A 115,343-nucleotide genomic window follows, 5' to 3' on the forward strand; every position below is an offset into this window, starting at 1 on the left:
ATTTCATCGCAAAGGGTTTCAACGCGCCCTGCATAGCGGTCAATTCCGCCAGTTAGCCAGTTGTAAAAAACAACCGCAGGAATTGCGGCAAACAAACCCATTGCAGTTGCAAACAATGCCTCGGCAATGCCGGGCGCAACTACTGCAAGGTTGGTGTCGTGTGACGCGGCGATTGAACGGAAAGAGTTCATAATGCCCCATACCGTTCCAAAAAGACCAACAAATGTTGCCGCCGAACCAATGGTGGCAAGTATTCCAAGACCTTTATCGGCACGCGCTAATTCGCGTCCGGTTTGTGCCTGCATGATTCTTTGCATGCGTTCAATAGTAAGTGAAATTAGGCCATCGCTAAGGTTGCCACCTTTTTTGGCAATGCGTGCTTCTTGCAATCCAATTGCCATAATGCGCGCAGTTGCATCACCAGAGCGGGCGGCATCTTCGATAATTGCATCCGAACGGGCATCACCCAGTGCCTGTTCGACAAATCTGGCACCTTTCTCAAGTTTTTTAAGTTGGAAAAATTTGTCGATGGTAACTGCCCATGACAAAACCGAAGTCAAGCCAAGACCAATCATCACGATTTTAACGATAATATCCGCCTTTAAGAACAATTCTACAAAAGAGAATTGATTTATTGCTTCTTGAACCTCCATGCCAATGCCTCATATATTTAAAATTTTGCGCACTTTAAAATCTGAATTTGGCGCGTTTGTGGCAAGCATGGTTAATATTCGGTTTCCATATGGTTAATTTTCGTTGCAAATTAAGAATTAATTGCATTAATCTTATTTTATATTGCGGTTAAATATCACTTTTTTACCTTGCGCGGAAAAATAATTGTGCTTAACCTCAATTATAAGAAAAATTTTCCAAAAACCTTAATTGGGGATTATGATAAATATGCAAATTACAAGACGTGATGCTTTGGCGGGTGCTTCGACACTTGCGTTTTCAACAGTTTTTGGGGCATCGGCATTTGCCGCAACTGCGGGTTATAAAACAATCAATGCACTTACCGATAAAATTGCCAATGATATGTTGCGCGATTCACCGGAAACCTGCACATCTTTTGCGCTTGATCCCAAATTGGTTGGTGGGCCATATGTTGGCAAAGTAAGTGATTTATCAATGGCGGCCGGTAAAAAACGCAATCAAATGGTTGCTGGCTGGATAAAAGAATTAAAGTCTTTCCCGAGCAAAGGGCTTTCTGAAAATGATAAATTAACCCGTGAAATTGCGCTTTCTGCGGCTAATTATGCTTATGCTGCATCAAAGTTTGGTTATGGTGATGCGGGTTATGGTTCGCCAAATCCTTATACTGTTTCACAGCTTACTGGGGCATATGTTGGTTTCCCTGATTTTATGGCATCTCAACATGCGATTAAAAACAAAGAAGATGCAGATGGCTGGATTTCACGCCTTAATGGCTTTGCCACCCAATTAAAAGATAATATCGCAACCGTAAAAGCGGATTCTGCCAAGGGCGTTATCCCGCCTGATTTCATTATTGATACCGCATTGGTACAATTAAAATCTTTTACCGATATTGCACCAAATAAATCAGTTCTTGTGACTTCGTTGGTTGAAAAAGCCAATGGCGCCAAGCTTGATGGCATGACATATGGTATGACTGCGACAGAAATTGTAAAAGAAAAAATCTATCCGCAATATGCGGCGTTAATTGCGCTCTTTACTGATTTACGCAAAAAAGCGACCCATGACGCAGGTGTTTGGAAATTGCCAAAAGGTGATGATTATTACAAAGTCGCACTTGCATATTGGACGACAACCAACAAATCACCTGATGAAGTTCATGAAACCGGCAAAAAATTGGTGATTGAACTACAAAAGCAAATGGATGCTTCATTCAAGGAAATCGGCTATACTGACGGTACAATCGCCGAGCGTATGCAAAAATTATACAAAGATCCGCAATATCTTTATCCAAATGATGATCCGGGTCGTGCAAAATTATTGTCCGACATTAATGGCATGGTAAAGGCAATTTATGATAAATTACCGCTTGCATTCGCAACCCTCCCAAAAGCTGGTTTAGAGGTTAAACGCGTTCCACCATATACCGAAGCCGGCGCACCAGGTGGTTATTATAACTCACCCGCACCAGATGGTTCACGCCCTGGCGCATATTATATCAATCTGCGTGATACTGCGGCATATCCACGTTGGACATTGCCAACACTAACTTATCACGAGGGTGTCCCTGGTCACCACTTACAAATCTCATTGGCACAAGAAGCAAAAGGCCTTCCATTCTTGCGCTCTAAAATGCTGTGGTTTGGTGCATATGGTGAAGGTTGGGCACTTTATTCCGAAACCCTTGCCGATGAATTGGGCATGTATAAAAATGACCCTGCGGGAAGAATTGGTTATTTGCAATCAATGGCATTCCGCGCATCACGCCTTGTTTGCGATACCGGTATGCACGCGAAAAAATGGTCAAAAGAACAGGCGATTGATTATATGCATCAGGCAACTGGCGATACAATCGAATCTATAACCACCGAGATTGAGCGTTATTGCGTATGGCCGGGTCAGGCATGTTGCTATATGGTTGGTCGTATTAAAATTATGGAATTGCGTGAAAAAGCCAAAGCGCAATTGGGTGATAAATTTGACCTTAAAGCCTTCCATGACAAAGTCTTGCTTGAGGGGCCAATGCCATTAGACGTTCTTGAACGTGTGATTGATGATTGGATTAAATCAGTAAAAGCATAATTTAATACCCCGCCTGTTTATTGGAAAATGAATGGGCGGGTTTATATTATTTTTTCACTTTCTTCTTGTGCCGCTTTCCAACCGATTGCGGCATTATTTATTAGCTGCTTACCGTTTTCAGTTAGCGTAAGGATACGCTTTCTTGCGTCTTCTTCATCGCTTTGTGAAAGTAATAGACCATCACGCACCAATGGGTTAAGGCCACGTGATAATGCAGACTGATTAAGGTCAAGAAAATCTGCAAGTTCTTGTACCGATATTTCTTTTTTAACAAAGATTGTGGTCATTATACCAAATTGAGTTACAGTTAAGCCATATTCGCTTAATTTATCGTCATAAATTCGGGTTATTTGCCGTGCTTTTTTTCTTATTGCCAGACAATGGCAAGAGCCAGTCATTGCCTCTTTCAGCTCTTTATTAATTTGTATTCTATGCTCTTTGTCCGCACTGCTCATGACGAAATATATACATGTAATTTAAATGTTGACAATATAGTCATATGCATACAATATCCATGCATATGACTATAAAGGAAAAAATATGGAGCAATATCAATTTCCGGTGGGGCTAACCGAGCATTCGCAGCGCTTGTCCATGACGGGTATGGAATTTGTTGGGGCAATGGGAAATAAAACCTTGCCAATGCCACCAATGGCAGAGTCTTTGCCGGTTATTCCACATTCTTTCGAACTTGGAATTGTGGAGTTTAGGGCAACTTCAGAAGATCGTTTTGCAAATCCAATGCACACGACACATGGCGGTTGGGCATTATCAATGATTGATACGGCGACCGCAATGGCGGCCTATACAACACTAAAAAGAGGTGAAAGCCTTGTGACACTCGATACTTCGGGAAAGTTTATAAGGCCAATAACCCCTAAACTCGGTGAATTGCGTATAATTGGCAAGGTGATTAGCCGTGGCAGGACAATAATAACTATTGAGGGTCGCATAGAAGATTTGAACGGCAAAATTTATGTCTATGGCAATTCAACTTGCCAAATAATTTCCTGATTAAAACCTAAGTTCAGATAAAAGTTCTTGATTTGTTCATAATTTAGCGCCATGATTGCGCCATGAGTTTTGGGCGCGCAATTACAATTATCGGCATTGACCCCGGTCTTAACCACACCGGCTGGGGCATTGTGAAAAGTGTGAATAATAAAATCTCTTGGGTGGCGCATGGCGTTATTTCCCCACCATCAAAGGCACCACTAGCCAGTCGTTTGGGAACAATCGGCAATGCGATTAATGAAATAATTGATGCCTATAACCCTGATGAAGCGGCGGTTGAGGAAACCTTTGTTGCCAATTCCAACAAATCTTCGCTTTTGCTTGGCCATGCGCGTGGTGCGGCAATTGCCGCCCTTGCCATGCGTAATCTTGATGTTGCCGAATATGCAACCCGCCTTGTTAAAAAGGCGGTTGTCGGTACGGGTACGGCGGAAAAGGAGCAGGTGGTTTTCATGGTAAAACGCCTTTTGCCAAATGCGGTTTCGGAAAATAAAGAAAAAATGGATTCTTATGACGCATTGGCGGTGGCTATTTGTCATTCTTCGATGCGTAATAATTTACGATTAATAGGTGCAAAATGATTGGTTCGCTAAAGGGCATTGTTGCCGGTCTTTATGATGATCGCGCAATTATTGAGGTTAATGGCGTTGGCTATCTTGTATTTTTGGGAACTGCATCATTGGCGCGCCTAAAAAATGGGGATGCGGTGCAATTATTTATTGAAACCTATGTCCGCGAAGATGCGTTAAAGCTCTTTGGTTTTTTTAGCGATGTTGAACGCGCATGGTTTGTAAGGTTGCAAGAAGTTTCGGGTGTGGGTGCAAAGGTTGCGCTTGCGATACTAGATATTTTATCACCATCACAAATTATTCAAGCGGTCGAAATTGGTGATAAAGGTATGGTTGGGCGTGCTTCTGGTGTTGGGCCAAAATTGGCGCAACGTATCGTTACCGAATTAAAAGGGCGTCCAATGCCGGCAACTCTTTATGGCGCAAAGTCTGACGTTATAACAAGTGCTTATACCCCACCATCCGAGGATGTTCAGACCGAAGAAATAAGGCGTGATGCATTGGGCGATATGACACTTAGGAATAGTGCAATTTCCGCTTTGCAAAATTTGGGAATTGGGCAATCTGATGCCATGAATGCGGTGGCGCATGCCTATCAAAAATTCGAAACAGACCCTGAACTTAACGCACTCGTCAAACAGGCACTAAAAGAGCTTAAATCGTGACAGAATATGATAACAGACTTTTAAATTCTGAACGCGCAACCGGCGAAGGGCATGACCGCGCTTTGCGCCCAAGTGGTTTTGACGAATTTGTTGGGCAAAAAGATTTAAAAGAAAATTTGAAAGTTTTTGTAAAAGCGGCATCATCGCGCAAAGATGCGCTTGATCACCTTTTGCTTTTTGGTCCACCCGGTCTTGGTAAAACTACCTTGGCGCAAATTGTGGCGCGCGAAATGGGGGTTGGCTTTAAATCAACCTCTGGGCCGGTGATTGCCAAGGCGGGGGATTTGGCGGCACTTTTGACCAATCTTGAACCAAATGATGTTTTGTTCATTGATGAAATTCACCGTTTGCCAGCGAATGTTGAGGAAATTTTATATCCCGCCATGGAGGATTACGCCCTTGATTTAGTTATCGGCGAAGGGCCTTCGGCGCGGTCAATCCGTATTGATTTATCGCCCTTTACCCTTGTGGGGGCAACCACGCGCTCGGGGCTTTTATCAAGCCCGCTACGTGATAGATTTGGCATTGTTTCACGCCTGGATTTTTATAATGTCGCCGAATTAATGGTTATTTTGCAACGTGCTGCACAAAAACTCGGTGCAAATTTAACCAAAGACGGTGCCGAAGAAATCGCAAAACGTTCACGTGGAACCCCGCGTATTGCCATGCGGCTTTTGCGGCGCGTGCGTGATTTTGCCGATGCGGCGGGAACCGCACTTGATGCCGCCGTTGCAGCACATGGTCTAAGTCGGCTTGATATTGACCCCGATGGTCTTGATATGCTTGATCGCCGTTATTTGAGGGCGTTGGTCGAAACCTATGGCGGTGGTCCGGTTGGGGTTGAAACCTTGGCGGCAGCATTAGCAGAGGCAAAAGACGGTGTCGAAGATGTTATCGAGCCTTATTTGCTTCAACAAGGGTTTATAATGCGCACCCCACGTGGGCGTATGGCGGCGGCGCGGGCCTATGAATTATTTGGTTTACCCCAACCAAAAATCAAAGGCAGCGATTTATTTGACGAAAATTAATGCGCGCGTGCTTTGGCGGCGGCGATTAATTCCTCCATTGAACCCACGGTTTTGATATTATATTTGGCCGCAACTGCATCGACATTACCCTTGCGCCAAAAACCATCGGGGCAATAGATTATTAATTTATCGGTGCGGGCATAAAGGCCAAGTTCCAAAAGGCTAATTGGGCTTTGGGTATTGGGTGCAAGATACATTATAATTGTGTCGGCATCTTCTAATGCGGATAATTCCCACTCGACTTGTTGTTTAAAATGTGGGTCGGAAAGTTCGGGCTTCCAATCCTTGTTCCAATCACTACGGCGCGGGTTATAAACAACGGTATTTGTGTCTTTTAAGGCATTGATAACATCGGCTTGCCAATCTGTTGCCTTGCCCATTTCAATTGAGCCGGCAAGAAATATTTTATGTTCCTTTGAATTGGTTGCAATTGGTGCGGGCGATGTAACCACCGTAAAGCCATGCGGCACGGTTGCGCAACCTGCAATAGATGCGGCATTTAACATCAAAAACAATGTTGCAAGCCGCCGCAAATAAGTTTTATAAAGAGCCAAAGAACCATCCCCCGTTTTTACACACCCTCCCATATCTGATGGTTTCTTTCAACATAGGCGATGATTTATGACTGATATTGACAATGCATATAGCGGACGTTTTGCCGAAGATGGCAAAACCCACATCCTTCCAGTTCGGATTTATTATAAAGATACGGATATGTCGGGCATTGTTTATCACGGCAATTATGTTTCGTATTTTGAGCGTGGTCGCACCGATCATATGCGCCAAATTGGCATTACACACACCGATATTGGTAAACGTGAAAAGCCACTTGCCTTTGCGGTGATTGCAATGGATCTACGCTTTAAAAAGGCGGCGCGCATTGATGATAATCTATTGGTTCATACCAAATATGTGGCGCTTAATGGTGCAAAGGTTCACATCAAACAATGGATTACCCGCAAAAATGACAAAGGCGGCGAAGACATGATTTGCACCAATGACATCACCGCAGTTACCATTGATATGAACGGTATGCCCCAACGTCCACAACCCGATATTGTTGAGGCTTTCAAGCCTTATCTGGCGGAAGAGTAGTTATCCCAAATAATCCGCGTGAAAGCGCAAATGTTCTTCTATAAATGTGCTTATGAAATAATATGAATGGTCATAGCCGTCTTGGATGCGTACATTTGCCTTTTGCCCCGAATTTTCCAATGCCTCATTGAAAAGCTGGGTTTTTAATTGCCTCTCAAGGAAGTTATCGGCACTGCCTTGATCAATAAGGCATGGGATTAATTCCGCACCATCTTCGAGTAATGCGCAGGCATCATATTCACGCCAAAAAATTTGATTTTCACCCAAATAGCCCGACAATGCTTTTTGTCCCCATGGGCAATTAATGGGCGACACAATCGGTGCAAATGCCGAAACCGATTTGAATTTATCGGGATTACGCAGTGCAATGGTCAATGCCCCATGCCCGCCCATTGAATGTCCGGTAATCGAAACCCGACCCATATCGGCGGGAAGGTTTTCACCAATTACGCCCAATAATTCTTCTTCGATATAGGTTTTCATGCGGTAATTTTCCGCCCAAGGTTCTTGTGTGGCATCAACATAAAACCCCGCACCCAAACCAAAATCATATGCCGCATCGGCATCATCAGGCACATTTTCGCCGCGTGGGCTGGTATCGGGGGCAATAAAAATTAAGCCCAATTCTGATGCAATGCGCTGTGCACCCGCTTTAACGGTTACATTCTCTTCGGTGCAAGTAAGACCAGAAAGATAAATTACCACTGGTAACTTTGTGCCCGCTTCATGCGGTGGGACATATGCGGCAAAGCGCATTTTGGTTTTGGTTTCAATGCTTTCATGGGCATAAATAAATTGCGTACCACCGAAAGCTTTATTTTGCGAAATTATTTCAAGTGTCATATTATCCCCATTTGCCAATACATAAAACTAATAATTGGTCCCATCATAAGCGATGTATGCTATAAGATTATAAATACCCGAACGAACAACCATTATCCCGCTTGTTCATATGCCATACGAATGACGTTTATAAAATTATCATCAATTTCATCTGGCTTAGAAATATGGGCGCAATATTGGCACATTCCGCCTGGCTTTTGGGCGATGAATCTTTCATCTGTAATTACACCTTTGTAGTTTAAGCCCAACTCAAATTTTTCATTATTCTTGGGACCCAATGTTGCAAATTGCTTTTTACGACGCAATGAAACATAACCCTTTTTAGGTGAAGTCTCATATTCGCCAAACAAATTTATTGCTGCAACCAATTTTTCGTGTACTGGCCGCAAATGCGCTTTCTTTGCTTGATAGATTTCACTTAAAATATCACCATTATCCGTTTCTGGCTTTGCGAATGTCCCGCCATTTTTTGCAAAATGCGCCAAAGTGTTAGCATCACCATGCCCAAGGCCAAATTCTTGCTTGAGCCACGAAACAATTTCACCATGCTTAGATTTGCCACTTGCATTGACCAATTCAACCATTTGCTCTTTCGATTTTTCGAGCTTTTTTGAAATATTTGAAATTTGGGTTTCAAGTGCTTTTTCAACCTTATCCATAACAAAATTTCCTTAGAAAGTGACAACTGATCTTATAGACTTTCCTTCATGCATCAAATCAAATGCGTCATTGATTTTTTCCAATGGCATTACGTGGGTGATAAGGTCGTCAATATTAATTTTGCCTTCCATATACCAATCCACGATTTTTGGCACATCGGTGCGCCCGCGTGCGCCACCAAAGGCCGAACCTTTCCATACGCGCCCTGTTACAAGTTGGAATGGGCGGGTAGAGATTTCTTTGCCTGCTTCGGCAACGCCGATAACAATGCTTTCGCCCCAACCACGGTGGCAGCATTCAAGCGCTTGACGCATAACATCAGTGTTTCCGGTTGCATCAAAGCTAAAATCTGCACCACCACCGGTTAAATCAACAATTGCCTGCACCACCTTGTCATTACCAATTTCTTTGGGGTTGATAAAATGTGTCATGCCGAATTTCTTCGCCATTTCCTGCTTGGCGGGGTTGATATCAACGCCGATAATTTTATCCGCGCCAACCATGCGCGCCCCTTGGATAACATTCAAACCAATGCCGCCAAGACCAAAGACAACGACATTCGCACCCGGCCAAACCTTGGCAGTGTAAATAACTGCGCCAATGCCGGTGGTAACGCCACAGCCAATATAACAAATCTTGTCAAATGGTGCGTCTTCACGAACTTTGGCAACCGCAATTTCTGGCAAAACCGTAAAATTTGAAAAGGTTGAACAGCCCATATAATGGAAAATATCTTTGCCACCCATTGAAAAACGACTTGTGCCATCGGGCATTAATCCTTGCCCTTGGGTCGCACGAATAGAGGTGCAAAGGTTTGATCTTTGCGATAAACATGTTTTGCAACCACGGCATTCAGGTGTGTAAAGCGGTATAACGTGGTCGCCCTCTTTAACACTGGTAACGCCTTTGCCGACCGCGCGCACAATGCCCGCGCCCTCATGCCCCAAAATCGCGGGGAATTTCCCCTCCGAATCTAGGCCAGAAAGTGTATAGGCATCGGTATGACAAATTCCGGTTGCCATGATTTCAACCAAAACCTCACCATCTTTTGGACCATCAAGCTTAACGGTTTCGATTGTTAATGGTTTTTTGGCTTCCCATGCGACTGCGGCGCGTGTTTCCATTTTCGTGCTCCCTGAAAATGAGTATGATTTTTAAAATGATTGTTATTTTTTGAAAATAATTAGTGAAACGGTTTTTTTATTTTTGCAAGGTTGCTATAAGAATATTTATGAGATTTGGACCGCTTATTTTTGGTGCGACTTTGTTATTTGCAACCGCGTTTGCAAATGCCAATATCCCTGTAAAACAGGAAATGTCATCCCATGCTGACAAGATTTTTAGCCAATATTCATTTGAAATTTGGCGTGGCCAAAGCACTGAAAATCGTGAAAATTTTAAAAGATTCGAGAAGTTTCTCAAGGATAGGCAGGTTCTAAATGTTATCCCAACCTATCAATTATTGCGTACGGCATCGGATGCCGGAATGTGCCGTGAAAGCGCATTTGAGGTTCCACCAATGAAGTTTTGGGACAATATTGTTACCACCCTTGTTTATATTCGTGATTATGTAAAACCCGAACTTGGCGCCTTGGAGGCAATGTCGGGGTATCGCAATCCAACGTTAAATGCCTGTGCCAGTGGTGCGCCGCGTTCGGCACATACTGAATATTATGCGCTTGATTTAGTTCCAGTTCACGATATGCCGCGCAAAGAGTTGTTTTATAAAATCTGCCGCGCCCATGAAAAGCATGGTGAAGAATATCATATTGGGCTTGGTTTTTATTCTGGTCTGCGGTTTCATGTGGATTCGCGCTCTTATAGGCGTTGGGGATTTAATGGGCGGGGAATAACGTCGCCTTGTGTTTATTATGATTTACCAAAAGATGAGAATGAAACAGCAAATGCAACCAACGCGACACAATAGAGACTTGTCTTTTTATTTGTAATAGACTTAAAATCAACATAGATATAAGCCGTTAATATAGGCAAGAAAATATTTGTAAAATCCGGCAGGGAATTTGAAAATGTCAAACATAGATAATAATGACGAAAACATTGCATCAACAGAAGCAAATGTAGAGCCAAAAAAAGTTGAAGAAATTAAAAAAGAAATACCGGATTATAAACCTTCTGCTGCGGCATCTAATACGCCTGAAACCAAAACCATTATTCAAAAGCGTGGTGGTGTTGGCTTTATGACGGCGACCTTCTTGTCATGCTGTGCTGCACTTGGTGGTGCATATTTGGCATTATTTATTCAGGCGCGTCCAGATATTGCCCAAACCCTAAAAATTACGCCATTCTTACCAAAAAGCCAAAACTTAGCCGAGCTTGATAAATTACAAAAAGATATTGCCGATTTGCAAAAATCGGTTGCGGCGGTTTCCCAGCCAATGGTTAATGTAACTGCCCCTGCTGCAGCTCCTGCACAGCCTGCTGCGGCACCAAATGCCGCACAACCTGCACAAACTGCTGATGCGAATGCGCCAAAAATTCCGCTACAAAATACCCAAGTGCCACAAGCACAGGTTCAAGCAGCACAACAGGCAATTACATTAGAACCACTTCGGGCCGACATTGCGGGTCTATCGGGTCGCCTAACGGCGATTGAAACCCGCCTTGCCGCACTTGATCCAACCGGAACTGGCGGTGCAATTATTGCGTCATTGCAAACCGAAATTGCGACCCTTAAGGTAACGGTTGCTAACTTGCAGCAGCAGGTCGCACAAACCCCATCACCGGCAACCACCTTTGCAATTATGTCATTGGCGGAGGCAGCGGGTAGAAATGGTTCATTCATGCCGGAATTTGAGGCGGTTCGTTCTGCATTGCCATATTTGCCAGAAGTTTCAGCACTAGAACCATTGGCAAAAACTGGTGCGCCGACACGTGGTCTTTTGCGTGAAGAATTTATGGATCTAAGTGCAGAAGTTAACAAAGCCCAACAACAGGCGCAAAAACAAGAAAAAGGTCTAACCGGATTTTTCCATAATCTTTTTGCCAATGCCTTCAAGGTTGAGGTTAAACAAAACAATCAAAACAATCCATCTGAAATATTGGCACGTGCCAAAACCAAACTGGATTTAGATGATCTTCAAGGTGCCATTGCTGAATTGCAAACCCTTCCAAATGCCCCGCAAAGTGTTGGTAAATGGATTGAAGAAGCAAAACGGCGCCAAGACCTCGAGGTTAAAATTTCTACCCTTCGTGCCGCAATTGAGCGCAATATGTATGCGCAAATTCAACAACCGCAATTGCAGCAACAAAACGCAAATGCACAAGCGCCAATTGGCACTATTGCACCGCCGCCAGCAAATAATAATGCAATGGTAAATGGTCAAAATGCTAATCAGGGGGCAGCAGGCAAATGAAATTAATAAGACTTATTCTGATTATTCTTTTGGTTCTGGCACTCGTTGCTGGATTTGGGTATTTGGCACTGCAAACCGGAACAATTACTTATAGTGACGGCGCGCGAACCATTACCACAAGCCCATTAATCGCGGTTGCCAGTCTTTTATTGGCGGTAATAATTTTAATGGTTGTGATTGGCTTTTTGGGTTGGCTTATTGCCTTGCCTGCAAAAATTAGCCGCGCAAATCTTGAAAACAATCGTAAGAAATCAATTGAATATATGGGCAGTGCTTTTGCGGCATTTGAAAGCGGTGATTATCTTGAAAGCCGTCGTGTTGCGCAAAAGGCATATAGCCTATTTCCGAAAAGCCCAACTTTGCAGCTTATGAATGCACGTTTTAGCTTTGCCGCAGAAGATTACGCGGCGGCAGAAAAACTATTCGGCGAATTAACCCAAGTTGCGGGTTATGAGGTTGCGGCACGTAAAGGTCTTGCTGAAATTGCGCAAAAAAATTCAAACTTTGCGGCGGCGATTTCCCATGCCGATGCGGCACTACAAGTTTCTAAGAAGGCAACTTGGCCAATTGAAATGATTTTCAAAGAACGCGTTAATAATGGTGATTGGGAAGGGGCGTTGACCACGCTTGATAATGCCGAAAAACGTGGACTTATTGGCAAGCAGACATTGGCAAGACGTCGTGCTGTGGTTTTGACTGCGGCGGCGCACCGTGCAGAAAAAGCCGGCGAATTATCTAAGGCTCTTGAATATTCAACCCGTGCGGTAAAATTATCTTCATCCTTTGCCCCGGCGGCGGTAATGGCAGCCAGATTGCAAAATATGTCTGGTAAAACTTGGGCGGCGGCATCAACAATTGAACAGGCGTGGGAACGCGAACCACACCCTGCTTTAGCGATTGCTTACCGCGACCTTAAATCAGACGAATCCAAAGAAGCCGTCGCACGCTGGGCGGAGGCATTGGTTCGCCTGAAGCCAGAACACCGCGAAAGCAAAATCCTTCAGGTTGAGGATGCGATTGCCGCCGGTGATGCAGCAACTGCGGGGGCAATTCTTGATAGATTATTGCAAGATCGGGCAACTTCACGCCTTTGGGCATTAAAGGCACAAGTGGCACAATTGCTTAAAGATGGTGTGAAATTCGATGAATTCATGCACAAAGCCGCCGCCGCACCACGCGAACCAGATTGGTCAGATCTTGACCCCGATGGCAATGCCTTTGCCTATGAGGATGAAGATTGGGCAAGAATGGTTGAATCATATGGCGACAAGGGGCAGCTTATTCACCCGCGTCTTGAGCGGTTGCAGCCATCAAAGGCCCTAAAATCGGTTGCCGAAGATGTTCCGCCGGCAATTATAACCGCACCCGATGCCGAAGTTACGCCGCCTGCAGTCGATGGTGTGGAGGCATTCAGCCATTTGGGTGAAGATATCGAAGACAGCAAAAAGAAAAACTGGCTTGGAATATAGTCATTATTGCTTGAAGATTTAAATATTACAAAAAGACCCCGCAATTTTGTGGGGTCTTTTACGTATCTGATAATTTATTTTCCTTGATATTCCTGCAATGGATGCACCATAAGAGTGGGGTCGAGCTGACGTCCGTGCCATTTCAATGACCAATGAAGGTGTGGGCCATTTGAACGACCAGTCGAGCCAACTTCACCAACCTTATCACCTTGTTTTAGGCGTTGCCCTGCGGTCACGCTAACTTTGCTCATATGCATTGAATATGAAATTAGACCCTGACCATGATCTATGCCAACAAGCCCGCCCTCGTAGAATAAATCGGGTTCGGCAATAACCACAATGCCTGATGCGGGTGCATAAATTGGGGTTCCGGTTGGTGCGCCAACATCAACCCCATAATGCGGGGTTTGCAGAGTGCCATTTAGTTTGCGTACCGCACCCCATGGTGATGTGATACGAATTTTATCAATTGGCCAACGGAAAGTTTCGAGAAAACCATGTTCATAAGGATCAAGAGAGGCCCATGCACGGGTTTTAATTTCTTTATCGGCGGCTATCTTTGCCATTGCCGAATCCGGCGGGTTTACTTTGGCCGGTGGAAGACCATTAACTTCGGTCACTTTATAGGTGCGGGTCCATATATTAAGGGTTTTTGAAATTGTCTTTCCATTAAGTGTGATTTTAAGTTCGGCAGTATTTGCGGCATCCCTATCAAGACCCAAAACAAAATTACCATCTTTATCAGCATTAAAAATCACAGGTTCTTTGCCAGGCTCACCAAAGCTAATGTTTGCAAATGGTGCGGTTTTTCCGATAATAACACCCGATTGCATAAAGTTTCCCTTCATGCTTAGCGGGATTTGCACGTCTTTATTAGCAATATTTTGGGTTGACGCCATCGCAACCGATTGATGCGACATGTAAAAAACGCCGCCCAATGCAACGCTTGATATAAGTGCGACTTTACCAAAAGTGAAAATACTTTTTACTAATTCTTGTTTCATTTTCACTTCCCCCTGTAAAATCTATTTTGAATTAATCTGCTTGAATTTCCTGTTGTTTGCCGACCATTTCCATGGGGTCAAGTTGCCGCCCGCGCCAACGCATACGCCAGCAAAGGTGTGGCCCTGTTGCCCGACCTTCTTTGCCAATTTCGCCAATCTTCTCGCCCTTTTTAACCATTTGCCCAACTTGAACCATGATTTTCTTTTGGTGCAAATACATGGAAATAAGCCCCTGACCATGATCAATTGCAACCATGCCGCCTTCTATTAGCATTCCTGATTGGGCGATTACTATTTTTCCATCCGCAGGGGCATAAATTGGCGTTCCCGCAGGCGCGGCAAGGTCAACACCATAATGAGGTTGCAGCGGGTTTCCATTAAGGCTTCTTTGTGCGCCCCATGGCGATGAAATCACATAGTTTTTAACTGGAACTTCAAATTGCTGCAAATAGCCACGAATGCCATCATCGCGCGAACTTAAACCCTCTTGCTTGACGGCTTGATCTTTATCAATTTTATCAAGCAGGTTTTGCGGTGGGTTCACTGTCGCAGGGGGCAAGCCATAAATGGCAACAACTTTGTATTTTTTTTTGGCGACGTTAAAGGTGCGCGACTTTGTATGACCATCAGGTGTTGTTATGGTTATGGTTGCGGTTTTAGGCGCATCGCGGTCAAAGCCAAAAACAAAATATCCATCACTATCGGCAGTAGCCTTTATGCCTGCGGCATCAATATTTGAATATGGCGTAGTTTTACCAATAATTGTGCCTGCTTGCTCGATTTTACCCCATAATTCGAGTGGGGCTTCAGCCTGTGGCGCATCTTCGCTATTAACAAAACCCCGCAAATTGTCTGCCTTGGCCCAATCGCAAGACGATAAAAATGGTGTGGTCATCAATAATAATGATGCGCCCAAAGCTTTATTGAAAAAACAAAAAAATGCGGGTTTATTCAAGCTACAACCATTTTATCATTATAAAGTCGAATCAAAACAAAATGTAACCTTATAGTTAATTTATTATTTCTAAATCATAATGCTTAATTATTTTCCAGCACTTTTTTAGAATAAATTACCTTGTTCAGGTTTTTGCGGCTTGATTTGTGCAATTATGCCACTATCGGCAAATATAATATTTAGTTCATGGGCTTTTTTTGCGGCTTCTGCGCTTTTGATAATTTGGTTGTTTTTATCTTGCACTAGGGCAAAGCCGCGTTTTAATACATTTTTATAGTCAAGGATATTTAAACGGTTGCCAAGACTGTCAAGTTTTACTGTTAGACTATTTGTATTTTGCTTGAATGCCAATGATAAACGACCAAAAACTTGGGTGGCGGCGTCTTTTTGCCGTTCGATTTTTATAATTTCATGGCGAAGTGTACTTTTAACCCCTTGGGCTAAGCGGTTTTCAAGGGCAGAGAGATTTTGTTTTTTAAGCCGTAAATCTTGCCCTAATAAATGCGTGCCAAATTTAGTTCCGGTTTTGGCAAATAAATTATTTGCTTTTGATATTTGGCTTTGCAGTGCCGGCAAAAGCCGCAGTTCGATATTATCAAGCTGTTGCGCCTGATAGGCAAACAAATCCTGCCCCTTCGGGAAATTGCTTTGGATGGCGTTTAATTCCAATTTTGCATTATTTAATCTGCGCAAAAGTGCTGATTTTAAACGCCCTTCAACACTACTTAAATATGCATCAAGTTCGGCACGAACCGGAACCGCCTTTTCCGCAGCGCCAGTAGGGGTTGGGGCGCGCAAATCTGCGGCATAGTCGATTAATGTCGTATCGGTCTCATGCCCGACCGCAGAAATAATCGGTATTTCAGATGCAGCAACGGCACGCACTACGCTTTCTTCGTTAAAACACCATAAATCTTCAATAGATCCGCCACCCCGTGCCACAATTAGTAAATCTGGCCGTGGGGTTTCACCATTTGGTGATAGCGCATTAAACCCCTCAACGGCATGAACTATTTGGGCGGCTGCTTTGTCGCCCTGCACCAATACCCCCCAAAGCAGGATATGTGATGGGAAACGTTCGGTAATACGGTGTAAAATATCGCGAATTACTGCACCGGTTGGCGAAGTAATGACCCCAATGGTTTTTGGTAAATAGGGGATGGCTTTTTTGCGGGTCTCATCAAAAAGACCCTCGGCGGCAAGTTTTTTGCGGCGTTCCTCAAGTTGGGCCAAGATAGCACCCATGCCTGCGGGTTCAATGGTGTCGATAATTATTTGATAGCGTGATTGCCCTTCAAAAGTGGTGATGCGTCCGGTTGCGATAACCTCCAAACCTTCTTCAGGTTTGGTTTTAAGGTTACGCGCCGTGCCCGCCCAAATAATTGCATTAATGACCGCTTTGTCGTCTTTTAAATCAAAATAAATATGCCCAGATTTGGCAATTGTAACCCGCCCACATTCGGCACGAACCCGAACTTGTGAAAAACCATTTTCCAAAGTCTTCTTAATTGCGCCCGATAGTTCGGACACAGAAAATTCAGGGATGTTGGATGGTGTTTGGTTTAAAACTGGCATTGGCGATAAGAATTACCAATATCAAATTGATTATGCAAATAGAAAGTTTAGGCTTATGAAATTATGGCTTGGTTTTGCCTGAATTTGACTGGCGGAAAATTATAAAAACTATTCCAAACACGCCGAAAATGACGGGTAGAAGAAAATCCGCATTTTTGGGCAACACTTTCCATGTCTATTTGCGATGATGCAATAAATTCTCTGGCAAGGGCAACACGGATATTATTTATATACTCATTTACGCTCATGCCAGTATGTTCTTTGAAAATGCGTGATAAATTTCGGCTGCTGGTCATTGCAATTTTAGCAACCGTATCAATATCCCAATTATTAGCTGGATTTTTAATAATCATATCCTGTGCGCGATGTATCGCGGGGTGGATGTGGTTGCGCCCGTCAAGCCAAGGCGATATTTGCGGGTCGCCACCACCACGACGCATATAAACAACCATGTTACGAGCAACTTTTATTGCAACATCGTGGGAAGTTTCTTTTGCAACCATATAAAGTGATAAATCAATTCCTGCGGTTACGCCAGCGCTGGTTAGTATTTTATCATCCTCAACAAAAAGTCGGTTATCATAAACTTTTGCCGTGGGTGCAATTTGTCTTAATTGTTCGATTTCGGCATAATGGGTTGTACATTCTACATTATCCAACAACCCTGCTTTTGCCGCCAATAATGCGCCCGAACAAATTGAAACAAGCTGTGTGTCTTTTTTTATATTGGTTTTAAGCCATTCTATAATAGAGGTTTCATGCGCTGCATCATCCTTGGTATTTTGCGCATTTTTATTAAATGGCTTGTTGGTATTGCCTGAGATTATAATTGTTGAACTTTGTGCCAATTTTTCAGGTAATGGCTCAATATTTCCAATAACGAGTCCAACAGAGGAAGCGACCATATTTTTAGGGCCTGCATAATGCAGGTTAAATAAAACCTCATTCTGTTCATTATTGGCAATACGGAAAACCTCCGCTGGCCCTGCAATATCAAGCAGCAGGGCGCGGGGTGGGATTAAGATGAAAACATCAATTATTTTCATATATTTTCTAATGCCTGTTCAACATTTACAATTTTGGCAAATCTTTGCGAAAGCACAAGTTCGGTTTTTTCTTTAATTTCTTCTGGGGAAAAGATTTTGCCATTCTTTGCTTCCATTGCGAATGTTAATGTTGCTTCGGTTACATAATCAATATCATAGCCCAAATCAGAACCGTGACGCGTTGTGGTTTCACAGCATTGTTCTGAGCGAATACCAGAAATGATTAGTTTTTTTATCCCTTTTTGGGTAAGCCAAATTGTAAGCGGGGTTCCTATAAAGGCACTATGGCGCATTTTGTGAATTATTAAATCTGGTTTGATTTGTAATTCTTCGAGCGTTTTCACATGCCCCGAAGCAATTGAAAATACGCCTTCTTCTTCAACATGGAAAATTTGAATTATTGGGATGTTTTTTAAAGTAGCACCATCAATCAGCATTTGTTGGTTTTTTATGTAATCTGCAAAATGGGTTTTAGAAAAATATGGGCGATGCTTGAATGATTCTTGGGCATCAATAACAATTAGTGCGGTACTTGCGGACATTTTTGAACTCCTTTTAAAAAGTGTTCAAATTTATAAATGCTGATAAATAATGCGAAATACCAATGTCGGACTTTTACAGGACATTTTACGCCAAATAAAAAGCCCCGCCAAAAGACGGGGCTTTGAAACTTTGGAAATCCAAAATTTATTAAGATGCGTAGTATTCCACAACCAAGTTTGGTTCCATTTGCGCGCCATAAGGAACGTCAGCAAGTTCAGGAACGCGAAGGAAAGTTGCTTTCATGTGCGGTGCGTCAAGCTCGATATAATCAGGAACATCACGTTCAGCAGATTCAAGAGCTTCAAGAACCAATGCCATTGTGCGTGAACGTTCACGAACTTCAACAACATCACCAACTTTTAAACGGTAAGAAGGAATATTTACTTTTTTGCCGTTAACCAAAACGTGACCGTGGTTTACAAACTGACGAGCAGCGAAAACAGTCGGAACGAATTTTGCACGGTAAACAACCGCGTCAAGGCGTTGCTCAAGAAGACCGATAAGGTTTTCCGCAGTGTTGCCTTTAATACGGTCAGCTTCTTCATAAAGACCAGCGAAATGTTTTTCAGAAATAGAGCCGTAATAGCCTTTAAGTTTCTGTTTTGCGCGAAGCTGTAAACCAAAGTCAGAAAGTTTGCCGCTGCGGCCGGTTGGACCGTGTTGACCAGGTTTATAAGAACGTTTGTTTACAGGAGATTTCGCACGACCCCAAATGTTTTCACCCATACGGCGGTCGATTTTGTACTTAGCATTATGACGTTTAGACATAGATAATCCTATTTGGCGGTTCGGGTGTTACCCATGCAACACTTTAAAATGGCCGAATTCGCCTGCCCATTAATGGGATAAATCCCATAAGAATTGGCGCATAGACAATCTTTGCCCGCAAATGTCAAGGGGAAAAAGCAATTATTTCCCATATGGGTTAATGGCTTTAGCCAATATGCTCTAATTCCAGATATTCATGGGAACGCATTTCATAAAGGCGTGATGCTGTGCGCTCAAATTCAAAGCTTTGGGTGCCATCAGTATATAATTTGTCGGCCTCGACTTCTGCTGTGATGATGGTTTTGCATTTATTTTCGTATAATGCGTCAATCAAATTGCGGAAGCGGGTGGCCTCATTGGCCTGATCGCGCCCAAGTTTTGGTATGTTTTCAATCATTACCGTATGATAAATGCGTGCAATTTGCAGATAGTCGCGCACACCAAGAGGGCTGGTGGATGTACCAAAATTTCCGCAAATATCCATAAATTCAAAGCGCGCACAGCCGGCGGCAACCTGTGGAATCGGAATTTCGCGCCCATCATTAATAATAATGGTTGATTGCGGTTTTGCCCCAAATGTAAGGCGTTCCCATGCGCGGTCCATGAAGCTTTTGGCACCATTATCAAGCGGGGAATAATAAACCGGCTCTGCCTCAAGCCGTTTTAGGCGATAGTCACGCTCGGAATCAAGTGAATGAATTTCCAACTCTTTGGCAAGGCGTTCAAGAAATGGCACAACCAATTGCCGATTTAGGCCGTTTTTATATAATTCTGATGGGTGGCGGTTGGAGGTTGCAACTACAACCACTTGCCTATCCCATAATGCATTAAAGAGGCGGCCCAAAACCATTGCATCGGCAATATCGGTAATTTGAAACTCGTCAAAGCAAATCAGGCTGGCTTCGTTAAAAATCTTTTGTGCAATTGGTGGAATGGGGTCGTCACCTGCACCTTTTACATAATGGGGCGCGGCGCGTCTTTGTTTTTCATCCAATTTACGCCAAGTGTTAATGTCGTCATGAACCTTTGCCATGAATTCATGAAAATGGATGCGTTTTTTTGATGCATAATTTGTGTTTTCATAAAACAAATCCATCAACATAGATTTTCCGCGCCCGACCTTGCCGTAAATATAAATGCCTTTTGGCATTGGCTCAGGCTTACCAAAAAGGAATTTAACGCGATTTGGCTTGAAATTTTTTAAACGATTTTCAAGAACAGATAAATATTCCGCTGCTTCAGCTTGTGCTGGGTCAAATTCAATAAGGCCAGCGGCGGCTTTTTCGCGATATGCGGTGATTAAGGTCATACCAATGCCTTAAAAATTAAATAGCCTCCAAGGGCAAATGCAACGCCCGCTATGAAGAAAAATAGCAATGGGTTTTTGAATGACGCGTGTTTCATGCCCTTTAAATATGAAATATAAATCAATTTGCAAATGATAATTGTGCTTATTTTTAGTGACAAAGTGATTTTTTTTCGCTATTGCCCGCACCGCCTAGTTATTAGGCGAACTTTGACAACAACAAAAATGCGAAAAAATTAAAACTCGTTTTTAATTTTACCCGTGCAAAGGACTAAAAATGACAAATATTATCGACACTCTTAACAAAGAAGAGATTGCCCGCGTTTCAGAAGGCAAAAACATCCCTGAATTTTCTCCTGGTGATACTTTACGCGTAAACGTAAAAATCAAAGAGGGTGAACGCGAACGTGTTCAGGCTTATGAAGGTGTTTGTATCGCCCGTTCTGGTGGCGGTCTTTCTGCAAACTTCACTGTTCGTAAAATTTCATTCGGCGAAGGCGTGGAACGTGTATTCCCACTTTACTCACCAAATGTTGAATCAATTCAATTGGTTCGTAAAGGTAAAGTTCGTCGTGCGAAACTTTACTATCTTCGTGAACGTCGTGGTAAATCTGCACGTATCGCAGAGCGTACAACAGGTCGTACATACGAATAATTGGCGAATAATTCCCAAATTATTTCAAAACCAAAAAGCCCGAACAAAGTTTCGGGCTTTTTTGTTGTTTAAAATTTCGGTTGGGTATGCGTATCGGCAGCGGTGCGGTAAATTTGCGCCATTTGTAGTGCAATTGCGCGACCTTGTTTGGCATATGATGCTTCACGCGTGTCTTTGTCGGATGGGCATGGGTTCTGCCCTTGGCCTAATGATTCAAAGCCAGAATTAAAGGCAACGATTAACGGGTCGCGAATATATTCGGCACTTGGTGCCTCGAGGTCAAGCATAGTCGCCATTTTGGATCGATAGGTTTGATCACCTGCACCCATACAGGAAACCCGCAAAGCATGTAATGCCCCCATAATACGTGATAGTTCCATGAGTTTTGTTTTTTTTGCCGGCTCTATCTCACGTTTGCGGTGTGGTGTGGCGGCAATAATTTGCTGATCTTCGGGGCTGTTTTGCCAATAAACTTCGCCATCATACGAACCATCGTAGCCAGCATCCTTCAAGGTTTGTTTTTTGACCTGTGGCACGGGCGGGGTGTCGTCTGGCGGTAGGTCGGGGGCAAATTCATCAGGAATTTGTGCATCCGGAGCGGCATTTTCAGTGTTGGTTTGGTTTTGTTGTGGTGTGGTGACAACTTCTGGGTTTGGTGGCAGATTGTCGGTGCTATGGGTTTCTTGGGCAATTGCGGCGGCAACGCCCAATGCACAAACCATAACTATCGAAGAAAGCAGTATTTTGCCACTCATCATAAACCTCTAATGCTGATTTTGGGCTAATTTGACCGTTTTCGTCAATATGGTAATGTAAATAATTATGTTTTTGTGGGGTTGGAATGTGCGGTCGTTTTGCATTGGCAAAGTTTTTGGAAAAACTCGCAGAAATATTTGCCGCTTCTTATGCCGGAAAATATGAGGCAAATTTCAACATTGCCCCAACCAATGATATTTTAATGGTTGCAATTGGCAAAGACGGCGGGCGAAAAATTGTAAATGCAAGATGGGGGCTGGTTCCCGATTGGATGGATATAGACGGTAATAGCGTGCTTTATAATGCACGTTCCGAAACTTTGCTTGAAAAGCCATCTTTTAAAAATGCATTTTTAAAACGCCGTTGTATAATCCCTGCCGATGGTTTTTATGAATGGGCCCGCGAAGGAAAAAACCGTATCCCATATTATATTGAACGGAATGATGAAATGCCGCTTGCCTTTGCGGGGCTTTGGGAAATGAAAAAACTTGGTGACGAAATCTTGCTTTCGGCAAGTATTATAACCACCCAAGCAAGCGAAAAGTTTTCCGAGATTCATCACCGGTTTCCAGTTACGCTTGAGCAAAAGGACTGGAACATATGGCTTGATAAAGATGCCGATGTTTCGCAATTACAATGCTTGTTCAAGGCCCCTGATGATGGCATATTAAATGTCAATAAAGTGTCATCAGAAATAAATAAGATAAAAAATAATTATGCGGCGTTGAAAGATCCCGTTTTATAGGCAGGCGGATGGAAAATAATAATGGGGCAATAACACAATCGCCAAAAATATGGCTATATTTAATAAGTATCGGCATAGCCTATATGGCAAGCCGTTATGATTTTCAGCTTTCGACACTTACTTTACCGCAATATCAGGTGTCATTAGGACTTTCAGAAAGCCTTGCGCAGAAAATCACTGCTTTCGTAAAACTTGGTGCGCTTCCTGCAATATTAATTGTGTTTTTTGCCGACAAAATCGGTCGTAAGCCTGTGTTCATCTGGTCCTTTATTGGCTTTTGTTTGTCAGCAATATTGGTTGCCAGTGCGCAAAATGCCCTAATGCTTTTGGCGGGATTATTTTCAACCCGTTTGTTTACGATGGTTGGTGAATTATTGGCGGTGGTATTGCTTGCTGAGGCAGTTGGTGCGGATCGTCGTGGCTATTTCCTTGGGCTTTTGGCGCTATTTGGAACCGCAGGTGATGCACTTGCATTAATATTATATGGTATTTTTGGTGAAGAGCATGAGGTATGGCGCAGCCTTTATTTCCTTGGCGCAAGTCCAATATTCATGGTGATATGGTGGCATTTTTCATTACGTGAATCACAGGCGTTTATTGCGGCAAAATCAAATCATGGTGCGGTAATAAACCCATTAAAAGAAATAAGGCCATATCTTAAAACGCTTGGGGTCATTTCAATATTTTTGTTTTTATTTTGGATACCGGTTTCACCAGCGCTTAGTCTTTTATCACAATATTTGCAAACTCATTTAGGGTGGAAACCATCGCAAATTACAATGCTTTATATGATTGCCGGATTACTTGGCATGCTTGGCAATATTTACGGCGGAAAACTATCCGACATTTTCGGTCGTAAGATTATAATTTATATCTCAACAATAATGGTTGGAATTGGTCTTTCGATATTATATCTAAGTGATAACAAGATTATAATTGGTATTTCATATTCGATTGGCCTTATTGGTTGGTTTGGCTTTTTAACCGCAACCCGCACCCTTATTACCGAGAGCGTTAATACAGAAGCGCGCGCCACCGCAATATCGGGAACCGACATTTTCTCAACCCTAGGATCATTTATCGGTAATTATGCTGTGGGGCATATGGTTATGATGAATATCAAAACCGATACCGCGATGATTTATCTTATGCCGGCAATGTTTATTGGGCTTTTGTTATTGTTAAAGATTGATGAGACCAAGCCCAAATTAAATTCAACTAAATAAATTCCTTGAATTAAGAATATTTTGCGGGTCTATCACTGCCTTTAACGCCTTCATTAATTCAAGGTGGGCCTTGGGTTCGCGGGCACAAAATTCGTCTTTGCGCGCAATTCCTATTCCATGTTCCGCAGATATTGAACCGCCCAAAGACACCACCACATCATTAACCGCATGGTTGATATCTTTGATAAAGTTCTGGAATTCGTCATCTGGCATATTTTCAGGGCGGGCAACATCATAATGAATGTTGCCATCACTAATATGGCCAAAGGCAACAATTCGTGCGCCATTCACTATATTTTTTGCCGCTGCTTCGGCTTGGTCAAGGAATGATGGAATTTTAGATATTGGCACAGAGACATCGTGCTTTGCTGCACGCCCTTCGGGTTTTTGTGCCGCGCTCATTCCTTCGCGTAAGTGCCAGAATGAATTCGCCTGTGCCTCATTTTGGGCGATTGTTGCATCGTTAATTTTTCCGGCTTCGATAAGTGTTGAAAGTGCGTCTTCAATATGCTCTGGAAGGTCGGGAAACGCCCCTTCAAACTCCACTAAGGCGGTGAAATTATGCAATTCTGTTAAAGGATTGCGCGCACCAAGGTTTTTAATACCGAATTGCAATGCTTGCTTATTCATAATTTCAAATGCGGTAATTGCGGCGGTCTGTTCTTCTAGTGCATGTAAACATTCAACCGCCATTTGGGCATTTTCAAGCCCCAGCATGGCATTAACACTATATTTCGGGCGCGCCGATATTTTCAAACTTGCCGCAGTAATAACCCCAAGCGTGCCTTCAGCGCCGATAAATAGCTGTTTTAAGTCATAACCAGTATTATCTTTGCGCAATGCTGAAAGTTCTGAATAAATTTCGCCATTTGGCAAAACCACCTCAAGACCCAAAACCAACTGCCGCATCATGCCGAATTTACGCACATGTACACCGCCAGCATTAGTAGAGATTAGTCCGCCAATTGTTGCCGATCCTTGAGATGCAAGCATAAGCGGGAAGCGGCGATTATTTTGCGCCGCCGCGTTTTGTAAATTCTCCAAAATCACGCCAGCTTCGGCAATTATGCAATCATCAAGCGGGTTAATCTCACGAATTTTATTTAGGCGGTGAAGTGATAATAAGATTTCGCCCATTGGGATTTGCCCACCAACTAGGCCGGTATTTCCACCTTGTGACACCAATTTTAGGTGATTTTGCGCGCAAAATTTAACAATCTTTTGAACTTGTTCGGTTGAATTGGGTGCAAGCATGAAAGGCGTATTGCCAAAATATCTATCACGCCATTCCTTTAGGTGCGGCGCGATTAAATCAACATCTGTGATTATACCTTCATCACCGAGAAAATTACGAAAATGTTGCAGCAATCCTATTTCCATTCGCTTAGCAATTCGGAAACATTTGGTCTTTCACGTTCGGTTGGTGGATTTTTTGGTTTACCAATGAAGAAAAAGCCGATGATTTTTTCACTTTCAGTCATGTTGAATAGTGGCTTGATGTCATCATCAAATGCAACCCATTCAGTAAGCCAAGTTGCTGCATAACCAAATGCATTGGCCGCCAAATTTATGGCAAATCCAAGTCCACCTGCGCTCATTAATTGTTCAAATTCTGGTGCTTTGGGGTGTGGAATTGGGCTGGAAATTAATAAAAGAATTGTATGCGCACGTTCAAAACGTGCCGATTCCATTGCATAATGGTTTTCATCCATTTCAGGGTGTTTGGCTTTGTATATATCCGCCATTTTAACGCCAAGTTTGCGGCGTGCTTCACCGCTAAATTTCACAAAGCGCCAAGGGTTAATTTTGCCATGATCCGGCACACGACTTGCCACTTTTAAAATATCCAATAATTCATCATCAGATGGTCCATTATTGGGATCGATATCTTTTACCATTGTTGAGCGGCGATTTAAAAGGGCATCAACCAATGCTTGGTTGGGTGCGGGCATTGGCAAAGTGGCGTTTAATTCCGGAAGGTTTATTTTCATGACATTTTCCTTGAGATCAATTAAACATTTATATTAGAAATTTGGAATTTTTCAAAGCGTAATTCAAGTATGAAAGGATTAATCTTCTAATGCTGCAAGTGATTTTCTAAGATTGCCATTAGATGCCTCAAGCGATTTTGAAACCTGTTCAAAATCACCCATTCCCAGCGCAATTAAAATTGCCGCTTTAAGATTACCATGTGAATCCTTGATTGCGTTTTGGGCAACATTATCATCGCAATGGGTAAGGGATTTAATAATCCGTACCGCACGATTTCTAAGCTTTTGGTTGGTGGCAATCATGCCAACCATAAGCCCTTTATAAACACCACCAAGCGCAATCATTAATGCGGTGGAAAAAATATTTAGCGCAACTTTTTGCGATGTTCCCGCCTTCATGCGGGTTGATCCCGCCACCGGTTCAGAACCAGTATCAAGGAATATTGAACAATGTGGCTCTAGGATTAATGGGGTTCCATTATTGTTGGCAAAACCAATTGTAAGTGCGCCGCGCTGTTTTCCTTCTTCAACTGCACCAAGTGTGAATGGTGTTCGGCCCGATGCAGCAACCGCGATAATTACATCATCTTTGCCAACATTATATTCAGCCATCGTCTGACGACCACTATCAAAATCATCTTCGGCATTTTCAACAGCACGCATCAATGCCTCTTCGCCGCCCGCCATGGCAAAAACCAATCTTTCCCATGGCCAGCCATAGGTTGGAACGAGTTCAACCCCATCTTGCACTGCAACACGGCCCGATGTTCCCGCGCCAACATAAACAATGCGTCCTTGTGTGCCATCAAGTCGTTCACGGGCTTTTTCAACCGCATATGCGATTTGCTCTTTGGCGTTTTGAACCGCAGAAACCGCAGTAAACTGCCCCTCTGCCATTGCGTTTACGGCATCAAGTGCCGACCATTTGTCAATGTCGATAAAACGGGAATCTGGTGTTTCTGTTGTCATGTTTGAGATACCGATTTTGAATAAAATAGAAAAGTGCAAATGACTTTAACCAATAAAGCCGCCCTAAGCCAAGGCAAAATAGCATGGTTTAAGTTAAATAACAGAAAATGCTGCGCATTTATTGCGCAGCATTACAGGGCTTTAAAACGCTCTTATTCTTCCAATGCACCCGCATGAACGTGGGCAATTAGTTCGGGGGCAAGATTTAATTTTTTTGCCAAATCTGCCAAATATGCCTTTTCTGCTACACCATCAGGATTAATGGCAACCAATGAAGCCGCGTAAAGCTCCAGTGCAATTTCCTGTGTCGTTGCTGCTGCTACTAATGCTTCTGTATCAATTGGTTTTTCAAGTTCGTCTAACAGAAATGCTTTTTCTTCATCGCTTAGAGCAGCTTTTTGAAGTTTATTATAAAGGCGTGCGCGTTCGGAATCATCAATTTTGCCATCGGCCTTCATTGCGTTGATAATGGCTTTTAGGGTTGCTTTACCGATTGTTGCGCGTGCGGCGCTATCGGTTGGAAGGAATTTACCCTCATCACCATCGCCTTTATGTTTTTGCCATGCTTGATAAGCAAGTGTGCCAAGCGCAGCAAGCCCGCCATAGGTTGCCATTTTGCGCCCAAATTTGCCCATAACCCCGCTTAAAAGCACCGCACCCAAAGCGCCGGCTGCTGCGGCACCCATTGCGGTATTTTTGCTATTATCATCACTTTTGACCTTATCGATCAAGGCGCCGCCTTCGGTTTTTATTGCCTCTAATCCTTTTGGTAATTCGCGCTGTAAAGCGGCAATAATTTTATCGGGGTCAAACATCTATTCCTCCTTCAAAAAAGAATAATAGATATTTAATCCCTATCTTTGTGATTTCAATGTCAAAAGAATATTTTGTATAAAAGCCGCCCCGGTGTTAGGGTAAAGGCAAGGGCAATTATTAAGCCCCCAGCATAAAGGCCAAGCATAAAGGCACGATGCAGCATAATATTACCACGCTTTATTGCCCAAATGCCGAGTGGCAGGCCAATTACAAGCCAAACCGTTAGCGTGGTGGTAAGAATATAGGTTGATTGATGGCGTTCTGGTAAAAATACTGCCGTAATGGCAACTATCGTCATTAAAACAACCCAAAACCAACCACGATAAAAGTGGAATTTTGTTCCTTTTTTACTTATCAATTGCGTAGCGCCAACAATTACCGCGACAACCGCCGTCGCGATATGAACTTTTAATATCATTGGTGCATTTAATAATGGTTCAATATTCATAGCTATTTCAAAGACTAAGTGGCCGATATTTATTAACTGCGCAAGATGGCAATATTTTGCGAAAATTAGAAAAAAAGAACTTTACAACCGTCACTATTTTCAATTTATTGAATTGGAATATTATCAATATATCCAGAAATTCAGTAATTAATGACCCTTTTATTGCCAAATGGCCCGCCTATTATTGCGCTAACTCCTCGCGAAAAAAATGCTGCGCACAATGGCGTTATGAGACTAAATGTCGCACAAATAAAAGCTGCTGAACATTCATTAATCGAGCTTAACCCCAATTTTTCGGCGCGCTTTGGTGCGGGGCGTGTAATGGCAAGCCTAGTTTTACTCACCACCCTTGTTGCGATTATTGGGGTTATTATGGGCTGGGGGCGGCAGGTATCATACATTATGATTGCGCTAAATTTGCCGTTGTTAATCATTCGCATTTTAACATTGTTCGATTTTAATAGCGAGGCAAAGGGATTCGATGGCGGCAAATATCGTGAAGAACTTGACGATTTACCAATCTATTCATTGCTAATTGCGGTTTATAATGAAAAAGACGTGATTAGTAATTTGATTACGGCATTATCAAAATTAATTTGGGCGAAAAACAAATTAGACATAATTTTTCTATGTGAAGAAGATGACATAAAAACTTATGAAGAAATTCAAAAACATAAATCACTCTTAAAATTCAGGACGCTTATTTTGCCCAAGGGTGAAATTAAAACTAAACCAAGGGCGTTGCAGGCTGGGTTTGAATATGTTCGTGGAAAATATGTTGCGGTTTTTGATGCCGAAGACCGACCCCACCCAGAACAATTATTGGAGGCATATGACGCATTTTTGCGCGGTGATGAAAAACTTGCTGTTGTACAAGCGCCATTAGTGCCGTGGAATTTCCGTGAAAATATTATCGCGGCATTATTTGCGGTTGATTATGCAACTTGGTACCGCGTTATAATTCCATTTTATGCGCGGTTTTTCAAGGTTTTCCCATTGGGTGGGACATCAAATCATTTTAAAGTAGAGACATTAAAGGCCGTCGGTGGCTGGGATCCCGCTAATCTTACCGAAGATGCGGATTTGGGAATGCGTTTTGCGCTTTTCGGCTATATGGCGGGTAATATTTATTTACCAACCGAAGAAGAAGCGCCACCGCGTTTAAGTGTGTGGCTACGGCAACGTACACGTTGGATACAGGGGCATTTACAGACACTTGATGTTGCAGGGCGCAATTTCAAGATTGGTTTAAAAAAGCAAAGTCGGTTTGAGTATCTTTCAATTATTTTTGCGCTGGCCAGTGGTCCTTTTTACGGTGCGTTGCGCCTACCGATGTTGATATTGTTGTTTTTAAATCCTTTTGACCAAGGATTAATTTGGATATTTCCGCTTCTTGAAACTTTGATTGCGACCAAAGCGGTTATAAGAGATGGTCGTTATATTTTATTATTACAAAATTTTTTATTGCCGTTTTACTGGTTAATACAAACCATTGCCTTGTATCGCGCAATTTATAGGGTTTTTACAAAACCTCTGATTTGGGAAAAAACTATGCATGGAAAAGGTGCGCGATTACAGCGGCTACGGTTTAAATGCTTTAATTGAAACCTATATAAAATTAGATTTTATTGAATTTATATGGGCTGGTGATGGATTTAAAAACAACCGCAATTGTTATGGTGATTGTTATCGCGTTATATGGGATAAGTTTATGGCAATCAAAACGCCCTGTGATTTTGGGTAAGATTCGCTATGTTCCTTGGCCGCAAATTTCATTTATATCATTGCTTGCAGCATTGTTTTTATTGGTTCATTTTCTAACATTATTAAAACAATATCTTGGTGGTTATTGATTGCTGGTTTGATTATTTAATTGGCTTAATGTGACTATAAATAATACACTTTTTTAAAGATAGACTTGTTGAAAGTCTGAAACACTTATAATAAAGCTTGTTTTAACTATTCAGGTTCTTTTAATCTTTAGTGATTTATTTAGTGCCATAATAGATTTTTGAACAAATTTTTTTGATTGTAGCTTTTGATATATGTCTTTGCCAATAAATATATTGCTGGTTGATGATAATCAACATATGCGTAAACTCTTACGAGAAATGCTTAAGGCAATTGGGATTGATTCAGTGCGTGAGGCATCGGATCCCGTTGAGGCATTAGAAAGTATGAGTACGTCTCATTATGATCTTCTAATTGTGGATTTATCAATGCCAATGATTGATGGCATCGAGTTCATAAAAATGATACGTACTGGCGCCGATAGCCAGAATCCATTCCTTCCAATCCTTATGGTTACTGGTCACTCTGAAAGGTCAAAGGTAATTGGTGCACGCGATGCCGGCGTAAACGAATTTATGGTAAAGCCAGTCACCGCGAAAAACCTTTTGCTTCGTATTCAATCAATTATTGACAATCCACGTCCTTTTATCCGCACTTCCTCATATTTTGGCCCGGATAGACGACGTGTGCAAAAAGCAAATTATGAGGGGCCTTGGCGCAGAAAAGACGATACAGTGGCATAAACTGCCTAATATCGTCTCAAATCTCATATTGTGACATCATTTTGCTTGTATAGTCATAATCATCGTTATATTTGTCGGTTATTGGGTTCGGAACTAATCAATTAGTTCTGATACTTTATGCATAGTTTTAAAATGGGAAAAAATATGAAAACGCCTGTATCCTCATTGCTGCCAAATACTTTTGATTTTGAGAACACACCACTTGTTAAGCCAACTGGTTTTCGCGAATATGATGCACGTTGGTGGTTTGGTATTATAGGCAACGATAAGGTTCCTGAACTTAACCTTTTGGGTGTTGAGGCATTGGGTCTTGGTCTTGGCACATTGTTGCACGAATATGGCGCAACAAAAGTTGTGGTTGGGCATGATTTCCGTTTTTATTCTTTGACTATTAAAAAGTCGCTTACTATTGGGCTTATGCGCGCTGGCTGCGAGGTTTTGGATATTGGCTTGGCCCTTTCTCCAGTTGCTTATTATGCACAGTTTGCGCTTGATGCCCCTGCGGTTGCTATGGTTACTGCAAGCCATAATGAAAATGGCTGGACGGGTGTTAAAATGGGTGCAAAGCGCCCGCTTACTTTTGGTCCTGATGAAATGGGTCGCCTAAAAGAAATTGTTCTTGAGGGTAAGTTTGCCCCGCGTGCTGGTGGTTCTTTAACCTATGTTGAAGGCATGAAAGAGCGCTATATCAAGGCGCTTGTTGGTGATTTTAAACTTAAAAAACCTATCAAAGTTATTGCGGCGTGCGGCAATGGCGCGGCGGGTGCATATGCACCAGAGGCATTGCGGATGATGGGTGCCGACGTAATCGAGATGGATTGTAATCTTGATTATACTTTCCCGAAATATAACCCAAACCCTGAAGATGTTGAAATGCTTCATTCAATGGCGGAACAAGTGCGCGAAACCGGTGCAGAAGTTGCCTTTGGTTTTGATGGTGATGGCGATCGTTGTGGCGTGGTTGATGACAAAGGTGAAGAGATTTTTGCCGATAAAATTGGTCTTTTGGTGGCGCGCGATATTTCAAAAACCCACAAAGGTGCAACTTTTGTTGTCGATGTAAAATCGACCGGCGCATATGAAATTGACCCTGTATTAAAAGAAAATAATGTGACGGTTGATTATTATAAAACTGGGCACTCATACATCAAACGCCGCACTACCGAACTTAACGCCATTGCTGGTTTTGAAAAATCGGGCCACTTCTTTTTCCGTGCACCATATGGCCTTGGTTATGATGATGGTATTGTTGCCGCCAAAGCAGTTTTACAAATGCTTGATAATGCCAATGGCGCAAAACTTTCTGAATTAAAACAAGATTTACCAAAGACATGGACTTCTATTACAATGTCTTGCCATTGCGATGACGAAATTAAATATGGCATCGTTGATAAAATTGTTGCTGGTTTTGAAAAACTTGCTGCTGATGGCGGTAAGATTTTGGGAACTGATATTAAAAACGTCAACACAATTAATGGCGCCCGTGTTAATCTTGTAAATGGTTCATTTGTTTTAGTTCGTGCATCTTCAAACAAACCTGAATTGGTTGTAGTTGTTGAAAGCACAATTTCAGAACAAGATATGAAAGATTTGTTCCATAAGGGCGTTAAACCATTACTTGACACCTATCCAGAAATTGGTGGATTTAACCAAACTGTATAAGGCAATATATGCAAAAAGCCGATTATATTGCACTTTTAATATTTGCTGTTTGTTGGTTTGGCTATGAACCATTATTGCGTACTATTGGAACGCATGCCGGGTTAATAGCCAAACATATTAGTGTGCTACGTCAACAATGGATGCGTAATTTCATTACACGTGAAGTGAAATTATTTGATTCCAATCTATTGGGGCATTCGGTAAATTCTGCCAGCTTTTTTGCATCTGCTAACCTTATTTTGATTGCGGCAATTGCCGGTGCAATTTTTGAAGGGCAGGTTCCCAAAAGCATCGTAAATTCATTAGGTATCGAGGCGTCAAGCCGCATTGTTTTAGACATAAAATTTGCGATTATATTATTATGCTTGGCGCGCGGCTTCTTTAATTTTACTTGGGCAATTCGGCAAATGAATTATTGCGCCGCAGCTATGGGCGCGGTTCCACATGATTTAACCCGCGAAGAAGCGGAAGAAACATCTCTGGCCTTGGCGCAAATTGTCGAACCTGCCATGAGCCATTTTTCACAAGGCGTTCGTGGTTATTATTTCTCTATCGCGGCGGCGATGTGGCTGTATGGTCCGTGGTTTTTTATTTTGGGAACAATGGGTGCGGTCGGGCTTTTGTTATGGCGGCAATCAGCATCAAGTTCTGCGGGTGGTCTAAAGTCTTTACGTATTATACTAGAGAAATATCAAAGCCGAAAAAATGATGAGCAAGGTTAATAAGGTGTATTTGGTATATTAAAGTAATAATTTCCTAAGCCTTTTATGATACCAAGTATTTATGATTGGACACTTTGCGATTGATTATACCAATATTGCTGGCCTTGCCGCAGGTGCGCTTTTTTGTGTGTTCCTTATTGTTGCCGCCGTTGGCGATATAAAGAGTTTCACAATTACCAACAGTTTTAACATGCTGTTCTTTTCTAGCTTTTTTATTGTTGCCCCAATTTTAGGTCTCGGACTAGACGATATTTTCTATCATCTAATGGTTGCAGCGGCTGCTTTTATGATTTGTTTTGCATTATTTGCATTGGGTCTTTTTGGCGGCGGTGATGTAAAGCTTGTGGGCGCAACTGCTATTTGGTTGGGATCGGCCCCAATGATGGTTTATGCCTTTTATACTGCCATCTTTGGCGGGGTGTTGGCATTAATACTTTTAACTGCAAGATTTATAAGTAGTAAAGCCGGTTTGCCAAGAAATCCAAAATGGTTGCGTCAATTATTAAGGAAGCATTCGGCAATTCCATATGGTGTTGCATTATGTATTGGCGGCATCTGTGCTTTGCCACAAGTAACTTGGCTTCACTAGCTTACGAAACTATAAATAATTTCTCTTTAGTCATTTCCTAATTATTAAAAAACAAAGTTAATTTTGTTAACCACTTTTTAGACCTTCTTATCCTAAGGTTATAAAAATTTCATCCAAACTGATTCGATTCAGTCTGTTTTTTGAGCAAAAATCTATTCAAAAACAACTGTTTTCAAGGGAAACGAACGGTTTGTGGAGGCTAAGAAGTGAACGTTAAACAAATTGCGATTATTGGCGTAGCATTGGTTGTCGCGGGTGGGGCATTCGTTTTCACCCAAAATCAACAACCGAAACAGATTGCACAAGCCGTCACCGCGCCGGCGATTAACACTGTTAAAGTGTTGGTATCCAATCAAGATTTAGCGGTGGGTACGCGAATTACCAAAGATTCTTTAATTTGGCGCGATTGGCCAAGCGATGCGGTTGGCCCAACATTCATCACCCAAGGAAAAGATCCAAAAGCGCTTGAGCATTTTGTAGGTTCGGTCGTAAAAGTACAATTAGCAATCGGTGAGCCAATTGTGGGCGGAAAACTCGTTATTGCTGACCCTAAAAATGGCATCTTGGCGGCACTTTTAACACCTGGGATGCGTGCAGTAACAATTAACGTTAAAACCAATACTTCTGTGGCAGGTTTCATCCTTCCTGAAAACCGCGTTGATGTCATTCTAACAAGAACCATTGCTTTCCCTAATGGCTCTCAGACTGTTAACCGCACGGTTTCTTCAACAATTCTTGAAAATGTTCGTGTCTTGGCAATCGACCAAAGAGTGATGCAGGAAAAGGGGCAACAGGCGATGACGGGTTCTTCTGCAACCTTGGAATTATCGCCAGCAGATTCCGAAAGATTATCACAGGCCGACAGCCTTGGTGAAATTTCATTGGCATTGCGCTCTTATGCTGATGCAAATGGGCCAACTGTTGCCAGACCAAATGCTTTGGCGCTTTCTCAACCTGCACCGCCAACACAAAAAAATGGCACACAAATGAATCCTGAGGGCGTACCAAACACAACTCCTTCGCCAATGGCACAAGCGGAAAGTGGCGTAAAAGTTTACCGAGGTGGTCAATGATAACCAATAAATCCAAACTTATATATTTGTCATCTGCTGCATTTGCGTGCTTGGCTATTGTCGCGCCAACATCATTTGCAAATGCGCAGTCCACAGGTAATATCGCAATCACCGCGCAGGCGGGTTCACAACGACTTATTTTGCCAAAAGGTAAATCCGCAATTATCGACCTTCCGGTTGAGGCGCGTGATGTTGTGGTGGCTGACCCCAAAGTAGCTGATGCGGTTATGCGAACTTCAAAACGTGGGTTTATTCTTGGCAATGACCTTGGTGAGACCAATGTTTATTTCCTTGATGCCCAAGGTCGTCAAATCCTTACATTAGAGGTTCGGGTTGCACGTGATACCTCTGAACTTGATGCCTTGGTACAAAAGCTTGTTCCTGATGCACGTGTAACATTTGATGCGGTTGGTGAAAGTATAATTATCAATGGCAATGTTCCAAATGCAGGTGTTGCCGACAAAGTTTATCAGATTTCAAAACAATATGCCGGCGGTGACGAGAAAAAAGTCGTCAATATGATGAATATCATGTCCTCTGATCAAGTGATGCTTCAGGTGCGTATTATCGAGATGCAACGTAGTGTCCTTAAACAGCTTGGTATAAACCTCGCGGCTACTAACTTGCTTAACAAAATGCTTCCAGATGATTGGGGCCTGAATTTCGCAACTACTAACGGTTTTTCTGTGAACGGTTCATTCCTTGGCGGTACGGCGCTTGGTTCTAGTTGGGCGAAAAATCTTGTTGTGCCAAATAGTGTGACCTTTAACTCTGCGACTGCGGGAACAATGCCGGTTGCTACTGCGGGTGTTGGTGGTTATTCACGGACCTATGATCCAGACACTGGTCTTTTCACCACAACATATGGTGCGGGTACTGTTGTTCAGGATCAAAGCGCAAATTCAAATATTCAGGCAATGGAACGTGTTGGCCTTGCCCGCACTTTGGCCGAACCTAATTTGATTGCTACAACCGGGGAATCGTCAAAATTCCTTGCGGGTGGTGAGTTTCCGGTTCCGGTAGCACAGGATGGAAACAAAATTTCGGTTTCATTCAAACCATTTGGTGTTGGCCTTGGATTTACTCCGGTTGTAATCAGCCAAGACAGAATTACGCTTAAGGTTTCGACCGAAGTTTCAGAAATTTCGACAACTGTTTCTTACCGCCAACCAGATTCAACAATTACCAATGCCGATGGAACAACTTCAATCGTGCAAGGGCTTTCAATCCCTGGCGTGACAACACGTCGTGCCGAGGCAACAATGGAAATCCCATCTGGTAAATCAATGATGATGGCGGGTCTTATTCAACAAGATCAACGCACCGCGATTGAAGGGGTTCCAGGGATGAAAGATTTGCCAGTTCTTGGTAATTTGTTCCGGTCTCGTGACTTTGTGAATAAAGAAACTGAATTGGTAATAATTGTAACGCCATACATCGTTAAACCGACCACAATGGATAAACTTAAGACACCAGGCGATGGTTTCGCGCCGGCATCCGAAGCATCAACTTTGTTACTTGGCCGCTTAAACAGAATTGTAAAACCATCATCCACCAGCACACCTGAAGGTACGTATAACGCACCTGTCGGGCATGTTCTTCAATAATCGGGCTAAAGAAATGGAACTGACTATGAAAAATAAGCAGAAAGCTATGATAAGTCTGATAGCACTTTTGGCATTAGGGGCTTGTGCCACTTCGATGAGAAAAGACGTTGAAAAGGAAAATCAAAGTGTGATTGATACACGCACATTCCTTGACGCTCATCGTCCTGAAGTAACACAAACAGAATCCAGAATTATGCTGTTCGGCGATGGGGGCAGATTAAGCCCAAAAGATATCGCGAATATTAAATCTTTTGCCGAAGAATTTATTACGGTTGGTCGCGGTACGGTTGTGGTTTCATATCCGCAAGGTGGCGCAAATACTGGCGAAATTAGCGGATTGGTTCGTGAAACCCAGAAAGAATTATATAGCGCCGGCGTTGATTTCAAAAATATGAGCTTTGGAACATATAGCGCAACAGGTCAAAAAGACCCTGTGATGGTTTCATTTGCCCGTTATCAGGCAAAAGAAGTTGAATGTGTGCCTTGGTCACAAATCGACCCGAAAAAAACTGCAAATAATAGCACTACCGTGAATTTTGGATGTGCCACACACGCAAATATTGCCGCAATGGTTGCTGACCCTGGTGATTTACTGGGCGATCGTGAACTTGGCAAAGATGATGCTGCAAGAACACAAGTCGGCATTGATAAATATCGAAAAGGCGAATTGCCTGAAGTCTCTGGAACTGTCTCCGGCGGAGGTAAACAGTAATGATGCAAGAAAAGCATAATAATAACTGGCAGGATGAACTTGAGCTCGAAGGTTTGGATATCAAAGACGAGCCATTTGATTTTGACAATGAAATCGACTTTATCACCGCTGTTGACGATGGCATCGAAGATGTCGGGTCTGCACACGATTTTGATACTTCGGCATTTGAAGAGACCTATATTGGTGAATTGGCGCGCGGTGGCGATCAGCCAGTTCCACGTATTTCCATTCAGGTATTCTGCGAACGTGCTGAAACCGCACAATTAATGCAATCGGCATCAACCGACCGCCGAATTGCAAAAGCAACCGTAACCGTTTCAATGGGCGGTATGAATGCGGCAATTGATTTTTATCAAACTCAAGCGGTTCCAAACTTGATTATTGTTGAAAGTACGGCACCATCACAGGCATTATTAACACAATTGGATCAATTGGCATCGCTTTGTGATGATGGCGTGAAAGTTATTTTGATTGGTCAGGCGAACGATATTGGTCTTTACCGCGAATTATTGCGTCGTGGCGTTTCTGAATATCTTGTGCCGCCATTACAGCCATTACAAATTATTCGCGCTATTTCATCGCTTTATATTGATCCATCAAAGCCATTCTTGGGCCAAACAATCGTGTTTGTTGGCGCAAAAGGCGGCACAGGTTCATCAACTGTTGCACACAATGTTGCATGGTGTATGGCAGAGCATGCACGGGTTAATACAACGCTTGTGGATTTAGATTTATCTTTTGGAACCACAGGTCTTGATTTCAACGTTGATTCTGCAAACACGGTTGCCGAAGCATTAGAAGCGCCAGAACGGATTGACGACGTATTGCTAGATCGTCTTTTAACCCGCTTTACCGAGCGTTTGACATTGTTCACCGCACCGGGTGCACTTGATAAGCAGTTTGATATTCATCAAGAAGCCTATGAAGTCTTAATCGATGGTGTAAGACGTGGTGTTCCGTTTGTGGTCATTGATATGCCACATGTCTGGAGCGAATGGTCAAAACATACGCTTATAAATGCGGATGAGGTTGTGATTGTTTGTGAACCAGATTTGGCAGGTTTAAGAAATGCAAAAAACATTTTTGACCAAGTGAAATCGGTTCGTCCGAATGATTCTTTGCCAAAAATCGTTCTAAACAAAGTTGGCGTTCCAAAGCGCCCTGAAATCCCTGTAAAAGATTTTGGAAGCGCAATCGGTACAGAGCCGGTATTGGTATTGCCATTCGATCCTTTGTTGTTTGGTACTGCTGCCAATAATGGTCAAATGGTTGCCGAAGTTGGCCCACAATCAAAATGCCTTGAAGGTTTTGATTATCTTGCCGCAAGCTTTACTGGTCGTGCGCCACAAAAAAAGGAAAAGACTTCGGTCTTTGACAAATTAAAATCACTTAAATTTGGGCAAGGTTAGGATTTCAACATGAGTTTTGGAAGGCGTTCACAAAATAGTTTTGGACAGGCTTCAAAACCTGTGCCTCCGCCAGCTCCAACGTTGGATGTTGCCACTAAACAAACACCTGTTGCTGCGCCTGCTGCCCCAAAAATTGCTAATACCAATGTTCAACCGACTGCAAAGATTGAAGAGCGGGTAAGCAAAGTTGTAACCAAAACCCAACCGCAACATACAGAGCGTCAAGATGTTGCTGATACTCGGGATGAAGAATATTACCGCCTAAAAGCATCCATTTATAACGCATTGATTGAAACCATTGATTTGGGACAATTGGCGCAATTGGATCTTAAAATCGCGCGGGATGAAATTCGTGACATCGTCAACGAAATAATCGCGATTAAACAGGTTGTGATTTCAACTTCAGAACAAGAACAATTATTAGGCGATATTATCAATGACGTTTTGGGCTATGGTCCATTAGAGCCATTATTGGCGCGCGATGACATTGCCGATATTATGATTAATGGCGCAAATGCGGTGTTTATCGAGGTGGGTGGTAAGGTTACCAAAACCCCAATCCGTTTCCGCGATAATCAGCAATTGATGAATATTTGCCAACGTATCGTGTCACAGGTTGGTCGCCGCGTTGATGAAGCATCACCAATTTGCGACGCGCGTCTTCCAGATGGTTCAAGGGTAAACGTTATTGTGCCGCCATTGGCACTTGATGGCCCGACCATGACAATTCGTAAGTTCAAAAAAGACAAGATGAAAATGCAAGATCTTGTTGGCTTTGGCTCTATTTCCGAAGCGGGTGCAAGGGTTCTTGGAATTATCGGCAATTGCCGTTGTAACGTGCTTATTTCCGGTGGTACTGGTTCAGGTAAGACAACGCTTTTAAACTGTTTAACCGGCTTTATTGCCCCTGATGAACGCGTAATTACCTGCGAAGACGCGGCCGAATTGCAATTGCAACAGCCGCACGTGGTGCGTCTTGAAACCCGTCCACCAAACCTTGAAGGTATGGGGGCGATTACGATGCGCGATTTGGTTAAAAACTGTTTGCGTATGCGTCCTGAGCGTATCATCGTAGGTGAGGTGCGTGGTCCAGAAGCATTCGATTTGCTTCAGGCAATGAACACTGGTCACGATGGTTCAATGGGTACACTTCACGCCAACAGCCCGCGTGAAGGTATATCACGTATGGAATCCATGATTACAATGGGTGGTTTCTCTTTGCCGCCAAAGACCATCCGCGAGATGATTGCGGGTTCCGTTGATGTTGTGGTTCAGGCGGCGCGCCTTCGTGATGGTTCGCGTAAAATCACACATATCACCGAAGTTATTGGTCTTGAAGGCGATGTAATCATTTCCCAAGATTTGTTAACATTTGAAATTGAGGGTGAAGATGCCAATGGCAAGATTATTGGCCGCCACCGTTCAACAGGTATCGCGCGTCCAAAATTCTGGGATCGGGCAAGATATTTCGGCCTTGAAAAAGAGCTTGCTGAAGCACTTGATGAGGCAGAATAATGTGGGGCAAAAATGGACAATAATTTGATTTTACCAGCTGCTGTGGCGGTTTTTGTTGTGCTAATCGGTCTTGCCCTCGTTATGGGTGAAGATGAAACAGCAGGTAAACGCGTATCGTCTGTTGTAAAAAACAATAGTTCACTGTCAAAACGGGTGAAAACCAACGATGTTCAGGGTGATCGTCGTAAAAAAATGATGACCAGCCTTAAAGAAATGGAAGAGCGTGAAAAGAAACTTAAAAAAGCACGTCTTTCTCTTTCTGCAAAAATCGAACAGGCCGGCCTGAACATTGATGAAAAAACTTTTTGGCTGTTTTCATTGGGGGCAGGCATTTTTGCCGCTGCGGTTGCATTTGCACTGCATCAACCAGTTTTTGTCATTCCTCTTGCCGCCGCCGTTGCGGGATTTGGTTTGCCGCGTTGGGTTATAGATTTCTTGATTGGCATGCGCCAAAAGAAATTTATCGCCGAGTTTGCTGGTTCAATTGAAGTTATTGTTCGCGGTGTTAAATCTGGTCTTCCGCTATTTGAATGTTTGAAAATTATTGGTCGTGAGGCGCAAGAGCCATTGGCGGGTGAATTCCGCCGCGTGGTTGATTCCATGCAAATGGGTATGACGCTTGAGCAGGCCATGAGTAAATTATACGAACGCGTTCCAACACCTGAGGTTAGCTTTTTTACAATCGTTCTTGCTATTCAGCAAAAGGCGGGCGGTAACTTGTCAGAAGCATTAAACAACCTATCAACAGTTTTGCGCGCCCGTAAAATGATGCGTGAAAAAGTAAAAGCATTGTCATCAGAGGCAAAGGCATCAGCAGGTATTATTGGTTCGTTGCCAATCGTAGTTTGTATATTGGTTTCTGTTACCTCGCCTGATTATATGAAACTTTTGTTTACCGACAAAACCGGTCACATGATGTTGATGGTTGGTGCGGGCATGATGGGTAGTGGCGTTTTAGTCATGCGCAACATGATTAACTTTGATATTTAGGTGGTGCTATGTCTGATTTCTTTGCCGATGTAAGTAGTCTCGCATCAGTCGTCACCGACCCGAATAATATTGCTGCTGGTATTATGGCCGGTGCCGCATTTGTTACGGCATTCACTGTTTTACGCCCGCTTATGAGTTCTGATAAACTTGCAAGCCGCATGAAGTCCGTTGCCACTAATCGTGATGAATTAAGGCGAAAAAGCCGCGCGGCATTAGGGGTAAAAGAAAAAGCAGGATTAAGGCGCGAAGATACATCCGCATTCAAAAAAATTGTGGCAAAGCTTAACCTTAAATCTTTGCTTGAAGACCCGAATGTTGAAAATAAATTGCTTGAGGCCGGTATGCGTGGCCCAAAATATATTTCAGTATTCTACTTTGCCCGTTTTACTACGCCAATCGTATTCTTTTTACTGGCCTTGGTATATTTGTTTATTGCAGGCAATGAAATGACCGCAAACCGCAAATTGTTGATTGCGGTGGGTGCGTGTGCAGCTGGCTTCTATTTGCCCAACATTCTTTTAAGCAATATTATCGCCAAGCGTAAACAATCAATCATGCGTGCATTCCCCGATGCACTTGACCTTCTATTGATATGCGTTGAATCTGGTATGTCAATCGAGGCGGCATTCGCTCGCGTTTCCGAGGAAATCGGCACAAGCTCAATCCCGCTTGCAGAGGAATTGGGCATCACGAATTCAGAGCTTGCGTATCTTCAAGATCGCCGTGTTGCTTATGAAAACCTTGCACGCCGTACTAATCACCCTGGTATCAAAGCGGTAACTGTATCGCTAATACAGGCCGAAAAATATGGTACACCACTTGGTTCGGCATTGCGGGTAATGGCAAAAGAAAACCGCGAAATGCGCATGACTGAGGCAGAGAAAAAAGCGGCTGCACTTCCGGCAAAGCTAACCGTTCCGATGATTGTTTTCTTCTTGCCAGTATTGTTTATCGTAATTCTTACCCCTGCATATATTCAATGGCAGAATATGGATGGACGTAAAGATAAAACCGATAGCGCCCAGATGAAAGATATCAAAGACAGGTAGTTAAAAAAAGCCCCGAAAATTTCGGGGCTTTTTGCTAATATTAATTACCGCAATTCGGGTGCATATGATGCATACCATTTGGCGCTGTTTGCGGCATCGGATTTTGTTTCGCACCACAATTGCAATCAGGCTTAAACAAAACATTTCTACCAGTGCCGGCAACAACAATATTTCCGGTTCTGCGCCCCATTTTATCTAAAACATATAAACCTTCTGGCGCATTAAATGCCTGACCAGTTTGGATGGTTTTTCCGCCCATATCGGTGACCGCAAAATTACCCGTGCAACCAGCAAATTCAGTGGTGTGGTCAAAGTTTCTAGCAACTGGCGGCGGCGGCGGTGGTGGTGGCGCAGGTTCAACGGGTTCGGCAACAATCGCATTATTATCCCAAACGCGTACATTATCTTTAGGTTTATGTGAAGCACAACCACCAATAATTATTGTGCTACTGCAAATTAATGCAATAGTAATACGCGAAATTGTCAAATTATCTTTCAACATAATTACCCCTAATCACAAGTTTTATTATAAAGTTACATAAGAATAGCACGAATATTTATAATTAAAGCCTTTTTCACCAAACAAGAGAAACTTTTATCATATTTCCCAATTGGCTAAAGTCAAAAAAATGATATAGCGAGGCATAACAGAGATTAATCCATGAATTTAAGTGAAGAACGATTACTACGGGTCGCAGACCGCTTTGAAGAAATTGATGCCCGTCTTTCAGTGGCAAGTGACGGCGGCGAAATTATGCGCCTTTCAAAAGAGCGCGCCAAACTTGCGCCAGTTGCCGATGCTATTCGCGCGCTAAAAAGCAAAGAAAAAGAATTTGCTGACTTGCAAGAGTTGATTGAAACCTTGCCTGCGTCTGATGAAATGGCGCAAATGGCACAAGAAGAAATGCCACAAGTAAAAGAAGATTTGGAAAAGCTAAAAGGCGAATTGCAAATTCTTCTATTGCCGCGCGACGAAGATGATGATGCATCGGTAATTCTTGAACTTCGTGCCGGTACTGGCGGCGACGAGGCCGCGCTTTTTGTTGGCGATCTTTACCGAATGTATCAACGCTATGCAGAGCGTCAGGGTTGGAAATTAGAACTCGATTCACTTTCCGAAGGTGACGCCGGCGGCTTTAAAGAGATTATCGCAACCATCAATGGCGACGGTGTTTTCGGCAAGCTGAAATTTGAATCTGGTACGCACCGCGTACAACGCGTCCCTGCCACAGAGGCGCAGGGTAGGGTGCATACATCGGCGGCAACTGTTGCGGTTCTTCCTGTTCCCGAAGAAACCAATATTGAGGTTCATGACAAAGATATTCGTATTGATACCTATCGTTCTTCTGGTGCGGGTGGTCAGCACGTTAACAAAACCGATTCTGCGGTTCGTATTACCCACATCCCATCTGGCATTGTGGTAACGGCATCAGAGAAATCACAACACCAAAACCGTGCCAATGCAATGAAAAACCTTATTGCCCGTCTTTACGAAAAGGAACGTGAAGAAAAGGCAAAGGCCCGTTCAGATGCCCGCGCTTCACAAGTTGGTTCAGGCGACCGTTCAGAAAAAATCCGTACCTATAATTTCCCACAAGGTCGGGTTTCGGATCACCGCATCAATCTTACGCTCTATAAGCTTGATGATGTGCTTGACGGCGGTGGTTTGGGCGATTTTGTAACTGCTTTAATTGCTGATGATACGGCAAAAAGATTGGCAGAGGCCGAAGAAGGGCAATAATTTCCCTTTAAATAAGCTCGAAAATCCGTTAAAACTCACCCTATGTATAAAATAAATTCATTGGGGGGAATAAAGGATGCTTTTGCGCTTGCAATTGCCAATGCCCCGTATCTTGATCGAATAAATCGCAAATATCCAGAACTTTTTGATGAATTAACATCAACGCCGCCTAATGAATATATCGCAAAATTGTGTGATATGGCACAAAGCGCGCGCGGATTGCCTTTATATGAGGCTACAAAACAATTGCGCATCGGCAAGGCCAAGATGCACTTTGCCCTTGCGGTTTATGATTTATCAAAAACTTTGGAAACCTTGGAAGTAACTAATTATCTTTCAAATTATGCCGATATTGCCATGCAATCGGCCGTAAAATTAGCGTGTGATGATGCCCCAGACCGCGATAAACGCGCCTTTGTTGATGGTGCTGTGCCTGGGCTTTTTATTGTTGCTATGGGTAAGCATGGTGCCAATGAATTAAATTATTCATCAGACATTGATTTAGCGGCATTTTATGACCGTGATTTTTTTCATGAGGATTATGCCTATCAAGCCAGCCCGATTTGCGTTCGAATATTGGGCGCGGTTTCAAAGATTATGGAAGATGTAACCCCGGAAAATTATGTATTCCGCGTTGATTGGCGCCTGCGCCCCGATCCACTTTCAACCCCGCTTGCAGTTTCCACCCAAATGGCTGAAACTTATTATGAGGCGGTGGGGCAAAATTGGGAACGTGCCGCAATGATTAAAGCGCGCCCAATTGCCGGTGATTTTGCGCGCGCCACCGAATTTATTGAATTTTTGCAGCCTTTCATATGGCGTAAATATCTTGATCACGCGGCGGTTTTGGATGTTGGGTCGATATTAAAACAAATCCACAAACATAATCGTTCTGTTGATTATGATAATCCGGCATTTAACTTAAAGCTTGGCCGTGGTGGTATCCGTGAAATTGAATTTTTTACCCAAACCCAACAATTAATCCTTGGCGGTCGTGATGTTTCATTGCGGAAATCGCGCACTGTTGATGGGCTAAAGGCGCTAAGCCATGCGGGAAGAATTGGTAAGAACATTGCCGAAGAACTTACATACGCATACTCTTTCCTGCGTGATGTTGAACATCGTGTTCAAATGCTTGAAGATGAACAGACACACTCTTTGCCAGAAAATGAAGAAAAGCGCGCCCGCATTGCCGCACTTTCTGGCTATTCATCTTTGGATGATTTTGACAGGGCAATTCGTGAATGTCGTGAAATGGTGCGTGACCATATTACAGGGCTATTTCCAGAAAGTGATAGTTTGTCGGTTGATGGTGGGTCATTAATCTTTACTGGTGTTGATGATGACCCCGAAACATTGGAAACCCTTTATGGTCTTGGTTTTAAAAAGCCGGCATTGGTTTCGCAAACAATTCGTTCATGGCACCACGGACGTATTCGCGCCACAAGAACCCCACGGGCGCGTGAAATCCTTACCAATATCACACCACAATTATTAAAGACCATTGCCGACACCCAAGAACCCGATTTGGTCTTCTCCCGCTTTAGCGATTTTATGACCGGTATTTCGGCGGGGGTACAAACTCTGGCATTATTCCAGACTGAACCCGAAGTTTTGGCAGAATTTTGTATGACATTGGCAATATCATCATCGCTTGCCAATGATTTGGCAAAGCGCCCCGCGATTTTGGACGCAATGCTATCGCCACGTTTTTTGGAACCGTTGGTTCAAGATGTTGACGGCGAAAGATTACGGTTGCTACAAAGCCAGTTAGAAGTATGTGACGACTTTGAATTGGCGCTTGATATTGTGCGCCGCTTTAAACGCGAAGAGGCGTTTCGCATTGGTTATCACCTTTTGCACAATCGTACGGATGGTATTAGCGCGGGTAAAAACTATTCTGACCTTGCCATATGCTGTATCAAATGCCTGTTACCTTATGCCATAAAAGAAGTAGAGCGCCAATTTGGTGAATTTGATGGGCAAATTGCGGTTTGTGGCTGGGGCAAACTTGGCGGTGGTGAATTAAGTGCGAATTCCGACCTTGATTTGATGGTGATATATGACCCCAAAGAAGGTGTAGAATGTTCAAGTGGTGAACGTGCTCTAAGTGCTGAAAGCTATTTTGCCAAAGTAACCCAAAGATTGGTTGCGGCATTATCGGTTTTAACTGCCGAAGGGCCGCTTTATGAGGTTGATATGCAGCTTCGCCCATCTGGCAAAAAGGGGCCGGTTGCGGTTCGTTATTCATCATTTAAATCATATTATGAAGCCGAAGCCTGGACATGGGAGTTCCAGGCACTTACCCGCCTTACACCAATTGCGGGTGATTCAGAACTAATGGATAAAATTCGTGGCACAACCCATAAGTTGCTCACACGTGAACGCGATATTGCAAAGACAATTGCGGATATTGTTGAAATGCGCGGAAAAATTGCCGAACACCTGAAACCACGCGGTGAGTTTGATTTTAAGCGTCTTGATGGCGGCATAATAACATTGGAATTTTTAACCCAAGCTTATGAGCTTATTTATGCCAATAAATTTGACTTTGTCCTAAGTGCCAATACCGCAGAAGCATTGGCAAATCTTGGTGAATTTGGGCTTTTGGATAAAGAAAAAGTTGGGCGCCTTCTAAAGGCATGTGAAGATTTGAACAATGCGCGGCAAATTTTGGATATTATTTCAGGCTCTGGATATCAGTTGGATTCAGAAACCAATGCGTCAAAACAAGCGATTGCTAATATATTGAATTCACCTGATTTTAATGTTGCCCTTGCAGGGTTAAACGATGCCCGTAATGTTGTTAAAGAGGCGTGGGAGGCGCTTTCAAATTCCATTACCTCACTTTAATTCATGAAGTTGCGACGGAATAGCAGAAATACTTCGTTTTACATTCAGATAGACAAAATCGATTTTGCAAGTTTGTGGATGGCAACCCCCTGCCATTCATGTTTAATTTGAAAAGTTTGACGAGGAATAAAATGAAAATATCAAAACCAATTTTGGGAGTTTTGTTGGTAACAATGTTTGCCAGCCCTGCCTTTGCAGATGACTGGAAAGGTGGCGGCCACCATGGCAAAATGGGCTTTAAAGACGGCGCATTTAATGGCCCAGGTGGTCTGTTTGACCAAATTGATGCCAATCATGACGGCGTTATTACCCGTGCCGAAGTAAAAGCGGCGCACGATGCAATGTTCAACGCAATTGATACCAATCATGATGGTTATTTAACCCGCGAAGAAATGGCGGCACATCGCAAAGTACAAATGGATAAAATGCAGCAGCGTATGGCGGCAAGCCAAGCATCAATGTTCCAAGCCATCGATAAAAACAAAGATGGCGTAATAAACATTGACGAATGGAATTCATTCACTCCACCAAATCGTCCAGATATGTCAAAACGACCTGATTTTAAACAGCGCCATACAGAATTCTTCAAAAAGCTTGATACCAATAATGATGGCAAGCTGACAATGGCTGAATTTGCCGCTGGCCGACCAAATCACAAAATGTCAGATCGCAAAGACATGATGAAAATGGGCGGCGGTCATATGGGCAAAGGTGGTCCACGTAACCCAGATACCAATAATGATGGCAAAATATCAAAAGCTGAATGGGATGCAATGCCATTCCCATTATTTGATATTGCTGATACAAATCATGATGGAAAGATTACCAAAGATGAGGCGGCCAACGCTTTTAAAAACAAGCATGGCCGTGACCGCGACTAAATAATATTGGAGTAAGCTTCTGCTGATAGATTTGCATACAAAATTATTGCAAAAAACACGCGATGGTGATCGACGTGCAGCAGAGGCTTTGGTCCGCGCGGTTTCACCTAAAATATTTGCCCTTGCGTATCGCATGTTTAAAAATCAGGCGGACGCCGAAGAAGTGGTGCAAGAGGCATTATTAAAACTGTGGAAAGTTATTCCCCAGTGGGAATACGGCAAGGCAAAAGTTGAAACCTGGCTTTACCGCGTTACCTATAATCTTTGCATTGATAAATTACGGGCGTCAAAAAAATACATTGCCGAAGAAATTGGCGATGATCACGCTGCGGATAATATTTCCGCTGAGCAAAATTTAATCATGTCCCAATCCGTAAATAGCCTTGGGGCATCTATCGAAGCCCTGCCTTCACGGCAAAAAAGTGCCATAATTCTCACTTATTATGAGGGGCTAAGCGCCAAAGAGACTGGTGCAATTATGGAAATAAGCGTTGAGGCAGTCGAATCATTGCTTGCCCGTGCGAAACGTAAATTGAAAGAAGTGTTAAATAAGCAGGAGTTTAGCGACGGATTAGTAAATTAAATTCGTTTAATGTTTGGTATGAATATGCAGAATACAGAATTCGAAAAATTATTGCCCCAAGATGATTTCATGCCGGCTTGTCCGACTGATAAATTTGTTGCGGGTTTTCTTGCGCAAATGGACAAGGATTTGCCCGTGCAAAACGCACGCGTGGCAAATGATAATTTTGGTTTTTGGACGCGCATTGGTGCGGTTGCCGCACTGGTTTTGGTTGTCTCTGGGCTTGTGTTTGTAAATTCAGATATGTCTGGTTTGATTTTTAATAATAAATCGCAAAGCAAAATTATTGCGCAAATTGATACACCACAGCCGCCAGAACAAATGGCGATGTATGATGTTTATTATAGCCAAAATATTAGTGGGCAAGACGCCTTCGCAAGCCAGCTTATTGGCTATGAAGATATTTCAACCGTGGTTCCGGTTGCCGACGCCCCGCAAAAACAACCATAGAATATTCTGGGATTGTTTATTGCAACAAAAAACCCCGTGATAAATCACGGGGCTTTTTTATTGTTATAATTTATTAGCGTTTCAAGCTGCCTAAAATACCGCGTACTAAAGAACGGGTAAGTGAAGAGCTGGCTTGGCGAACCATGGTTTTTGCTGCCGCTTCAACCAGTGAATCGCCACGACGCTTACGTGTGCCGCCGCCAAGAATGTCTGATAAAAAGCCGCCAATGCCGCCTTCTTCTTGTTCTTGTGGTTGGGCTTTCGCAGTTTTCTGTGCCTGCGCTTGCGCCTGTACTTGGGCTTCTGATGCCTGAAGTTCGGCTTCTTTTTTGCTTAGGATTTCAAAAGCAGATTCACGATCTTGCAACGTATTATATTTTGTACCAATTGGGCTTGCCGCAATTACACGCGCCCGTTCATCAGGGTTCGCAGGGCCAACACGTGACATTGGTGGACGAATGAAGGTTCGTTCAACCACGGTTGGAACCCCTTTTTCATCCAATGTTGAAACCAATGCTTCGCCAACGCCCAATTCGGTGATGGCTTGTTCGGTGCTAAAATTAGGGTTGGGGCGGAAAGATTCGGCGGCGGTTTTAACTGCCTTCATTTCCGATGGCGTGTAGGCACGCAATGCGTGTTGCAGACGATTACCCAATTGGGCAAGCACCGTTTCGGGAATATCCTGCGGGTTTTGGGTAACAAAATAAATGCCCACACCTTTAGAACGGATAAGGCGGACAACTTGTTCAATGGTGGTCAAAAGTGCTTTGGGTGCATCACGGAATAAAAGGTGCGCTTCGTCAAAGAAGAATACAAGTTTTGGTTTTTCAGGGTCACCAACTTCTGGCAACATTTCAAAAAGCTCGCTCATCATCCACAGAAGGAATGTTGAATATAATGCTGGTGACGCCATTAATTTCGAACCATCCAAAATATTGATAATGCCGCGGCCCGATAAATCGGTGCGGAAGAAATCATTTAAATCTAATGCGGGTTCGCCAAAAAATGTGTCTGCGCCAGCTGTTTCAAGTTCAAGCACCTTACGCTGCAGAACGGCAATCGCCTGTTTGGTTACAAGGCCATATTTTTGTGAAACAGTGTCGGCATTATCGGCCATATAATCAAAAACTGCTTTTAAATCTTTAAGGTCGAGAAGAAGTAAGCCTTCGTCATCCGCCATTTTAAAGGCAATGGTCAATGCACCTGATTGTGCATCTGAAACATCCATTAGGCGTGCCAAAAGGGTTGGTCCCATTTCCGAAACTGTGGTGCGGATTGGATGCCCACTTTTGCCATACAAATCCCAGAAAACAACTGGATTTGCTTCGCCGTGGTAATCAGCAAGTCCAAGCATTTCTGCACGTTTTTTAAAAGGGTCAGACGGTTCCCATGTTTGTGAAGCACCAGATAAATCACCCTTTACATCGGCGGCAAATACTGGAACCCCCGCGCGGGCAAATCCTTCAGCAAGCACCTGCAAGGTTACGGTTTTACCGGTTCCGGTTGCACCCGCCACAAGACCGTGACGGTTTGCGCGTTTAAGACTAAGATTGATTAATTGAACCGGATCTGCGGTTCCGCCGACAAGGATTGAATCTGCCATAATACCCCACATTGAAAACAAGGCGTTCGTTTGAACAAAGAACAAAGGTTAATTACAGTATTATTTTAGATTTGCCAATTCCTGCAAAACTTAAAGTGAAGCAATCTTATCACTTAATTTATTGGCATACATTGCTTTATCTGCACTTGTGATTGCTTGAACAATATTTTCATCTTGTTTTACAGTGTGAACACCAATTGTGCATTTAACGCCAATTAGGTTATTTTTATATGGAATGGCGATGTTTTTGATTACTTCGTTAAACTGTTCGGCTTTGTGGGTTGCTTCTTCTTTATTGGCCTTTACCAAAAGCGCCATAAATTCATCACCACCAACACGGCCAACCACATCTGATTGCCGCAAATTTTCACTAAGTTTTTTTGCAAATTCTTTGATAACAATATCACCGGCCGCATGCCCATAAGTATCATTAATTTGTTTAAAGCCATTAAGGTCAAAGAATAATAATGTGCATTCGACATTCATGCGGCGGGCAAATGAAATAGCACGGGTTATTTCACGCTCAAAACCACGGCGGTTTAATATGCCGGTTAATGGGTCAGTATCAGCAAGGGCAAGTGCGTCCCTAAGCTCTGCCTTAAGGCGAGTTCGCTCATTCTTAAGGGTGACAATTTCTTTATGCATTGCCGAAAGCGCTTGCCGCACAAGTGGTGTCATTTCCGATTGTGGCACGCCATAAATATTCAAAGGGTCGCCATCTTTGATTATTTCCATGCGCGGTGCGTTTACAAAATCATCAATAATCCTTAACCGCACGTCTTTGTGCGGCATTTGGTTTGTCGATTTTGTGTTGCTTTTAGAGGTCATATTATTTTTTAACACCACTTTTGTGAAAATTGAATGAATTTTGTTAGTACGGGGTTAATATTTATTATAAAGCGCATTAAAGTGCGATTTTGTTAAAATTATGATGCTTTTTACGCCTTTTGGCGACTTATAATTTTGCCAAACATCGGGTAATAAGCAATTTTTGGGGATTTTAATGCAAAAACCTTTGGTGGGAATCATAATGGGGTCACAGTCTGACTGGGAAACCATGAAAGAAGCGGCGGATATTTTAGAGGCTTTAAACGTGCCGCACGAGGTAAAGATTGTCTCTGCGCATCGTACGCCAGAAAGAATGTTTAACTATGCCAAAGCCGCCAAGGATAACGGCCTTAAAATCATTATTGCTGGTGCGGGTGGCGCGGCACACCTTCCAGGAATGGTGGCAAGTTTGACCACGCTTCCGGTTTTGGGTGTCCCTGTGCAGTCAAAAGCGCTGTCAGGGCAAGATTCACTTTTATCAATTGTGCAAATGCCAAAAGGTATTCCGGTTGGCACATTGGCGATTGGTTCGGCGGGTGCGGCAAATGCCGGCATTTTGGCGGCACAAATTCTTGCGGCATTTGATGATGAATTGGGCGCGCGGGTTGCAACTTTCCGCCAAGCACAAACAGATGCAGTTAAGGATGCACCGGTATAAGTTATGACTTTAGATACCAATAAAACAATCGGCATTATTGGCGGCGGGCAACTTGCCCGAATGTTAAGTTTTGCTGCTTTTCAATTTGGCTATCGCATTGCGATTTTTGAACCTGAAAAAAATTGCCCTGCGTCACAAGTAACTGACCAACATTTTTGTGCGTCTTATAAAGATGAAAAAGCCCTCGAAGAATTTGCAAAGTCTTGCGATATTGTAACTTTTGAGTTTGAAAATATTCCGGTTGATGCCGTAAAAACCATTGAAAAACATGTGAAAATATATCCTAATCCTGATGCATTGGGACATACCCAAGATAGACTATCAGAAAAGGAATTTGTTCGCTCTTTGGGGCTGCCTTGCGCACCATTTTATGAAATCAATTCATTAGATGACCTAGAGGCGGCAATAAAAACCAATGGTTTGCCTGCAATTTTAAAAACCCGTCGTTTTGGTTACGATGGCAAGGGGCAGTTTGTAATTAAAAATGCCGATGAAGCAGCGCAGGCATGGAATGAACTGGGGCAAAACCCGTGTGTTCTAGAAGGCTTCGTTGATTTTTCATTTGAAACCTCGATGATTTTGACACGTGGTCAGGATGGCGAAATTTTATATTTCCCTAATTCGCAAAATATCCACAAAGACGGAATTTTACGTAAATCAATGGTTCCAAGCCCACTTAATTTTGATCAGATTGAAGAATGCAAACACATCGGGCGCACCATTGCCGAGGCGTTGAAATATGTGGGCACTTTAACTGTTGAAATTTTTGTTGGCAAGCACGGGCTTGTGGTCAATGAAATTGCGCCGCGTGTTCATAATTCTGGCCACTGGACGATTGAGGGGTGCAAAACCTCACAATTTGAGGCGCACATCCGCGCAATTTGCGGTCTGCCGCTTGGCTCAAGTTCATTGATGGCGCGTGGTGTAGAGATGGAGAACCTTTTGGGTGACGAAATCCTTCATGCCTTTAAACTTGCGGCAGATGGCAATGTATTTGTTCATATCTATGGCAAAAAAGATATCAAGCCAGGTCGTAAAATGGGCCATTTCACAAGGCTATTTGGGTAACTTCTTTAAAACCCCATGCGCGAGTGCCAAAGGTGAAAGGGTTGTGCTTTAAGCTTGTTTAATGCAACACCACGCCAACTAAAATCGCAACATAATGCACAATTGCGGCGGCAACCACATGCCCGTGCCAAATTGCGCGGCGATATTTTAGGGTTTTAGAAACATAAAATATTGTTCCAACTGAATATAACAACCCACCAACGCCAAGTAAAATTGTCGCCGCAAGTGGCATATTGCTCATCATTGGTTTAAGTGCGATTAGCGCAGCCCAACCAAGAGCAAGGTAAAAAATAACCCAAATTATTTTACCCAATCCGGGTAAAAATAATTTTCCCGCCATGCCCAATATTGCAAGTGTCCAGACAACACTGGTCATTATAATTGCCCAATTCCCATGTAAAACTTGGGTGGTGAATGGTGTATATGATGCGGCAATCATCAAAAAGATGCCAGCGTGATCAAGGCGTCTTAAAAATGGTTGGAAATCAGGTTTGGCAAAATTATATGCCAGTGAAAAAGACAACATCGCCACAAGACCAAAGGCATAAACCGACGCGGCGGCAATTTTTCCGCCTAAACCATTTGAAATGGCAAGACCCAACAAGAGGCCACCACCAAACAAAGCAAAAACAATGCCTACAAGGTGGATGATAAAATCGGCGCGGCGCGCCCAAAAAGTTGGGTAATGTGGCAGGTTAAATGTCATGACTTTATAATAATAACAATGTTGACTATATTATGACAAGTCAAATAATTTTGCGGTTGGTGACAATGCAAATAAAAAGCCGACCAATGTCATCAATGGCCGGCTTTTTTATAAATTTTAGGCTAGATTAATCGAACAAAGCGTCCAAATCATCTTGTGACATCGCAGCACCCGCATCTTCACCGCCAAACATCGCATCAATATCGTCCTGTTTATTTTCAGGGCCATTCAATGCTGGACCGTTTAGCAATAGGTCTTTTTTGCGTTGCTCTTCTGGTGAAAGTTGCACTTCGGCATCTTCAACACCCATAACTTTGGCAAAGCGATCGATACGGTTTTCTATATGACGAAGTGTATCGACAACTTTTTTAACGCGTTGACCCGTAATGTCTTGGAATGAGCAAGCCTCAAAAATTTCAAGCATTTTATCGCAAACAAACGCCTGATATGCGTGCGCATCAGAAGTGTCAGCCGACATAACAGATTCAGCAGCTTCCATAATGCGGTGTGTTGCTTCGGCAGTGTTGGCAACAATTGCATCAAGCTCCGCACCTGCTGTTGGAATGCCATCGTTTTTGATGTCATTAGGACGCAAAGCCGAAATTTCAGCCCGTGTTCTTTGAATATATGCAGATAAATAGCGTAACTCGCCATAAAGACTGTTATCCATTGAACCAAAGAATGCCATCATGGCATCACTCATTTGGCTTGCGAGGGTTAAAACCTCACCAAGTCTTGGGTCTTTAAGGTCCGCATCTTTTAATCTGCTTAGTGCGTCTTTAACTCGTAGAACGACTTCAGGTGCCGCCATATTAATCCCCTATGTATGCTAGAAATCGCCCAAAACCGAGGCGATTTTTGCCTTCAAAGTTTGTGCGTTAAAAGGCTTAACGATGTAATTGTTTACACCAGCCTTTTTTGCCGCGATAACGTTTTCGGTTTTCGATTCCGCAGTTACCATGATGAAAGGCGTAGGTTTAAGCGCTTCATCCGCGCGAACTTCGCGTAACAATTCATAGCCAGTCATTGGTTCCATATTCCAATCGGAAATAACCAAGCCATATTTTTGCTTCTTCAATTTTTCCAATGCTTCGCGCCCATCCGAAGCTTCGTCAACATTTTCAAAGCCAAGTTGCTTTAAAAGGTTACGAATGATACGGATCATTGTTTGATAATCATCAACAACAAGAACTGGCGCATTCATATCTACTGCCATTATAAACTCCCACAAAATGCAGATTTTTCCGCAAATACCCACTTTGGCAGATGCTATTTAAACAGAAGGACGCTAAAGAAAGGTTACTAAAACTGAAAAAGAAGGATTTTTTTATGCCAAATCAATTAGGTGGTTATACTTTCGGTGAATTAGAGCTGGGTCAAGTATTTGATTTTTCTAAAGTTATTTCAAAAGAAGACGTAAAAAAATTTGCAGAAGCAAGTGGTGATAATAACCCGATTCACCTTGATGAAGCCTATGCAGCGACCACACAATTTAAGAATTGCATCGTTCATGGCGTCTTAACTGCTGGTTTGGTGTCTGCTGCAATTGGCATGCACATGCCGGGACCTGGGTCAATTTATGTGGGCCAAAATCTTCAATTTCGCCGCCCTGTAAAAGTTGGCGCAAAGGTTGATGTGCATCTTGAAATCAAGGAATTAAATCCCGATAAGAAATTTGTTACAATTGCCACAACTGCATCAGTTGATGGTAAAACAGTTTTAACCGGCGAAGCCTTGGTTATGGTTCCTGCTGAATAATCACAACGGATTAGGAAATGAAAGTTTTTTCAGGTTTTGAACGAGTTCCCGACGAATTCAAAGGTGCAACTATTGCAATGGGTGCGTTTGATGGTTTGCACCTAGGGCACAAGTCGCTTTTAGAAATTGCAAAAAAAGCATGCCCCGATGAACCACTTGGGCTTTTATTGTTTGAACCGCCGCCGAAATTGTTTTTTTCTAAGAATACGCATGGCTCTCGTCTGGCAACTGGGCGTATTACAGAAATCTTGGCAGAAAAAATTGGGGTTGATATTATTTTTTCCCTCAATTTTGATGAGCAATTTGCGGCATTAAGTGCGCTTGAGTTTATTAACAAGGTGGTTATTAACGGCTGTTCACCAAAACATATCGTTGTTGGGCATGATTTCCGCTTTGGTAAAGGGCGTACTGGTGACGCAAAATTACTTTCTGAAGAATGCGCTAAACATTCAATAAAAGTGACAATTCTTGAACCAATTAACGATGATACCGGCCTTAGAATTTCATCGACACGTATTAAAGAAGCATTACAACAAGGAAAAATGGATCTTGCCAATCAGCTTTTGGGGCATCCATGGACTATTGAGGGTGTGGTTGAACACGGGCAAAAGCTTGGCCGCGTTTTGGGTTTTCCCACTGCAAATATAAAACTATACCAACAGATAGAGCCTTTGTTTGGTATATATGCGGTAAAGGTTGATATTGGGGATCGTGTAATGCGTTCGGGTGTTGCCAATTTTGGGCGCACACCAACAACCGGTGTTCGTGACCCATTATTTGAAACTTTCATCCTTGATTTTGATGGCGATTTATATGGGCGAAACATTATTATTGAGCTTCACAAGTTTTTACGCCCCGAAGAGAAATATAATAGTCTTGATGAACTGAAGGCACAGATTGCAATCGATGTTCAACATGCAAGAGACTATTTCGCCAATTAAGACAATGAAAATAGCCGATATTTTAAAACTGATATTATTGGTGGTTTTGTGGGCCTCTGCTTATGGGTTAAACAATATCGCCCTGCAAACCATATCGCCAATGGCGAATGTGTTTTTGCGCCTTGCTGCTGGTTCGGCGTTTTTAGGCGTTATTTTATTCTTTAAAGGTGAAAAAATGCCACGCTTTAGTAATTATAAGGCGTGGATTATGATTTCCGGCGTTGGCATTATTGGCTCATTATTGCCATTCTTTTTGATTGCGCAGGCGCAAACCAAAGTTCCATCTGCACTAGCAAGTATTTATCTTGCCGCAATGCCGCTTGCGGCGGCGATATTGTCATATTTTCTGGTGCGTGATGAAGATTTGGGGCCAAAGAAAATAATCGGCGTAATATTAGGTGTGGTTGGTGTTATAATTTTATCTGCACCGGATTTAGGTAATCTTGCGTCGCAAAAAGCACCATTGGGCGCGCAGTTGCAATTATTGGGTGCTGCCTTTTGCTATGGCTCGGCGGTGGTGATGATACGTATGGGCGGTGGTGGTACAAGCCCGCTGGTGACTTCTTTTGGATTTATTTTTATTTCTGCTCTAGTTGCTTTGCCGTTTGCATTTACTGATATTGTGCAAAATGCCCATCAATATTCAGCGGCATCAATAATTGCCGCGATATTAATTGGCATTGGGCCAACCGCACTTGCAGGCATATTATATGTCGAAGCAGTACATCGGGTTGGCCCGTTAATGGTTGCGAACTTTTCAAACCTTGTGCCGATTGTGGCATTGTTTATTGGTTATATTTTCTTTGCAGAACGTATTCCAGCGACCGCAATTGTCGCGCTTGTGGTGATTTTGTTGGGCGTAAGTTTATTACAAAGCAAAAGCAAAGATTCCGCCTAGGTTTTAACGCTAAATAAGTTTTAGCATTTCTTCAATTGGTCTTCCAACTATTGCCTTGTCGCCTTTGATAAGGATTGGGCGCTGTAATAGTTTTGGCTCATCTGCAATTGCGGACAGAAGTGCGTCATCATCTTGCTCTAAAGAAACACCAAGTTCTTTTGCAGTTTTCTCACGAATGATTGCCTTTACGCTGCCAACTTTTTGCGCAAGTGATTTTAGATCAGCGTGAGAAAGGCGATCGTTGAAATAATTTATTATCTTTGGTTTGATGCCGTTGGCCTCTAATAATGCCAGACCTTTAACGGCGGTCGAACACTTGCTATAAAAAATAAGCTCATATTCCATTAAATTTCTCCTGAAATCAGTTCCCTAAACTATTTATTATTCATTTCGTATTATTAGTAGCCGATTATTTTGAAAATTACATTGGGTAATATGAGTAAGAACTGGAAAATACGTCCACTTTTATGGTCTGCTCTTTTCTTTTTCCTTGTCGCATCGGTTGCGATTGGGGGCGTGGCATTTTATGCCATGAACTATCTTGCTATTGGCTCTACCAATGTTGGAAAATTTGAAAAATTATGGTCAGAAGCAACAATTCAGGATCTTCAGGCAACTTATAATGCCAAAATCTATATTGCCTCAGGTGATCAAAAAGCACTACAAGATTTCTATAAATATAAAGACATACGTAATGACATGATGTTACGGGCGCGTGAAATTGCGCCTGATCTTACGGATGACAAGCTGGTTTCTAGAACATATGATACCGCCCTCGCCATGAGTGATGTTGAACTTGCGGCCGTTAAAATGGCTGAAAGTGGTAACCTTGAGGGTGCGAAGTCCATGCTTATGGATTCACGCTATGCCGAATTAAACATCAAAAAGAATTCATTAAAAGAACAAGCCAGAACAGAGATTTATAATACCCTTATGAATGCGGTGAATAGTGCGCATCATATGTTGGTTATTGGGCTTGTTGGGTTGGTTATGTCATTGGGCGTTGCGGCTTATTTGTGGCGTCGCTTGGGCATTATTTTCAAAACCCAGGCCGAGGAATTAATGGTTGCGCGTGATGCGCTTGCAAACCATGCAACCCATCTAGAAGAACGCATCGAAATGCGCACCCGCGATCTTGAGGCCGCAAAAGAGGCCGCCGAGGCCGCTGATCAGGCAAAATCTACATTCCTTGCGCAAATGAGCCATGAAATAAGAACGCCAATGAATGGTATATTGGGTATGGCGGCGGCATTGTCGAAAACTATACTTGATGAAAAGCAAAAGCATTTTGTCCATGTCATCAGTGAATCTGGTGACATTTTGCTTAATTTGTTAAATGATGCGCTTGACCTTGCCAAGATTGAGGCTGGTAAGCTCGATATTGAAAAAATTGCTTTTAATCTTGGTGATCTTGTTCGTTCATCCGAAGCGATTTTTGCAATTCGCGCCCATGACAAAGGTATAAATCTTAATATAAATCTTCACAATTCGCCGAATATTTGGTGTCTTGGCGACCCAACCCGCCTTAAGCAAATTCTTTATAATCTTATATCTAATGGTATCAAATTTACCGAAGAGGGCAGTGTTAGTGTGAATGTATCTGCCGAAGAGAAAGACGGCAAATATATGCTCGAATTTGCGGTGAAAGATACAGGCATCGGCATAAGCGAAGAGGCGCAAATGCGATTGTTCCAAAAATTCTCTCAAGCCGATGTTAGCACAACAAGAAAATTTGGCGGTACGGGGCTTGGGCTTGCAATTTGTAAACAGCTTGCACAAATTATGGGTGGTGATATTTCTGTGGCTTCAGAAATTGGTAATGGTTCAACCTTCACCCTCGCGTTACCGGCTGAAAAAGCACAAGAGCCAGCAGTTGAAGATAGTGAGGCCGCATTTGATGAAAATGATTCACTTGGTGAATTGTCCATTTTGGCGGCTGAAGACAATGCCAATAACCGTCTTGTGTTGAAAATGTTCCTTGAACAAATTGGTGCCCAAGTAACCTTTGTTGAAAATGGTCTTGATGCTGTGAAAGAATGGGAAAGCCGTGAGTTTGACGTTATTCTTATGGACGTTCAAATGCCAATTATGTCTGGCCCAGAGGCAACCCAGAAAATTCGCGAAATTGAATTTAAAACCAAGCGCCTACGCACACCTATAATCGCGCTTACTGCGAATGCTATGACGCATCATGTTGCAGAATGTCTTGCCGCCGGTATGGATGCCCATGTGGCGAAACCAATAAGACCAAATCTACTTTTCGCCGCTATTGAAAATGCGATTGATGAAAATATTGACCTAGTTGGTGAAGAAATGGCAGCGCAAAACTTTGCTGCTGATGAAAGCATGTGTCTTAAATTATAGCTCTAAGCAATTTGCATATGTTGCCATGCCAAAATCAAAAAAGCCCCAAGTAAAACCGTATATTGAAAAATATCAAACATACGCTCAGCTTCTGAAGTGTTGGCAAGAAATTCTTCTTTTTTGTCATAGGTAATGAAAATCAGGCAATCTAGTCCAAGGGCAATGCCATAAAGATAGATTGCATATTGTGATTGGGCAATTAACGCGCCGATTGATGCAATGAGGCAGAGAAATGCCAGATGCCACAATACGCCCTTATAGCCAACGGAATAATATTTCATCATTTCAAGGTGTGATGGCGGAAGATGGTCATATATCGTAAGGCCGTCTTCATCAACCAAAGGCTCTTCGCCACGTTCAAGCGCTGTAACATGCCGCGCCATCCATAGGCCAAGTCCGTTATAAATTGTGTATAGGGCGATTACCAAACCGGCAAGGCCAATCAAAACTGACATATAATAATTCCGTGATTTGCTAATTAATAGCATATAATATCTAAATGTGCATTTTTTTTGATTTTGCAACATATTTATGAAGATATTTTAATGTGTTATAATGAAAAACCGTTTGGTTTCTGTTCAGAATGTGTGTGATACTGAGGTTAGGTGATGAAAAGTTGGGGCGTAAGGTCTAAGAATATCTTATAAAGATTGTTTTAGGCGCGTCTTATTTATGTTTAAACGTCTTTTATTATTTGGGGAATGTTTGTGAATATGGTTTCAGGCTCAAAAATTCTGGTCAAGTGTCTTTTGGGCATTGGATTGTTCGCTTCTACTGCATATGCGCAAACGGCAAATGTAACACCTGCTCCATTGGCACCCGTTGCGCCTGTTGCACAGCCTTCTGTTCTGGTTGAAAAAATGCAGAATGCGGTAAAATTAAATGCAGATGGCAACATCCCGCAGGCGGTGGCGTTATGGAAAGAAATATACATCAGCGCCGATAAATCTCCTGAACAGCAAAAACTGGCGATGGATTCGGCGAAATATCTCGGGTTCAATGCCGTTGAAAACCGCGATGTCCGCTCTGCAGAGGCTTATTTTGCTGCCGAATCTATTATTGCCCGCCGACTTTTTGTAACTGGTCAACTAAGTGCGCGTACATTTTCAACAAGTGTAAGCCATTGGGCAACTGGTGCGGGTGCTATGGGGCGCTCTTCTGAATCAGCGGCATTGGTTTTCTTTGCGCGCGAAGTAAAAGCACGCGCACAGGCGATGGAATCGCAAAAGGTTCTTAATCGTGAGGCTAATTTTAGTGCTGATAGCATTGAAGGCATTCGTGTTAGTAGCAGCAGCGTTTGTGTAATCAACAACGTGGAAATATTGGCAAAACAAATCACTTGCACCGATGAGGCAAATGCAATTGGTGAAGCAATGTCACTTCAGGCACGGCAAATAAAGGCCGATGCCCCGCCACCTGAAAAGAAAGATGACAAGAAAAAAGGTGATGAAGATCAATAACCATAATAAAAAACCCGCCATTTGGCGGGTTTTTTGTTTAAATGAATTTGGTTGATTTTAATAACAATTTACCAAACGCCTTGGCCAACACCGCCATCAACAAACATTGATGAACGGAACTGCATTTGCTGTTGTTGTTGAACTTGCGCTTGCTTTTGTGATTCAACTTTTATGGTGCGGCTTAAAGTTACATATTTGATGCCGGGGCCAAAACGACGAAGTAGTGAACGTTCGTTACAATTGCCGGCTGGAATTTGAGCCACACAGGTTAAATTACCGCCCTTATATGAAAGAGCTTGACCTTTGGCACAGGTTAATGCCTGACCGCCATCAAACATTGCCTTACCGTCAACCATGCGACCAATCATTGCTTCCATATGCGTTCCCGCCATGCAACGATAAACTTCACCTGTAAATTCATTTGCCAATTTGTCATTGGCATCGGTACGTGAAGCAGGGTGCGGCATGTTTTTATCATCCATACAAACTGCACGAATTGGCACGATTTCAGTGATAACTTTGGTTTCAACAACCTTTTCTGCAGTGGCAACTTTTTGCGCGCCGCCTTGAACGTTTAGTCCATCAATCATACCGTTATATACTGGTTGTGGCACGCCATAATAGCCGCCACCGCCGCCGCCAAGTATTACGCCACCTGAACTGCTGCTATAGCTGCCTGGATAGTAATAATTGCTGCCGCCATAATACATGCTGCCATCAGTTGTATTAATGTTGCTTCCGGTATTGCTGCTTACGCCCGTTGTGCCGTAATTGCTTGGGACATAGACCCCAGGAACCGCAACGATTTGTGAATTAACAGTGCCGCAGCAATTCGCACTTCCCTGACCTGAAACCACAGGGATATTGGTAATACCACCGGTGTATGAACCACTGCCGCAACAAGAGGATTGTGCATGTGCCGCGCCGCCAATAAGCGATAAAACAGCAATTATTGCAGTGTTTCTAAATGATACATTCATCTTATGACTCCCCGAAAATTCGATTGTATCGACCAATATGCGGTGACTACATCAACAAACCTTCGTAAAAATAGCTCCGAAAAACGGTTAAATTCCCACCAAAAACATGCCCGTTCTTGGCACGCAAAATGCTTGTAACATTAAAAAGCAAAGAATTTGTTAGCGGAGATGAATTTATGCAATTTAATGCACTTCACCCTGAAACACGGTTATTACTTAACTCGTGGAAGACAATTAATGGTCTTGGTGATAGTCTAGTAAATAATAATCTTGCATCACGTGATGTGGGATCAATGATTGATCGTCTCTTTATGATACAAAGGGTTGCCGAAGGTGTGTTTGTTTATAAAACCTTGGGCAAAGAAATTACATCTTGGGTTGGCCGTGATTTAAAAGACAATGAAATAAGTACAATTTTCTTTGGCCCAGATAAGGTTTTAATCCGCGCTTTGCTTGAATCCGCAATTCATGCACCTGGGCCTGCGCTTGCCCGCATTATTGCTTTTGGTGCGAAAATTGGACAACGCACGGAAATTGAGATGGTGTTTTTGCCGCTAATGGAAAAGTCGGGTGTTGCCAGAATGTTGGGGCTTTTTCAGCCAGTTGCCGCCAATGTAACAATTTCGCGCCCGGCCATAAGGTTTTCAATTGCCGAATTAATCCCACCGGATCCGCGAACGCCGCGTAATCCGGGCCTAAGGTTGGTTAAAAAATAAATCTAATCTCTAGGGCTTAGTTCGGCCCTATAGCGTTTCCAGTTTTCAACATAATGTGCCGCAGACTTTAAAAGTGCCGCGTGTTGTTCTGGCGTGGTTTCGCGAATAATTTTGCCGGGCGCACCCATTACCAATGAATTATCGGGAATTACCTTGCCTTCTGGAATTAATGCCTTGGCGCCAATAATGCAATTTTTGCCAATTTTTGCATGGTTCATAATTACTGCGCCTATGCCAATTAGTGAATTATCGCCAATCTCGCAGCCATGAAGCATCGCCATATGACCAACAGTTACGTTTTTACCGATGGTAAGTGGTGCGCCCATATCGGTGTGCAGGACGCTACCATCCTGAATATTGCTGTTTTCACCAATAACTAATGGTTCGTTATCGCCGCGAAGAACGGCATTAAACCAAATGCTGGCATTTTCATGCAAAACGCATTTACCAATTAAGACTGCTGTGGGGGCGACCCAATAATTACCACTTGCGGGATAGGTTGGTGAAAAATTGCCTAAATTATATGCTGTCATTGCCGAACCTTATATTTTTTGACATGTTTTTGTGACATTAACTCTTCATTAAACATTGTAAATGAACCTTATCATTATAAAGTTATCTGAGTCGATAATACTTTGATACTAACAAGCCTTGTAGAAGGAGACCGCAATATGGTCTTTGGTGTTTCTTAATTGGCGGCCGCGTGGCAAAAATCTGCCATAGGCAATTTTACCCCGCAGATGTCAGAGGGGGCTTGTTTTTTTCGTATAAAATTCCATATTTTCATTATGGCCCTAATAAAAATAAAAAAGGGGCATAGCATCATTTTGCCGAAAATGGCGCGTTTGCGCTATTCCGGCGCATACCAATGCCAGAATGGCGTTAATCAGGAGAGGTGCAGACATGGCTAAACGACCAAATACCCGCAAAACCCGTGAGCATATTCATCACGAGAATGAAGGCGAAAATAATGTTCGTTCATTATTTGGCTGGTCTCCCTTGGGCAATGATGAAGAAGAAAGGCGCGATCAACGCTTTCTACGTCATGTCAAACCACGTTCTGATGGCCAAGAAAATTTGATGAAGGCAATTGATAATTCGCCTTTGATTGTTGCGATTGGCCCTGCTGGTACTGGTAAAACCTATCTTGCGGTTTCCAAGGCAGTTGAGGCGTTGGAATCGGGGCAAGTTTCACGAATTATCCTTTCGCGCCCTGCGGTAGAAGCGGGGGAATCACTGGGCTATTTACCCGGCCATGTTGAAGATAAATTGGGCCCATATTTGCGACCACTTCTTGATGCGCTATCCGACAGATTATCACCAAAGCGCCTAAAAATGCTTATGAGTGAGGGGATTATCGAAATTGCGCCAGTTGGCTTTATGCGCGGTCGTACCCTTAACAATGCTTTTGTGGTAATTGATGAGGCGCAAAACTGTACATATGGGCAATTGAAAATGTTGCTAACCCGATTGGGTTGGAATTCAACCATGGTGGTAACGGGTGACCCGCACCAAACCGATTTATTACCTGAAATGTCGGGTCTTGCGCAAATCGCCAACCAGCTTGAAAAAGTTGAAGATATTGCGGTGGTTCGATTAGAAGCCAAAGATATTGTTCGCCACCCACTTGTGGCATCGATGTTAAAAGTACTTTAGGCTTACTATTTCTTTTGACCAAAAAGTTCGGGGAATGTGGTCATATATTCTTGGAAATATACGCTGCATTGCCCAACTTTTTCGTCACGTTTTTGGTCAAGCATATTTGCGGCGCGCCATGCCCAATATGAGGTGGCTTCATTATTATAGCTTTCTTTGGCAATATCCATAACAATTTTACCAGCTTCTTCGGCGGTAATTTTGCGATCTACCATAAGACGGTCGCGCGCCATTCCGGCAATCATATTGGCATTATCAGCAAGCGCCTTTTTTTGAATTTCATCTTTAATTTCATAATTGGCACTTATGTATGTCATTTTTCCAGCGCAGTCAGTTAATGTATAATACCAAGCCTCATTTGAAGTTTTCTCACCAATTTTGACTTTATGCTCCGCATCCTTTGCAAATGCATGAGGTGCCATCAAAAATGATGCCATCAAAGATAATGCCCCAATAGATATAGATTTAACCATGCGCGTCATGCTTCACCTCTTTTTTCTAAGAGATATTATAAAATTAAGTTTTTGCAATCTTTATTTTGATGCAATGACCCCATACCAGCCAAGACCTTGATATGTTTCATAACCAGGGGTTTTATGAAATGCGATGTGACGCCCATCACTTGTTTTGTGATAGCCACAAATCTCTTTGCCCGGTGCAAAATTTGTAAGCCTTTCAAAAATGCTATGCCCGCTAGAAGCAATTATTTTGTGATTGGCATCAACTAGCATAACTTCAAAAATCTGTTTTTCACGTTCAGACAGTCTAACACCATCAATAATGGCTTTTGCTTGGGGTTGCCAGTCAAAATGAACGCCAAGAACGCCAATAAGTTTGCCGTGAGAGTTACCGTTTTCACGCACGCCACATGAATAAGTTGCGATTTGGGAATTGTTCAAAAGATATTCTGTTGCGATGTCATCAACGGCATAATCATCACCACTTGATTGAGAAACAGCATGTTTAAACCATGGACGGTCAGCAACATTTTTACCAATAACATTATATTGATCGGGACGACCGTTGGCGATTACATTACCCTGTAAATCACAAAGCCATAAATCAAGATACACGGTATAAGCATTCAAGATAACGCCAAGACGTTGACAGGCATATTCGCATTTTTCATCTATTGGGTTTGCACTTGCATCAACAATTGCCGAATCTGTGGCCCACCATCTGACATCGCAGGTGCGCTCATAGAGGTTTCTATCAATAAGTTCGACAGCGTTAAGTGATAAGTCAATCAAACGGTTTCCCATTGATTGTTCCGCCATTTTTGTAGTGGCGGCTTCTAATTCTTCAATCTCATCACCCAATTCTTTGGACAGCGCGTTGGATAGGGTTTCAACATTTTGTGAAATGGTTTTTACTTCTTCTGCAACAACAGAAAACCCGCGTCCCATGTCGCCGGCGCGTTTTGCCTCAATTAATGCATTTAGTGATAATATCCGCAAATTTGCGGTAATTTCTTGAATTTCGCGAACTTTGTTTCTGGCAATATCTTTTGCTGCTGCGGTCTTTTCGGCGATGTCGCGAATGTCGATTTCATGCTCACTCATTGCTTGTTCCTATGATTTGAAAACAAACAATGAGTGTGTTGGTAAATGAAAACTTAAAGGGCGAAAGTTACCGCATAGTATTGCTGAACGTATTTAGGGTTGCCTAAAAAAACACCCTAAATGCCTTTGATTGGGGCATAATTATGCCCCAAATTTTAAGAACCCAAGTTTAAGAATCCAAGTCGATATCTAAAATCGCCATTTCAAAGATATAAGATGTTTCACCTTCATCTTCGTCAAGGTAAACCAAACCTAGGAATTCTTCACCTTTGTAAACCTCAACCGAATCGTCATCGGTTTTGCGGCTTTGTAATTTCAAATCTGATGCACCAAATGTTTTATTCAAATGTGCTTCTACTCGTTTCCAGTCCGGCTTTGCCATAATATTCCTCAACTAATAATTCTTTCCCTTAATAAACATATTCGCAAATAAAAAAAGGGGCAGTTCGCAACGAACTGCCCATGAAGTATTTTAGGAGTTTAGAATTAGATTAGTTTGAACCTTTGGCAATAAAAGTTGCATTATTGCCAACAGCCATTGCAGAACCAACCAATGAACCTGATGAACCACCAGTAATGTTGGTGCTTGCATAAACATTGCCATAGTTAGTTTGTGAAGTTTGAGAGTTCATTCTTACGCTTCCGCCATTGCAACCAGCGCAAACGAAGCCAGTGATAGTGTTGCCAACTGCAAAGCTGTTTGCACCACCAACGCCGCCCATTGATGAAGAACCCATGAAGTTTGCAGTCGCACTTACGTTGCCATAGTTGTTTTGCGCCATAATAAGGTTTGCATCATCACCGATGTTTGAAATCAATACACCGTTACCAGTTGCAGAAGCATCGGCATAAGCAGTGTTGCCCCAATCATTAAGAACGATTTCGCTGTTTGCAGTTACTGAATCATTGGTTTCTTGGTTGCCGCTAAGGTTTACGCGGCCCCATTCGTTGGTGATTGAAGTATTGTTACCATATGCAGTAGAAATCGCCGCCGCATCATTTGCGATACCAACGCTTACTGCGGTTTCAGCAACAACTGGCGCATAAGTTTTTTGTTCAATTTCAGAGTTGATTTCTGCATGCTGACCAGCAGTTACATGAGAGTTACCAGCCGCAACAGATTGCGCATTAACATAACCAAATACGGTGTTACCTTCAACATAAGTAGAAGCAACAGTGTTTGACGCATTATATTGACCGCTTTGGTTTTGAAGATAGCCATTTGCCACTGCGGTATTGAAATTGTTTCCTGCAACTTGGGTCACTGCATCAATATTGTCAGCACGGTCAACAGATACGGTGTTTACGCCAAAAATGTTTTTTCCATAAAGGGTTTCTTGTTGCATATAGGTATAGGTTGCGTTGTTAAGGCCAACCACTTGTCCGCTATTGCCTTGTGCTGTTACGTTTGAATAAGTGTCACCATGTGCATCATCAACAACAACTAATGAATCGGCGATTACATTGCCTTTGGTTGCTTGGTCATATTGTGCATAAAGATCAACAGAGTTTGCAGAACCAGACATAAGGTTGCCAACCGCAGTAGCCGAACCTTCGGTGCCATTTAATACTTCGTGTGCAGAAACAGTTGAATATGATTCAACATTGCCGAATTGGGTTTGTTGGTTGATGTTGCGTTCAACATCGGAACCAAGATCGCAAGGACCTCTTAGGGTGCAGCCTTCTGTTGCAGTAGTGGTTTCTTGATTGCCGCCACATGCAGTTGTTTGGTTGCATGAAGTGTCTTGAGTAGCCGCAGGTGCATCATTGCCGCAAGTTGGGGTTTGGTTGCAAGTGCCTGCCATTGCTACTGCTGGCGCAAAACCAAGTGCTAAAACCGATACAGTGAATTTTACTACGTTTTTCATTTTATAAACTCCTAAAACTTTTTTTGTTTGCGGCTTGTGCCGCTTGTTGTGATGTCAAGGAGGTCGCGAGTTTTGTGCCAACATTGGGAATTTGGCAGGTTTGCATTCCCTAATTTAGAGAATTTAGAGCAAAAAATACAATAAAAACAATAAATAACCCGTGCCAAAAATCTTGGCACAGGGTGTTTAAAATCAAAATTTAGGGTGGTGAAATTCTGTCCAAAAATGAAAAAACCGGGGTTTGATACAAACCCCGGCGTTTATTTTGTTTCATTTTGAAACAGATTTAAGAATGTGATTTATTTTGGTGCGCGCTTGGCAAGGATACGCTGCAAAGTGCGGCGGTGCATATTTAGGCGGCGCGCAGTTTCCGAAACATTGTGCCCACATAGTTCATATACACGTTGAATATGTTCCCATTTAACGCGGTCAGCAGACATTGGGTTTTCTGGTGGCTCTGGCAAAGTATCCTGAATTGCCAATAATGCCTTCATAACATCATCGGCATCTGCTGGTTTTGCCAAATAATCCGCAGCCCCCGCCTTTACTGCTGCAACGGCTGTTGCGATATTACCGTAACCAGTAAGCATGACCACACGTGATTCAGGGCGAAGGTTGTGCATCTCTTCGACAACTGTCAAGCCATTGCCATCTTCTAAGCGCATATCGAATACACCAAATGCCGGTGGTTTTTCGCGGACGATTGCCAAAGCCTCGGCAACAGAGCTTGCAACACTTACTTGAAACCCTCGTGATTCAAGTGCGCGTGACAAACGCATACGCAATGGACCATCATCATCCATTACCAATAGTGTCTTATCCGGAATGCCTTCCAAAATTTCTTCGTATTTGTTGGTCATATTATATTTATCTCAACTTATTTTTATAACGGCAATTTGGTTTTATGTCCCAGTTTATAGCCACACATTTGTTGCACGTAAAGTGCATAAACTGAATAGATGAAAAACAGCTATATAAAGCGTGATTTTATGTCTTTTATAGGCATTAGAATGCAATAATTACCAATCAATAGCGTAAACCATACAAACCGATGCATTCATGGTATGTTTGTCGGGTGCGGACGGCATAATTAAATCATTCGCTTGTAATATTGATTTTTGGCTTGGCGGTGGTGGCGGTGACGCAAAAGCCGTAATTGGGGAAGGTGGTGGCGCGCCAGTTATATTATATTCCCTACTATATTCATTGCCATTTTCTGTCGTCGGTGAGCTAAGGCATTGGGTTTGCCCTTCTTGCACCACCAAAAGCCTTAATTTTTTACCCTGGGCAATAATATCGGCGCGTGCTTGTCCATCTTCGATTGCCGCCTTGAATAAGAATCGCGACTGTTCTGTTGTTGGTACAAAATCATAGCTTTCTGTGCCGTTCATGTTGCTATTGCCAATGGCAAGCATTTCCGCCTTTAATTGCGGCACAAGGTTAAGTTTTTCGGTGGTTATAGAAATATCCCAATAAAGGGCATAGTTTTCAATTTTGTCTTCACGTGTGTTTTCAATTTTATTGCCGTCTTTATCTTTATATTGTTGGTAAATTGCCACGCGGCGATAATTCACGGTGATTGAATCATCCTTGCCCAACATTGTTTTTACTTTGTCGATCACAGGCTTTGTGCGCTTGGTTAAAATGGCAAGCCCTTCATCGGCATTATCATTTATTTCGCGCACCGAAAAACTCATGGTGGCGCGATTGGGGTTAAACATAACATTGGCGCGCCCAATGATTTCGGCAACGGGTTTATCAATCCAATACGGTTTTATCGCGGCATAAGGGGGATTGTCGGATGGCCCAGAAACAATTTTTGTGGCATTTTGTGCGAATGCAATGCCGGGGGCAGAAAGAGATATTATTAAAGCCAGTTTTAATTTATTCATAATGCCATGCCTTTTAAACCATTATTGATTTGGTTTCAAAAGACTAGCAGCCAATAATAATATTGCAATCAGAGAATTAATTTTACTCTTTATATTCTAAATCATCGCGTGACCAAACCACGCGAACAATTGCACCAGATTTTGGGCTTGCTTGATTCCCAAAGCGCACATGCCCACCGGAGCGTTCAAGCAATGTTTTGGCGATAAAGAAACCCAATCCCATACCTTCACGTATTTGCGCCCCACTAGAGCCATGTCCACGAGTTGTTACATAAGGCTCACCAAGGCGGGGTAAGATATCGGGGTCAAAACCACGACCATCATCAACGATTTCAACCTCGATAACGCGATTATTCCACATACACCGAATTATAAGCTTTTCCTTGGCATATTGCAGGCCGTTTTCAATGAAATTGCCAAGGCCGTACAAAACCTCTGGCATACGGTGCACGATAAGAACCGCATCTTCACTTGGCGGGTTAATGTCAAAAAGAACTGCTTTGTCGATTTGGCTATGTCGCCCTGCGGCCTCTTGCAATAATTGCCCGATAGGAAGTTTTTCAACCGTTGGGTCGGTAATATATTTTTGTAAAGACAAGTTACGCAATATATCACGACAACGCAGTGATTGTTCATAAATCAATTGCGCATCTTCTTGGGATTGCCCGCTTTTAAGATCGCGCACCATTTCTTTGGATGTAAGTTGTATGGTGGCAAGTGGGGTGCCAAGTTCGTGTGCCGCCGCCGCCGCAAGTCCACCTACCGCCGCCAATTGTTGTTCTTTGGCAAGGATTTTTTGGGTTGCAATTAAGGCGTCGGCAAGGCGCATTTCTTCGGCAGAAACACGGAATGCATAGGCGGTGGTAAATAAAAGGCCGATTATAATACCAATTGCCAGACCGCTTTTGTATAATTGTGGTAATTCAATGCCATATGATTGATACCACGGCAAAGGCATGGCGTTATAATGTAAAAAGGTAACGCACGCCATCGCAAGAACGACAATGAATAATACCCAACGTGGTCTTAAAGTTGCCGCAGCAATGGTTGCGGGCGCAATAACCAAAACCGAGAATGGGTTGGTGATGCCGCCAGTTAAATAAAGCAGGAATGTGAGCTGTAAAAGATCAAATGATAATTGTGTTGTTGCTTCCCATGACTTTAATAGTCTTTGCGATGGTAATGCAAAGGCAAGTATAATATTAATCCAGGACGATACCGCAACCGCCCCAAAGCACCATGCCAATGGTAGAGGAAAGTGAAACAAAAAACCAACGACAATGATTGCAATCGACTGCCCTATGATTGCAAGCCAGCGTAATGCGACAAGCGTCCGAAGCCTAAGACGTCCCGAAAATTCCATGCGGGTCGTTTTAAGATTATTTTCTGCTTTTATTGCTTCACTATTAGCCATAAATAATAGAAATACACATATTGTTTTTTTTTAGAAGCGATTTTTAGCAGATATGTCAAAACTTCCTAAAACAACCAATCTAAATTTTGGTATTATCGCGCCGGCGGCGGCAATTTTAGTTATTATTGGTGTTGCTGGTTATCAATTTATTGATCGTGGTGGTCTTAAAAAAGTGGATGGGGTTGATGATGCCTGCACCACACGATCATTTGCTGAAATTGGTGGGCCTTTTGAACTGGTAAACCAAGATAATGTTAAATTCACCGACAAGGATTTGTTGGGAAAGCCTGCGTTGCTTTATTTTGGTTATACATATTGCCCCGATGTTTGCCCAACTTCTTTGACCTATATGGGCGCGGCAATGAATGCACTTGAAGAGCAGGATCCAAAATTACGCAAAGAAATACAAACCGTTTTTATTACAATTGACCCCGCCCGTGATACGCCAAAGAAAATGAAGGAATATATTGTTTCTGGTGGCTTCCCATCTGGCCTTATTGGTCTGTCTGGTAGTGAAGAGCAAATTAACAAGGCCGCCAAAGAATATAAGGTTGGTTTCAAAAAAGTTGTGCCGCCGAATGCCGCGCCAGAAGATTATGTGATGGACCATACATCAATTATCTATATGCTTGACCGCAAGGGAAAGCTCGCGACCTTTTTCTCTGATCAAACTAATCCGAAAAAGATGGCGCAATGTATTGCGGCATTGGATAAAGATAGCAAGCATTAAACAAACTTTACTCAAACGCCGTTTTATGGCATTTATTGTGCGCCGCACCAATTCGGGAGAGAAGTTTGCTTTATTCTATGCTTGAATGGCAGCGTGCCGCCCTAATGCCATTGCGTGCGGCCAATGCTGTTAATTCTTATTGGCTTGAAAGCCCTTTAAACCCTTTTGCGGAAAATGAGATTGTTAAAAACATGGCTGCTGCGGCGCGCCTGTTTGATGATATCACTAAAAATTATAGTGAACCTGAATGGCGAATTGATAATTGCACAATTGATAATCAAGATGTTGCGATTACACCTGAAACCGTATGGCGGGGGGATTGGTGCCGCCTTGTCCACTTTAAAAAGAATGTTGCAGACCAGCCCAAAACAGTTGTTGATTACATAAATAAAAGCCCAAAGGTTTTAATTGTCGCGCCATTATCAGGGCATTTTGCAACCCTTTTGCGCGGCACTGTGCAAGGGTTTTTACCCGACCATGATGTTTATATTACCGATTGGGCGGATGCCAAAAATGTTCCTCTTTCATGCGGGCGTTTCGATTTGGATGACTATATCGATTACGTGCGCAATATGATTAACCATCTTGGCAAGGGGGTGAATGTTCTTGCGGTTTGCCAACCTGGGCCACCGGTTTTGGCGGCAATCGCCATGATGAGCGAAGACGGCGACGAGAATGTTCCTGATACGATGTGCTTTGTTGGTTCCCCAATTGATGCACGAAAATCACCAACAATTGCCAACCAGCTTGCCGAAGATCGCCCGTTTACATGGTTTAAATCAAATATGATTTATAGCGTCCCAATGAATTATCCGGGCGCGATGCGGAGGGTTTATCCGGGGTTTGTGCAATTAATATCTTTTATGTCGCTTAACCAAGACCGCCACCTTGATGCACATAAAAAATATTTTGATGATTTGGTAAAGGGGGACGGGGAATCAACTGCCCGTCACCGCGAATTTTACGATGAATATCTTTCTGTGCTTGATTTAACCGAAGAATTTTATCTGCAAACCGTTGAAAAGGTTTTTCAAGAACATCATTTAGCGCTTGGAAAATTTTATCATCGTGGTCGGTTGGTGCGTCCAGAAAAAATCACGCACACCGCACTTTTAACCATTGAGGGTGAGCTTGATGATATTTCAGGTATAGGCCAGACCCAAGCCGCACATGACCTTTGCACAGGTATTCCCGCCCATAAACAAAAAGACCATATCCAAAAAGGGGTTGGGCATTACGGCGTGTTCAACGGCAAAAAATTCAATAAATACATTTACCCAATTCAAAGAGATTTTATTCGCGAACATTCAAAATGATTCCGCGCTATATCGGAATTTTATTAAGATGCCGCCCTTCTTTTTTTCTTTGCTTTCATCACAGCAGTAAAAGACACTTTTTATTTTTCACACCCTTATTAAATTTTTAACTTGCGAATGATTTGCAATAGCGATATGTTAAAAATATGGAGTGGCAGATGTTACAGAATATTGATACAAATCATTTTGAAGATAATCGCGCTTTGGCGCATATGAACGTTAATTTTGATGATCTTGGCTCGCAAGAGATGCCAAGGTTTCTAGTGCTTTGGGCATTGCGTGCTTGTATAATGGGTAATGGCGCGGGGTCATTTCATTGCCGTGGGTTATTAAAGGCGATTCATGACTGGTTTGGTAGCGATGCCGATGAATTAATTCATAGTGCCCAAATAATCGCGTGGGCCAATAATCAAGCGGGTGATATTGATATGCGCTTTAAACCCACCGGTGCAGAAGGTTTTAGATATGAGGAGCAGGCACTATTCGCAACCATTGACGCAATTAATGACAACAATATGCGCGCGGCAAATGATTTGTGCCAAAATTTAACCGGCTATTTAAGTGATATAGCCTTTGGCTCTTTTATTTCTTTGGCAAAAATTATGCGCAAGGTGGCGTGATTATTCACCTTCGCCAAACTTGTCATTCACCAATTCTTCGAGTGCGTTAAGTGCGGCCTCTGCGGTATCGCCTTCGGCAGAAACTTCAATTGATGAGCCAATACCAGCCGCCAGCATCATTAAATCCATAATTGAATAGCCCGATACTTCTTCGCCATCTTTTGAGACGATAATATTGGCATCCGGATATTCATTTGCCGTAACCGCGAACTTCGAACTCGCGCGGGCATGAAGGCCCCGTTTGTTCGTTATATTCAGGGTTTTTGTTAATTTTGTCATTTCCCCCACCCCCATTTGTTTTTAATTTGCCACCTTTATTCTAGTTTGCCAAAAGTGATGACACCACCGCAATATATTTACGCGCCGCATCTTGGGAAGCGAAGGCGGCGCGTGCAATTGATTCGGTTTTTCTAACTTCGGCAAGTTTAATAAGCATTGGCAGATTTGCCCCCGCAATCACCTCAAAATTGCCCTTTTCCATAATGGAAATTGCAAGGTTTGAAGGTGTGCCGCCAAACATATCGGTAAGGATAATAACACCATCACCAGAATCATTGGCATTGCATGCGTCCAAAATTTCCTGTCGCCTTATGCCCATATCATCTTCGGGGCCGATTGAAATTGGCGTCATTTGAATCTGTTTGCCAACAACATGTTCGGCAGCCTTGACCAATTCAACTGCCAAATCACCGTGACTAACGACAACGACACCAATCATTGAAAAATCCCCGTCCGGCTATATTAAATGCTATCTTTAATCCAACCGTCGATACGATTTTTTGCCATCGCGCCCACCTGGGTCGAGACAACCTTCCCATCCTTGAAAATCATCAGGGTAGGAATGCCGCGAACGCCATATTTCGTTGGTGTCATTGGGTTTTCGTCAATATTGATTTTGGCGATTTTAACCTTGTCACCCATTTCAGTGGCGATTTCTTCCAAAGAAGGGGCAATCATTTTACATGGCCCACACCAAGCCGCCCAAAAATCAACAACCACTGGGGTTGAAGAATTTAATACGTCTTGTTCAAAACTGTCGTCGCTTACTGGTAAAGTTGTCATAATTATCTCCTGACAGACAATGCATAATAGTTATATCTAATATGCAATAATCTATTTTCAAGTTTTTAAATGCAATCCTTATCATTGCTATTTAAATCTGACTGTCAAATGATTTGATTAGTTGAAAAGACATTTATTCAAATTTGTTTTATTTTTGTAACGGCCAAATCCATTATTTCCCCTGAAATTTCCATCAAAAGTGGGATATCAGTCCATAAAAGAGCGCAGATTATTTTATGATTTGGGAATTGGTTTTGTAAAACCGCACGATATGCCGCCATCTGGTTAATATAGACTTTTGGAATATCATCAGCATCTGTGGGCGGTGGACGATTGGTTTTATAATCAAGCACCAATATTTCATTTTCTTTGATGACAAGGCGGTCAATATTACCATTCACAACAATATTATCATCAAGGTTCTTGCCCTTGCCAACTATTGCCACCTCGGCACGGCTATTTTCGCCAAATAAATCCATAAAGCGTTCATCATTTATGATTTTTAGTGCTTGATGAACTATGTCGACTTTCAAATCACTATCAATATTGCGGTTTTTAACCCAATTATGCGCCCAGTCTTCGCGGATTTCAGGCGCGACATTTGGCAAAAGCTCTAGCAAATTGTGGATTAATGCCCCACGCAAATAACGCGACTTTGAGCCACCTAAAAGCGGTGAAACAGTCGGCGGCTCATTATCTTCATCAAAAAGGGCAGAGGGGGCAACCATTTTCGGCGGTGGGTCGAAAACCATCGGTTCATTAATTGCCCAATTGGGAACCTCAATTTTATTTATAGTTTTTGTATTTGCTTCTTTAATCGCAAGGTTTCTATCTGGTTCGTCACCCAAAACCCGAATATTTTTTACTTCGCCCTTGATGACAATTTCTTTTTGTTTGAAATTATCATTTTTAATTAAAGTTTCTTCAAATGCAGCATACCATGAATTTTTATCACGGTCGTTCTTAAATTTATGCCCACAAAGCAAAAGCCTGTCGCGCGCGCGCGTCATGGCAACATATAAAAGACGCGCATCTTCTTCGAGTGATTTTTGATTTGCTGCTTCTTTTAAATCATCAAGCATGGGTAAATTAACAATTTTACCAACCACTAAAAGCGGGGTTTGGAACACAGCATCATAGAAAATATTGCGGTGTGCACCGCCAAGACCGCGTGTTGTATCAGGCAGGATTACAAATGGTGCTTCACGACCTTTGGCCCCATGAACAGTCATTACCTTTACGCCGTCTGAATGTTCGTCAAAATCGCGTTTTTGGGTTCCGCTTTCAAATTCGACCATATCAAGGAATGATAATAAATGCCCGCGCCCCATGCTGTCAGCCTTTAGGGCAAGGTCAAGCAAAACCTCGACCGCCTCTTTGGATTCACGCCCCAAACGTGCAATCAGGCTTTCCCAGCCAGTGCGGCCATCCGATGATTTCCTTTCTAAAACATAGGTTAGGAATTCAAACGGTGTGAATGATGCGCCCTTGTCAGAAATATCGCGTAAGAAGGTTTTGGCGTTGGCAAAAACCGCATCTTCATTATTGCGCAATACTTGCCATAGGCTTTTGCCGCCACGCCCATAGGCCAGCGGGAACAGGTGTTTGTCATCGTCATAAAGGTTGCAGAATACCCCCTTTAAAACGCAGGCAAGGTTAAAATCATCTTCGGGGCGCAATGCAAAGCGACCCAATGCGATTAAATCCATCACCGCAGGGTCTTCTTTGATAATTATTAAATCCGAACCCGCGACTGGAATATTATAATGTTTTAGGCGCTTAATGATTTGATGGAAAAGCGCCTTGCGGGTTTTTACCAAAATCATAAAGTCTTTGGCTTCAATAGGGCGAATATTGTCTTTATCAATATTTATAAAATGCGTGCCATCGGTGCGGCGTTTAATTTCAAGTGCGATATTTTCAGCAAGCTGATTAATCGGCGAAGATTCCCTAATTTCATCAAGTGGATGATCCCAAGCTTCACGCTCACTATCATCGGATTTGCCCATTTCAATGTCCCAGATTTCAACTTGTCCCGCTTGTCCGACGCGTGCAGAATAGTGGCGGGTGGGTGCAAATTTAACCTCTGGCGCCTGATTGGGCGGGGTGTATAAATGCCCCCAAACCTCATCAACGGCATCAAGGATGTTTTGCCCGGTGCGGAAGGACATGTTGAAATCAACGTCTTTAAATTCGACATCACCAATATTGGTGATTTGTTTGAATTTACCCAGTTCGGTTAAATAGCGTTCTGGGCTTGCGCCTTGAAATGAATAAATGGATTGCTTGTCATCACCCACAATAAAACGGGTGCGGGCATAGTTTCTTTCACCTGCCTCCAACGCCGATAATAAAGGGTTTAATAAATCCCACTGCTCGGCAGAAGTATCTTGGGATTCGTCAATCAAGACATGCTGCAAACCCATATCGAGTTTATATAAAACCCATAACGCCGAACCTTCATCGCGGTTCAAAAGTTCAGAAGTTTTTTGCAACAAATCCCCAAAATCAAGTTTTGCGGCACGCTGTTTAAGGCGTAAATATTCACTTTTAAATTCGCGCGCAGTTTTGATAAGTAGCAAAGTATCATGGTATATTTTGGCTTTTTGTGCCGCCTGTGCCAAATGCCAAAATTGCCCCATCTGTCCATCTGGAAACTCAGATTTCTCACCAAATAATTTGATAATTGCGGGATGGTTTTCAAGTGCCTTGGTTGCTGGATAACGTTTGGAAAGTTCACCGCTTTTTGTAGTTATTACCCGCAACAGTGCATCAAATTTATCATTATTGTCGGCGGCAAGTGCATCATAGATTTTTTGTGAATTATCTTGTTCGGTCTTGCTGCCACCCGCCAATACATCACCACATTCTTTTAAAAGCCCCATATCAATTACATCGATTGCGCGTGAGATCATTTCATCAAGGGGGGCTATTTCTTCTATTCCAAGGCATTGGACAAGATTATTAGCGATTTCTGAAACCTCGCGGTTTCCTGCCATTTGCGCCGCGTTCAAAAAGCTAAAGGCAAGATTATCAGCCGACAAAATTGCTTTTATATCTTTAAACTCTTGCGGGCTTTTGGCGGCGGCATTCAAAAGTGCCAAATCCATTAATCTTGCAGCCTCGGATTCTTCGATAACTTCAAAATTTGGTGCAATCCCTGCTTCTAGCGGGAAGCGTTTAAGAATGTTTCCGCAAAATGCGTGAATAGTTTCAATTTTCAGGCCGCCTGGTGTTTCAAGTGCGCGTGCAAAAAGTCGCCTTGCTTGTGATAATAATTCATCATCAAGTACTAAATCGGGGTCAAGCTCTTTAAGCCGCTTTTTTAAGTCATCATCTTTTTGGGTGGCCCAATCGCCAAGCGTGTTAAAAAGACGGGTGGTCATTTCCGCCGCCGCTGCCTTGGTATAGGTAACGGCAAGTATCTTTGAAGGATCAGAACCCGCAAGCAAAAGCCGTGCAATCCTATCAATTAAAACCTTGGTTTTGCCTGCACCCGCATTTGCGGATGCCCAAATACTTTTGATTGGGCTTGCGGCAATACGTTGGTTTTTATTGGTGTTATCAAGCAAGACTTGGGTATCAATATTATTCATTGCCACCCCCTTCTGTATCGGTGGCGTTGGCCCATTCAGCACGTCTTGCAAGGCGGTCTGTCATATCTTCATAATTAACTTTGGGCGAAAATTGCGGACGTGGCTTGGAAATATATGGCATGTCGGAATTGCTATATTGTTCAAACAATTTGGTAAGCGTGGTTTGGGTATTATCAATTAAATCTGTTACTTCTAGTATCGGTTTGCCTTTACCCTGATAGCCAGAATATTCCTTAAAAGCGGGGTTGGAATTGCCAATATGAATATGACCAAAGGTTTTTAGTTTTCCAAGCTCGCAGAAGGTTTCACCATCCTTAAAGCCACCGGCATTCTCAAGAATAAAGGCGGTAACAGGTAATTGCGGGCTAATTAATGCCGATATTTGTTTATCGGTCGGTGGAGTGCCGGTTTTATAATCCCAAATTTCAAAATCACCATTTTTATGAACATCAATTCGGTCGATTTTTGCAAAAACCTCCAAGATGCCAGATTTAGTTTCAAACGAATAATCCGCCCATTTTTCGGCATATTGATTTATGTTTTGCTCAAGGCGGGCAATTTCATTGGCGGCAATTAATTCGGCGGTTGCCTCAAGGCGGGTTAATTCATCGTCTAATTCTTCACCATCAAAACCCGCAAGTTTTAATTGTTTGGCAAATTCATCCAGCAATGTTTGTTTGGGGTTTTGGGGAATGCCATTTGCCCAATTGGGAAGAATTTCCATTGCCGCATGAATTGCCGAACCACGCTCTTTTGATGAAACTTCGCCGCCAATCGGTTCAAGATCGCGTAGGCCCAAAATCTTGGTAACATAAAGTTTGTATGGGTCACGTATCCAGGTTTCAATTTGGGTTGCTGAAAATCGTGTTGGGCGTGCCGAAACAGGTGGTCTTGGACGTGGTGCAATATTCAAATTTTGCAATCGATTTGGTAAAAGAGCGCGCGTAATCTCTAATGAATTTGTGCCGCTTTTTAAAATTTCTTCACCTAGTTCTTTACCTAATGCACCGTGTGTAAGTGTTTTTAGACGCCACAAAAACCGTGATGGTACGCTTGGTGATCCTGTCCGTCGTGCCGCACGGGTTATTATTACCCGTTTCCCAGATGCCAATTGTGCAAAGTCATGTGCCGATAACCCAAGGCGCAGGTCACGCGATTGCAGCCCCAATTTCTCGCGCATTGGGCGCGATAAGAAGGGGTCGGTATCGGGTGGTTTGGGCCATACACCTTCATCAAGGCCTGCCAAAATTATTTTATCAAAACTTAAAAGACGTGCCTCAAGTGGGCCAATAATTGCAAGGTACGGGTTTGTACCGCGTGGGCGCACCACCACATTCGTTAGCAATGAATTGATGATATTAATGCCGTCCGACAAATCTTTGGGCGTGAAATCGCCACCGTTTTCAAGTAATTCCGCAAAAAATGCACCAAGTGCATTTCCGGCCTCACCCTTATAAATAAAACCGCCATCGGTATCGCTATTTTGGGCTATCTTTTCACAGGCAAACAACAGGGTTTTTGCCACACTTGCTAGGTCATGGGAGGCTTTAACGGTTTCGATTTCAACCGCAAAATTTTTGATGTTTTGCAGTAGTTTTAACGCCTCATCTTGTTTTGCGTGGGCATCACGCCACGATTTTTCATCTTTTTCTTGGGCAAGATTGATTAAATCATCAATTGTTTGATGTTTGCGTGCGCCACGCAATAAGCCAAGTTCGAATGATGTTGCGCAAACTTTTTTATCCCATGCGCTTAAACCAAAATGGCAATATGGATGCGCAAGCAATGCCGCCAAAACCACGGGATTTCCGTAATCAAGTATGAATTCGCCAATTAGTTTTAAATAAATCCCCAGACGAGTTTCACCAACCCCAATCCCTGAAGATACATCAAGTTCAACACCCCATTTTTGCATTTTTGAAGCAACGCGGCGGGCAATATCCGAACTTGGGGTAATTAGGGCGCAGGTTTGCCCCTGTTCATCAAGGCTTTGCCGCATTTCAAGGGCAATTGCCGTTGCCTCTTCATCCTCTGTATCTGCTTCAATGATGCTTAGGCCTTCTAGGCCATTTTTAATGGTTTCTGTGCCAAGCCTATCAATGGTTTTACGCCAGTCGGCGGTGGCTTCCCGTGGGGTGAGGGCGGTATTAAGAATGATGCGGCGCGCACGCAAATGAGCGGGCGGCAATTCTGAAATTCCCCATTCTTTTACCTCCTCACGCATTATGCCAATAAAGCCAATTGTATCATGCATGGACCTTTGTGGGTGTGAATGATCGCGTGCAATATTTTTCCATTCATCCCCCATGTTTTTATCAAGGCCAGGAAGGACAATCGCCCCCTTTGGCAGGCGGGCAACAATGCGCATAAGACCGCGTGTTGATTGTACCGCACCGGTTGAACCTGCGATAATGACCGGGTGCGTGGGTGGATTTTTTGCCCAGTTTTCGGCTAGTTTTTCAATGGCAAGTCGGCGTCGATGCGCGGGGTCTAGCAATCCCAATGATGCCAAATATTCGGGATAAACAGTGGTAACAATCTCAAGGAATTTGGTCGATAGTTCCCAATGCCCCGCCAATTCTTTTTCTTCGACTAATTCGTGCAATTTGCCCCATTCAACGGGGTTCTCTGGCCCTGCACTTAGTTCGGCACTTTCGAGTAATTCCGCCAAGGCATCAGCCGCACCCAATGCTGCAACGCTATCCGAACTCCAACCACTTGCAGCATTTCTTGCGGCAATGAATTTTGCCAATAGGAATTTGCGCGCCATTGGTGAGATGGTTGGCAAAAGCGCGGCATCAAGCTCTTGTAGGTTTAAATCATCGGGTTCAATATCGCCAAGGGTGCGGATACGAGGTAAAATTGTTGCCTTTTCATCGCGAACTTTCATAAATTCATTGGCAAGTTCACGTGCCGCACGTCTGGTTGGCAAGAAAATTATGGCGTCTGAAAGCCCAAAATCATCGCCGCCCAATTCATTATTCAGACCACGCGCCAATTCACCCAAAAAACGTACATTTGGTTCAATAGTATATACATTGGGTTGATTGTCATTTCTGAATATTGAATTCATTTATTGATTTTTCCTATTAACCCAGTCGCAAATTACTTGCCTTCAGGTAAGTAATTTACAATATCTCATCCCCCAACGACATTTCGGGACGCACGCGCCAAATCTTCGATTGTGGCATCAAGTCCGTTTGCGATAATCTGTTTCCATTCGGAAATGGTTTTCGCATCTTTTGCACCATTTGGATATAAAATACCGCGTGACGAGTTTACAAACCCACCTTCAATATGGTTGCCCTTGTTAATAAAGCCCGATAATGCGCCTTCGGCACTTCCGCCTTGTGCACCATAGCCAGGGATTAAAAATTGGGTTTGTTTAAGAATACCGCGCAATTTAACCGCTTGTTCGGGAAAGGTTGCACCAATAACCACCATTAATGACGAATATTCACCATCAGATAATTCTGCCTCTATTGGTTTAAGAGCCTCTGCAACTTTTACCCAAAGAGGCTCATTATCAATCATCAAATCTTGAAAATCTTTTGAACCGGGGTTTGAGGTTCGCACCAAAACCGCAAGTGATTTATTCAATTCCTTGGCATATTTGACATATGGCAAAAGGGTCTCAATACCCATATAAGGGTTTATGGTAATGCAATCACAATCAATCACCGGATTGGCCCCAAGATAGGCATCGGCATAACCTTGTGCGGTCGAGCCAATATCGCCACGTTTAGCATCAAGGATTACATATGCACCCTTTGCTTTTGCCGCCTTTGATAGGCGGTTAATAACGGCAATTGCATCACCGCCGAATGGTTCAAACAGGCCGATTTGCGGTTTTACAACGGGAACTTTTGCACCAACGATTTCAATGATTTCTAAAAAGAAGTTTTCCCAATTCGCAAGTTTTGTTTTATCGCCAAACAAGTCTGGCAAAAGATTAGGAAAAGGATCAAGCCCAACACAAAGTGGATTTTGAAGTTCAAGGGCGCGTAAGTTTAGGCGTTTACCAAAAGAATCTGTATAAGTCATAAAGTCTTTTAACAATATAAAACTGCAACTAAAAGGAAAAATGCGATTTTTTACTTTTACTTTTGCACAAAAACCTTTAAGGGGTGCGCCTGCCTAGTGGGTTTAGGCAATTCCCACATTTTGTGGGGGTTTTAACGGACAAAATGGAAAGTTAAAGACGATGGGTCTTAAAATCGCAGTAGTCGGCGCAACCGGTAATGTTGGGCGCGAAATGTTGAACATCCTTGATGAAACCAATTTCCCATATGAAGAAGTGGTTGCACTTGCATCACGTCGCTCTATTGGTAAGGAAGTCTCTTTCGGCGACAAGATTTTAAAATGTAAATCACTTGATTCTTTCGATTTCACAGGTTTTGACATTTGCTTGATGTCTGCGGGTGGCTCGGTGTCAAAAGAATGGTCCCCAAAAATTGCGGCACAAGGTTGTGTGGTGATTGATAACTCATCACAATGGCGTATGGATCCTGATGTTCCACTTGTTGTTCCAGAAGTAAACCCAGAGGCATTAGAAGGTTTTAAAAAGAAAAATATTATTGCCAATCCAAATTGTTCAACCATTCAAATGGTTGTTGCGCTTAAACCGCTTCACGAAATTGCAAAAATCAAACGGGTTGTGGTTGCCACTTATCAGGCGACTGCGGGCAAAGGCAAAGAAGCAATGGATGAGCTTTGGACACAAACCCGTGCAATTTTCGTAAACGATGAAATAAAAGTTGAGCAATTCCAGAAGCAAATCGCCTTTAACTGTATCCCACAGATTGACGTATTTATGGATGATGGTGCAACCAAAGAAGAATGGAAAATGACGGTTGAGACCAAAAAAATTCTTGACCCAAAAATTGATGTTATTGCAACCTGCGTTCGTGTTCCGACATTTGTTGGTCATGGAGAAGCGGTAAATGTTGAATTTGAAAGCCCAATAAGTGTTGAACAAGCATTTGAAGTGCTTGAAGATGCCGAAGGTATTGTGGTTATGGATCGCCGTGAAGATGGTGGTTATGCGACGATTATCGATTGCGTTGGCGAATATTCAACATTTGTCAGCCGCCTTCGCAAAGATCCAACCGTTGAAAACGGTCTTGCGATGTGGGTGGTTTCTGACAACCTTCGCAAGGGCGCGGCATTGAATGCGGTGCAGATTGCGAAACTAATGCTTGATAAAGGCTTGGTCGGCTAGAAAAGGTTTAAACCTATTTTACAAGCCCCCCAAGCCGATTGGGGGGCTTTTTTAATTGCTAATAAAGAAATTATAATATGACGAATTTACAAGAAAAAGAACCAACTTCTGCCCTTTTGATTGCCTTTTTGGCATTTGTATTATGGGGCTTTTTACCAGTCTATCTTAAGCAAATGAAGGATGTTTCGCCGTGGGTTGTTACATGTTCACGGGTTTTATGGACGGTACCGTGGGCGTTTGCGATTGGGCTTGCTACTTCACGATTTGCGGCATTTAAAGTACCATTCTCAAGCATTAAATATCTTGCGCTTTCAGGCCTATTCATTGGCCTAAATTGGACCATATACACATGGATGGTTTCCAATCATATGATTATGGAGGCATCACTCGGATATTTCGTAAATCCATTAATGAATGTTGCCTTGGGCATTTTAATTTTCAAAGAAAAATTGGGAAAATTAAAAATCTTTGCTGTGGTTTTGGCCGGAGTTGCGGTTGCCTATCAATCAGTTATTAATCACCATATTCCAGTGCTTGGACTTGGTCTTGCGGCATTGTTTTCGGCTTATTCATTAATAAGAAAACAAGTACGGGTTGAGCCTGCGGTGGGCTTGTTTTGGGAATCCTTGGCAATCTCTCCTATTGCAGTTGCGGGGTTTGTAATCCTTGCTGGTCATGGGGTTCCGTTATTGGGAACCAAGCCTTCGGATGGTTTATGGTTATTGCTAACTGGTCCTGCAACTGCGGTTCCTTTAACTTTATTTGCGTTTGGGGCGCGGCATTTAAAAATGTCTACCCTTGGGATGCTGCAATACGTTGCGCCGTCGTTGGTGTTTATTATGTCACTATTTTATGGTGAAAAATTTGACATGCATCAGGCAGTGACATTTTGCCTTATATGGGGTGGTTTGGCACTTTATAGCTGGGCGGAGTTTGCACCCAAAAAGGCAGCAGATTAATTATTTTCCGTCTGCCCTTTTGCTGGCAAAATATGGCACATATTCAATAAGGAAAAGGGTAAAGGCGATAATCCAAAATATCGCCGCCAAACCTATAAACATTGGGTATTTTGCCATGATTATAGTTGCCAAAAAGCGGAAAATAAGCGCCGTAAATATTGCAAAATATGACATTACCGCAAGCGGGGATGCCTTTAGTACTCGCCCAGTGTGCCCAAGGCTTGCGCGGGTCATTACGGCCAAAATCATCATGCCCATTGCGCCAATTGTAATTGTATGCACACCCGCAGCCGGTGGCATATAACCCAATAGAGAAAAACCAATTGCGCCAATCCCAATTGGAAGCATTAAATAAGCAAGGTGTAAAATCCAAACCAATGCATCATCCAAACATTTATATCCGGACCAACGAATAAAGCGTATGAATTGCAAAACAGCGGCAATAATCATTAGCCAACCCGCCAATTTATTGCCCGCAAAAATCCAAAATTGTAATGCAACAGCCGTGAATATTATAACCAATCCATCAAATTTATTGGCCTGTATTGGTAATCCTTTTTCCACACCCTTTTTATGCAAATAATTCTTGGTAAAGGCGGGAATTATACGCCCACCAATCAATGACACCATAATTACAATCACGCCAATGGCAAAATAACTGCCCCAAAGTGGCGATAAAAAAGGGAATATAATGCTTAGGTGATCGTAAAGAGCGGCAATCGCCAAAAGGAAAACCATCAAAGCAATTGGTATATTACGGTTCTTAGCGGCGCGAATTTCACCAAAAACATAGGTGCCAAGCACAAGAAAAAAGCCAATATCAAAGGAAATTGAAAATACAAAACCCAAATATTCAGAAAATAAATTGGCAACACGCGCCAAGCACCAAACAAAAACCAAAATTCCAAGGTTTTTTGCCGAAATTGGCTTACAGCCAGTCCAATTTGGGATTGCGGTTAATAAAAAGCCTGCGATTGCAGCACCTGCAAAACCAAAAATCATTTCATGGCGATGCCATAAAATAATATCCATCTTGCTATGAAGAGGTATATTAAAGAATAAATCAATGGCAAATATTGCAATCGCAATTACTGCCCAAGCTGCCGAAGCGGTGAAAAACGGGCGAAATCCGCCTTTAAGATATTCAATATCATCATTCATCGTGTTGGCTTATTGCGAAAAATTCCTAAGGTCAATAGGGCATTTCTTATTAAAATCCCTACATTTCAGAAGGTTTTAACCCTCTTAAACTATTTCCGAGGTAAATTTTATGCGCGGATTGCAAATCGTTTGGCGTAATAATTGCTTCTTTTGCCTCGCCTGTTTCAATTAATTCACGCCGCAAAACACCATTTAAAAGCCCACAATTAATTGGCGGGGTCAAAAGTATGCCATCACCCATATCAACAAAAATATTGGTTCGTGATCCTTCGGTTAAATGCCCGTTTTCATTAATAAAAATAACTTCATCAATACCGATTTTATTGGCATTTTGCCAATTTTCCTCATAAAAATCGCGCTTTGAAGTTTTATAATAAAGCCAAGGATTATTTGAATTAACCGCCGTTTCACAAACAATAAATTTCCATTTATCTTTATCGTCAGCAAAAGGAAAAGCCTGTATTGCAACCGCGTCTTTATCAATTGATATTTTTATTCTTGCGGCATCAAAAGCAATATTTTTTTCGAATTTTGCAAGCTCTCTATCAAAATCATATTCGCGCCAAAACCCGAACTTTTGTGCAGTTTTTTCAAGGCGTTCAAGGTGTAGGCTTTTGCGAATAAAGCCAACATCTTTTTCCCATTTAAGGGTTTCAAACACACTGAAATCCGGTGTAAGTGCGGTTAAGAAACTTGCCTTTAATTGGCATTCGGCAAATTCATCTTCGGCAATTGAATCATAAACAATTCCTGACCCAATTCCCATTTCATAATCGTCATCAATTATGATTGGTGTGCGAATTGCAACGTTAAAACGGGAATGATTTTTGGAAAAATAGCCAATTGATCCGCAATATGCTTCGCGTGGCTCATTCTCCAATTCTGAAATCGCATTCATAGCACTTATTTTCGGTGCACCAGTGATTGAGCCCAAAGGAAAAATAGCACGTAAAATATCAATTATTTTGACATCAGGTTTTAAATCGGCATGAACTTCTGAAACCATTTGATGAAGGGTTTCATAATCTTCGATTGCGAATAATTTTGGTACTTTAACATTGGTTCCGATACGTGAAAAATCATTGCGTATTAAATCAACAATCATCAGGTTTTCTGCGCGGTTTTTTTCATCGTTCAAAAGCACTTCTGCACCGCCAATTGGTGCTGTTCCTTTCATCGGGCGGCAGATAATTTTACCATTTTCAATTTCAAAACCCAATTCTGGCGATAAAGATAATATTGAGAAGTCATTGGTACGCAGAAAAGCACCGTGTTTTGGTGTTTGTCGCGTTTTTAAGTCATTGAATAGCGCAAGCTCATCACCAATAAATTTGCCTTTTAATTTATGGGTGAAATTAGTTTGGTAATAAATACCATTTTTAATATCATTATGGATTTTATTATGCTTTTGGGAATAGCTTTCTAAATCTTCATTTGCAGTAGCTTTGGTTATTATATATTCAGGGCAAACCACATTATTTTTGGTGAATTGTTCATATTCAGAATGTGATAATTCAATACGATTTTCGTAAATGCCAAACCATAAAAGAGGCAGCTTTCGTGAATGCGGCAAAAGCGGACGCAATGAATTTTCTAGCAAATAGCCAAATTCATATGAAAAATAACCACAAGCATATTTGCCCGCAGCAACCGCATTTTCGATTTGTGCAATTGCATCCATTGCCCCGTCTTCGTCACGGGGCGCAAGGATTTTAATGGGGTTTTGAAAAACCTCTGCCCCATTATTGGTTTCAAAAATAATAGTGTTCAAAAGATTATTGCGGGGCCGGCGCAACCTTACACCCCTTGATAATTTGCGCACCGTCCGGTGTGAAAGGCTGGGTACGGATTATCGATATTAATGAGCAAGTGCCTTTAGTATCAACCTTGATGCATGCGCGATCACCAGGTGAGGTTGGGTCTTTTGAGCAATCGAACCCTTGTGATGTGAAATAATCTTCAATCGCCTTGATGTCATTAACGCCATTAAACCGTGCTTTTATATCTTTTCGGAACGCATCGGTGGCGCCTTTATCGACATCCAAAAGGTCGGTTGGTTGTTCTGCCACAGGTTCTGGTGCGGGGGCTTCTTTGGGAGGGAATAACTTATCGCAACCACCCAATGTCAAACCACCAAGTGATAAAAGCGAAAATGCCATTATTTCAAATAGTTTTTTACTCATTTCGCCATCCCTTGTTTGAAATGCTTATAAAAAGCGCCATGTCGCGCCATCTGCGCCGTCTTTTACTTCAACTTTTAATTCTGCAAGCTCTTTACGAATTTCATCGGCGCGTCCCCAATTTTTTTCTGCACGTGCGATTGTGCGTTCGGCAACAAGGGCATCAATGCGGGCGTTTAAATCGTCATCTTTTGGCTTGTCATTAAACCATTCATCCGGGGTCAATTGTAAAATACCCAATAAAGCACCAACACCTTTTAACTCGGCAAGAGCTTGTTTCTTATCGACGTCATTTTGCGCTTTATTGGCATTTTTCACAAGCTCTGATAAAACTGCAAGCGCTTGTGGGGTGTTAATATCGTCACATAATGCCTCAATTAATGCCTGTGGTGCGATTGCCTCAACATTATCAAGCCATACGTTTTCAAGTGCGCGATAGAGGCGATCAAGGGTTTTTGTACTTTGGGTGATTAAATCATCATTCCAATCAAGTGGCGCACGATAATGCGCCGAAAGCATCGCGAGGCGTACAGCCTCTGGCTTAAATGTGGCAGTGATTTCGGCAATATTTAAAACATTGCCAAGGCTTTTAGACATTTTTTCAGAGCCAAAATTCAAAAAGCCATTATGCATCCATATATTGGCAAGCGTTGCCCCGCCATGTGCACATTCAGATTGTGCAATTTCATTCTCGTGGTGCGGGAAAATCAAATCATGCCCGCCACCGTGTATATCAATGGTTTGCCCCAAATTTTTCTCAATCATTGCCGAGCATTCGATATGCCACCCTGGGCGACCTGCACCAAATGGCGCATCCCATGAAACTTCATTGGGTTTCGCGGCTTTCCAAAGTGCAAAATCGGCAGGGTTTTTCTTTTTCTCATCAATTTCGATACGTGCACCGGCCTGCATATCTTCAAGATTGCGGCCTGAAAGCCTTCCATAATTTTTCATGCTTGGGACGTGGAAATAAACCCCATCTTCTGCGGTATAGGCGTGCCCCTCATCGATAAGTTTTTGAATTAACGCAATGATTTCACCAATATGGGCGGTGGCGCGTGGCTCAAGATTAGGTAAAAGCACGTTTAATGATTGAATATCTTGGTGATAAACTTCGGTGTATTTTCGGGTAATAACCGAGATATCAACCCCTTCGGCAAGTGCCGCGGCATTAATCTTATCATCAACATCGGTGATATTGCGGGCATAAACCACATGATCCGCACCATAGGTATGGCGTAAAAGGCGGAAAAGCACGTCAAACACAATGGCCGGGCGCATATTACCAATATGGGCGCGATTATAAACGGTTGGGCCGCACACATACATTGTAACCCGTTTTGGGTTTTGCGGTATTAATTGCGTTTTTTTACGTTCCAAGGTGTTGAATAAGAAAATTTCGGTCATAAATATAAGCCTGAATATGGTTTTGATTGCTTGTAAAATAATTTGCACAAATAATCTATTTGCATTACTGAACCAAATTGCGTTTAATTGATTAATATTAACGGCGGGTTTTTACAACTTTTCTCCGCTGCTATCAGGGATAGATGAATGGACATGATGAATGAAAAAGGACAGGTCGTTACACCTGTAAACACTAAACCAACCCGCGAAGAAGCAATGGATGCCGTTCGTACCCTTTTGCGTTGGGCGGGTGATGACCCAACGCGTGAAGGCCTTATTGACACTCCAAAGCGTGTTGTTGATGCCTATGAAGAATTTTTTGCTGGATATAATGCCGACCCAATCGCTGAGTTATCCCGTACATTTGAGGATGTTGGCGGTTATGATGATATTGTCATGCTGCGTGATATAGACGTTGAAAGCCATTGTGAGCACCACATGGTTCCCATTCTTGGCAAGGCGCACGTTGCCTATATGCCGTCTAAGAATGTGGTCGGTATTTCAAAAATTGCCCGTGTAGTAGAAATTTTCTGTAAGCGTCTTCAAACTCAAGAAACCATGACGCAGCAAATCGCCGATGCGATTACCAAAACTCTTGAGCCATTGGGCGTTGCAATTTTGGTTGATGCCAAACACCAATGTATGACGACACGCGGCGTGCATCACCCCAATGTTTCAACCATAACCACCAAATTCACGGGTGTGTTTAAAGACGACAAAGAATTAAAAGACCGTTTCTTGCGTCTTTGTGGTTATAATTAAAACTTCTAAATTGCTAAAACAAAAACCACCCCGCTGGGGTGGTTTTTTTGTGGTATAATTACTGTTTAGCTATTAATGCTTCTATTAAGTCTATTTTTTAATCTCTTAAGGTAATCTTCAAGTGCTTCGACTAATAATAAATCTACCTCGCCTTTTATAACTAACTTAACGTAATTATCTTCATTAAGCTCTTCAGAGAAGATTACTCTTTCTCCTGTATTGATTGTAATTTTATCAGTTTGTGTAGTTATATTATGTGCTTCATTGGTGCTTTCCTGAACAGATTCTTTTGTCTCAGGCGCAAATGCTGGGATATTATCTGATGGCAAATTGTTCAGGTTAGCCGATTCCGCTTCAAATTTAGCGGACTCTAAAAATGACATTGTTTCCCTAAAGCTGTTAACTGCAGGATTTAGTGCAGTTTCGGAAAATTCTAAACGCTTTAAAAAAGCCTTTATTTGGCTATCTACAATATGCCCGTCTGGATATTGTTCGTTAATCTTTCTAAAAAGTTCAGGGTTAAATGCAGCTTTTTCAATAGATTCTATGTATTCCTCTTTGCTGTTTGGCAGCAAAATTTTTACCGCAAGATCGCTAACACGTACTTGGCTGTCCTTTGCTCTTTCTAAAAGGCCGTAATGAGAAAGGTCGGAGAAAACTTTTAGCGAAGCACCGGTGATACCAGAGTAACCAAGTTCGTTAGCGATAACGTCTCTGGAAACAAGATTTTTTCTAACCTTATCGTATATTTTACTAATAAATTCAATGCTTTTTCCTAGTGGGGCTCCGGGGTACCCTGGGCTTCTAATTCTAGATATTGACATCTTACACCTCTTCTTACAAATTAAACATAGAACAAAAGGTGAAGTATTGCAAGTCTTTTTTTGAAAGGGGTTGCGCTTATCAGTAATTTAGTGTATAATATGATAGAATCGGAAAAGGGCGCTAAGCATAGCGCCTAGCACCCTGAATTTTCCGAGGCTAAGGTGCACCACCTTGCATCGTAGCCATGTTAAGTATGATACAGAACTACAGGCATTTATACAGCTCTCAACTGTGCCTATTCTATATCATACTTAACCGATTAACACAAGGTGGAGAAAGGTATGGTAAGCATAATGGCAAGAGTTTGTCATTTAGTAAGAGCTTATGTTCGCTTTCGAAACGGAAAGTTAGAATTTGTTCGCTCACACAAACGTTGCTGCATTTAGCGGCACTATATAATTAAAAGAAACGACATACTTAAAACCACCCCGATGGGGTGGTTTTTTTATGAATGTGTCAAGGATTTTTGGAAACCACGCTCGAACCAAGTACGAGTTAAAAAATCTTTGTTCGAACTAAACTAATTTGCTGAGTGAACCCCGAAGGGGTGAGGGTGGCAAATTATTGTGGATCTGGCGCAATCATTTTTGCAGGGACAACGATTGCGTCAAAGTCTTCACCAGAAATGCCAAGTTTAATGGCTTCTTCGCGAAGGGTTGTTCCATTTTTATGGGCGGTTTTGGCAACTTTGGCCGCCAAATCATAGCCATATTTTTCTTTCAAAGGTGTTACAAGCATCAATGAATTGGCAAGACCGCGTGCGATATTATCAAGGCGTGGTTCAATGCCAACCACACAATTATCGGTGAATGAAACCGCCGCATCGGCAAGAAGGCGAACAGATTGCAAGAAATTATACGCCATCATTGGGTTATAAACATTTAGCTCAAAATGACCCTGTGAACCCGCAAATGCAATTGCCGCATTATTACCAAGGATGTGTGCCGCAACTTGGGTCAATGCCTCACTTTGGGTTGGGTTTACTTTGCCTGGCATGATTGATGAGCCAGGTTCATTTTCAGGCAAAGCAAGCTCACCTAGGCCAGAACGTGGGCCAGAACCAAGGAAGCGAATGTCATTGGCAATTTTAAATGCCGCCATTGCCACGGTGGTGATTGCGCCGTGGGTAAATACCATTGCGTCATGTGCCGCCAATGCCTCAAACTTGTTTGGGGCAGAGGTAAAGCCAAGGCCCGTGATTTCGGCAATTTTTTTCGCAACCAAATCCGCAAAGCCAGCCGGTGATGCCAAACCTGTACCAACCGCAGTGCCACCTTGGGCAAGTTCCATCAACATAGGAAGTGTTAGTTCAAGGCGTTTAATGCCGTTTGTAATTTGTTGTGTATAGCCAGAAAATTCTTGGCCCAATGTAATTGGTGTCGCATCTTGGGTATGGGTGCGGCCAATTTTGATGATGTCTTTAAATTCTTCTGATTTTGCCGCCAATGCATCACGAAGATGGGTAAGTGCAGGGATAAGGCGGTTTGATACTTCTTCGGCACAGGCAATGTGCATTGCGGTTGGGAAGGTATCGTTTGACGATTGTGACATGTTCACGTGGTCATTTGGGTGAATTGGTTTTTTTGAACCCATCTCGCCGCCCAACATTTCAATTGCGCGGTTTGAAATAACCTCATTGGCATTCATATTTGATTGCGTACCAGAACCAGTTTGCCAAACCACCAATGGAAAATGATCGTTTAATTTGCCTTCAATAACTTCATCAGCAGCTTTGATAATGGTTTCACCCAAATCTTTTGGCATTTTGCCAAGTTCCATATTGGCAAGTGCCGCCGCTTTTTTAACAATGCCCAAAGCGCGAACGATTGGTGCAGGTTGTTTTTCCCAACCAATTTTAAAATTGCCTAAAGAACGCTGTGCCTGTGCGCCCCAATATTTGTCGGATTCTACTTCGATTGGGCCAAAAGTATCGGTTTCGGTGCGTGTGGTCATGATGTTACCCTTTTATTATAGAATTTTGCGCACCTCTATATCATTCTAGACCAAATTGTGAAGGGTAAATGGGCATAGATTTTAGTTTATAATGAAATAATTTGATGCGCTTGTTTTGGTTGATTGAACAATAGAAATGGTGCGGTAATCAGATTACAAAATATTATATATACAAAGCAGAACATCACAGACAATATGAAGGAAAATTATAATCATAAGGGACATTTATGAAAATTAATAAGCGTGAATTAATCACTTCTGGTCTTGGTGTTTTTGTATGTAATCTTCCATCTATTGCGATGGCTAAACAGAATTTATACGGCGAAGTATTTGATATAGTATGGAAGAATATTGCCGATAAATATTGCTTCTTTGCCGAAAAAAGCATTGATTGGGAACTTGCACGCCGCATTTACCGCCCACAGGCCATGTCTGCACGTAGCCAAATTGCGTTCAAGGCGGTGATTGCTTCATTATTGCGTGAAACTTATGACCCCCATACCAATGTTCATAATATGCCAGATGGTTATAAAAGGTTTCCATATTTCGATCTTTATTGCCAGAAAATAGATAATGATTACGTTATAAATGCTATTAAACAGAAATCATCGGCGGCAATAAATGGCGTTATGCCAATGGATAAAATAATCAAAATTGATAATATGCCAATTCAAGAGATGGTTAAAAAGAATTTGCCATTATCTTTAACCAAGCCAGATCCAAATGCCGAAGAGATGGCGTTAAATCAATCACTGGCAGGCAAAATTGCGACCCCAAGGCAATTGGTAATTAATAGGGATAATCAGGAAAAAACTATTGATTTGCCGCTTGTGGTTAATCTTAATGATTTGCCAGATATTAAATATAAGATGCTTGAAGGAAATATTGGCTATATTGAAATCCATAGCTTTGCAGATGAAAAGATTGTTACTGAATTTGCCAAGGCAATGGCGCAATTCAAAGATACAAAGGCAATAATCATTGATGTTCGTTACAATGGCGGTGGTGATACTGCCTATGCCCGCCCAATCATGGGGTGGTTTACTGCGGATAAAAAGCCGTATGCCCTTATGAATGAGCGTAAAGGCAAAGGCATGGGCGAAAAATGGACCGAATATGTCGAGCCAAATGGTGATTATTGCTATAAGAACCCTGTGGTGATTTTATGTAACCATTGGTCCGCCTCGATGGCAGAGGGTTTCCCAATGGGGATGCGTGCGGTTTGTGGTGCAAAGATTATTGGAACAAAAATGATGGGGCTTGGTGCGGCGGTTGAAAGTAATAATATTGAGGATGTTAATCTATCATACCAATATTCATTTCAACCGGTTTACGATGTAAATGGCATATCTCGCTCTTTATTTAGCCCTGATATTACAATCAGAAATGATGAAGATTTTCTTGGCGCTGCGCTTAAATATTTGGCTTAGGTTTTCTAGGTTTTTTATCAGGTGTTGCCGCCGCAATCGCGTGCATAGTTTCGATAAACCCGCGCGGTTCGGACAATTGGTCGTCGGTCACAAGATAATATAGTTTTGATCCCGGATATGCTTCCTGCATCTCACAAATTTTATCCAAATGCGCACTTTGTTTTGTGGGTTTTATCAAAAGGCGGTCATCGCAAACAAAGGCAACTGTTTTGCCCATATAATAAAGGCAATATTCACCAAACATTGATTTTATTGAAAATCCGTCCCCCAGAACATGCAATATATATTCACTATATTGTTTGGAGGTTGCCAATTTTAGACCCTTTTAGATCGCATCCCTGCGGTTTTTTTGACGTCAGGATTTTTTAGAAGCGCTTTATATTCTTCTGATTCAATTGGGAAAGCGGCAATTTTTTCATTTTCATCATGATGAATGCCATAACCCATTGATTTCACAAGTGGCGAAGCGCGCAAACATGCTTGTGGTTTTTGAAAGAATTTTTCGCGTGCAGATGGGCGATCCGCATCAGAAATTTTTCCGCGTAGGGCAAAAACCTCAAACAATAAATCATCTGATGTCATAAGATATGGCGAACCAAGCAATAACTCGAGCTGTAAGGCCCCGATTGTTCCAGCACGAATATTGGTCTTGGCAAAAGGTGCGGTATAGTCAATCGCAACAGTTATCAAAGTATTTTTATAATTTGTGGTATTCAAGACTTTCCAACCCCAAAACCAAAAAGCAAAACAATGCCTTAAAAAAACGCTTCAAAATCAAACCCACTCAAGATGAGGTAATTAAAAATTGAAGTTGCCCAAAATTGAGCTGCCCAAAAAATGGGCTGCATAGATTTGCAAAGCAAAATTAAATATGTCAAGCCTCACATTTGCCGCAGGTGTTTAAAAAACGGTATTTTCACCTAATGAGAGATTTAAGCTAAAGAATTTCTGCTAAAAAATTCTTAGAAAATGTTTCTAGCAAAAATAAATTGCTTTTAAAAGTAATTTATTTCGCATTATTTTTGCGCAATAAAAAAGCCACGCCCGAAAGCGTGGCTTTTTTATAAATTTGTATTTAATTATTCGCTTTCGGCGGTGTTACCACCTTCTACGATACCTGCTTCTTTCATTGCCTGTTCTTTGGCTTTTTTAGCGGCGGCTTGTGCGATAACACCGTCAAGCTCGATTTGGCCGCAAAGACCAACGCCAACTGGATCAACAGGTTTAATGTTAGGGCTGTCCCAGTGTGTACGGTCGCGAACAGATTCAATTGTTGATTTGGTTGTGCCAATAAGTTTTGAAATCTGTGCAAAAGTTACTTCTGGGTGATAACGAAGGAACCATGCGATTGCGTTTGGTCTGTCTTGACGGCGTGATAACGGGGTATAGCGTGCCGCACGGCGTTTAGTTTTTGCCTGTGGGATTTCAATTACGCGACCTTCAAATTTTTTGATTTTATAATTAGGGTCTGCTTCACCTTTGGCGATTTCATCGCGCGAAAGCTGGCCGGCACCAATTGGATCTTGACCGCGAACGCCCGCTGCAACATCACCATCGGCAATGCCTTTAACTTCTAGGTGGTGTAATCCGCAAAATTCTGCAATCTGCGCAAAGGTAAGTGCGGTATTATCGATAAGCCATACAGCAGTTGCTTTTGGCATTAAAACTTCGGACATCTAAATCTCCTGCAACAGCAAAAGCGCGCCACCCTTTTCAAGGTGATGAACGCTTTTGGAACAAAAACTTTCATGAAAATTCTGCTTTATACAAATTTTACACTTTTTAGAAGTGTTGTGACTGAATTATTTTTGATACCTGAATTAATTTGTTTGGCTAAATAATTCATCAAGTTTACTTGGAAGACTTGAAGGCAAACCAAATAGCGGGCCAGATGATAATAATAAAATTACTTCATCGCCATTGAGGGCGGGAATAATTTTTTCAAGACAATCTTTAGCATCATTGATTTTAATAGTTTTTACGCCCGCATTTTGTGTGCGTTCGAAAATTTCTTCATGGCTTGACTGGCTATGATTGGCTGCACCGTGAGTTGGGGGTGGCAAAAGATAAACTTCATCAACGCCTTTAAAAACCGTATCATACCAATGTAATGAATCACGATTGCGCCATGAAAAAGTGTGTGGCTCAAAAATAACAATGCATTTTTTATTTGGAAAATGAAGTTTTATGGCGTCAATTGCGGAATGCGCTTTTTCAAATGATGAACCAAAACCCTCATAAACTGGAACAGTGCTTGTGGTGGTTTTTTTATCCAAGCGGCGGGTTACGCCCGCGAAATTTGCAATACCATCTTGTAACTGTTCTGGTGTTACTAATTTTTTGGTGAGGCAATATGCGGCGGCGGCAATTGCATTTTCGATATTATGCAATCCCAATTGATGGGTAGAAAGTTTTATTTCGACTTTTTGTGGGGTTACAAGGGTGAATGTTGAAACCTCACCGGTTTTAATATCTTTGGCATAAAAGCCATCGCATTCATCAAGGTCATAATAAATGGTTTGTGCCTGTTTGCCATTTTCTTTTATGATACGTCTAATGGGTTCGTATTTCTTGGCCGCAAAAATATAACCATCTGATGGAAGGTTGCGCACAAGTTTAGCAAACCGTTCTTCATATTCCGCCATAGTTGGGAACATGTTGATATGATCGTGAACAATTGAAGACAATAAAATATCTTTTGGCGTATATAGTTCAAATTTTGAACGGCGATCATCAAGGCTTATGACATATTCATCGCCTTCCATGATGAATTCGTTATCGCTGCCCCAATTTCCTGTGCGATCAAGGTTCTTTGCAATTGCGCCAATAAACCAACCTGGGCATCGGCCCGCATTTAACAATATGTGGGTAATAAGCGCGGTAAGCGACGATTTCCCAAAGCTTCCAGCGACAATAAGATTGTCTCTTTTTTCTGTGGCCTTGGCTAGATATGTAGCAAAATTATAGTGCGGAATGCCTCGCTTGATAATTTCAATATATTCTGGATTGGTCTCTGGATTGATTTTGGCGGTGGTGCCAATAATTGCCAATTCCACCCCATCTGGAACATTTGCGGCGTCAAAATGATCGCTATATTTTATGCCAATATCATCAAGATAGGTCGATATTGGGGCAAATACCCCCTCATCAGAACCAGTAACTTCGTGACCTTGTGATTTTAAAATTGATGCAAGGGCGGAAACACCAGCCCCAGCAATACCAAGAAAATAGGTTTTCATTTTATGCCAATATAAATCTATAATTTAAGGCGCATTATACGCTCATCATCCAATGTTTTGCCGACCTGATACAGATATTTTCCGACAATCTCAAACCCTAATTTCTTATAGAAACCAAGCGCGCGCTCATTTAATGACCAAACCCCGAGAAAAAGCTCAGAAGTGGCAATGTTTTTTACATGCTGCAATAACTCATTATATAATTTGGGCGCCAAACCATTGCCCTTTTGGTCATCTGAAACATAAAAGCGGTAGATTTCAAAAGCGTCCTTGGCATAGTTTTCAAATGGAAGGCTCATGGGGCCACCAAAAATATACCCCTTTATTTCATCATCTTCCCACGCGATGCGAATAAAGTGTTCGGGTGTTTCGATGTGTTTAAGTGTTACTTCTGAATTATATTTGGCGTCAAGAAAATCTGCTAAATCCTGCGGGTCATATATGTGACCAAAAGTATCTTTAAAGCGCATTGCCATATATTGGGCAAGCTTGGGCGCATCGGTACTTATAGCAGGTTTTATTTCAATCATTTTTTGCGTGAAGCCTTTTCATCAAGCCCGCCAATGCCACGACGTTTTGCCAAAACCTGTGCCACCTCATTTAAAGATACCCCGCGTGACATTAGCGCGACGACAAAGTGGTAAAGCACGTCCGCCGCCTCGGCCTTGATTTCTTCTTTTTCACCGGCAGCGATTTCTAATGCAAGCTCAACAGCTTCTTCACCGAGTTTTTTTGCGCATTTCGCGGGACCTTTTTGTAAAAGGCTTGCGGTATATGATTTTGTTGGGTCGGCATCTTTTTTTGCATCTAAATCAGCAAATAGAAAGTCTAATGCCTGCCCCAAAGTAATTTCATCATTCATCGTTAAATAACCTTGCGAACCTCAAGGCCCGCCTCTTTTAATTTGTCACGCGCTTCGGCAAGTGTGTGTGTGCCAAAGTGGAAAATACTGGCGGCAAGAACCGCATTGGCGTGCCCTTTGGTTACGCCTTCAACCAAATGGTCAAGATCGCCCACGCCACCTGATGCAATCACGGGAATATCGACCATAGAAGTTATGGTTGAAATCAATTCAATGTCATAGCCATCTTTGGTACCATCTTTGTCCATTGACGTTACCAACAATTCACCAGCACCATTTTTCCATGCAAGGTTTGCAAATTCAATGGCATCGATTCCAGTTGGTGTACGCCCGCCATGGGTGAAAATCTCCCATTTGGGGGTTTCGCCGTCTTTACTAACGCGGCGGGCGTCAATTGCCACCACAACGCATTGTGAGCCAACTTGGCGTGATGCACGTGTAATTAAATCGGGGTCTTTAACTGCGGCAGTGTTAATTGCCACCTTATCCGCACCCGCCAAAAGCAAAGCGCGAAAATCTTCAACCGAGCGAACGCCGCCGCCAACAGTAAGCGGTGTAAAACAAACCTCCGCAGTGCGCGAAACAACATCGTAAAGAGTTGATCGCCCTTCATGCGAGGCAGAAATATCAAGAAAGCAGATTTCATCCGCGCCTTGTTCATCATAGAACTTTGCTTGTTCCACCGGGTCTCCGGCGTCACGCAGATTTTCAAACTGCACACCTTTTACAACGCGCCCATCTTTTACATCAAGGCAGGGAATTATGCGGGTCTTTAAACTCACGCGGCTGCTCCTAATGCTTCTTTAGGGTCAATCAAGCCGTCATAAAGTGCCTTGCCCATGATTGCGCCATGAATTGCGCGGTTGCCAGGGGTAATTGCCAATTTTTTCATTGCAATAATGTCTTCAACCCCTTTAAGGCCGCCAGAGGCGATAATTGGTATTGAAACGCAATTTGCCATATTTTGGGTGTATTCAAGATTGATGCCGGTTTTTGTGCCATCGCGATTGATATCAGTGGCAATAATCGCCGAAACGCCCGCGCCTTCAAAACGTTTCGCAAGTTCTTGGGCGTCGATATTGGTTGCCTCGGCCCAGCCGGAAACCGCTACTTTGCCATCAATTGCGTCAATGCCAACTGCGATATGGCCCGGGAATTTTGTGGCCGCCTCACGGACAAATTCAGGATTGCGTGCCGCAATTGTACCAAGAATAACGCGTGAAACCCCGGCGGTAAGCCAGTTTTCAATTGATTCAATATTTCTTATGCCACCACCCAATTGGATTGGTAAATCAATATTGGCACGAATGTCTTTGATAACATCAACATTAACACTATGCCCGCTTAGGGCGCCATCAAGGTCAACGCAATGAAGATATTCAAAGCCCCAATCAGAGAAACTACGCGCACGGTTAACTGGATTATCATCATAAACCGTTATCTCATCGAAACGACCTTTGAATAATCTTACTGCTTTGCCGTTTTTTAAATCAATTGCCGGATATAGTTTCATAATTTCAACCACGCTTCCAATAGTTTCAACCCGGCCTTTTGGCTTTTTTCTGGGTGAAACTGAAATCCCATAATATTGTCTTTTGCTACTGCCGCCGCAAATGTATCATCGCCATATTGGCATGTGGCGGCAATATCTTCGTTGTTATCCGTTCTAAAGGCGTATGAGTGAACGAAATAAACATCTTGTGGCAAATTATCCCACGCATTGGCAAAAACTTTGCTTCCCAAAGGTGTTACTTCATTCCAGCCCATTTGCGGAATTTTTAAATTTTTATCATTGGGTTCAAGTCTGGTCACTTTTCCATTTATCCAGCCCAAACCAGGTGAGGTTTCAAATTCAATGCCGCAATCTGCCAAAAGCTGCATCCCTACACAGATTCCAAGAAAGGGTGTTCCTTTTTTAAGAACCTTGTTTTCAAGAACTTCAACCATGCCATCAATCGCCTTAAGGCCATCCATACATTGTTTATATGCCCCAACACCAGGCAAAACGATACGATCTGATTTTGCAATTAAATCAGGATTGTTGGTAACAAAAATATCAATGTCGCAGGTTTTTGCGATTGCTTTATGAACCGAACGCAGATTGCCGTAGCCATAATCAATTATCGTAAGCATCTGTCTGTCCGTTATAAAACCCCTTTGGTCGAGGCATATTCCCCGCCAAGTCTGTCATCAATTGAAATCGCCATTCTCAACGCGCGGGCAAGTGCCTTATAGCTTGCCTCAATTATGTGGTGGCTATTTTCACCATAAAGGCTTTCAACATGTAGAGTTAGGCCAGCATTTCCTGCAAATGCGGCAAACCACTCTTTGAATAATTCAGTGTCCATTTCGCCAACTTTGTCGCGTTTAAATTCAACACGCCATTCCAAATGTGGGCGGTTGGAAACGTCAACCACGGCGCGGCTTAAGGCCTCGTCAAGGGGGCAGTAATAGTGACCATAGCGAACAATACCTTTGAAGTCGCCAATCGCTTTTTTAAAGGCTTGGCCCATTACAATTCCGGTATCCTCGACTGTGTGGTGCATATCAATGTGCAAATCACCAACCGCAGTAACATCAAGGTCGATTGCCGAATGTTTTGCGAATGCCTCAAGCATATGGTCAAAGAAACCAATGCCAGTATTGATAGTGGCATTGCCTTTACCATCAAGGTTGATTTTAACCGAAATATCGGTTTCCTTGGTCTTGCGAGTGATTTCTGCGGTCCGCAATTTCTGCTCCTGAAATGATTTGATGCGGATATAACATCTTTTTCGGTTTTGGGAATGTTTTTTTCCAAAAATGTGAATAATGCAATGTTATATTTGCACAATATCGCCAAAAGACGAATATAGACGCAAAACCTTTACCGATTACTTATTTTTTCGCGCCATATTTAATGACATCATCTAGCAAGGACCTTGCATCAACCGAGTCCCATTCAGTGGTTGACATAAGGCGGGCAACCTCTTTACCGTTTTGGTCGTAGATTATGGTTGTTGGAAAGCCTGTCACTTTTAATTCGGATGGTAATCCCATGTCGGGATCATGATAAAATTCCAATGCCCCACCGCTTAATTCTTTTAACTTTTCTTGTGCTTTGGCGGTGTCTGCTTTTTTATCGGCGCTGATGGCGATGACTTTTAAATCACCGTTTTTATAATTGTTTGCAAGCCGCCCAAGAGATGGCATTTCGCGAATACATGGCGGGCACCAAGTCGCCCAAAGATTAACCACCAATACCTTGCCTTTGTAATCATTTAAAGAATGCGAATTGCCATTTTCATCGACAAAAGTTGTCTTTGGCGCAAAACTTTCTGCTGTCGGGAATTGTAATGCTGCCAAAGCGCCCATTTTATGCCTTTTCAAACTATTGTCCGAGGTGCTAAAGGACGCTTTGTTATAAATAAAATAGATTGCAAATAGCACGGCCATAAGTATCGCGATTGCCGATAAAAATGGTAAGGTCTTTTTGGTGATTTGGGTCATAGAGCATGAATAATACAGAAATCAAACCGGATAAAGGGCAAAAAATGTGGGGCGGCAGATTTGAAGCACAGCCCGATGAAGCTTTGCAGGCAATTAACGCCTCAATCGGTATTGACTATAAAATGTGGCGTGAAGATATTGACGGCTCAATTGCGCATTCATCTATGCTTGCCGAATGCGGAATTATTAGCGTTGAAGATAAAGAAAAAATTCATGCAGGCCTAAAGCAAATCGCCGATGAAATTGCCGCTGGCAAGTTTGAATTCAAGGTCGAATTAGAGGATATCCACCTTAATATTGAGGCACGCCTTACCGATATGATTGGCGAAGCGGGAAAACGCCTTCATACTGGTCGTTCAAGAAATGATCAGGTGGCAAATGACTTTAAACTTTGGACGCGCCGCGCCACAACAAGCACAATTAAACAAATCAAAGATATTCAAAAGGTTTTGGTAAAACGTGCCGCGCAACATCATGATTGGATTATGCCTGGCTTTACCCATTTGCAGACCGCACAACCGGTAACGCTTGGTCATCATTTACTTGCCTATGTTGAAATGTTGGCGCGCGATATTAAACGCCTTGAGGCCGCCTATGAAAACGCGGGCGATTGCGTTTTGGGTTCGGCTGCACTTGCGGGAACACCATATCCAATTAAGCGTGAATTAACCGCCAAAGAGCTTGGCTTTAATGCCCCTGCGGGTAATTCGATGGATGGTGTGGCGTCGCGTGATTTTGCCATGGAGGCATTGGGCGCATTATCAATTGCGGCGGTGAATTTATCACGTCTTGCCGATGAGATTGTGTTGTGGTCGTCATCACAATTTGCATTTGCACGGCTTTCTGATGATTGGTCAACCGGTTCATCAATCATGCCACAAAAAAGAAACCCTGATGCTGCTGAATTAATCCGCGCCAAAGCGGCAAAGATTTCAAGTGCTTCACAGGCATTGTTGATGATTGTTAAATCATTGCCACTTACCTATTCAAAGGATTTGCAAGAGGACAAGGTCTTAACCTTTGGTGCGTTTGAAGATTTTTGGCTTTGCACGGTTTCCATTGCGCAAATGATGGAAAAAATCGCATTTAATCGTGAAAATATGCGCAAGGCCGCGTGTTTTGGTTATTCAACCGCCACCGACCTTGCCGATTGGCTGGTGCGAACTCATGCAATTCCATTCCGTGAAGCACATCATATAACAGGTGCGGTGGTAAAAGCAGCCGAGCAGGCGGGATATGCCGAATTATGCGATATGCCGCTTGATGAATTGCAAAAAATCGATGAACGTATAAGTATTGAAGCGAAAGAATTGCTTGTTGTCGAAGCGTCAGTGAATTCACGCCAATCATATGGCGGAACTGCGCCATCTAATGTCTTAAAGCAAATTGAAATTTGGAAAGCAAAGCTATGATGAAGAAAATCGCGGTTTTTACCCTGTTTGCATTTTGTCTATCTGCCTGTGGGATAAAAGGAAGCCTTGATACCGCACCACCAATGTGGGGCAAGGCTAAAAAAGAATATGAGGCTAAAAAACAACAAGAGCAACAACAAGAACAATCTAATCAGACAGAAAAATAATATGCGTCACTTTAATTATAAAAACGGCGAATTATACGCCGAAAATGTGCCAGTCAGGGAAATTGCAGAAAAAGTTGGAACCCCAACCTATGTTTATTCTGCCGCAACATTGCAACATCATTTTAAAGCGCTTCAGGCGGCTTTGGGTGATTTGAATGTGAAAATTGCTTTTGCCGTAAAGTCCAATACCAATAGCGCGGTTATTGCAACGCTTGCCGCGCTTGGTGCTGGTGCTGATACGGTTTCTGAAGGTGAGATTCGCCGTGCCATTCGCGCGGGTGTTGCCCCAGAGAAGATTGTATTCTCTGGCGTTGGTAAAACTGTGCGCGAACTTGAATATGCGGTTTCGCAAAATATCCATCAGATTAATATCGAATCGATTCAAGAGCTTGAAACCTTGTCAGAGGTGGCAACGCGTCTTGGCAAGATTCAAAAAATTGTTTTTCGTGTTAATCCTGATGTGGCAGCTGGTGGGCACGATAAAATCTCAACTGGCAAAAAAACCTCAAAATTTGGTATTTCAAAAGAACGTGCCTTTGAGCTTTATGCCCGTGCGGAAACATTGAATGGTGTTGAGCCTGTTGGCCTTGCCGTACATATTGGTTCGCAAATTATCGACCTTGCGCCCTTGAAGCAAGCTTATGAATTTTTGGCACAAATGGTCAAGGATTTGCGTGCAAATGGTCATAAGGTTTCACGCCTTGATCTGGGCGGTGGTTTGGCGGCAATTTATCAAGAAGAAATCGAAGGCCCAGATTTGATTGCATGGGGCAAAATTGTGCGCGCCATCATTCACCCGCTTGATGTTGAAATTGAAATTGAGCCAGGGCGTATCATTACCGCCAATGCGGGTATATTACTTGCTCGTTCAATTGTTACCAAGGAAAATGGTGGCCGCGATTTTGTTGTTTTGGATGCGGCAATGAACGACCTTGTACGTCCTGCATTCTATGAGGCATACCATCAATTGCTTGCGGTAAAAGAACCAGTAAAGGGCACAAATAAAATGCCAACCACGATTGTTGGCCCGATTTGTGAAACTGGTGATACTTTTGCCGTTGATAGATTGATGGAACCGGTTGCCCCCGATGAATTGGTGGCCTTTATGTCCGCTGGTGCATATGGTTTTTCAATGGCGTCAAATTATAATTCGCGCCCATTGGCGGCCGAAGTTATGGTCAATGGCGATAAATGGGAAATTGTGCGCCCGCGCCAAACTTATGATGAAATTTTCGGAATGGAAAAAATCCCTGATTGGAAATAATCAGGGATGGATTGAACACAAAAAATCGCCCCGAATATTATTCAGGGGCGATTTTTTATATTTAGGCAAAGCCCAAACTAGCCAGAATTAACGGCAGCAGCCTTGTTTAGCTTTAAAGCGTGGGTCAACTTTGTTGATTACCAATACTTTACCTTTGCGGCGAACCACTTGGCACGCAGCGTGGCGTGATTTAAGCGATTTCAAAGAAGATTTTACTTTCATTTTAATATTCCTAAATGGATTTCTGCCTATTGGCGAAACTTGCCCAGTGAAACTTGAAGGGGCGCAAATAACCGCCATTTCCTTATAAGTCAAGGTTAGGCAAGCAGTTTTTCTAATTAAGAGTCAGCAAAAGTGCAGATTCTAAAAATCGTGCGCAATTCCCGATTTTTCCCAATCGCCATAACGGGTCGGCTCGGCGCCACCACGACCGCCATATTCGGTTGGTCTGTCTTGGTTTGCCTGTGCATTTCGTCTTTCTTCGGCCTCCGCGAGTGCGCGTTTGGCTTCAGGAGTGAGAATTTTGGGTGCTGATTCTTCAAAAATGTCTGTGTTTTCGGTCATAAGCGACAATATATAGCAGCCTTTGCCAAAAGAAAATCATATTTTCATATTGATTTATACTTTGCATAAGAGGTAACACAATTTTGTGAAAAATAATCAAAAACCACCCTTTAGACCAAAAGCGCAGGCAGGAAACAAATCTCCTGTCGGTAGGAATTATCGTCCTGAAAAACCGCAGTTTTGCCCTGATCCGGCCCGCGATGCTGCGGCAAAGCTTATCATCAAAATTTTTGATGAAGGTAAGACGCTTGATGATGCCATGAACAGCGAAAGAAGCTTTGCCGATTTAAAAGGGCGGGACCGCGCCTTTGCTGCGGCGATAGCCAAGGATACAATTCGCTATTTTGGCCAGATTGAGATTTTGATTAATCATTATTTGCAAAAGCCATTGCATCAGGCCGCAAATTATATGCGTGCCTTGTTACGGACTGCTGTGGCACAGCATTTGGGTTCAATTGCCCCAACACATGCAATTATTGATCGTGCTGTATCGCTCGCCAAGACGAATAAATCAACCTATTCAATGGCGGGTCTTGCCAATGCTATATTGCGCAAGATTATTACTGGTACAGATAATCCAGAATTAAGTGATATTGATTTAATTCCGCTTGCGTGGCGTAATCGTTATATTGGTGCATATGGTCATGAGGCGGTGGCAAAACTTGCTATGTGTCTAAAGACCCAAGCGCCGGTTGATTTTACCATTAAGGCTGGGATTTCAGATGAGGATAAGCAAAAAATCCTTGATGAGTTTGGCGGTGAATTGATTGCTCCACATTCAATGCGGGTTAAATCATTGCCTGAACAATTTACCGAACTTTCCGCGTGGCAAGATGGCTTATTATGGGTGCAGGATGTTGCGGCATCAATCCCCGCTAAACTAATCAATGCCAAGGTTGGTGAAAATGTGCTTGATATGTGTGCGGCCCCTGGTGGTAAAACCATGCAGCTTGCCGCAGATGGCGCAAATATCACCGCCTATGACCTAAGCGATGATAGGTTAAAGCTTGTGGCGCAAAACCTTGCGCGCACCAATTTAAAGGCCAAGCTAAAATCTGGTGATGCCAAAATTCTAGTCGAAGACGCAAAGTTTGATGCAATATTGCTTGATGCCCCATGTTCGGCAACCGGTACTTTGCGCCGCAATATGGAAACGCTTTGGATTAAAAACCCGTTTGATTTACCGAAATTAATCGAAATTCAGTGTGAGTTAATTCGTACTGCGGCGGCGGCGTTAAAGCCGGGCGGGCGCTTGGTTTATGCGGTTTGTTCACTAGAACCCGAAGAAGGCGATCTTGCGGTTGCCTCTGCGCTCGAGGCAGGGCTAAAACCAGATCCAATTACCCCTGATGAGGTTCTGAATCTTGATGGCGTAATTAGTCCAAATGGTGCTGCGCGCATCATGCCTTATATGCTTTCTGATAAAGGCGGGCTTGACGGGTTTTTTATTGCGCGGTTTGTTAAACCATAGTTTAAACGTGAACCCCTTTTGCCACGGTTACTTCGCGCATTGCGATTGCTGTATTAACGCTGATAACATTTGGCAATTTGGTAAGAACTTCGCGGTGGATGCGTTCAAGGTCTTCAATATTGCGTGCACCAATCCGCAATAAATAATCGTCGCTTCCGGTCATTAGCCAACATTCAAGAATTTCCGGTTGGGTGCGCACTGCGCGTTCAAATAAATTTAGGTCTTTATCGGTTTGCGCACCAAGTTTGATAGAAACAAAAACCGTAATATTAAAGCCTAGTTTTTTGGCATCAATCACACAGGTATAATTCTTTATGACCCCTTCGTTTTCAAGGCGTTCAAGCTTACGCCTTAGGGTCGATTCGGATAATGACATCTCGTTCGCAAGTGCAGCAATGCTAATCCGTCCATTTTGCTGCATTTTTCGTAATATTCTGCGGTCATTTGCATCTAGGCTGACGGTTTCCATCATAAATCCTTTAATTTATGTAATATTCCACCGCATTTAATTGCTTTGTCAAGTCTTTTGAATGGGACTCGCCAAAAAAAACATAATAACTTCTATTGTTATAACAATAAATGTTTATGGAGAGTGCAATGAAAATTGGCGTACCTAAGGAGATTAAACCACAAGAGAGCCGCGTTGGTGCAACGCCGGAAACTGTTTCTCAATTGGTTCATGCTGGTCATGAAGTATTTGTTGAAACCAATGCTGGTGCTGGTATTGGCGTAAAAGATGATGCCTATGTCGCTGCGGGTGCAAAAATTCTCAGCACAGCCGATGAAGTTTTTGCAACAGCAGAAATGATTGTAAAAGTAAAAGAACCTCAATTGGTTGAGTGCGAAAAATTAAAGCCTCACCATATTCTTTTCACCTATCTTCACCTTGCCCCAGATCCAGAGCAGGCAAAAGCCTTGATGAAATCTGGTTGTACTGCGATTGCATATGAAACTGTGGTTGGCAAAGATGGCGGTTTACCACTTCTTGCTCCAATGAGTGAGGTTGCGGGCCGTATGGCGTCACAAGTGGGCGCGCATTGCCTGTTAAAGCCACAAGGTGGCTTGGGTCGTCTTATGGGTGGTGTACCGGGTGTTGCCCCTGCTAAAGTGGTTGTATTGGGTGCGGGTGTTGCCGGAACCAATGCCGCACAAATCGCAAAAGGAATGCATGCTGATGTAACCGTATTTGATCGTTCAAAAGCGGCGTTGGTGCGTATCGACAATTTGTTCAATGGTGCGGTAAAAACCATGATGTCTTCACCAAGTGCGGTTGAGGCGGCAGTTTTAGAAGCAGATTTAGTAATTGGTGCGGTATTAATCCCTGGTGCATCGGCGCCAAAACTTGTTACCAAAGCAATGTTGCCAAAAATGAAAGATGGTGCGGTTCTTGTTGATATTTCAATTGACCAAGGCGGTTGTTTTGAAACTTCTAAACCAACTACGCATTACGATCCAACTTATGTGATTGATGGCGTTGTTCATTATTGTGTTGCCAATATGCCAGGCGCTGCACCGCTTACATCAACATACGCGCTTAACGCGGTTACTGCGCCATATATGCTTGAGTTGGCTAACAAAGGCGTTGATCAGGCTTTGGCTGATGATGCTGGCTTTGCGCTTGGCTTGAATGTTAAAGGCGGTAAAATTGTTAATGATGCCGTTATCGAAGCCTTAAAAGCTTATGGGATGTAATAGATAATATAAAGTCCATAAACAAAAGGGGTGCCGGAAGGCACCCCTTTTTTATATAAATTTTTGAACAAATTAGTTCAAAGATTCCTTCAATGCTTTTGATGGAAGGAATTTAGCAACTTTAGCTGCAGGGATTTGCACTGCTTCACCAGTTGAAGGGTTGCGACCCATACGAGCTTCACGCTTAGAAACTTTAAATTTACCCAAAGGAGCGAAAGTAACCTCACCATCAGCTTTCAAAGTTTTTTCGATATATGCAGTTAGGGCGTCAATTGCCTTAGATGCATTTTCTTTTGTGATGCCAGTTTTCTCAGCAACTGCATCAATCATTTCTTTTTTGCTCATTAAGCTCTCCAAAAGTTTATGACACTTAAAAAGGTTTTGACACTTAATAAGTGCCGCAAAGTTTTTAGCTTGATAATATTTATCAAGTTGAAATACGCAAAGGCTGTTTGCACGTTTTCGTCAAGACAAAATGTGTGAAAATGGCGGTTTTTATTGCATTTTCTTGGGTATATGTAACCAAAAACGGGGTTTTTTTATAGATAAGGACATTTTACATTGCAACTGAAGATAAGAAGCCCGAAGTTAAAAGGTCTTTCGGTAAATTCTTACCTATGATTACCATGCGTGAATAGCGTTTCTTATTTTCCCATAAATTTCCGTAATCGGCCTCGACCATCATGTGGACGCCATTGAAAACATATTGGCGATTTTGCCCCTCGATATCGATAATTCCTTTAAAGCGCAGCATTTCCGCGCCATACATATCAATAATTTTTGACAAGAAAGCGGTGAATTTTTCTTCGCTCATTTTCTTGTCGCTTTGCAGGGCGATTGCCTCGACGCCATCATAATGATTATGCTCATGATGATGGTCATGGTCATGGTCGTGATGGTGGTGCGGATGATTGCAATGCTCATCGTGGCAATCGTGGTGATGCTCTTCTTTTGGTGGGTTGAAATACAGATTTTCCTCGTTAAGAATTTCTGGGCTAAAGCGTGATTTTCCGATGATTTTCCCGAAATCAACGTTTGAATTATCGGTTTCAATAATTTCAATACCAGAATTCATTTGACGAATTGCGGCAATACATTTTTGCTTTTGTGCGGCATCAACTTCGCTGACTTTATTTAAAATAATTAAATCAGCATAACCAATTTGGTTGCGCGCTTCTTCAAATTCGTCAAGATTGTCCAAAATATGAACGGCATCAACCACGGTGACAATTGATGCCAAATAGGATTTTCTTGCAATATCATCATCGGCAAAAAAGGTTTGTGCAACGGGCGCCGGATTTGCAAGGCCGGTGGTTTCAACAATTATTGCATCAAAGCGTGACTTGCGTTTAAAAAGTGACCCTAAAATTCTTATAAGATCGCCGCGAACATTGCAGCAGATACAACCATTATTAAGTTCGAAAACTTCCTCATCCGCACCAACAACCAAATCATTATCAATGCCGATTTCGCCAAATTCATTGACAATAACCGCAAATTTTTTGCCATTTGGGTTAGTAAGCAAATGGTTTAGAAGCGTGGTTTTACCAGCACCCAAAAAACCGGTGATTACATAGACTGGAATTTTATTTTCATTATTATTAAAAGGCAATTTACAACCTCATTGCATAAAATTAAGAAGCAAAATTAATTTTTACCTCTATATATGAATTATGAAAAACTATTTTTACCCACTTGCTGCATTAATTTTTGTTGCCACGCCAGTTTTGGCCAATGATGATCCGCCACCAAAGCATTCACCAGAGCGTATTCAGCATGATATTGAAGACAATCAGAAACTTGCTGATTGTGTGAAGCTTGCATCAACTAGCCCTGATAAAGCGTATGACGAGGCATTAAATTGGCGCATTCACAATGGTGGGCTTTTGGCAGAAGAATGTTTGGCGATGGTGAATATCGCGCGCGAAGAATATTCATATGGTGCTAAAAAATTATATATGATTGCCAATGCAACCGATGCCGGTGACAAGACAAAAAGACTTTCGCTTTTGGTTAAATCGGGAAACACATTCCTTATTGCCGAAGATCCCGAAAACGCAAAGCGCGCGTTTGATGATGCTTTGGCAATTAAGGGCGATGATGCAAATATTTATGTTGACCGCGCCCGGACATATGCAATGTTGGAAAAATGGGATGCGTCCGAAACTGACTTAACACAGGCTATGAAGCTTGGCGGTGAATTACCGTTTGCATTACGTCTGCGTGCCGAAACCAGATTGCAACAAAAAAATTATAGTGGGGCCGAGACTGATATTAATCGCGCCATTGAATTAGAACCAAAAGAGGTTGATAATTATGTGGTTCGTGGCCGTGTTCGTGAGGCAAAGCGATTGGGGCATGCGCCATAAAATTACCACTCCCGCCCTCGCGCTTCGCGCTCACTTGGTCGGGTAGGCAAAGCGGGAAATAATTTTTAAAAAACGTGGTTTTCAAAAATTATTTACTTATTTTTTGTTTTAGGCGGACGTAAAAAGCGCCTGATCCACCGTGTTTTTGGTTGGCTTCGGATACACCGGAAATAAACGGGCGAAGGTCGGGGGTGTTTAACCAATCGCGTAGTTTTTGCCTTAAAACCCCGCGTTGTGATGGAGCGAACATATCAAAAGGCTCGTGTTTATGGTGTGCAATCTCAACACCCTTACCGGTTATAACCAAAATATTACGATAATTTTGCGACAATGCCATTAGGATAAAGCCACGAAGACGTTCTTGGGCCACCAATTGTGTCATGCCATGTAAATCAATTGTGGCATCAATCTCTAAACGGCCGCGTCTTATCCTTTTTTCATTTCCAATATCAGCAACAGGGGCTGATATTTTTTTTGTTACGACCTTTTTTGTCGTTATAGTCGTGATTGCTTTTTTCTTGGTTGGTTCTTCTTTAAATTGAGGTTCGGTTGGAATTTTTGCTTCTAATTCTATAAGTTTGTGATGCGCCTTGCCTTTTAACCCTTTGGTGGTTTTACCCACCTTGTGCCATAATTTTGCTTCTTCGGGTTTAAGCGGGCGCATCCAAACCCCCTATTTTTTGGTGGGATCCAAGGTGTTTGGTAGCAATACCCACCAATCAGCCTCATGATTAATTCGACCTGCGGCAAAGCCTGCCTCGTCGCCGGTTCCATAATATAGGTCACCGCGAATTGGCCCTTTGATTGCCCCACCTGAATCTTGGGTAATTACAAGGCGTGTCAATGAATTTTCAATGCTGTTACCAAGTGCCGAGGCATTGGCAAAAATGAAAATTGGAACGCCATAAGCATGGATTGACGGGTCAATTGCCAGCGAACCACCGGCAACCAACGGCACACCTTGCGAACCTTTTGGGCCGTCCGCAGGGTTTTTAATTGCCTGCAACTCAAAGAATGTGGTGCGCGGGTTTGCATTCATCACGCTTCTGGCATCATTTGGCGCCGCTTTTTCAAACCATTTAGTAATGTTGTCGGCCGATGCTTGGCTGGCTGGTAATTCGCCGCGTTTTATAAGTTCACGCGCGACAGAACCAAACGGCTGCCCATTGGTTGCCACAAATGCGGCGCGCAATTGTTGACCATTATCTAATAATAGACGACCAGATCCTTGTATTTGCAGTGATAATGCCTCGCCCATTTTGGTCCAGGCAATAATAGGGGCATTAGAAGAATTAATTTCACCACGCGCGCGATATGGAATGAAATTATTGCCATTGATACGTCCAACAATTTTTTTGCCCGCCAATGATGGGTCAAAATCAGATAGGTTGATGGTGATTAAATCCGATGGCTTGCCATATAATGGCTCGTTGTAAACACTGGTTTGATTTAGGCTTGCGTGTAAAATCGGCTCAAAATAAGAGGTTAATTTACCGCGTCCGCCATTTTTCGCACTTAAACGCCAAGGGGTAAAGTTGTTTTCAAAAAATGCACGGGTTGAAACATCTGGGTTATTTGCAAGAGAACAAACAGGTTTCCAATCAGCAACTTTGCCAGCATAGGCGATTTTTTCACCAAGATAATAGGCGTCATTACGCTTTACAAGAACTGCACATGAATTGCGGAATGCCTGTCTTGCTGCCTCTAAATCTGTATCTGACCAGTTGGGAAGGTCGCCGAAACCCATCCGAGCAAATGCAATCTCGCCATTCGCTTGTGGTGCGGTAACTACATTGCTTGGCGGGGTATTGGTCGGTGTGCTTGTAACCGGTGGTAAGGTTGGCAGGGTTGGTATGCTGCCTGCTTGGTTGTTTGGCGGGTTGTTTACAGGATGCGAAACTTCGCCCGTGCTAACACACGCGCCAAGACCAAAGGCAGTAAATAAAGCAAGTAATGAAAGGCGGCTTTTGTTGGTTAATGTTTTTATTTTCACGCTGGCTCCACGGCAATTAGTTTCCAAATCGGGTTTTTAGAGCCAAGATTACGCTCAAAACTCCAGATTTCGTTAACGGCCCGTGGTTTTGCATTTGATTCGGTTAATGTAGATTGAAACAAAACGTCAATCGTTGCGATTTTGCCATTTATTGAAATGTCTTTAATAGTTGGCGTTAAAAGGCGGATAATATCGATTTTGCCGCCACCTGTTGCCCGTCTTGCCTCAATTGCCGCTTTGTATGCGGTGAAAACATTATCGCTCAAAAGTGGTTGTAATGTGTTTTCATCACCGGTTGAAAATGCAGTGATAATGGTTTCATAGGCGCTATAAGCCTGTGTGGTAAAGTTTTGCGGGTCAAAACTATTGTCATAACGCACAATCTCAAGAATCTTTGGTGCAAGATCCCCATATTGCGAAAATGTTGGCGCAACATATGGCTTATCTTCACCCAAAGGCGGCATCAATGAAGGGTGTGGGGCAATTTCTTTTTGCTCTGAAGTGTCGTTATTTCCAAAGGCGTCTGGCTTGTTTTGACCATTGTTGACAAATGGCGGCGGTGCACCACGGTTTTGACCCAAAACCTGATATAAACGCGCAATAACCAACAAAGCGACAACCGCAAAAAATATAATTTCCACTTTTTTACCTTTCTTTGAGTCCAACATAAGGATTGTTGACCCACTTCTCAAGTTATAATTATGAAATTAGGTTTTTTTATGTTTGCCTAATTGCCCATAATACTTGCTCTTGATAAAAAAATGTTCTAGCTGAGGTCGCACCAGAAAAAGGAAAACCCGAAAATGTCTGACGAAAACCAGCCAATCGAAAATGGCGCTGCCCCAGAGGCTTTGCAAGCTGTCCCTTCGGTTCATGTTCTTGCACAATATATTAAAGATTTCTCTTTTGAGAACCCAAATTCACCGGCATCTTTGCGCGAAGGCGCGCAGCCAAAAATCGACCTACAGCTTGACGTAAGCGCACGCGGTATGGAAGATCCATCAGTTTTTGAAGTTGATCTTAAAATCAATGCAAAAAGCGAACGTGAAGGTCAGGTTCTTTTCGTAACTGAACTTGTTTATTCAGGTTTGTTCCAATTCAACAACATTCCGCAAGAAAACCTTGAGCCTATGTTGCTTATCGAGGCGCCGCGCACTTTGTTCCCATTTGCACGTCAAATCGTTGCTGATGCAACCCGCAACGGTGGCTATCCGCCATTGATGATTGACCCTATGGATTTTGCAAGCCTTTATATGGCGCAACGCCAAGGTCAACAAGACGTTGGCAATGCGTAATTTTAACGCCAAATATTAAATTTAAAAAGGCACTTCAGACCGAAGTGCCTTTTGTTTTTTATTTTTGAAAATCGTAAAAATTAGCGCCCAAATGCATAATTTTGGTTAGTTCATCAAGGGCGGCATAATTATTTTCAAGCAATGAGAAATCGCCCAAATCTTCTGGCAAAAGTGTTTCTGGATAATATTTATCTACCCAATTAACAAGGTCGCTATAAAGCCCTTCATCAAGCATTACGCGCGCCTTGATTGATTTAATATCCGCCTCATCCATAATCACGCGAAGGCGTAAACATGCCGGCCCGCCGCCATTATTCATACTTTGGCGAACATCAACATATTCAACCGCACCAATCGGGGTATTGCGGGTAATTAATTCATCAAGAAACTTTTTAACCGATGGGGTTTCATAACATTCCATTGGTGCAATGATTGTCATACGTTCCCCGGGCTTTGAAAGAATTTGCGTATTGAATAAATAGCTTTTGATGGCATCTTCAATTGGAACATCATTATTATCAACCCGAATGAAAACCGGCTCAAAGTCACATTTTTGGGTTATTTCACGTTTTAAAGCCTCTTCATTTTCAAATGCAAATTCATGATAAAACAAAACATTTTCATTGGCACTTGCAACCACATCATTATGGAATGCGCCGGCGTCAATCGCCTGTTTTGATTGGCGTGTGAAAATGGTTTTATCAATATTAATTTGGTGATTACGTGCGATTGCTTCAAAACTTTGCATGGTTTGGCGTGCCGGAAATTTTCCAGAATAGCTTTCAAAGCCATCACGACCATAAACAAAAATTTCGACACCTTTTTCACCATGTGATTTTGACATACGCATGAAATTTGCCGCACCCTCATCGGCAAACAGGCTTTGGTTGGGTAATGGGTCATGCACCATAAAGCGGGCTTCATCACAAAATATGGTCCTAAGCATTTTTGTGGTTTGCGCCGCCTCTAACGCACGGTGAGTGTTTGTGATTAAATTGGCGGGCGTGAAGTGGGTTTTGTTATCTTTGCAATCATATTTCGGTGAAATTGTTCCGGCATTTGCCGCCCACATTGATGACGCGGCAGAAATATTTGCAAGCAGGCGTTTATCTTGAGCGGCGTGTTGTAATAATTGCTGATTATTACCGTTAAAACCAAGTTTATTGAGTATAGGAAGGAACGGGCGTTCTTGGGGCGGGAGAATACCCTGTTTGTAGCCCAATCTTGCAAGATGCCATGCCTTCGCAAGCCCTTGTTTGGCTGCGTTTTTTGGGCTTGCTGGTTTTGCCTTATTATTTGCACTAGC

121 protein-coding genes (2 of these 121 cut by a window edge) are annotated in these 115,343 nt (G+C 42.6%); 53 read left to right on the plus strand and 68 right to left on the minus strand.

All coding sequences use genetic code 11. The features are described from left to right. Positions 1-653 carry the 5' portion of a MotA/TolQ/ExbB proton channel family protein gene (locus KXV15_RS01835; protein WP_240006449.1) on the minus strand. It extends 43 nt beyond the left edge of the window, so only the first 653 of its 696 coding nucleotides appear in the window; it begins with the start codon at positions 651-653; its stop codon lies off the left edge, out of view. A gap of 247 nt (positions 654-900) precedes the next feature. Between KXV15_RS01835 and KXV15_RS01840 the strand changes: the two genes are divergently transcribed. Then, positions 901-2,736 (plus strand): DUF885 domain-containing protein, encoded by a 1,836-nt coding sequence (locus KXV15_RS01840; protein ID WP_240006450.1) that lies wholly within the window; start codon positions 901-903, stop codon positions 2,734-2,736. 41 nt (positions 2,737-2,777) lie between these two features. Here the strand turns inward: KXV15_RS01840 and KXV15_RS01845 are convergent, their stop codons facing one another. Next, positions 2,778-3,191 carry a MarR family winged helix-turn-helix transcriptional regulator gene (locus KXV15_RS01845; RefSeq protein ID WP_240006451.1) on the minus strand — a complete coding sequence of 138 codons (414 nt, stop codon included), beginning with the start codon at positions 3,189-3,191 and terminating at the stop codon, positions 2,778-2,780. Between the two features lie 85 nt (positions 3,192-3,276). On the opposite strand from KXV15_RS01845, the gene KXV15_RS01850 reads away from it, so the two are divergent. The 4 genes from KXV15_RS01850 (at position 3,277) to ruvB (ending at position 6,012) form a co-directional block, all read left to right on the plus strand. Further along, on the plus strand, positions 3,277-3,750 hold the full coding sequence (locus KXV15_RS01850; RefSeq protein ID WP_240006452.1) for a PaaI family thioesterase: 474 nt from the start codon (positions 3,277-3,279) through the stop codon (positions 3,748-3,750). 62 nt (positions 3,751-3,812) lie between these two features. Further along, positions 3,813-4,331: a crossover junction endodeoxyribonuclease RuvC gene (gene ruvC, locus KXV15_RS01855; RefSeq protein WP_240006453.1), complete on the plus strand. Its 519-nt coding sequence runs from the start codon at positions 3,813-3,815 to the stop codon at positions 4,329-4,331. Further along, the gene (gene ruvA, locus KXV15_RS01860; protein WP_240006454.1) at positions 4,328-4,984 is read left to right on the plus strand and encodes a Holliday junction branch migration protein RuvA; all 657 of its coding nucleotides are present in this window, start codon (positions 4,328-4,330) and stop codon (positions 4,982-4,984) included. The genes ruvC and ruvA overlap by 4 nt, the downstream gene beginning before the upstream one ends. Then, positions 4,981-6,012 (plus strand): Holliday junction branch migration DNA helicase RuvB, encoded by a 1,032-nt coding sequence (gene ruvB, locus KXV15_RS01865; RefSeq protein WP_240006455.1) that lies wholly within the window; start codon positions 4,981-4,983, stop codon positions 6,010-6,012. The genes ruvA and ruvB overlap by 4 nt, the downstream gene beginning before the upstream one ends. On the opposite strand, the gene KXV15_RS01870 is transcribed toward ruvB, so the two are convergent. After that, positions 6,009-6,566: a nucleoside 2-deoxyribosyltransferase domain-containing protein gene (locus KXV15_RS01870; RefSeq protein ID WP_240006456.1), complete on the minus strand. Its 558-nt coding sequence runs from the start codon at positions 6,564-6,566 to the stop codon at positions 6,009-6,011. The genes ruvB and KXV15_RS01870 overlap by 4 nt on opposite strands. Before the next feature lie 67 nt (positions 6,567-6,633). Between KXV15_RS01870 and KXV15_RS01875 the strand changes: the two genes are divergently transcribed. After that, positions 6,634-7,107 carry a YbgC/FadM family acyl-CoA thioesterase gene (locus KXV15_RS01875; protein WP_240006457.1) on the plus strand — a complete coding sequence of 158 codons (474 nt, stop codon included), beginning with the start codon at positions 6,634-6,636 and terminating at the stop codon, positions 7,105-7,107. Here KXV15_RS01875 and fghA read toward each other — a convergent pair whose 3' ends face one another. From fghA to KXV15_RS01890, 3 genes are all read right to left on the minus strand, one after another. After that, positions 7,108-7,950 (minus strand): S-formylglutathione hydrolase, encoded by an 843-nt coding sequence (fghA, locus tag KXV15_RS01880; RefSeq protein ID WP_240006458.1) that lies wholly within the window; start codon positions 7,948-7,950, stop codon positions 7,108-7,110. Between the two features lie 92 nt (positions 7,951-8,042). Then, the gene (locus KXV15_RS01885; protein WP_240006459.1) at positions 8,043-8,609 is read right to left on the minus strand and encodes a DUF5655 domain-containing protein; all 567 of its coding nucleotides are present in this window, start codon (positions 8,607-8,609) and stop codon (positions 8,043-8,045) included. 12 nt (positions 8,610-8,621) lie between these two features. Beyond that, complete coding sequence (locus tag KXV15_RS01890; protein ID WP_240006460.1) at positions 8,622-9,734, minus strand: S-(hydroxymethyl)glutathione dehydrogenase/class III alcohol dehydrogenase; 1,113 nt, start codon at positions 9,732-9,734, stop codon at positions 8,622-8,624. A 107-nt stretch (positions 9,735-9,841) separates the two neighbouring features. On the opposite strand from KXV15_RS01890, the gene KXV15_RS01895 reads away from it, so the two are divergent. From KXV15_RS01895 to KXV15_RS01905, 3 genes are all read left to right on the plus strand, one after another. Continuing rightward, complete coding sequence (locus KXV15_RS01895) at positions 9,842-10,537, plus strand: M15 family metallopeptidase domain-containing protein (RefSeq protein WP_240006461.1); 696 nt, start codon at positions 9,842-9,844, stop codon at positions 10,535-10,537. A 100-nt stretch (positions 10,538-10,637) separates the two neighbouring features. Beyond that, on the plus strand, positions 10,638-11,984 hold the full coding sequence (locus KXV15_RS01900) for a COG4223 family protein (RefSeq protein WP_240006462.1): 1,347 nt from the start codon (positions 10,638-10,640) through the stop codon (positions 11,982-11,984). Next, the gene (locus KXV15_RS01905) at positions 11,981-13,453 is read left to right on the plus strand and encodes a heme biosynthesis HemY N-terminal domain-containing protein (RefSeq protein WP_240006463.1); all 1,473 of its coding nucleotides are present in this window, start codon (positions 11,981-11,983) and stop codon (positions 13,451-13,453) included. Before KXV15_RS01900 ends, KXV15_RS01905 begins: the two co-directional genes overlap by 4 nt. A gap of 74 nt (positions 13,454-13,527) precedes the next feature. On the opposite strand, the gene KXV15_RS01910 is transcribed toward KXV15_RS01905, so the two are convergent. The 7 genes from KXV15_RS01910 to zapE form a co-directional block, all read right to left on the minus strand. After that, positions 13,528-14,457, minus strand: a complete 930-nt coding sequence (locus tag KXV15_RS01910; protein ID WP_240006464.1) for a M23 family metallopeptidase — start codon at positions 14,455-14,457, stop codon at positions 13,528-13,530. A 31-nt stretch (positions 14,458-14,488) separates the two neighbouring features. After that, positions 14,489-15,352: a M23 family metallopeptidase gene (locus KXV15_RS01915; RefSeq protein WP_240006465.1), complete on the minus strand. Its 864-nt coding sequence runs from the start codon at positions 15,350-15,352 to the stop codon at positions 14,489-14,491. A gap of 165 nt (positions 15,353-15,517) precedes the next feature. Then, positions 15,518-16,987, minus strand: coding sequence for an exodeoxyribonuclease VII large subunit (xseA, locus tag KXV15_RS01920; protein WP_240006466.1), 1,470 nt, complete (start codon positions 16,985-16,987; stop codon positions 15,518-15,520). A 53-nt stretch (positions 16,988-17,040) separates the two neighbouring features. Beyond that, complete coding sequence (locus KXV15_RS01925; protein WP_240006467.1) at positions 17,041-18,033, minus strand: GlxA family transcriptional regulator; 993 nt, start codon at positions 18,031-18,033, stop codon at positions 17,041-17,043. After that, a complete protein-coding gene (locus tag KXV15_RS01930) occupies positions 18,030-18,575 on the minus strand; it encodes a cysteine hydrolase family protein (protein ID WP_240006468.1) in 546 nt (181 codons plus the stop codon). The genes KXV15_RS01925 and KXV15_RS01930 overlap by 4 nt, the downstream gene beginning before the upstream one ends. Positions 18,576-18,723: 148 nt before the next feature. After that, a complete protein-coding gene (rpsD, locus tag KXV15_RS01935) occupies positions 18,724-19,344 on the minus strand; it encodes a 30S ribosomal protein S4 (RefSeq protein WP_240006469.1) in 621 nt (206 codons plus the stop codon). 166 nt (positions 19,345-19,510) lie between these two features. Then, complete coding sequence (gene zapE / locus KXV15_RS01940) at positions 19,511-20,653, minus strand: cell division protein ZapE (RefSeq protein WP_240006470.1); 1,143 nt, start codon at positions 20,651-20,653, stop codon at positions 19,511-19,513. 274 nt (positions 20,654-20,927) lie between these two features. Here zapE and rplS point away from each other — a divergent pair, with 274 nt between their 5' ends. Further along, entirely contained in the window at positions 20,928-21,305 is a 378-nt protein-coding gene (gene rplS / locus KXV15_RS01945) for a 50S ribosomal protein L19 (protein ID WP_240006471.1), read from the plus strand. 68 nt (positions 21,306-21,373) lie between these two features. On the opposite strand, the gene KXV15_RS01950 is transcribed toward rplS, so the two are convergent. Then, a complete protein-coding gene (locus KXV15_RS01950) occupies positions 21,374-22,060 on the minus strand; it encodes a TIGR02301 family protein (protein ID WP_240006472.1) in 687 nt (228 codons plus the stop codon). 86 nt (positions 22,061-22,146) lie between these two features. Between KXV15_RS01950 and KXV15_RS01955 the strand changes: the two genes are divergently transcribed. Together KXV15_RS01955 and KXV15_RS01960 are read left to right on the plus strand one after the other, a co-directional pair. Continuing rightward, complete coding sequence (locus KXV15_RS01955; protein WP_240006473.1) at positions 22,147-22,806, plus strand: SOS response-associated peptidase; 660 nt, start codon at positions 22,147-22,149, stop codon at positions 22,804-22,806. An 8-nt stretch (positions 22,807-22,814) separates the two neighbouring features. Beyond that, on the plus strand, positions 22,815-24,032 hold the full coding sequence (locus KXV15_RS01960) for an MFS transporter (protein ID WP_240006474.1): 1,218 nt from the start codon (positions 22,815-22,817) through the stop codon (positions 24,030-24,032). On the opposite strand, the gene KXV15_RS01965 is transcribed toward KXV15_RS01960, so the two are convergent. From KXV15_RS01965 to KXV15_RS01985, 5 genes are all read right to left on the minus strand, one after another. Beyond that, on the minus strand, positions 24,021-25,412 hold the full coding sequence (locus tag KXV15_RS01965) for an FAD-binding oxidoreductase (RefSeq protein WP_240006475.1): 1,392 nt from the start codon (positions 25,410-25,412) through the stop codon (positions 24,021-24,023). The two genes, KXV15_RS01960 and KXV15_RS01965, sit on opposite strands and share 12 nt — an antisense overlap. Continuing rightward, a complete protein-coding gene (locus KXV15_RS01970; RefSeq protein ID WP_240006476.1) occupies positions 25,403-26,023 on the minus strand; it encodes a nitroreductase family protein in 621 nt (206 codons plus the stop codon). Before KXV15_RS01970 ends, KXV15_RS01965 begins: the two co-directional genes overlap by 10 nt. Positions 26,024-26,101: 78 nt before the next feature. Then, complete coding sequence (locus KXV15_RS01975) at positions 26,102-26,992, minus strand: N-acetylmuramic acid 6-phosphate etherase (protein ID WP_240006477.1); 891 nt, start codon at positions 26,990-26,992, stop codon at positions 26,102-26,104. A gap of 152 nt (positions 26,993-27,144) precedes the next feature. Next, positions 27,145-27,807 carry a tellurite resistance TerB family protein gene (locus tag KXV15_RS01980; protein WP_240006478.1) on the minus strand — a complete coding sequence of 221 codons (663 nt, stop codon included), beginning with the start codon at positions 27,805-27,807 and terminating at the stop codon, positions 27,145-27,147. Between the two features lie 59 nt (positions 27,808-27,866). Further along, positions 27,867-28,256 (minus strand): DUF2306 domain-containing protein, encoded by a 390-nt coding sequence (locus KXV15_RS01985; RefSeq protein ID WP_240006479.1) that lies wholly within the window; start codon positions 28,254-28,256, stop codon positions 27,867-27,869. Positions 28,257-28,406: 150 nt separating this feature from the next. Here KXV15_RS01985 and KXV15_RS01990 point away from each other — a divergent pair, with 150 nt between their 5' ends. From KXV15_RS01990 to KXV15_RS02050, 13 genes are all read left to right on the plus strand, one after another. Continuing rightward, positions 28,407-29,861 (plus strand): glycosyltransferase family 2 protein, encoded by a 1,455-nt coding sequence (locus KXV15_RS01990; RefSeq protein ID WP_240006480.1) that lies wholly within the window; start codon positions 28,407-28,409, stop codon positions 29,859-29,861. A gap of 44 nt (positions 29,862-29,905) precedes the next feature. Further along, positions 29,906-30,109, plus strand: coding sequence for a hypothetical protein (locus KXV15_RS01995; protein ID WP_240006481.1), 204 nt, complete (start codon positions 29,906-29,908; stop codon positions 30,107-30,109). A 192-nt stretch (positions 30,110-30,301) separates the two neighbouring features. Next, positions 30,302-30,790, plus strand: coding sequence for a response regulator (locus tag KXV15_RS02000; protein WP_240006482.1), 489 nt, complete (start codon positions 30,302-30,304; stop codon positions 30,788-30,790). Between the two features lie 144 nt (positions 30,791-30,934). Then, entirely contained in the window at positions 30,935-32,452 is a 1,518-nt protein-coding gene (locus KXV15_RS02005) for a phosphohexomutase domain-containing protein (protein WP_240006483.1), read from the plus strand. 8 nt (positions 32,453-32,460) lie between these two features. After that, the gene (locus tag KXV15_RS02010; RefSeq protein WP_240006484.1) at positions 32,461-33,174 is read left to right on the plus strand and encodes a DUF599 domain-containing protein; all 714 of its coding nucleotides are present in this window, start codon (positions 32,461-32,463) and stop codon (positions 33,172-33,174) included. A gap of 61 nt (positions 33,175-33,235) precedes the next feature. Beyond that, positions 33,236-33,763, plus strand: coding sequence for an A24 family peptidase (locus KXV15_RS02015; RefSeq protein WP_240006485.1), 528 nt, complete (start codon positions 33,236-33,238; stop codon positions 33,761-33,763). 206 nt (positions 33,764-33,969) lie between these two features. Beyond that, the gene (gene cpaB / locus KXV15_RS02020) at positions 33,970-34,836 is read left to right on the plus strand and encodes a Flp pilus assembly protein CpaB (RefSeq protein WP_240006486.1); all 867 of its coding nucleotides are present in this window, start codon (positions 33,970-33,972) and stop codon (positions 34,834-34,836) included. After that, the gene (locus KXV15_RS02025; protein ID WP_240006487.1) at positions 34,833-36,443 is read left to right on the plus strand and encodes a type II and III secretion system protein family protein; all 1,611 of its coding nucleotides are present in this window, start codon (positions 34,833-34,835) and stop codon (positions 36,441-36,443) included. Before cpaB ends, KXV15_RS02025 begins: the two co-directional genes overlap by 4 nt. A gap of 25 nt (positions 36,444-36,468) precedes the next feature. Continuing rightward, positions 36,469-37,155, plus strand: coding sequence for a CpaD family pilus assembly protein (locus KXV15_RS02030; protein WP_240006488.1), 687 nt, complete (start codon positions 36,469-36,471; stop codon positions 37,153-37,155). Next, positions 37,155-38,564 (plus strand): CpaE/TadZ family protein, encoded by a 1,410-nt coding sequence (locus tag KXV15_RS02035; protein WP_240006489.1) that lies wholly within the window; start codon positions 37,155-37,157, stop codon positions 38,562-38,564. The genes KXV15_RS02030 and KXV15_RS02035 overlap by 1 nt, the downstream gene beginning before the upstream one ends. 9 nt (positions 38,565-38,573) lie before the next feature. Beyond that, the gene (locus tag KXV15_RS02040) at positions 38,574-40,079 is read left to right on the plus strand and encodes a TadA family conjugal transfer-associated ATPase (RefSeq protein ID WP_240006490.1); all 1,506 of its coding nucleotides are present in this window, start codon (positions 38,574-38,576) and stop codon (positions 40,077-40,079) included. Between the two features lie 12 nt (positions 40,080-40,091). Then, the gene (locus KXV15_RS02045) at positions 40,092-41,069 is read left to right on the plus strand and encodes a type II secretion system F family protein (RefSeq protein WP_240006491.1); all 978 of its coding nucleotides are present in this window, start codon (positions 40,092-40,094) and stop codon (positions 41,067-41,069) included. 8 nt (positions 41,070-41,077) lie between these two features. Then, positions 41,078-42,118 carry a type II secretion system F family protein gene (locus tag KXV15_RS02050; protein WP_240006492.1) on the plus strand — a complete coding sequence of 347 codons (1,041 nt, stop codon included), beginning with the start codon at positions 41,078-41,080 and terminating at the stop codon, positions 42,116-42,118. A 40-nt stretch (positions 42,119-42,158) separates the two neighbouring features. Here KXV15_RS02050 and KXV15_RS02055 read toward each other — a convergent pair whose 3' ends face one another. After that, on the minus strand, positions 42,159-42,620 hold the full coding sequence (locus KXV15_RS02055) for a hypothetical protein (protein WP_240006493.1): 462 nt from the start codon (positions 42,618-42,620) through the stop codon (positions 42,159-42,161). Positions 42,621-42,779: 159 nt separating this feature from the next. Between KXV15_RS02055 and prfA the strand changes: the two genes are divergently transcribed. The 5 genes from prfA (at position 42,780) to KXV15_RS02080 (ending at position 48,626) form a co-directional block, all read left to right on the plus strand. Beyond that, positions 42,780-43,859: a peptide chain release factor 1 gene (gene prfA / locus KXV15_RS02060; protein ID WP_240006494.1), complete on the plus strand. Its 1,080-nt coding sequence runs from the start codon at positions 42,780-42,782 to the stop codon at positions 43,857-43,859. Between the two features lie 42 nt (positions 43,860-43,901). Then, on the plus strand, positions 43,902-46,712 hold the full coding sequence (locus tag KXV15_RS02065; protein WP_240006495.1) for a bifunctional [glutamine synthetase] adenylyltransferase/[glutamine synthetase]-adenylyl-L-tyrosine phosphorylase: 2,811 nt from the start codon (positions 43,902-43,904) through the stop codon (positions 46,710-46,712). Positions 46,713-46,843: 131 nt separating this feature from the next. Continuing rightward, positions 46,844-47,593: an EF-hand domain-containing protein gene (locus KXV15_RS02070; RefSeq protein ID WP_240006496.1), complete on the plus strand. Its 750-nt coding sequence runs from the start codon at positions 46,844-46,846 to the stop codon at positions 47,591-47,593. 46 nt (positions 47,594-47,639) lie between these two features. After that, a complete protein-coding gene (locus KXV15_RS02075) occupies positions 47,640-48,176 on the plus strand; it encodes a sigma-70 family RNA polymerase sigma factor (RefSeq protein WP_240006497.1) in 537 nt (178 codons plus the stop codon). Positions 48,177-48,200: 24 nt separating this feature from the next. Next, a complete protein-coding gene (locus KXV15_RS02080; RefSeq protein ID WP_240006498.1) occupies positions 48,201-48,626 on the plus strand; it encodes a hypothetical protein in 426 nt (141 codons plus the stop codon). A 73-nt stretch (positions 48,627-48,699) separates the two neighbouring features. Here the strand turns inward: KXV15_RS02080 and KXV15_RS02085 are convergent, their stop codons facing one another. Both KXV15_RS02085 and KXV15_RS02090 read right to left on the minus strand, forming a co-directional pair. Then, on the minus strand, positions 48,700-50,229 hold the full coding sequence (locus KXV15_RS02085) for a helicase HerA-like domain-containing protein (RefSeq protein ID WP_240006499.1): 1,530 nt from the start codon (positions 50,227-50,229) through the stop codon (positions 48,700-48,702). Between the two features lie 90 nt (positions 50,230-50,319). Further along, positions 50,320-51,057, minus strand: a complete 738-nt coding sequence (locus KXV15_RS02090; RefSeq protein ID WP_240006500.1) for a GGDEF domain-containing protein — start codon at positions 51,055-51,057, stop codon at positions 50,320-50,322. A 175-nt stretch (positions 51,058-51,232) separates the two neighbouring features. Here KXV15_RS02090 and purE point away from each other — a divergent pair, with 175 nt between their 5' ends. Both purE and KXV15_RS02100 read left to right on the plus strand, forming a co-directional pair. Next, on the plus strand, positions 51,233-51,715 hold the full coding sequence (purE, locus tag KXV15_RS02095) for a 5-(carboxyamino)imidazole ribonucleotide mutase (protein WP_240006501.1): 483 nt from the start codon (positions 51,233-51,235) through the stop codon (positions 51,713-51,715). 3 nt (positions 51,716-51,718) lie between these two features. Continuing rightward, complete coding sequence (locus KXV15_RS02100) at positions 51,719-52,783, plus strand: 5-(carboxyamino)imidazole ribonucleotide synthase (protein ID WP_240006502.1); 1,065 nt, start codon at positions 51,719-51,721, stop codon at positions 52,781-52,783. Positions 52,784-52,841: 58 nt separating this feature from the next. Here the strand turns inward: KXV15_RS02100 and trhA are convergent, their stop codons facing one another. The 3 genes from trhA to KXV15_RS02115 all read right to left on the minus strand — a co-directional run bounded on the left by trhA (position 52,842) and on the right by KXV15_RS02115 (position 54,705). After that, positions 52,842-53,489 carry a PAQR family membrane homeostasis protein TrhA gene (gene trhA / locus KXV15_RS02105; RefSeq protein ID WP_240006503.1) on the minus strand — a complete coding sequence of 216 codons (648 nt, stop codon included), beginning with the start codon at positions 53,487-53,489 and terminating at the stop codon, positions 52,842-52,844. A 127-nt stretch (positions 53,490-53,616) separates the two neighbouring features. Next, positions 53,617-54,300 (minus strand): protein phosphatase CheZ, encoded by a 684-nt coding sequence (locus KXV15_RS02110; protein WP_240006504.1) that lies wholly within the window; start codon positions 54,298-54,300, stop codon positions 53,617-53,619. Positions 54,301-54,318: 18 nt separating this feature from the next. Beyond that, a complete protein-coding gene (locus KXV15_RS02115; RefSeq protein WP_240006505.1) occupies positions 54,319-54,705 on the minus strand; it encodes a response regulator in 387 nt (128 codons plus the stop codon). Between the two features lie 113 nt (positions 54,706-54,818). On the opposite strand from KXV15_RS02115, the gene KXV15_RS02120 reads away from it, so the two are divergent. From KXV15_RS02120 to KXV15_RS02130, 3 genes are read left to right on the plus strand one after another with little or no spacing between them, the layout of a single operon-like run. Then, positions 54,819-55,247 (plus strand): MaoC family dehydratase, encoded by a 429-nt coding sequence (locus tag KXV15_RS02120; protein ID WP_240006506.1) that lies wholly within the window; start codon positions 54,819-54,821, stop codon positions 55,245-55,247. Between the two features lie 17 nt (positions 55,248-55,264). Then, on the plus strand, positions 55,265-56,188 hold the full coding sequence (ribF, locus tag KXV15_RS02125) for a riboflavin biosynthesis protein RibF (protein WP_240006507.1): 924 nt from the start codon (positions 55,265-55,267) through the stop codon (positions 56,186-56,188). A gap of 4 nt (positions 56,189-56,192) precedes the next feature. Further along, the gene (locus tag KXV15_RS02130; RefSeq protein ID WP_240006508.1) at positions 56,193-57,086 is read left to right on the plus strand and encodes a DMT family transporter; all 894 of its coding nucleotides are present in this window, start codon (positions 56,193-56,195) and stop codon (positions 57,084-57,086) included. 9 nt (positions 57,087-57,095) lie between these two features. Here KXV15_RS02130 and KXV15_RS02135 read toward each other — a convergent pair whose 3' ends face one another. Beyond that, positions 57,096-57,431 carry an ArsC/Spx/MgsR family protein gene (locus tag KXV15_RS02135; RefSeq protein WP_240006509.1) on the minus strand — a complete coding sequence of 112 codons (336 nt, stop codon included), beginning with the start codon at positions 57,429-57,431 and terminating at the stop codon, positions 57,096-57,098. Positions 57,432-57,521: 90 nt separating this feature from the next. On the opposite strand from KXV15_RS02135, the gene KXV15_RS02140 reads away from it, so the two are divergent. Next, positions 57,522-59,450: an ATP-binding protein gene (locus KXV15_RS02140; protein WP_240006510.1), complete on the plus strand. Its 1,929-nt coding sequence runs from the start codon at positions 57,522-57,524 to the stop codon at positions 59,448-59,450. Positions 59,451-59,452: 2 nt separating this feature from the next. Here the strand turns inward: KXV15_RS02140 and KXV15_RS02145 are convergent, their stop codons facing one another. After that, positions 59,453-59,905 (minus strand): hypothetical protein, encoded by a 453-nt coding sequence (locus tag KXV15_RS02145; protein ID WP_240006511.1) that lies wholly within the window; start codon positions 59,903-59,905, stop codon positions 59,453-59,455. Positions 59,906-60,157: 252 nt separating this feature from the next. Here KXV15_RS02145 and KXV15_RS02150 point away from each other — a divergent pair, with 252 nt between their 5' ends. After that, positions 60,158-60,910: a hypothetical protein gene (locus KXV15_RS02150; protein ID WP_240006512.1), complete on the plus strand. Its 753-nt coding sequence runs from the start codon at positions 60,158-60,160 to the stop codon at positions 60,908-60,910. Positions 60,911-60,978: 68 nt separating this feature from the next. Here the strand turns inward: KXV15_RS02150 and KXV15_RS02155 are convergent, their stop codons facing one another. Beyond that, the gene (locus KXV15_RS02155) at positions 60,979-61,890 is read right to left on the minus strand and encodes a hypothetical protein (RefSeq protein WP_240006513.1); all 912 of its coding nucleotides are present in this window, start codon (positions 61,888-61,890) and stop codon (positions 60,979-60,981) included. 176 nt (positions 61,891-62,066) lie between these two features. On the opposite strand from KXV15_RS02155, the gene KXV15_RS02160 reads away from it, so the two are divergent. Further along, positions 62,067-62,606, plus strand: coding sequence for a PAS domain-containing protein (locus tag KXV15_RS02160; protein ID WP_240006514.1), 540 nt, complete (start codon positions 62,067-62,069; stop codon positions 62,604-62,606). Positions 62,607-62,608: 2 nt separating this feature from the next. Here the strand turns inward: KXV15_RS02160 and KXV15_RS02165 are convergent, their stop codons facing one another. Then, entirely contained in the window at positions 62,609-63,139 is a 531-nt protein-coding gene (locus KXV15_RS02165; RefSeq protein ID WP_240006515.1) for a gamma carbonic anhydrase family protein, read from the minus strand. Positions 63,140-63,509: 370 nt separating this feature from the next. On the opposite strand from KXV15_RS02165, the gene KXV15_RS02170 reads away from it, so the two are divergent. Next, entirely contained in the window at positions 63,510-64,262 is a 753-nt protein-coding gene (locus tag KXV15_RS02170) for a PhoH family protein (protein WP_240006516.1), read from the plus strand. A 5-nt stretch (positions 64,263-64,267) separates the two neighbouring features. Here KXV15_RS02170 and KXV15_RS02175 read toward each other — a convergent pair whose 3' ends face one another. The 7 genes from KXV15_RS02175 to KXV15_RS02205 form a co-directional block, all read right to left on the minus strand. Next, a complete protein-coding gene (locus KXV15_RS02175) occupies positions 64,268-64,744 on the minus strand; it encodes a hypothetical protein (RefSeq protein WP_240006517.1) in 477 nt (158 codons plus the stop codon). 51 nt (positions 64,745-64,795) lie between these two features. Beyond that, on the minus strand, positions 64,796-65,824 hold the full coding sequence (locus KXV15_RS02180) for a methyl-accepting chemotaxis protein (RefSeq protein WP_240006518.1): 1,029 nt from the start codon (positions 65,822-65,824) through the stop codon (positions 64,796-64,798). Positions 65,825-65,993: 169 nt separating this feature from the next. Next, positions 65,994-66,206, minus strand: coding sequence for a DUF3126 family protein (locus tag KXV15_RS02185; RefSeq protein WP_240006519.1), 213 nt, complete (start codon positions 66,204-66,206; stop codon positions 65,994-65,996). Between the two features lie 109 nt (positions 66,207-66,315). Beyond that, complete coding sequence (gene hfaD, locus KXV15_RS02190; RefSeq protein WP_240006520.1) at positions 66,316-67,692, minus strand: holdfast anchor protein HfaD; 1,377 nt, start codon at positions 67,690-67,692, stop codon at positions 66,316-66,318. A gap of 299 nt (positions 67,693-67,991) precedes the next feature. Next, positions 67,992-68,552, minus strand: a complete 561-nt coding sequence (locus tag KXV15_RS02195) for an ActR/PrrA/RegA family redox response regulator transcription factor (protein ID WP_240006521.1) — start codon at positions 68,550-68,552, stop codon at positions 67,992-67,994. Between the two features lie 159 nt (positions 68,553-68,711). Next, entirely contained in the window at positions 68,712-69,584 is an 873-nt protein-coding gene (locus KXV15_RS02200; RefSeq protein WP_240006522.1) for an SIMPL domain-containing protein, read from the minus strand. An 82-nt stretch (positions 69,585-69,666) separates the two neighbouring features. Then, positions 69,667-70,998, minus strand: coding sequence for an ActS/PrrB/RegB family redox-sensitive histidine kinase (locus KXV15_RS02205; RefSeq protein WP_240006523.1), 1,332 nt, complete (start codon positions 70,996-70,998; stop codon positions 69,667-69,669). Between the two features lie 52 nt (positions 70,999-71,050). On the opposite strand from KXV15_RS02205, the gene KXV15_RS02210 reads away from it, so the two are divergent. From KXV15_RS02210 to KXV15_RS02220, 3 genes are all read left to right on the plus strand, one after another. Beyond that, positions 71,051-71,728: an SCO family protein gene (locus KXV15_RS02210; protein WP_240006524.1), complete on the plus strand. Its 678-nt coding sequence runs from the start codon at positions 71,051-71,053 to the stop codon at positions 71,726-71,728. 65 nt (positions 71,729-71,793) lie between these two features. Next, complete coding sequence (locus KXV15_RS02215; RefSeq protein ID WP_240006525.1) at positions 71,794-73,044, plus strand: polyhydroxyalkanoate depolymerase; 1,251 nt, start codon at positions 71,794-71,796, stop codon at positions 73,042-73,044. 158 nt (positions 73,045-73,202) lie between these two features. Further along, positions 73,203-73,664 carry a hypothetical protein gene (locus KXV15_RS02220; RefSeq protein WP_240006526.1) on the plus strand — a complete coding sequence of 154 codons (462 nt, stop codon included), beginning with the start codon at positions 73,203-73,205 and terminating at the stop codon, positions 73,662-73,664. Here KXV15_RS02220 and KXV15_RS02225 read toward each other — a convergent pair whose 3' ends face one another. The 6 genes from KXV15_RS02225 to pyrF form a co-directional block, all read right to left on the minus strand. After that, positions 73,665-73,943 (minus strand): HPr family phosphocarrier protein, encoded by a 279-nt coding sequence (locus tag KXV15_RS02225; protein WP_240006527.1) that lies wholly within the window; start codon positions 73,941-73,943, stop codon positions 73,665-73,667. It abuts the gene before it with no gap. Between the two features lie 40 nt (positions 73,944-73,983). Beyond that, the gene (locus tag KXV15_RS02230) at positions 73,984-74,382 is read right to left on the minus strand and encodes a PTS sugar transporter subunit IIA (protein ID WP_240006528.1); all 399 of its coding nucleotides are present in this window, start codon (positions 74,380-74,382) and stop codon (positions 73,984-73,986) included. A gap of 23 nt (positions 74,383-74,405) precedes the next feature. Beyond that, on the minus strand, positions 74,406-74,726 hold the full coding sequence (gene trxA, locus KXV15_RS02235) for a thioredoxin (protein ID WP_240006529.1): 321 nt from the start codon (positions 74,724-74,726) through the stop codon (positions 74,406-74,408). 137 nt (positions 74,727-74,863) lie between these two features. Then, entirely contained in the window at positions 74,864-78,322 is a 3,459-nt protein-coding gene (gene addA, locus KXV15_RS02240) for a double-strand break repair helicase AddA (protein WP_240006530.1), read from the minus strand. Next, complete coding sequence (gene addB, locus KXV15_RS02245) at positions 78,315-81,395, minus strand: double-strand break repair protein AddB (protein ID WP_240006531.1); 3,081 nt, start codon at positions 81,393-81,395, stop codon at positions 78,315-78,317. Before addB ends, addA begins: the two co-directional genes overlap by 8 nt. A gap of 65 nt (positions 81,396-81,460) precedes the next feature. Then, positions 81,461-82,366, minus strand: a complete 906-nt coding sequence (gene pyrF / locus KXV15_RS02250) for an orotidine-5'-phosphate decarboxylase (RefSeq protein WP_240006532.1) — start codon at positions 82,364-82,366, stop codon at positions 81,461-81,463. Between the two features lie 160 nt (positions 82,367-82,526). On the opposite strand from pyrF, the gene KXV15_RS02255 reads away from it, so the two are divergent. After that, the gene (locus KXV15_RS02255; protein WP_240006533.1) at positions 82,527-83,543 is read left to right on the plus strand and encodes an aspartate-semialdehyde dehydrogenase; all 1,017 of its coding nucleotides are present in this window, start codon (positions 82,527-82,529) and stop codon (positions 83,541-83,543) included. Between the two features lie 77 nt (positions 83,544-83,620). After that, positions 83,621-84,502 carry an EamA family transporter RarD gene (gene rarD, locus KXV15_RS02260; RefSeq protein ID WP_240006534.1) on the plus strand — a complete coding sequence of 294 codons (882 nt, stop codon included), beginning with the start codon at positions 83,621-83,623 and terminating at the stop codon, positions 84,500-84,502. On the opposite strand, the gene KXV15_RS02265 is transcribed toward rarD, so the two are convergent. The 4 genes from KXV15_RS02265 to cysS are packed head-to-tail and all read right to left on the minus strand — an operon-like array spanning position 84,503 to position 89,250. Continuing rightward, positions 84,503-85,663, minus strand: coding sequence for an NnrS family protein (locus KXV15_RS02265; RefSeq protein ID WP_240006535.1), 1,161 nt, complete (start codon positions 85,661-85,663; stop codon positions 84,503-84,505). 58 nt (positions 85,664-85,721) lie between these two features. Then, positions 85,722-87,434 (minus strand): chorismate-binding protein, encoded by a 1,713-nt coding sequence (locus tag KXV15_RS02270; protein WP_240006536.1) that lies wholly within the window; start codon positions 87,432-87,434, stop codon positions 85,722-85,724. A 4-nt stretch (positions 87,435-87,438) separates the two neighbouring features. Next, positions 87,439-87,846: a hypothetical protein gene (locus tag KXV15_RS02275; RefSeq protein WP_240006537.1), complete on the minus strand. Its 408-nt coding sequence runs from the start codon at positions 87,844-87,846 to the stop codon at positions 87,439-87,441. A 24-nt stretch (positions 87,847-87,870) separates the two neighbouring features. Continuing rightward, positions 87,871-89,250 (minus strand): cysteine--tRNA ligase, encoded by a 1,380-nt coding sequence (cysS, locus tag KXV15_RS02280; protein ID WP_240006538.1) that lies wholly within the window; start codon positions 89,248-89,250, stop codon positions 87,871-87,873. 147 nt (positions 89,251-89,397) lie between these two features. Between cysS and folE the strand changes: the two genes are divergently transcribed. After that, positions 89,398-90,012 carry a GTP cyclohydrolase I FolE gene (gene folE / locus KXV15_RS02285; RefSeq protein ID WP_240006539.1) on the plus strand — a complete coding sequence of 205 codons (615 nt, stop codon included), beginning with the start codon at positions 89,398-89,400 and terminating at the stop codon, positions 90,010-90,012. Between the two features lie 65 nt (positions 90,013-90,077). On the opposite strand, the gene KXV15_RS02290 is transcribed toward folE, so the two are convergent. Both KXV15_RS02290 and fumC read right to left on the minus strand, forming a co-directional pair. Then, positions 90,078-90,836: a hypothetical protein gene (locus tag KXV15_RS02290; RefSeq protein WP_240006540.1), complete on the minus strand. Its 759-nt coding sequence runs from the start codon at positions 90,834-90,836 to the stop codon at positions 90,078-90,080. 562 nt (positions 90,837-91,398) lie between these two features. Continuing rightward, complete coding sequence (gene fumC, locus KXV15_RS02295) at positions 91,399-92,793, minus strand: class II fumarate hydratase (protein WP_240007191.1); 1,395 nt, start codon at positions 92,791-92,793, stop codon at positions 91,399-91,401. A 224-nt stretch (positions 92,794-93,017) separates the two neighbouring features. Here fumC and KXV15_RS02300 point away from each other — a divergent pair, with 224 nt between their 5' ends. Then, positions 93,018-94,220 carry a S41 family peptidase gene (locus KXV15_RS02300; RefSeq protein ID WP_240006541.1) on the plus strand — a complete coding sequence of 401 codons (1,203 nt, stop codon included), beginning with the start codon at positions 93,018-93,020 and terminating at the stop codon, positions 94,218-94,220. On the opposite strand, the gene KXV15_RS02305 is transcribed toward KXV15_RS02300, so the two are convergent. From KXV15_RS02305 to KXV15_RS02355, 11 genes are all read right to left on the minus strand, one after another. Then, complete coding sequence (locus KXV15_RS02305; protein WP_338050399.1) at positions 94,204-94,533, minus strand: TfoX/Sxy family protein; 330 nt, start codon at positions 94,531-94,533, stop codon at positions 94,204-94,206. The two genes, KXV15_RS02300 and KXV15_RS02305, sit on opposite strands and share 17 nt — an antisense overlap. A 2-nt stretch (positions 94,534-94,535) precedes the next feature. Beyond that, positions 94,536-94,937: a DUF6157 family protein gene (locus KXV15_RS02310; protein ID WP_240006543.1), complete on the minus strand. Its 402-nt coding sequence runs from the start codon at positions 94,935-94,937 to the stop codon at positions 94,536-94,538. Between the two features lie 362 nt (positions 94,938-95,299). Next, positions 95,300-95,896: a DUF1013 domain-containing protein gene (locus KXV15_RS02315; protein ID WP_240006544.1), complete on the minus strand. Its 597-nt coding sequence runs from the start codon at positions 95,894-95,896 to the stop codon at positions 95,300-95,302. Between the two features lie 144 nt (positions 95,897-96,040). Then, positions 96,041-97,459, minus strand: a complete 1,419-nt coding sequence (locus tag KXV15_RS02320) for a Mur ligase family protein (protein ID WP_240006545.1) — start codon at positions 97,457-97,459, stop codon at positions 96,041-96,043. A gap of 17 nt (positions 97,460-97,476) precedes the next feature. Further along, a complete protein-coding gene (locus KXV15_RS02325; protein ID WP_240006546.1) occupies positions 97,477-97,989 on the minus strand; it encodes a GNAT family N-acetyltransferase in 513 nt (170 codons plus the stop codon). After that, entirely contained in the window at positions 97,986-98,321 is a 336-nt protein-coding gene (locus tag KXV15_RS02330; protein WP_240006547.1) for a phosphoribosyl-ATP diphosphatase, read from the minus strand. The genes KXV15_RS02325 and KXV15_RS02330 overlap by 4 nt, the downstream gene beginning before the upstream one ends. 2 nt (positions 98,322-98,323) lie before the next feature. After that, complete coding sequence (gene hisF, locus KXV15_RS02335; RefSeq protein WP_240006548.1) at positions 98,324-99,103, minus strand: imidazole glycerol phosphate synthase subunit HisF; 780 nt, start codon at positions 99,101-99,103, stop codon at positions 98,324-98,326. Further along, entirely contained in the window at positions 99,100-99,834 is a 735-nt protein-coding gene (hisA, locus tag KXV15_RS02340) for a 1-(5-phosphoribosyl)-5-[(5-phosphoribosylamino)methylideneamino]imidazole-4-carboxamide isomerase (RefSeq protein WP_240006549.1), read from the minus strand. The genes hisF and hisA overlap by 4 nt, the downstream gene beginning before the upstream one ends. After that, on the minus strand, positions 99,831-100,454 hold the full coding sequence (hisH, locus tag KXV15_RS02345) for an imidazole glycerol phosphate synthase subunit HisH (protein WP_240006550.1): 624 nt from the start codon (positions 100,452-100,454) through the stop codon (positions 99,831-99,833). Before hisH ends, hisA begins: the two co-directional genes overlap by 4 nt. Before the next feature lie 11 nt (positions 100,455-100,465). Then, positions 100,466-101,053 (minus strand): imidazoleglycerol-phosphate dehydratase HisB, encoded by a 588-nt coding sequence (gene hisB, locus KXV15_RS02350; RefSeq protein ID WP_240006551.1) that lies wholly within the window; start codon positions 101,051-101,053, stop codon positions 100,466-100,468. Positions 101,054-101,198: 145 nt separating this feature from the next. Further along, entirely contained in the window at positions 101,199-101,675 is a 477-nt protein-coding gene (locus KXV15_RS02355) for a TlpA family protein disulfide reductase (RefSeq protein ID WP_240006552.1), read from the minus strand. Positions 101,676-101,815: 140 nt separating this feature from the next. Between KXV15_RS02355 and argH the strand changes: the two genes are divergently transcribed. From argH to lysA, 3 genes are read left to right on the plus strand one after another with little or no spacing between them, the layout of a single operon-like run. Continuing rightward, positions 101,816-103,222: an argininosuccinate lyase gene (gene argH / locus KXV15_RS02360; RefSeq protein WP_240006553.1), complete on the plus strand. Its 1,407-nt coding sequence runs from the start codon at positions 101,816-101,818 to the stop codon at positions 103,220-103,222. Continuing rightward, positions 103,204-103,389, plus strand: a complete 186-nt coding sequence (locus KXV15_RS02365; protein ID WP_240006554.1) for a hypothetical protein — start codon at positions 103,204-103,206, stop codon at positions 103,387-103,389. Before argH ends, KXV15_RS02365 begins: the two co-directional genes overlap by 19 nt. A gap of 1 nt (position 103,390) precedes the next feature. Next, positions 103,391-104,653 (plus strand): diaminopimelate decarboxylase, encoded by a 1,263-nt coding sequence (lysA, locus tag KXV15_RS02370; RefSeq protein WP_240006555.1) that lies wholly within the window; start codon positions 103,391-103,393, stop codon positions 104,651-104,653. 87 nt (positions 104,654-104,740) lie between these two features. Here lysA and ykgO read toward each other — a convergent pair whose 3' ends face one another. Both ykgO and KXV15_RS02380 read right to left on the minus strand, forming a co-directional pair. Further along, positions 104,741-104,875, minus strand: coding sequence for a type B 50S ribosomal protein L36 (gene ykgO, locus KXV15_RS02375; RefSeq protein WP_240006556.1), 135 nt, complete (start codon positions 104,873-104,875; stop codon positions 104,741-104,743). A gap of 141 nt (positions 104,876-105,016) precedes the next feature. After that, positions 105,017-105,217 carry a DUF1674 domain-containing protein gene (locus KXV15_RS02380; protein WP_240006557.1) on the minus strand — a complete coding sequence of 67 codons (201 nt, stop codon included), beginning with the start codon at positions 105,215-105,217 and terminating at the stop codon, positions 105,017-105,019. An 85-nt stretch (positions 105,218-105,302) separates the two neighbouring features. Here KXV15_RS02380 and KXV15_RS13500 point away from each other — a divergent pair, with 85 nt between their 5' ends. Further along, on the plus strand, positions 105,303-106,688 hold the full coding sequence (locus KXV15_RS13500; RefSeq protein ID WP_240006558.1) for an RsmB/NOP family class I SAM-dependent RNA methyltransferase: 1,386 nt from the start codon (positions 105,303-105,305) through the stop codon (positions 106,686-106,688). A 1-nt stretch (position 106,689) separates the two neighbouring features. Here KXV15_RS13500 and KXV15_RS02390 read toward each other — a convergent pair whose 3' ends face one another. Beyond that, positions 106,690-107,157: an Lrp/AsnC family transcriptional regulator gene (locus KXV15_RS02390; RefSeq protein ID WP_240006559.1), complete on the minus strand. Its 468-nt coding sequence runs from the start codon at positions 107,155-107,157 to the stop codon at positions 106,690-106,692. 128 nt (positions 107,158-107,285) lie between these two features. Here KXV15_RS02390 and ald point away from each other — a divergent pair, with 128 nt between their 5' ends. Then, entirely contained in the window at positions 107,286-108,380 is a 1,095-nt protein-coding gene (gene ald / locus KXV15_RS02395) for an alanine dehydrogenase (protein WP_240006560.1), read from the plus strand. Positions 108,381-108,452: 72 nt separating this feature from the next. Here the strand turns inward: ald and KXV15_RS02400 are convergent, their stop codons facing one another. Then, entirely contained in the window at positions 108,453-108,725 is a 273-nt protein-coding gene (locus KXV15_RS02400) for an HU family DNA-binding protein (protein WP_240006561.1), read from the minus strand. A gap of 211 nt (positions 108,726-108,936) precedes the next feature. Continuing rightward, positions 108,937-109,992 carry a CobW family GTP-binding protein gene (locus tag KXV15_RS02405; RefSeq protein ID WP_240006562.1) on the minus strand — a complete coding sequence of 352 codons (1,056 nt, stop codon included), beginning with the start codon at positions 109,990-109,992 and terminating at the stop codon, positions 108,937-108,939. Between the two features lie 61 nt (positions 109,993-110,053). Between KXV15_RS02405 and KXV15_RS02410 the strand changes: the two genes are divergently transcribed. Beyond that, on the plus strand, positions 110,054-110,749 hold the full coding sequence (locus KXV15_RS02410) for a tetratricopeptide repeat protein (RefSeq protein ID WP_240006563.1): 696 nt from the start codon (positions 110,054-110,056) through the stop codon (positions 110,747-110,749). 88 nt (positions 110,750-110,837) lie between these two features. On the opposite strand, the gene KXV15_RS02415 is transcribed toward KXV15_RS02410, so the two are convergent. From KXV15_RS02415 to KXV15_RS02425, 3 genes are read right to left on the minus strand one after another with little or no spacing between them, the layout of a single operon-like run. Continuing rightward, positions 110,838-111,413: a Smr/MutS family protein gene (locus tag KXV15_RS02415; RefSeq protein ID WP_240006564.1), complete on the minus strand. Its 576-nt coding sequence runs from the start codon at positions 111,411-111,413 to the stop codon at positions 110,838-110,840. Between the two features lie 9 nt (positions 111,414-111,422). Continuing rightward, positions 111,423-112,742, minus strand: coding sequence for a murein transglycosylase A (gene mltA / locus KXV15_RS02420; RefSeq protein WP_240006565.1), 1,320 nt, complete (start codon positions 112,740-112,742; stop codon positions 111,423-111,425). After that, positions 112,739-113,383, minus strand: a complete 645-nt coding sequence (locus KXV15_RS02425) for a Tim44/TimA family putative adaptor protein (RefSeq protein WP_240006566.1) — start codon at positions 113,381-113,383, stop codon at positions 112,739-112,741. Before KXV15_RS02425 ends, mltA begins: the two co-directional genes overlap by 4 nt. A gap of 162 nt (positions 113,384-113,545) precedes the next feature. On the opposite strand from KXV15_RS02425, the gene secB reads away from it, so the two are divergent. Beyond that, complete coding sequence (gene secB, locus KXV15_RS02430) at positions 113,546-114,037, plus strand: protein-export chaperone SecB (protein ID WP_240006567.1); 492 nt, start codon at positions 113,546-113,548, stop codon at positions 114,035-114,037. A gap of 58 nt (positions 114,038-114,095) precedes the next feature. Here the strand turns inward: secB and astB are convergent, their stop codons facing one another. Next, positions 114,096-115,343, minus strand: partial view of an N-succinylarginine dihydrolase gene (gene astB, locus KXV15_RS02435; protein ID WP_240006568.1) — the 3' portion only. The gene runs 90 nt beyond the window's last position; the window shows 1,248 of its 1,338 coding nt (coding positions 91-1,338); the start codon falls outside the window, past its right edge — the gene reads right to left on this strand; it ends in the stop codon at positions 114,096-114,098.

The sequence above is a fragment of the Pseudaquidulcibacter saccharophilus genome (assembly GCF_019455445.1).
GTDB classification, from domain to species: Bacteria; Pseudomonadota; Alphaproteobacteria; order Caulobacterales; family Aquidulcibacteraceae; genus Pseudaquidulcibacter; species Pseudaquidulcibacter saccharophilus.

Bases quoted from the DNA above. Each gene is read 5' to 3' on its own strand.
- KXV15_RS02065 (WP_240006495.1), top strand. From the start codon at position 43,902: ATGTATAAAATAAATTCATTGGGGGGAATAAAGGATGCTTTTGCGCTT.
- KXV15_RS02170 (WP_240006516.1), top strand. From the start codon at position 63,510: ATGGCTAAACGACCAAATACCCGCAAAACCCGTGAGCATATTCATCAC.
- KXV15_RS02355 (WP_240006552.1), bottom strand. From the start codon at position 101,675: ATGGGCGCTTTGGCAGCATTACAATTCCCGACAGCAGAAAGTTTTGCG.
- KXV15_RS01990 (WP_240006480.1), top strand. From the start codon at position 28,407: ATGACCCTTTTATTGCCAAATGGCCCGCCTATTATTGCGCTAACTCCT.
- KXV15_RS02005 (WP_240006483.1), top strand. From the start codon at position 30,935: ATGAAAACGCCTGTATCCTCATTGCTGCCAAATACTTTTGATTTTGAG.
- KXV15_RS02070 (WP_240006496.1), top strand. From the start codon at position 46,844: ATGAAAATATCAAAACCAATTTTGGGAGTTTTGTTGGTAACAATGTTT.
- KXV15_RS02400 (WP_240006561.1), bottom strand. From the start codon at position 108,725: ATGAGCAAAAAAGAAATGATTGATGCAGTTGCTGAGAAAACTGGCATC.
- ruvC (WP_240006453.1), top strand. From the start codon at position 3,813: ATGAGTTTTGGGCGCGCAATTACAATTATCGGCATTGACCCCGGTCTT.
- trxA (WP_240006529.1), bottom strand. From the start codon at position 74,726: ATGACAACTTTACCAGTAAGCGACGACAGTTTTGAACAAGACGTATTA.
- KXV15_RS01985 (WP_240006479.1), bottom strand. From the start codon at position 28,256: ATGAATATTGAACCATTATTAAATGCACCAATGATATTAAAAGTTCAT.
- KXV15_RS01980 (WP_240006478.1), bottom strand. From the start codon at position 27,807: ATGTTTGACCCCGATAAAATTATTGCCGCTTTACAGCGCGAATTACCA.
- prfA (WP_240006494.1), top strand. From the start codon at position 42,780: ATGAATTTAAGTGAAGAACGATTACTACGGGTCGCAGACCGCTTTGAA.
- KXV15_RS02180 (WP_240006518.1), bottom strand. From the start codon at position 65,824: ATGAGTGAGCATGAAATCGACATTCGCGACATCGCCGAAAAGACCGCA.
- KXV15_RS02040 (WP_240006490.1), top strand. From the start codon at position 38,574: ATGAGTTTTGGAAGGCGTTCACAAAATAGTTTTGGACAGGCTTCAAAA.
- cysS (WP_240006538.1), bottom strand. From the start codon at position 89,250: ATGACCGAAATTTTCTTATTCAACACCTTGGAACGTAAAAAAACGCAA.
- KXV15_RS02000 (WP_240006482.1), top strand. From the start codon at position 30,302: ATGTCTTTGCCAATAAATATATTGCTGGTTGATGATAATCAACATATG.
- KXV15_RS01915 (WP_240006465.1), bottom strand. From the start codon at position 15,352: ATGACCACACCATTTTTATCGTCTTGCGATTGGGCCAAGGCAGACAAT.
- KXV15_RS02080 (WP_240006498.1), top strand. From the start codon at position 48,201: ATGCAGAATACAGAATTCGAAAAATTATTGCCCCAAGATGATTTCATG.
- hfaD (WP_240006520.1), bottom strand. From the start codon at position 67,692: ATGAAAAACGTAGTAAAATTCACTGTATCGGTTTTAGCACTTGGTTTT.
- ykgO (WP_240006556.1), bottom strand. From the start codon at position 104,875: ATGAAAGTAAAATCTTCTTTGAAATCGCTTAAATCACGCCACGCTGCG.
- ald (WP_240006560.1), top strand. From the start codon at position 107,286: ATGAAAATTGGCGTACCTAAGGAGATTAAACCACAAGAGAGCCGCGTT.
- pyrF (WP_240006532.1), bottom strand. From the start codon at position 82,366: ATGACTTATACAGATTCTTTTGGTAAACGCCTAAACTTACGCGCCCTT.
- KXV15_RS02200 (WP_240006522.1), bottom strand. From the start codon at position 69,584: ATGAATAAATTAAAACTGGCTTTAATAATATCTCTTTCTGCCCCCGGC.
- rarD (WP_240006534.1), top strand. From the start codon at position 83,621: ATGACGAATTTACAAGAAAAAGAACCAACTTCTGCCCTTTTGATTGCC.
- KXV15_RS02275 (WP_240006537.1), bottom strand. From the start codon at position 87,846: ATGAGTAAAAAACTATTTGAAATAATGGCATTTTCGCTTTTATCACTT.
- KXV15_RS02135 (WP_240006509.1), bottom strand. From the start codon at position 57,431: ATGGAATATGAGCTTATTTTTTATAGCAAGTGTTCGACCGCCGTTAAA.
- KXV15_RS02110 (WP_240006504.1), bottom strand. From the start codon at position 54,300: ATGGCGGCACCTGAAGTCGTTCTACGAGTTAAAGACGCACTAAGCAGA.
- KXV15_RS02185 (WP_240006519.1), bottom strand. From the start codon at position 66,206: ATGGCAAAGCCGGACTGGAAACGAGTAGAAGCACATTTGAATAAAACA.
- KXV15_RS01965 (WP_240006475.1), bottom strand. From the start codon at position 25,412: ATGGAAATAGGATTGCTGCAACATTTTCGTAATTTTCTCGGTGATGAA.
- addB (WP_240006531.1), bottom strand. From the start codon at position 81,395: ATGAATTCAATATTCAGAAATGACAATCAACCCAATGTATATACTATT.
- KXV15_RS02210 (WP_240006524.1), top strand. From the start codon at position 71,051: ATGTCAAAACTTCCTAAAACAACCAATCTAAATTTTGGTATTATCGCG.
- KXV15_RS01900 (WP_240006462.1), top strand. From the start codon at position 10,638: ATGTCAAACATAGATAATAATGACGAAAACATTGCATCAACAGAAGCA.
- KXV15_RS02160 (WP_240006514.1), top strand. From the start codon at position 62,067: ATGCAATTTAATGCACTTCACCCTGAAACACGGTTATTACTTAACTCG.
- KXV15_RS02085 (WP_240006499.1), bottom strand. From the start codon at position 50,229: ATGGCAGATTCAATCCTTGTCGGCGGAACCGCAGATCCGGTTCAATTA.
- KXV15_RS01875 (WP_240006457.1), top strand. From the start codon at position 6,634: ATGACTGATATTGACAATGCATATAGCGGACGTTTTGCCGAAGATGGC.
- KXV15_RS02055 (WP_240006493.1), bottom strand. From the start codon at position 42,620: ATGTTGAAAGATAATTTGACAATTTCGCGTATTACTATTGCATTAATT.
- KXV15_RS01960 (WP_240006474.1), top strand. From the start codon at position 22,815: ATGGAAAATAATAATGGGGCAATAACACAATCGCCAAAAATATGGCTA.
- xseA (WP_240006466.1), bottom strand. From the start codon at position 16,987: ATGCCAGTTTTAAACCAAACACCATCCAACATCCCTGAATTTTCTGTG.
- KXV15_RS02120 (WP_240006506.1), top strand. From the start codon at position 54,819: ATGCCAAATCAATTAGGTGGTTATACTTTCGGTGAATTAGAGCTGGGT.
- KXV15_RS02115 (WP_240006505.1), bottom strand. From the start codon at position 54,705: ATGGCAGTAGATATGAATGCGCCAGTTCTTGTTGTTGATGATTATCAA.
- KXV15_RS02155 (WP_240006513.1), bottom strand. From the start codon at position 61,890: ATGAATGTATCATTTAGAAACACTGCAATAATTGCTGTTTTATCGCTT.
- KXV15_RS02045 (WP_240006491.1), top strand. From the start codon at position 40,092: ATGGACAATAATTTGATTTTACCAGCTGCTGTGGCGGTTTTTGTTGTG.
- addA (WP_240006530.1), bottom strand. From the start codon at position 78,322: ATGAATAATATTGATACCCAAGTCTTGCTTGATAACACCAATAAAAAC.
- KXV15_RS02175 (WP_240006517.1), bottom strand. From the start codon at position 64,744: ATGACGCGCATGGTTAAATCTATATCTATTGGGGCATTATCTTTGATG.
- KXV15_RS02290 (WP_240006540.1), bottom strand. From the start codon at position 90,836: ATGTCAATATCTAGAATTAGAAGCCCAGGGTACCCCGGAGCCCCACTA.
- KXV15_RS01850 (WP_240006452.1), top strand. From the start codon at position 3,277: ATGGAGCAATATCAATTTCCGGTGGGGCTAACCGAGCATTCGCAGCGC.
- rplS (WP_240006471.1), top strand. From the start codon at position 20,928: ATGACAAATATTATCGACACTCTTAACAAAGAAGAGATTGCCCGCGTT.
- KXV15_RS02100 (WP_240006502.1), top strand. From the start codon at position 51,719: ATGACTTTAGATACCAATAAAACAATCGGCATTATTGGCGGCGGGCAA.
- KXV15_RS01950 (WP_240006472.1), bottom strand. From the start codon at position 22,060: ATGAGTGGCAAAATACTGCTTTCTTCGATAGTTATGGTTTGTGCATTG.
- zapE (WP_240006470.1), bottom strand. From the start codon at position 20,653: ATGACCTTAATCACCGCATATCGCGAAAAAGCCGCCGCTGGCCTTATT.
- hisA (WP_240006549.1), bottom strand. From the start codon at position 99,834: ATGAAACTATATCCGGCAATTGATTTAAAAAACGGCAAAGCAGTAAGA.
- KXV15_RS02225 (WP_240006527.1), bottom strand. From the start codon at position 73,943: ATGACAAAATTAACAAAAACCCTGAATATAACGAACAAACGGGGCCTT.
- KXV15_RS02320 (WP_240006545.1), bottom strand. From the start codon at position 97,459: ATGAAAACCTATTTTCTTGGTATTGCTGGGGCTGGTGTTTCCGCCCTT.
- KXV15_RS02300 (WP_240006541.1), top strand. From the start codon at position 93,018: ATGAAAATTAATAAGCGTGAATTAATCACTTCTGGTCTTGGTGTTTTT.
- KXV15_RS02050 (WP_240006492.1), top strand. From the start codon at position 41,078: ATGTCTGATTTCTTTGCCGATGTAAGTAGTCTCGCATCAGTCGTCACC.
- KXV15_RS02090 (WP_240006500.1), bottom strand. From the start codon at position 51,057: ATGACCTCTAAAAGCAACACAAAATCGACAAACCAAATGCCGCACAAA.
- KXV15_RS01930 (WP_240006468.1), bottom strand. From the start codon at position 18,575: ATGTCCGCAAGTACCGCACTAATTGTTATTGATGCCCAAGAATCATTC.
- KXV15_RS02165 (WP_240006515.1), bottom strand. From the start codon at position 63,139: ATGACAGCATATAATTTAGGCAATTTTTCACCAACCTATCCCGCAAGT.
- KXV15_RS02230 (WP_240006528.1), bottom strand. From the start codon at position 74,382: ATGATTGGTGTCGTTGTCGTTAGTCACGGTGATTTGGCAGTTGAATTG.
- KXV15_RS02015 (WP_240006485.1), top strand. From the start codon at position 33,236: ATGATTGGACACTTTGCGATTGATTATACCAATATTGCTGGCCTTGCC.
- KXV15_RS02410 (WP_240006563.1), top strand. From the start codon at position 110,054: ATGAAAAACTATTTTTACCCACTTGCTGCATTAATTTTTGTTGCCACG.
- ruvA (WP_240006454.1), top strand. From the start codon at position 4,328: ATGATTGGTTCGCTAAAGGGCATTGTTGCCGGTCTTTATGATGATCGC.
- KXV15_RS02130 (WP_240006508.1), top strand. From the start codon at position 56,193: ATGAAAATAGCCGATATTTTAAAACTGATATTATTGGTGGTTTTGTGG.
- KXV15_RS01890 (WP_240006460.1), bottom strand. From the start codon at position 9,734: ATGGAAACACGCGCCGCAGTCGCATGGGAAGCCAAAAAACCATTAACA.
- purE (WP_240006501.1), top strand. From the start codon at position 51,233: ATGCAAAAACCTTTGGTGGGAATCATAATGGGGTCACAGTCTGACTGG.
- KXV15_RS01995 (WP_240006481.1), top strand. From the start codon at position 29,906: ATGGATTTAAAAACAACCGCAATTGTTATGGTGATTGTTATCGCGTTA.
- hisH (WP_240006550.1), bottom strand. From the start codon at position 100,454: ATGCTTACGATAATTGATTATGGCTACGGCAATCTGCGTTCGGTTCAT.
- KXV15_RS02255 (WP_240006533.1), top strand. From the start codon at position 82,527: ATGGGTCTTAAAATCGCAGTAGTCGGCGCAACCGGTAATGTTGGGCGC.
- KXV15_RS02330 (WP_240006547.1), bottom strand. From the start codon at position 98,321: ATGAATGATGAAATTACTTTGGGGCAGGCATTAGACTTTCTATTTGCT.
- folE (WP_240006539.1), top strand. From the start codon at position 89,398: ATGGACATGATGAATGAAAAAGGACAGGTCGTTACACCTGTAAACACT.
- KXV15_RS02205 (WP_240006523.1), bottom strand. From the start codon at position 70,998: ATGGCTAATAGTGAAGCAATAAAAGCAGAAAATAATCTTAAAACGACC.
- KXV15_RS02380 (WP_240006557.1), bottom strand. From the start codon at position 105,217: ATGACCGAAAACACAGACATTTTTGAAGAATCAGCACCCAAAATTCTC.
- trhA (WP_240006503.1), bottom strand. From the start codon at position 53,489: ATGACATTTAACCTGCCACATTACCCAACTTTTTGGGCGCGCCGCGCC.
- argH (WP_240006553.1), top strand. From the start codon at position 101,816: ATGAATAATACAGAAATCAAACCGGATAAAGGGCAAAAAATGTGGGGC.
- KXV15_RS01885 (WP_240006459.1), bottom strand. From the start codon at position 8,609: ATGGATAAGGTTGAAAAAGCACTTGAAACCCAAATTTCAAATATTTCA.
- KXV15_RS01970 (WP_240006476.1), bottom strand. From the start codon at position 26,023: ATGAAAATAAACCTTCCGGAATTAAACGCCACTTTGCCAATGCCCGCA.
- KXV15_RS02415 (WP_240006564.1), bottom strand. From the start codon at position 111,413: ATGCGCCCGCTTAAACCCGAAGAAGCAAAATTATGGCACAAGGTGGGT.
- KXV15_RS01905 (WP_240006463.1), top strand. From the start codon at position 11,981: ATGAAATTAATAAGACTTATTCTGATTATTCTTTTGGTTCTGGCACTC.
- KXV15_RS02265 (WP_240006535.1), bottom strand. From the start codon at position 85,663: ATGAATGATGATATTGAATATCTTAAAGGCGGATTTCGCCCGTTTTTC.
- KXV15_RS02030 (WP_240006488.1), top strand. From the start codon at position 36,469: ATGAAAAATAAGCAGAAAGCTATGATAAGTCTGATAGCACTTTTGGCA.
- KXV15_RS02390 (WP_240006559.1), bottom strand. From the start codon at position 107,157: ATGGAAACCGTCAGCCTAGATGCAAATGACCGCAGAATATTACGAAAA.
- fghA (WP_240006458.1), bottom strand. From the start codon at position 7,950: ATGACACTTGAAATAATTTCGCAAAATAAAGCTTTCGGTGGTACGCAA.
- KXV15_RS02195 (WP_240006521.1), bottom strand. From the start codon at position 68,552: ATGACCAACAAATACGAAGAAATTTTGGAAGGCATTCCGGATAAGACA.
- KXV15_RS02145 (WP_240006511.1), bottom strand. From the start codon at position 59,905: ATGTCAGTTTTGATTGGCCTTGCCGGTTTGGTAATCGCCCTATACACA.
- KXV15_RS01925 (WP_240006467.1), bottom strand. From the start codon at position 18,033: ATGAAAATAATTGATGTTTTCATCTTAATCCCACCCCGCGCCCTGCTG.
- ribF (WP_240006507.1), top strand. From the start codon at position 55,265: ATGAAAGTTTTTTCAGGTTTTGAACGAGTTCCCGACGAATTCAAAGGT.
- KXV15_RS01840 (WP_240006450.1), top strand. From the start codon at position 901: ATGCAAATTACAAGACGTGATGCTTTGGCGGGTGCTTCGACACTTGCG.
- KXV15_RS01895 (WP_240006461.1), top strand. From the start codon at position 9,842: ATGAGATTTGGACCGCTTATTTTTGGTGCGACTTTGTTATTTGCAACC.
- KXV15_RS01975 (WP_240006477.1), bottom strand. From the start codon at position 26,992: ATGACAACAGAAACACCAGATTCCCGTTTTATCGACATTGACAAATGG.
- KXV15_RS01955 (WP_240006473.1), top strand. From the start codon at position 22,147: ATGTGCGGTCGTTTTGCATTGGCAAAGTTTTTGGAAAAACTCGCAGAA.
- secB (WP_240006567.1), top strand. From the start codon at position 113,546: ATGTCTGACGAAAACCAGCCAATCGAAAATGGCGCTGCCCCAGAGGCT.
- KXV15_RS02325 (WP_240006546.1), bottom strand. From the start codon at position 97,989: ATGATTGAAATAAAACCTGCTATAAGTACCGATGCGCCCAAGCTTGCC.
- KXV15_RS02025 (WP_240006487.1), top strand. From the start codon at position 34,833: ATGATAACCAATAAATCCAAACTTATATATTTGTCATCTGCTGCATTT.
- KXV15_RS02315 (WP_240006544.1), bottom strand. From the start codon at position 95,896: ATGTCCGAAGTTTTAATGCCAAAAGCAACTGCTGTATGGCTTATCGAT.
- KXV15_RS01845 (WP_240006451.1), bottom strand. From the start codon at position 3,191: ATGAGCAGTGCGGACAAAGAGCATAGAATACAAATTAATAAAGAGCTG.
- KXV15_RS02140 (WP_240006510.1), top strand. From the start codon at position 57,522: ATGAGTAAGAACTGGAAAATACGTCCACTTTTATGGTCTGCTCTTTTC.
- rpsD (WP_240006469.1), bottom strand. From the start codon at position 19,344: ATGTCTAAACGTCATAATGCTAAGTACAAAATCGACCGCCGTATGGGT.
- KXV15_RS01910 (WP_240006464.1), bottom strand. From the start codon at position 14,457: ATGAAACAAGAATTAGTAAAAAGTATTTTCACTTTTGGTAAAGTCGCA.
- KXV15_RS02220 (WP_240006526.1), top strand. From the start codon at position 73,203: ATGTTACAGAATATTGATACAAATCATTTTGAAGATAATCGCGCTTTG.
- lysA (WP_240006555.1), top strand. From the start codon at position 103,391: ATGCGTCACTTTAATTATAAAAACGGCGAATTATACGCCGAAAATGTG.
- KXV15_RS02035 (WP_240006489.1), top strand. From the start codon at position 37,155: ATGATGCAAGAAAAGCATAATAATAACTGGCAGGATGAACTTGAGCTC.
- KXV15_RS02010 (WP_240006484.1), top strand. From the start codon at position 32,461: ATGCAAAAAGCCGATTATATTGCACTTTTAATATTTGCTGTTTGTTGG.